General features: G+C 71.0%; 102 protein-coding genes, 1 tRNA gene and 1 pseudogene (1 of these 104 running past the window's edge). 56 read left to right on the plus strand and 48 right to left on the minus strand.

Annotated features, from left to right (window positions below; translation table 11 throughout):
* Positions 1–1,839: pseudogene (locus tag ACLF5H_RS24965) on the plus strand (nickel transporter); the annotation flags it as partial.
* Positions 1,840–1,894: 55 nt separating this feature from the next.
* Here ACLF5H_RS24965 and ACLF5H_RS24970 read toward each other — a convergent pair.
* From ACLF5H_RS24970 to ACLF5H_RS24990, 5 genes are all read right to left on the minus strand, one after another.
* Positions 1,895–3,550: a long-chain fatty acid--CoA ligase gene (locus ACLF5H_RS24970; RefSeq protein WP_421678268.1), complete on the minus strand. Its 1,656-nt coding sequence runs from the start codon at positions 3,548–3,550 to the stop codon at positions 1,895–1,897.
* Positions 3,551–5,011: 1,461 nt separating this feature from the next.
* Complete coding sequence (locus ACLF5H_RS24975; RefSeq protein WP_421678269.1) at positions 5,012–5,548, minus strand: SigE family RNA polymerase sigma factor; 537 nt, start codon at positions 5,546–5,548, stop codon at positions 5,012–5,014.
* 148 nt (positions 5,549–5,696) lie between these two features.
* Positions 5,697–6,863 carry a lipid-transfer protein gene (locus tag ACLF5H_RS24980; protein WP_421678270.1) on the minus strand — a complete coding sequence of 389 codons (1,167 nt, stop codon included), beginning with the start codon at positions 6,861–6,863 and terminating at the stop codon, positions 5,697–5,699.
* Positions 6,860–7,258 (minus strand): MaoC/PaaZ C-terminal domain-containing protein, encoded by a 399-nt coding sequence (locus ACLF5H_RS24985; RefSeq protein WP_421678271.1) that lies wholly within the window; start codon positions 7,256–7,258, stop codon positions 6,860–6,862. The genes ACLF5H_RS24980 and ACLF5H_RS24985 overlap by 4 nt, the downstream gene beginning before the upstream one ends.
* On the minus strand, positions 7,255–8,169 hold the full coding sequence (locus tag ACLF5H_RS24990; RefSeq protein ID WP_421678272.1) for a bifunctional MaoC family dehydratase N-terminal/OB-fold nucleic acid binding domain-containing protein: 915 nt from the start codon (positions 8,167–8,169) through the stop codon (positions 7,255–7,257). Before ACLF5H_RS24990 ends, ACLF5H_RS24985 begins: the two co-directional genes overlap by 4 nt.
* 438 nt (positions 8,170–8,607) lie before the next feature.
* Here ACLF5H_RS24990 and ACLF5H_RS24995 point away from each other — a divergent pair, with 438 nt between their 5' ends.
* The gene (locus ACLF5H_RS24995) at positions 8,608–9,462 is read left to right on the plus strand and encodes a bifunctional DNA primase/polymerase (protein WP_421678273.1); all 855 of its coding nucleotides are present in this window, start codon (positions 8,608–8,610) and stop codon (positions 9,460–9,462) included.
* An 89-nt stretch (positions 9,463–9,551) separates the two neighbouring features.
* On the opposite strand, the gene ACLF5H_RS25000 is transcribed toward ACLF5H_RS24995, so the two are convergent.
* Positions 9,552–9,638 (minus strand) — tRNA-Ser (locus ACLF5H_RS25000).
* 96 nt (positions 9,639–9,734) lie between these two features.
* Entirely contained in the window at positions 9,735–11,270 is a 1,536-nt protein-coding gene (locus ACLF5H_RS25005) for a trypsin-like peptidase domain-containing protein (RefSeq protein ID WP_421678274.1), read from the minus strand.
* A 321-nt stretch (positions 11,271–11,591) separates the two neighbouring features.
* On the opposite strand from ACLF5H_RS25005, the gene ACLF5H_RS25010 reads away from it, so the two are divergent.
* From ACLF5H_RS25010 to ACLF5H_RS25020, 3 genes are all read left to right on the plus strand, one after another.
* The gene (locus ACLF5H_RS25010) at positions 11,592–12,422 is read left to right on the plus strand and encodes a glycerophosphodiester phosphodiesterase (RefSeq protein WP_421678275.1); all 831 of its coding nucleotides are present in this window, start codon (positions 11,592–11,594) and stop codon (positions 12,420–12,422) included.
* A gap of 86 nt (positions 12,423–12,508) precedes the next feature.
* Positions 12,509–13,162: an ATP-binding protein gene (locus ACLF5H_RS25015; RefSeq protein ID WP_421678559.1), complete on the plus strand. Its 654-nt coding sequence runs from the start codon at positions 12,509–12,511 to the stop codon at positions 13,160–13,162.
* Between the two features lie 217 nt (positions 13,163–13,379).
* Complete coding sequence (locus ACLF5H_RS25020) at positions 13,380–14,354, plus strand: DUF5926 family protein (protein WP_421678276.1); 975 nt, start codon at positions 13,380–13,382, stop codon at positions 14,352–14,354.
* Positions 14,355–14,608: 254 nt separating this feature from the next.
* On the opposite strand, the gene ACLF5H_RS25025 is transcribed toward ACLF5H_RS25020, so the two are convergent.
* Positions 14,609–15,055 carry a hypothetical protein gene (locus ACLF5H_RS25025; protein ID WP_421678560.1) on the minus strand — a complete coding sequence of 149 codons (447 nt, stop codon included), beginning with the start codon at positions 15,053–15,055 and terminating at the stop codon, positions 14,609–14,611.
* A gap of 442 nt (positions 15,056–15,497) precedes the next feature.
* Positions 15,498–16,166: a bifunctional DNA primase/polymerase gene (locus tag ACLF5H_RS25030; protein ID WP_421678277.1), complete on the minus strand. Its 669-nt coding sequence runs from the start codon at positions 16,164–16,166 to the stop codon at positions 15,498–15,500.
* A 609-nt stretch (positions 16,167–16,775) separates the two neighbouring features.
* On the opposite strand from ACLF5H_RS25030, the gene ACLF5H_RS25035 reads away from it, so the two are divergent.
* Positions 16,776–18,191, plus strand: a complete 1,416-nt coding sequence (locus ACLF5H_RS25035) for a PP2C family protein-serine/threonine phosphatase (protein ID WP_421678278.1) — start codon at positions 16,776–16,778, stop codon at positions 18,189–18,191.
* Positions 18,192–18,408: 217 nt separating this feature from the next.
* Positions 18,409–19,869, plus strand: coding sequence for an aminopeptidase P family protein (locus ACLF5H_RS25040; RefSeq protein ID WP_421678279.1), 1,461 nt, complete (start codon positions 18,409–18,411; stop codon positions 19,867–19,869).
* A 138-nt stretch (positions 19,870–20,007) separates the two neighbouring features.
* Here the strand turns inward: ACLF5H_RS25040 and ACLF5H_RS25045 are convergent, their stop codons facing one another.
* On the minus strand, positions 20,008–20,583 hold the full coding sequence (locus ACLF5H_RS25045; protein ID WP_421678280.1) for a GNAT family N-acetyltransferase: 576 nt from the start codon (positions 20,581–20,583) through the stop codon (positions 20,008–20,010).
* A 234-nt stretch (positions 20,584–20,817) separates the two neighbouring features.
* Here ACLF5H_RS25045 and ACLF5H_RS25050 point away from each other — a divergent pair, with 234 nt between their 5' ends.
* Entirely contained in the window at positions 20,818–21,165 is a 348-nt protein-coding gene (locus ACLF5H_RS25050; protein WP_421678281.1) for a LuxR C-terminal-related transcriptional regulator, read from the plus strand.
* A gap of 42 nt (positions 21,166–21,207) precedes the next feature.
* On the opposite strand, the gene ACLF5H_RS25055 is transcribed toward ACLF5H_RS25050, so the two are convergent.
* Complete coding sequence (locus tag ACLF5H_RS25055) at positions 21,208–21,693, minus strand: DUF3515 family protein (protein WP_421678282.1); 486 nt, start codon at positions 21,691–21,693, stop codon at positions 21,208–21,210.
* A 198-nt stretch (positions 21,694–21,891) separates the two neighbouring features.
* Between ACLF5H_RS25055 and ACLF5H_RS25060 the strand changes: the two genes are divergently transcribed.
* The 4 genes from ACLF5H_RS25060 (at position 21,892) to ACLF5H_RS25075 (ending at position 24,879) form a co-directional block, all read left to right on the plus strand.
* Positions 21,892–22,401 (plus strand): RICIN domain-containing protein, encoded by a 510-nt coding sequence (locus tag ACLF5H_RS25060; RefSeq protein WP_158101452.1) that lies wholly within the window; start codon positions 21,892–21,894, stop codon positions 22,399–22,401.
* Between the two features lie 135 nt (positions 22,402–22,536).
* Complete coding sequence (locus ACLF5H_RS25065; RefSeq protein WP_421678283.1) at positions 22,537–23,751, plus strand: hypothetical protein; 1,215 nt, start codon at positions 22,537–22,539, stop codon at positions 23,749–23,751.
* 98 nt (positions 23,752–23,849) lie between these two features.
* Positions 23,850–24,323 carry a hypothetical protein gene (locus tag ACLF5H_RS25070; protein ID WP_421678284.1) on the plus strand — a complete coding sequence of 158 codons (474 nt, stop codon included), beginning with the start codon at positions 23,850–23,852 and terminating at the stop codon, positions 24,321–24,323.
* Positions 24,324–24,336: 13 nt separating this feature from the next.
* Positions 24,337–24,879 carry a TlpA family protein disulfide reductase gene (locus tag ACLF5H_RS25075; protein WP_421678285.1) on the plus strand — a complete coding sequence of 181 codons (543 nt, stop codon included), beginning with the start codon at positions 24,337–24,339 and terminating at the stop codon, positions 24,877–24,879.
* 19 nt (positions 24,880–24,898) lie between these two features.
* On the opposite strand, the gene ACLF5H_RS25080 is transcribed toward ACLF5H_RS25075, so the two are convergent.
* Positions 24,899–25,342: an ATP-binding protein gene (locus tag ACLF5H_RS25080; RefSeq protein WP_421678286.1), complete on the minus strand. Its 444-nt coding sequence runs from the start codon at positions 25,340–25,342 to the stop codon at positions 24,899–24,901.
* A gap of 213 nt (positions 25,343–25,555) precedes the next feature.
* Here ACLF5H_RS25080 and ACLF5H_RS25085 point away from each other — a divergent pair, with 213 nt between their 5' ends.
* The 9 genes from ACLF5H_RS25085 (at position 25,556) to ACLF5H_RS25125 (ending at position 35,401) form a co-directional block, all read left to right on the plus strand.
* Positions 25,556–26,173 carry a hypothetical protein gene (locus ACLF5H_RS25085; protein WP_421678287.1) on the plus strand — a complete coding sequence of 206 codons (618 nt, stop codon included), beginning with the start codon at positions 25,556–25,558 and terminating at the stop codon, positions 26,171–26,173.
* 298 nt (positions 26,174–26,471) lie between these two features.
* A complete protein-coding gene (locus tag ACLF5H_RS25090; RefSeq protein ID WP_421678288.1) occupies positions 26,472–27,245 on the plus strand; it encodes a YcnI family protein in 774 nt (257 codons plus the stop codon).
* A 96-nt stretch (positions 27,246–27,341) separates the two neighbouring features.
* Complete coding sequence (locus ACLF5H_RS25095) at positions 27,342–27,998, plus strand: SCO family protein (protein ID WP_421678289.1); 657 nt, start codon at positions 27,342–27,344, stop codon at positions 27,996–27,998.
* A complete protein-coding gene (locus ACLF5H_RS25100; protein ID WP_421678290.1) occupies positions 27,995–28,459 on the plus strand; it encodes a copper chaperone PCu(A)C in 465 nt (154 codons plus the stop codon). The genes ACLF5H_RS25095 and ACLF5H_RS25100 overlap by 4 nt, the downstream gene beginning before the upstream one ends.
* 14 nt (positions 28,460–28,473) lie before the next feature.
* On the plus strand, positions 28,474–30,444 hold the full coding sequence (locus ACLF5H_RS25105) for a copper resistance CopC/CopD family protein (protein WP_421678291.1): 1,971 nt from the start codon (positions 28,474–28,476) through the stop codon (positions 30,442–30,444).
* 8 nt (positions 30,445–30,452) lie between these two features.
* Complete coding sequence (efeB, locus tag ACLF5H_RS25110) at positions 30,453–31,757, plus strand: iron uptake transporter deferrochelatase/peroxidase subunit (protein WP_421678292.1); 1,305 nt, start codon at positions 30,453–30,455, stop codon at positions 31,755–31,757.
* Positions 31,758–31,889: 132 nt separating this feature from the next.
* Positions 31,890–32,822 (plus strand): prephenate dehydratase, encoded by a 933-nt coding sequence (gene pheA, locus ACLF5H_RS25115; RefSeq protein ID WP_421678293.1) that lies wholly within the window; start codon positions 31,890–31,892, stop codon positions 32,820–32,822.
* Positions 32,823–33,329: 507 nt separating this feature from the next.
* Positions 33,330–34,607: a serine--tRNA ligase gene (serS, locus tag ACLF5H_RS25120; RefSeq protein ID WP_421678294.1), complete on the plus strand. Its 1,278-nt coding sequence runs from the start codon at positions 33,330–33,332 to the stop codon at positions 34,605–34,607.
* Positions 34,604–35,401 (plus strand): HAD family hydrolase, encoded by a 798-nt coding sequence (locus ACLF5H_RS25125; RefSeq protein WP_421678295.1) that lies wholly within the window; start codon positions 34,604–34,606, stop codon positions 35,399–35,401. The genes serS and ACLF5H_RS25125 overlap by 4 nt, the downstream gene beginning before the upstream one ends.
* 38 nt (positions 35,402–35,439) lie before the next feature.
* On the opposite strand, the gene ACLF5H_RS25130 is transcribed toward ACLF5H_RS25125, so the two are convergent.
* From ACLF5H_RS25130 to ACLF5H_RS25150, 5 genes are all read right to left on the minus strand, one after another.
* Positions 35,440–35,679 carry a hypothetical protein gene (locus ACLF5H_RS25130; protein ID WP_421678296.1) on the minus strand — a complete coding sequence of 80 codons (240 nt, stop codon included), beginning with the start codon at positions 35,677–35,679 and terminating at the stop codon, positions 35,440–35,442.
* A gap of 126 nt (positions 35,680–35,805) precedes the next feature.
* On the minus strand, positions 35,806–36,525 hold the full coding sequence (locus ACLF5H_RS25135; protein ID WP_037650529.1) for an ABC transporter permease subunit: 720 nt from the start codon (positions 36,523–36,525) through the stop codon (positions 35,806–35,808).
* Between the two features lie 10 nt (positions 36,526–36,535).
* On the minus strand, positions 36,536–37,447 hold the full coding sequence (locus ACLF5H_RS25140; RefSeq protein WP_421678297.1) for an ABC transporter ATP-binding protein: 912 nt from the start codon (positions 37,445–37,447) through the stop codon (positions 36,536–36,538).
* On the minus strand, positions 37,444–38,352 hold the full coding sequence (locus ACLF5H_RS25145) for an ABC transporter permease (protein WP_361671908.1): 909 nt from the start codon (positions 38,350–38,352) through the stop codon (positions 37,444–37,446). Before ACLF5H_RS25145 ends, ACLF5H_RS25140 begins: the two co-directional genes overlap by 4 nt.
* Positions 38,342–39,337 carry an ABC transporter ATP-binding protein gene (locus ACLF5H_RS25150; protein ID WP_421678561.1) on the minus strand — a complete coding sequence of 332 codons (996 nt, stop codon included), beginning with the start codon at positions 39,335–39,337 and terminating at the stop codon, positions 38,342–38,344. Before ACLF5H_RS25150 ends, ACLF5H_RS25145 begins: the two co-directional genes overlap by 11 nt.
* A gap of 245 nt (positions 39,338–39,582) precedes the next feature.
* On the opposite strand from ACLF5H_RS25150, the gene ACLF5H_RS25155 reads away from it, so the two are divergent.
* The 5 genes from ACLF5H_RS25155 to ACLF5H_RS25175 all read left to right on the plus strand — a co-directional run bounded on the left by ACLF5H_RS25155 (position 39,583) and on the right by ACLF5H_RS25175 (position 44,865).
* Entirely contained in the window at positions 39,583–40,425 is an 843-nt protein-coding gene (locus ACLF5H_RS25155; protein WP_421678298.1) for a M24 family metallopeptidase, read from the plus strand.
* Positions 40,422–42,179: an SDR family oxidoreductase gene (locus ACLF5H_RS25160; protein WP_421678299.1), complete on the plus strand. Its 1,758-nt coding sequence runs from the start codon at positions 40,422–40,424 to the stop codon at positions 42,177–42,179. Before ACLF5H_RS25155 ends, ACLF5H_RS25160 begins: the two co-directional genes overlap by 4 nt.
* Before the next feature lie 165 nt (positions 42,180–42,344).
* Positions 42,345–42,893 (plus strand): RNA 2'-phosphotransferase, encoded by a 549-nt coding sequence (locus ACLF5H_RS25165; protein ID WP_421678300.1) that lies wholly within the window; start codon positions 42,345–42,347, stop codon positions 42,891–42,893.
* A gap of 42 nt (positions 42,894–42,935) precedes the next feature.
* The gene (locus tag ACLF5H_RS25170) at positions 42,936–43,838 is read left to right on the plus strand and encodes an LLM class flavin-dependent oxidoreductase (protein WP_421678301.1); all 903 of its coding nucleotides are present in this window, start codon (positions 42,936–42,938) and stop codon (positions 43,836–43,838) included.
* A gap of 157 nt (positions 43,839–43,995) precedes the next feature.
* Complete coding sequence (locus ACLF5H_RS25175) at positions 43,996–44,865, plus strand: HAD family hydrolase (protein ID WP_421678302.1); 870 nt, start codon at positions 43,996–43,998, stop codon at positions 44,863–44,865.
* A gap of 66 nt (positions 44,866–44,931) precedes the next feature.
* Here ACLF5H_RS25175 and cydD read toward each other — a convergent pair whose 3' ends face one another.
* The 4 genes from cydD to hisC all read right to left on the minus strand — a co-directional run bounded on the left by cydD (position 44,932) and on the right by hisC (position 52,486).
* On the minus strand, positions 44,932–48,453 hold the full coding sequence (gene cydD, locus ACLF5H_RS25180) for a thiol reductant ABC exporter subunit CydD (RefSeq protein ID WP_421678303.1): 3,522 nt from the start codon (positions 48,451–48,453) through the stop codon (positions 44,932–44,934).
* A 59-nt stretch (positions 48,454–48,512) separates the two neighbouring features.
* Positions 48,513–49,517: a cytochrome d ubiquinol oxidase subunit II gene (gene cydB, locus ACLF5H_RS25185; protein WP_421678304.1), complete on the minus strand. Its 1,005-nt coding sequence runs from the start codon at positions 49,515–49,517 to the stop codon at positions 48,513–48,515.
* A 15-nt stretch (positions 49,518–49,532) separates the two neighbouring features.
* Entirely contained in the window at positions 49,533–51,041 is a 1,509-nt protein-coding gene (locus tag ACLF5H_RS25190) for a cytochrome ubiquinol oxidase subunit I (RefSeq protein ID WP_421678305.1), read from the minus strand.
* Positions 51,042–51,406: 365 nt separating this feature from the next.
* On the minus strand, positions 51,407–52,486 hold the full coding sequence (gene hisC / locus ACLF5H_RS25195) for a histidinol-phosphate transaminase (RefSeq protein ID WP_421678306.1): 1,080 nt from the start codon (positions 52,484–52,486) through the stop codon (positions 51,407–51,409).
* Between the two features lie 430 nt (positions 52,487–52,916).
* Between hisC and ACLF5H_RS25200 the strand changes: the two genes are divergently transcribed.
* The 3 genes from ACLF5H_RS25200 (at position 52,917) to ACLF5H_RS25210 (ending at position 56,304) form a co-directional block, all read left to right on the plus strand.
* Positions 52,917–54,029: a LacI family DNA-binding transcriptional regulator gene (locus ACLF5H_RS25200; protein WP_421678307.1), complete on the plus strand. Its 1,113-nt coding sequence runs from the start codon at positions 52,917–52,919 to the stop codon at positions 54,027–54,029.
* 308 nt (positions 54,030–54,337) lie between these two features.
* Positions 54,338–55,414 carry a metallophosphoesterase gene (locus tag ACLF5H_RS25205; protein ID WP_421678308.1) on the plus strand — a complete coding sequence of 359 codons (1,077 nt, stop codon included), beginning with the start codon at positions 54,338–54,340 and terminating at the stop codon, positions 55,412–55,414.
* Positions 55,415–55,596: 182 nt separating this feature from the next.
* Positions 55,597–56,304: a hypothetical protein gene (locus ACLF5H_RS25210; RefSeq protein ID WP_421678309.1), complete on the plus strand. Its 708-nt coding sequence runs from the start codon at positions 55,597–55,599 to the stop codon at positions 56,302–56,304.
* 80 nt (positions 56,305–56,384) lie between these two features.
* On the opposite strand, the gene thiC is transcribed toward ACLF5H_RS25210, so the two are convergent.
* A complete protein-coding gene (gene thiC, locus ACLF5H_RS25215; protein WP_421678310.1) occupies positions 56,385–58,169 on the minus strand; it encodes a phosphomethylpyrimidine synthase ThiC in 1,785 nt (594 codons plus the stop codon).
* A 242-nt stretch (positions 58,170–58,411) separates the two neighbouring features.
* Here thiC and ACLF5H_RS25220 point away from each other — a divergent pair, with 242 nt between their 5' ends.
* Positions 58,412–59,908, plus strand: a complete 1,497-nt coding sequence (locus tag ACLF5H_RS25220; protein ID WP_421678311.1) for a YibE/F family protein — start codon at positions 58,412–58,414, stop codon at positions 59,906–59,908.
* Between the two features lie 172 nt (positions 59,909–60,080).
* Here ACLF5H_RS25220 and ACLF5H_RS25225 read toward each other — a convergent pair whose 3' ends face one another.
* The 4 genes from ACLF5H_RS25225 to ACLF5H_RS25240 all read right to left on the minus strand — a co-directional run bounded on the left by ACLF5H_RS25225 (position 60,081) and on the right by ACLF5H_RS25240 (position 62,361).
* On the minus strand, positions 60,081–60,518 hold the full coding sequence (locus tag ACLF5H_RS25225) for an SsgA family sporulation/cell division regulator (protein ID WP_421678312.1): 438 nt from the start codon (positions 60,516–60,518) through the stop codon (positions 60,081–60,083).
* Between the two features lie 98 nt (positions 60,519–60,616).
* A complete protein-coding gene (locus ACLF5H_RS25230) occupies positions 60,617–61,477 on the minus strand; it encodes an IclR family transcriptional regulator (protein WP_421678313.1) in 861 nt (286 codons plus the stop codon).
* 200 nt (positions 61,478–61,677) lie between these two features.
* Positions 61,678–61,890: a DUF5326 family protein gene (locus tag ACLF5H_RS25235; protein WP_046418730.1), complete on the minus strand. Its 213-nt coding sequence runs from the start codon at positions 61,888–61,890 to the stop codon at positions 61,678–61,680.
* Positions 61,891–62,043: 153 nt separating this feature from the next.
* The gene (locus tag ACLF5H_RS25240) at positions 62,044–62,361 is read right to left on the minus strand and encodes a cupin domain-containing protein (protein ID WP_037650489.1); all 318 of its coding nucleotides are present in this window, start codon (positions 62,359–62,361) and stop codon (positions 62,044–62,046) included.
* 59 nt (positions 62,362–62,420) lie between these two features.
* Between ACLF5H_RS25240 and ACLF5H_RS25245 the strand changes: the two genes are divergently transcribed.
* From ACLF5H_RS25245 to ACLF5H_RS25270, 6 genes are all read left to right on the plus strand, one after another.
* Positions 62,421–62,798 carry a phage holin family protein gene (locus tag ACLF5H_RS25245; RefSeq protein ID WP_421678314.1) on the plus strand — a complete coding sequence of 126 codons (378 nt, stop codon included), beginning with the start codon at positions 62,421–62,423 and terminating at the stop codon, positions 62,796–62,798.
* Between the two features lie 7 nt (positions 62,799–62,805).
* The gene (locus ACLF5H_RS25250) at positions 62,806–63,327 is read left to right on the plus strand and encodes a low molecular weight protein-tyrosine-phosphatase (protein ID WP_421678315.1); all 522 of its coding nucleotides are present in this window, start codon (positions 62,806–62,808) and stop codon (positions 63,325–63,327) included.
* On the plus strand, positions 63,324–64,487 hold the full coding sequence (locus ACLF5H_RS25255; protein WP_421678316.1) for a cystathionine gamma-lyase: 1,164 nt from the start codon (positions 63,324–63,326) through the stop codon (positions 64,485–64,487). Before ACLF5H_RS25250 ends, ACLF5H_RS25255 begins: the two co-directional genes overlap by 4 nt.
* Before the next feature lie 240 nt (positions 64,488–64,727).
* Entirely contained in the window at positions 64,728–65,633 is a 906-nt protein-coding gene (locus ACLF5H_RS25260; protein ID WP_421678317.1) for a LysR family transcriptional regulator, read from the plus strand.
* 80 nt (positions 65,634–65,713) lie between these two features.
* On the plus strand, positions 65,714–66,196 hold the full coding sequence (locus ACLF5H_RS25265) for an NUDIX domain-containing protein (protein WP_421678318.1): 483 nt from the start codon (positions 65,714–65,716) through the stop codon (positions 66,194–66,196).
* Between the two features lie 88 nt (positions 66,197–66,284).
* The gene (locus ACLF5H_RS25270) at positions 66,285–67,151 is read left to right on the plus strand and encodes a GNAT family N-acetyltransferase (RefSeq protein ID WP_421678319.1); all 867 of its coding nucleotides are present in this window, start codon (positions 66,285–66,287) and stop codon (positions 67,149–67,151) included.
* Between the two features lie 71 nt (positions 67,152–67,222).
* On the opposite strand, the gene ACLF5H_RS25275 is transcribed toward ACLF5H_RS25270, so the two are convergent.
* Together ACLF5H_RS25275 and ACLF5H_RS25280 are read right to left on the minus strand one after the other, a co-directional pair.
* Entirely contained in the window at positions 67,223–67,642 is a 420-nt protein-coding gene (locus ACLF5H_RS25275; protein WP_421678320.1) for a GlcG/HbpS family heme-binding protein, read from the minus strand.
* Positions 67,643–67,711: 69 nt separating this feature from the next.
* Entirely contained in the window at positions 67,712–68,920 is a 1,209-nt protein-coding gene (locus ACLF5H_RS25280; RefSeq protein ID WP_421678321.1) for an MFS transporter, read from the minus strand.
* Positions 68,921–69,064: 144 nt separating this feature from the next.
* Between ACLF5H_RS25280 and ACLF5H_RS25285 the strand changes: the two genes are divergently transcribed.
* Together ACLF5H_RS25285 and ACLF5H_RS25290 are read left to right on the plus strand one after the other, a co-directional pair.
* Positions 69,065–69,523 carry a MarR family winged helix-turn-helix transcriptional regulator gene (locus tag ACLF5H_RS25285; RefSeq protein WP_421678322.1) on the plus strand — a complete coding sequence of 153 codons (459 nt, stop codon included), beginning with the start codon at positions 69,065–69,067 and terminating at the stop codon, positions 69,521–69,523.
* Between the two features lie 9 nt (positions 69,524–69,532).
* Positions 69,533–69,985, plus strand: a complete 453-nt coding sequence (locus tag ACLF5H_RS25290) for a GNAT family N-acetyltransferase (RefSeq protein ID WP_421678323.1) — start codon at positions 69,533–69,535, stop codon at positions 69,983–69,985.
* Positions 69,986–70,081: 96 nt separating this feature from the next.
* Here the strand turns inward: ACLF5H_RS25290 and ACLF5H_RS25295 are convergent, their stop codons facing one another.
* The 3 genes from ACLF5H_RS25295 to ACLF5H_RS25305 all read right to left on the minus strand — a co-directional run bounded on the left by ACLF5H_RS25295 (position 70,082) and on the right by ACLF5H_RS25305 (position 72,874).
* Positions 70,082–71,467 carry a serine hydrolase domain-containing protein gene (locus ACLF5H_RS25295; RefSeq protein ID WP_421678324.1) on the minus strand — a complete coding sequence of 462 codons (1,386 nt, stop codon included), beginning with the start codon at positions 71,465–71,467 and terminating at the stop codon, positions 70,082–70,084.
* Between the two features lie 168 nt (positions 71,468–71,635).
* Positions 71,636–72,163 (minus strand): AAA family ATPase, encoded by a 528-nt coding sequence (locus ACLF5H_RS25300; RefSeq protein ID WP_421678325.1) that lies wholly within the window; start codon positions 72,161–72,163, stop codon positions 71,636–71,638.
* A 30-nt stretch (positions 72,164–72,193) separates the two neighbouring features.
* Entirely contained in the window at positions 72,194–72,874 is a 681-nt protein-coding gene (locus ACLF5H_RS25305; protein WP_421678326.1) for a TetR/AcrR family transcriptional regulator, read from the minus strand.
* Between the two features lie 93 nt (positions 72,875–72,967).
* Here ACLF5H_RS25305 and ACLF5H_RS25310 point away from each other — a divergent pair, with 93 nt between their 5' ends.
* Complete coding sequence (locus ACLF5H_RS25310; protein ID WP_421678327.1) at positions 72,968–74,083, plus strand: FAD-dependent oxidoreductase; 1,116 nt, start codon at positions 72,968–72,970, stop codon at positions 74,081–74,083.
* A gap of 25 nt (positions 74,084–74,108) precedes the next feature.
* On the opposite strand, the gene dnaB is transcribed toward ACLF5H_RS25310, so the two are convergent.
* A complete protein-coding gene (gene dnaB, locus ACLF5H_RS25315; RefSeq protein WP_111585712.1) occupies positions 74,109–75,587 on the minus strand; it encodes a replicative DNA helicase in 1,479 nt (492 codons plus the stop codon).
* A gap of 482 nt (positions 75,588–76,069) precedes the next feature.
* On the opposite strand from dnaB, the gene ACLF5H_RS25320 reads away from it, so the two are divergent.
* Positions 76,070–77,407 (plus strand): MATE family efflux transporter, encoded by a 1,338-nt coding sequence (locus tag ACLF5H_RS25320; protein ID WP_421678328.1) that lies wholly within the window; start codon positions 76,070–76,072, stop codon positions 77,405–77,407.
* 136 nt (positions 77,408–77,543) lie between these two features.
* Here ACLF5H_RS25320 and rplI read toward each other — a convergent pair whose 3' ends face one another.
* The 4 genes from rplI to rpsF all read right to left on the minus strand — a co-directional run bounded on the left by rplI (position 77,544) and on the right by rpsF (position 79,250).
* Complete coding sequence (gene rplI, locus ACLF5H_RS25325; RefSeq protein ID WP_037650447.1) at positions 77,544–77,990, minus strand: 50S ribosomal protein L9; 447 nt, start codon at positions 77,988–77,990, stop codon at positions 77,544–77,546.
* A gap of 18 nt (positions 77,991–78,008) precedes the next feature.
* The gene (gene rpsR / locus ACLF5H_RS25330; RefSeq protein WP_003949403.1) at positions 78,009–78,245 is read right to left on the minus strand and encodes a 30S ribosomal protein S18; all 237 of its coding nucleotides are present in this window, start codon (positions 78,243–78,245) and stop codon (positions 78,009–78,011) included.
* 41 nt (positions 78,246–78,286) lie between these two features.
* Positions 78,287–78,886: a single-stranded DNA-binding protein gene (locus ACLF5H_RS25335; RefSeq protein WP_421678329.1), complete on the minus strand. Its 600-nt coding sequence runs from the start codon at positions 78,884–78,886 to the stop codon at positions 78,287–78,289.
* A gap of 73 nt (positions 78,887–78,959) precedes the next feature.
* Complete coding sequence (gene rpsF / locus ACLF5H_RS25340; protein ID WP_037650441.1) at positions 78,960–79,250, minus strand: 30S ribosomal protein S6; 291 nt, start codon at positions 79,248–79,250, stop codon at positions 78,960–78,962.
* Between the two features lie 282 nt (positions 79,251–79,532).
* On the opposite strand from rpsF, the gene ACLF5H_RS25345 reads away from it, so the two are divergent.
* From ACLF5H_RS25345 to ACLF5H_RS25355, 3 genes are all read left to right on the plus strand, one after another.
* Positions 79,533–79,844: a hypothetical protein gene (locus ACLF5H_RS25345; RefSeq protein ID WP_421678330.1), complete on the plus strand. Its 312-nt coding sequence runs from the start codon at positions 79,533–79,535 to the stop codon at positions 79,842–79,844.
* 177 nt (positions 79,845–80,021) lie between these two features.
* Positions 80,022–81,143 (plus strand): lipid II:glycine glycyltransferase FemX, encoded by a 1,122-nt coding sequence (locus ACLF5H_RS25350; RefSeq protein ID WP_421678331.1) that lies wholly within the window; start codon positions 80,022–80,024, stop codon positions 81,141–81,143.
* A gap of 83 nt (positions 81,144–81,226) precedes the next feature.
* Positions 81,227–82,258, plus strand: coding sequence for an alanine racemase (locus tag ACLF5H_RS25355; protein WP_037650433.1), 1,032 nt, complete (start codon positions 81,227–81,229; stop codon positions 82,256–82,258).
* A gap of 127 nt (positions 82,259–82,385) precedes the next feature.
* On the opposite strand, the gene ACLF5H_RS25360 is transcribed toward ACLF5H_RS25355, so the two are convergent.
* Together ACLF5H_RS25360 and ACLF5H_RS25365 are read right to left on the minus strand one after the other, a co-directional pair.
* Positions 82,386–83,930 carry a glycosyltransferase family 87 protein gene (locus ACLF5H_RS25360; RefSeq protein WP_421678332.1) on the minus strand — a complete coding sequence of 515 codons (1,545 nt, stop codon included), beginning with the start codon at positions 83,928–83,930 and terminating at the stop codon, positions 82,386–82,388.
* Positions 83,931–84,060: 130 nt separating this feature from the next.
* Positions 84,061–86,772 carry a transglycosylase domain-containing protein gene (locus ACLF5H_RS25365; RefSeq protein WP_421678333.1) on the minus strand — a complete coding sequence of 904 codons (2,712 nt, stop codon included), beginning with the start codon at positions 86,770–86,772 and terminating at the stop codon, positions 84,061–84,063.
* A gap of 395 nt (positions 86,773–87,167) precedes the next feature.
* Between ACLF5H_RS25365 and ACLF5H_RS25370 the strand changes: the two genes are divergently transcribed.
* From ACLF5H_RS25370 to ACLF5H_RS25380, 3 genes are all read left to right on the plus strand, one after another.
* Entirely contained in the window at positions 87,168–87,851 is a 684-nt protein-coding gene (locus ACLF5H_RS25370; protein WP_421678334.1) for a PadR family transcriptional regulator, read from the plus strand.
* Positions 87,852–87,894: 43 nt separating this feature from the next.
* Positions 87,895–88,977 carry an inositol-3-phosphate synthase gene (locus ACLF5H_RS25375; protein WP_421678335.1) on the plus strand — a complete coding sequence of 361 codons (1,083 nt, stop codon included), beginning with the start codon at positions 87,895–87,897 and terminating at the stop codon, positions 88,975–88,977.
* Positions 88,978–89,089: 112 nt separating this feature from the next.
* Entirely contained in the window at positions 89,090–90,394 is a 1,305-nt protein-coding gene (locus ACLF5H_RS25380; RefSeq protein ID WP_421678336.1) for an MFS transporter, read from the plus strand.
* 66 nt (positions 90,395–90,460) lie between these two features.
* Here the strand turns inward: ACLF5H_RS25380 and ACLF5H_RS25385 are convergent, their stop codons facing one another.
* A complete protein-coding gene (locus tag ACLF5H_RS25385; RefSeq protein WP_421678337.1) occupies positions 90,461–91,927 on the minus strand; it encodes a CCA tRNA nucleotidyltransferase in 1,467 nt (488 codons plus the stop codon).
* Positions 91,928–92,203: 276 nt separating this feature from the next.
* Between ACLF5H_RS25385 and ACLF5H_RS25390 the strand changes: the two genes are divergently transcribed.
* The 7 genes from ACLF5H_RS25390 (at position 92,204) to trxA (ending at position 102,042) form a co-directional block, all read left to right on the plus strand.
* The gene (locus ACLF5H_RS25390; RefSeq protein WP_421678338.1) at positions 92,204–94,576 is read left to right on the plus strand and encodes a DUF6049 family protein; all 2,373 of its coding nucleotides are present in this window, start codon (positions 92,204–92,206) and stop codon (positions 94,574–94,576) included.
* A 46-nt stretch (positions 94,577–94,622) separates the two neighbouring features.
* Entirely contained in the window at positions 94,623–97,013 is a 2,391-nt protein-coding gene (murJ, locus tag ACLF5H_RS25395; RefSeq protein ID WP_421678339.1) for a murein biosynthesis integral membrane protein MurJ, read from the plus strand.
* Between the two features lie 118 nt (positions 97,014–97,131).
* Entirely contained in the window at positions 97,132–98,847 is a 1,716-nt protein-coding gene (locus ACLF5H_RS25400) for a protein kinase family protein (RefSeq protein ID WP_421678340.1), read from the plus strand.
* A gap of 26 nt (positions 98,848–98,873) precedes the next feature.
* Positions 98,874–99,599, plus strand: a complete 726-nt coding sequence (sigM, locus tag ACLF5H_RS25405) for an RNA polymerase sigma factor SigM (protein ID WP_421678341.1) — start codon at positions 98,874–98,876, stop codon at positions 99,597–99,599.
* On the plus strand, positions 99,596–100,537 hold the full coding sequence (locus tag ACLF5H_RS25410; RefSeq protein ID WP_421678342.1) for a hypothetical protein: 942 nt from the start codon (positions 99,596–99,598) through the stop codon (positions 100,535–100,537). The genes sigM and ACLF5H_RS25410 overlap by 4 nt, the downstream gene beginning before the upstream one ends.
* A 147-nt stretch (positions 100,538–100,684) precedes the next feature.
* Positions 100,685–101,656 (plus strand): thioredoxin-disulfide reductase, encoded by a 972-nt coding sequence (gene trxB, locus ACLF5H_RS25415; protein WP_037650404.1) that lies wholly within the window; start codon positions 100,685–100,687, stop codon positions 101,654–101,656.
* A gap of 56 nt (positions 101,657–101,712) precedes the next feature.
* Positions 101,713–102,042, plus strand: coding sequence for a thioredoxin (trxA, locus tag ACLF5H_RS25420; protein ID WP_037650402.1), 330 nt, complete (start codon positions 101,713–101,715; stop codon positions 102,040–102,042).
* A 75-nt stretch (positions 102,043–102,117) separates the two neighbouring features.
* On the opposite strand, the gene ACLF5H_RS25425 is transcribed toward trxA, so the two are convergent.
* The 9 genes from ACLF5H_RS25425 to rpmH form a co-directional block, all read right to left on the minus strand.
* A complete protein-coding gene (locus ACLF5H_RS25425) occupies positions 102,118–102,735 on the minus strand; it encodes a GNAT family N-acetyltransferase (protein ID WP_421678343.1) in 618 nt (205 codons plus the stop codon).
* A gap of 197 nt (positions 102,736–102,932) precedes the next feature.
* The gene (locus tag ACLF5H_RS25430) at positions 102,933–104,033 is read right to left on the minus strand and encodes a ParB/RepB/Spo0J family partition protein (RefSeq protein ID WP_421678344.1); all 1,101 of its coding nucleotides are present in this window, start codon (positions 104,031–104,033) and stop codon (positions 102,933–102,935) included.
* Complete coding sequence (locus tag ACLF5H_RS25435) at positions 104,030–105,103, minus strand: ParA family protein (RefSeq protein ID WP_085568637.1); 1,074 nt, start codon at positions 105,101–105,103, stop codon at positions 104,030–104,032. Before ACLF5H_RS25435 ends, ACLF5H_RS25430 begins: the two co-directional genes overlap by 4 nt.
* A gap of 295 nt (positions 105,104–105,398) precedes the next feature.
* A complete protein-coding gene (gene rsmG / locus ACLF5H_RS25440; RefSeq protein WP_421678345.1) occupies positions 105,399–106,115 on the minus strand; it encodes a 16S rRNA (guanine(527)-N(7))-methyltransferase RsmG in 717 nt (238 codons plus the stop codon).
* A gap of 118 nt (positions 106,116–106,233) precedes the next feature.
* A complete protein-coding gene (locus tag ACLF5H_RS25445; protein ID WP_421678346.1) occupies positions 106,234–106,746 on the minus strand; it encodes a protein jag in 513 nt (170 codons plus the stop codon).
* A gap of 15 nt (positions 106,747–106,761) precedes the next feature.
* Positions 106,762–108,105, minus strand: a complete 1,344-nt coding sequence (gene yidC / locus ACLF5H_RS25450) for a membrane protein insertase YidC (RefSeq protein WP_421678347.1) — start codon at positions 108,103–108,105, stop codon at positions 106,762–106,764.
* A gap of 3 nt (positions 108,106–108,108) precedes the next feature.
* The gene (gene yidD, locus ACLF5H_RS25455) at positions 108,109–108,483 is read right to left on the minus strand and encodes a membrane protein insertion efficiency factor YidD (RefSeq protein ID WP_421678348.1); all 375 of its coding nucleotides are present in this window, start codon (positions 108,481–108,483) and stop codon (positions 108,109–108,111) included.
* Positions 108,480–108,851: a ribonuclease P protein component gene (rnpA, locus tag ACLF5H_RS25460; protein ID WP_078967093.1), complete on the minus strand. Its 372-nt coding sequence runs from the start codon at positions 108,849–108,851 to the stop codon at positions 108,480–108,482. Before rnpA ends, yidD begins: the two co-directional genes overlap by 4 nt.
* 21 nt (positions 108,852–108,872) lie before the next feature.
* Positions 108,873–109,010: a 50S ribosomal protein L34 gene (rpmH, locus tag ACLF5H_RS25465; protein WP_003975051.1), complete on the minus strand. Its 138-nt coding sequence runs from the start codon at positions 109,008–109,010 to the stop codon at positions 108,873–108,875.
* A 362-nt stretch (positions 109,011–109,372) separates the two neighbouring features.
* Here rpmH and dnaA point away from each other — a divergent pair, with 362 nt between their 5' ends.
* From dnaA to gnd, 3 genes are all read left to right on the plus strand, one after another.
* Positions 109,373–111,379 (plus strand): chromosomal replication initiator protein DnaA, encoded by a 2,007-nt coding sequence (gene dnaA / locus ACLF5H_RS25470; RefSeq protein WP_421678349.1) that lies wholly within the window; start codon positions 109,373–109,375, stop codon positions 111,377–111,379.
* A 1,049-nt stretch (positions 111,380–112,428) separates the two neighbouring features.
* Entirely contained in the window at positions 112,429–113,559 is a 1,131-nt protein-coding gene (gene dnaN / locus ACLF5H_RS25475) for a DNA polymerase III subunit beta (RefSeq protein WP_421678350.1), read from the plus strand.
* Positions 113,560–113,742: 183 nt separating this feature from the next.
* A protein-coding gene (gene gnd / locus ACLF5H_RS25480) for a phosphogluconate dehydrogenase (NAD(+)-dependent, decarboxylating) (protein WP_421678351.1) crosses the window boundary here: on the plus strand, positions 113,743–114,062 show its beginning. The gene runs 559 nt beyond the window's last position; 320 of the gene's 879 nt are visible here — the first part of the coding sequence; its start codon is at positions 113,743–113,745; its stop codon lies off the right edge, out of view.

The following is a 114,062-nucleotide window of genomic DNA, read 5'->3' on the forward strand; positions in this document are numbered from 1 at the left end:
GCTCCGCAGGAGGAGGCCCCGGTCCGGGCACCGCAGGCCGGGGCCGGGGCCGGACCGGTCCAGGCTCCGCCTGCCGCCGTGTCCGCGCCCGCGCCCGCGCCCGGTGAGGAGGGGCGGCACGACGCCGTACCGCTGAGCCAGGCCGAGGACCACACTCCGCCGCAGCCGCATCCCACGACCGCGCCGACCGGGCGACGACGCCGCGCGGTGGCGCCTCCCGCGCAGGCCACGGAGATCATCGCGGAGACCGCTCCGGTCGTCCAGGCCGCCCAGGCCGCTGGCTCCGGTACGACGCCCGGGGCTCCGGCACAAGCCGCTCCGGCACAAGCCGCTCCGGCGCAGGCCCCCCGTGCGGTGGCCCCGGCACAGGCCATCCCCGGGACGGCCCTCCCGGCGCAGGCCCAGGGCACGAACGGCCAGGGCATCGCCCTCCAGGCCGGCCCCTCGGTCGCCGTGCCCGCGTCGGCTCCGATCACCCCGGCCGCACCAGCCGCACCGGCCGCCACCGTGGCGCCTGCGGCGCCCGCCGCTCCCGTCGCTCCGGCCACGCCCCAGGCTGCCCCCATCGCGGGGCCCCTGCCGCTGCCCGCCGAGGACGCCGCCGCGCGGAAGCCCGCACCGGCCGCGCCAGCCGCACCGGCACCCGTCACCCCCGTACCGCCGTCGGCTCAGGCCACCCCGGCCGCCGGTACCGCCGTACCCCCGAGGGCCCCGGCCGCCGGGGCGCCCGTACCGCCGTCGACCCCCGCGTCCGGCACCCCCCTTCCCGCCGCTCGGCCGCCGCGGGCCGCCCAGCCGTTGCCGCTGCCCGCCGAGGCCACCGGGAGCGCGCCCGCGTACGACCCCGACTCCACCCAGGGCCGGGCCATCAGCGTGCGCACGCTCGGCCAGGGCGTGCCGTTCGCGCGGCAGGCCACGCCGCCGCCGCACGCGCCGGGTGGTTCCGGACGGCGCCGCAAGCTCGGGACGCCGCCCGATCCGTGAGAGGGCGGCGGGCGGTCGTACGCCATCGGCGCGCCGGACGCGAACGCGGCCGAGGGGCCGGAGCCGCTGGACGGTCCCGGCGGCGCCGTCGAGGTGGCGGACACCCCCCGGCCGCAGCCGATGGACGACGAGCTGCCCCCGGAGCCGCTGGACAACCCGCGTCGGCTGCTGGTGTGGCCCGCGCCGGACGTGACCACGCAGCAGGCCCTGAGCGAGCGCGGCTACCGGCCGGTGATCGTGCACTCCCGCGAGGAGGTCGACGCGCAGATCGCGGCCTTCCCCGCCGCGCTGTTCGTGGACCCGCTGACCGGCCCGATCACCCGTACCGCCCTCCAGTCGCTGCGCCAGGCCGCCGTCGCCGCCGAGGTGCCGGTCCTGGTCACGGCCGGGATCGGGCAGGCCACGCGGGAGGCGGCATACGGCGCCGACCCCGCCGTGCTGCTGAAGGCGCTCGCCCCGCGCGACAGCGAGCAGCATCCGCCGCGGGTGCTGCTGATCGAGGAGCACGAGGAGATCGCGCTGGCCCTGACCGCGACGCTGGAGCGGCGCGGGATGCAGGTGGCGCGGGCCGCGAGCGACGTCGACGCGGTGGCGCTGGCGGGCCGGTTCCGGCCGAACCTCGTGGTGATGGACCTGATGCAGGTGCACCGGCGGCGGGCCGGGATCGTGGACTGGCTGCGCGCGAACGGACAGCTCAACCGCACCCCGCTGGTCGTCTACACGGCCGCCGTCGAGCCCGCCGAGCTGCCCCGGCTGGCCTCGGGCGAGACGGTGCTGTTCCTCGCGGAGCGGTCCACCAGCACCGAGGTGCAGTCGCGGATCGTGGACCTGCTGTCCCGGATCGGCACCAACTAGCCGACGGAGAAGGCCATGAGGTGAGGGGCCGGCCCCTCACCTCATGGCGCGTGCCTCACAGCCGGGTGACGTCCAGGTCGCCGTCCGCGTAGCGCCTGCGCAGCATCTTCTTGTCGAACTTGCCCACGCTGGTCTTCGGCACCGCCGCCACGATCGTCCAGCGCTCGGGCAGCTGCCAGCGGGCGATGTGGGCCTCCTCGGCGAGGAAGGCGCGCAGGGTCTCGAAGTCGGCGTCCGCGCCCTCCCGCAGGACGACCGTGGCCAGCGGGCGCTCGCCCCACTTGTCGTCGGGGACGGCGACCACCGCGGCCTCGACGACGTCCGGGTGGGACATCAGGGCGTTCTCCAGCTCCACGGAGGAGATCCACTCGCCACCGGACTTGATGACGTCCTTGGCGCGGTCGGTGAGGGTGAGGAAACCGTCGGGGGAGATGACCCCGACGTCGCCGGTCTTCAGCCAGCCGTCGGCGCTGAACTTGTCGGCGGGGCGCAGGGGTTCGGCGTCGGGGCCGTTGTAGTAGGCGCCCGCGATCCAGGGGCCGCGTACCTCCAGCTCGCCGGCCGACTCGCCGTCCCAGGGCAGGCGTTCGCCGTCGGGGCCGGTCAGGCGGGCCTCGACGGCGGCCGAGAAGCGGCCCTGGGTGATGCGGTAGCCGAACTCCTCGTCCGTGCCGAGGGAACTGGCCGGCGGGCGGGACACGGTGCCGAGCGGGGAGGTCTCCGTCATGCCCCAGGCGTGCACGACCGGCATGCCCAGCTCGTCGAAGGCCCGCATCAGACCGGGCGGGCAGGCCGCGCCGCCGATGGTGACATGGGTGAGGGTGGAGACGTCACGGGGGCGGGCGAGCAGTTCGCCGAGCAGGCCCTGCCAGATGGTGGGCACGGCGGCGGCGTGGGTCGGCCGCTCCCGCTCGATCATCTCGGCGAGCGGCGCGGGCTGGAGGAAGCGGTCCGGCATCAGCATGTTGACGCCGGTCAGGAAGGTGGCGTGCGGCATCCCCCAGGCGTTGACGTGGAACTGGGGGACGACGACGAGCGTGGTGTCCTTGTCGGTCAGGCCCATCGACTGGGTCATCTGCACCTGCATGGAGTGCAGGTAGACCGAACGGTGGCTGTAGACCACGCCCTTGGGGTCGCCGGTGGTGCCGGAGGTGTAGCACATGGCGGCGGCCTGGCGTTCGTCCAGCTCGGGCCAGTCGTAGTGGGTCGGCCGGTCCGCGATCAGCTCCTCGTACTCGTGCACCCGCGCGGTGGCGCCGGCCAGCGGGGAGCGGTCGCCTGGGCCGGTGACCACGATGTGCTCGACGGTCTTCAGCCGGGGCAGCAGCGGGGCGATCATCGGGATCAGGGAGCCGTTGACGATGATCACGTGGTCGGCGGCGTGGTTGATGATCCACGCCAGCTGCTCGCCGGGCAGCCGCAGGTTGAGGGTGTGCAGCACCGCGCCCATGGAGGGGACCGCGAAGTACGCCTCGACGTGTTCGGCGTTGTTCCACATCAGGGTGGCCACCCGCTGGTCGCCGGTGACCCCGAGGGCGTCGCGCAGGGCGTGCGCCAGCTGGGCCGAGCGGGCACCGACCTCCGCGAAGGAGCGTCGCTGCGGCTCGGGCTCGCCGGTCCAGGTGATCACCTGCGAGGCGCCGTGGACCGTCGACCCGTGGGTCAGGATCCTGGAGATCAGCAGCGGTACGTCCTGCATGGTGCTCAGCACGGAGTCCTCCCGGCGACGGTGCCTACGCGGTAGTAGGGGGTGCGCCGATTCTGCGCACATACCGATCGGTATGTCACTAGGTGGAATGTCACTGCGTGCGGAACGGGACGGAAACGGGGCGGAATCGAGATCCGGGGGGCTTCCGCGCCGGTGACCTGGCGTGCTTTCGCCTCGGTGGCCTGGCGGCCTTGCGCCCCGGCGACCCGACGTCCTTTCGCCCCGGTGGCCTGGTGGCCTTACGCCCCGGTGACCCGACGTACTTTCGCCCCGGTGACCCGACGGCCTTGCGCCCCGGTGACCCGACGTACTTTCGCCCCGGTGGCCTGGTGGCCTTACGCCTCCCGGTGGCCTGGCGGACTCGGGCTCGGTGAACGGGTGTCCCGGGCCTGGTGATCCGGCGGTCTTGCGCCTCGGTGGTCTGGCGGACTCGGGCCCGGTGGCCTGGTGGCCTCACGCCCCCGGCGGCCTGGCGGCCTCGGGCCCGGTGAACCGGTGTCCCGGGTCCGGTGATCCGCGTCCTCGGGCTCGCCGCCCTGACGTGATCGGGTCCGGTGGACCGGCAGCCTCGGGTCCGATGAGCCGCGTCCTCAGGCCCGCGGCCCTGACGTGATCGGGTCCGGTGGACCGGCAGCCTCGCGTCCGATGAGCCGCGTCCTCAGGCCCGCCGCCCTGGCACTCCCCGGGCCCGTGGCCCGGCATCCTCGGACCCGCCGCCCTGGCTTCGCCGGGCCCGGTGAACCAGCGTCCCCGACCGGTGACACGACGCCCTTACGCCCCGGTGACCCGGCAGCCCCGGGCCCGGTGATCCGGTGTCCCAGGCCCGGTGAGCCGCATCCTCGGGCCCGCCGCCCTCGCTTCGCCGGGCCCGGTAAACCGGCGCCCCGACCGGTGACCCGGCGGCCTTGCGCCCCGGCGACCCGGCAGCCTCGGGCCCGGTGAACGAGTGTCCCCGAGCCCAAAGACCCGACGCCCTTACGCCCCGGTGGCCCGGCGGCCTCGGGCCACGTGATCCGCAGCCTCGGGCTCGCCGCCCTGGCGTGATCCGGTCCGGTGAACCGACACCCTCGGGTCCGATGAGCCGCATCCTGATGCCCGCCGCCCTGGCTTCGCCGGGCCCGGTGAACCAGCGTCCCCGGCCGGTGACCCGGCGTCCTCGGGCCCGCTGTCCTGGCACCCCCCGGGCCGATGACCCGCCGTTCCCGGACCCGCCGCCCTGGCACCCCCCGGGCCCGTGGCCCGGCATCCTTGGACCCGCCGCCCTGGCACCCCCCGACCCGGTGAGCCGCATCCTCGGACCCGCCGCCCTGGCATCCCCAGACCCGGTGAACCAGCGTCCCCGAGCCCGTGACCCGGCATCCGCAGGCCCGTTGAACCATGCCCCAGCCCCCCCCTGGGCCGCTGCCCTGCCCCCCTGGGTCGGCGCCCCGCCCCCCCTGGGTCGGCGCCCCGTCCCCCTCGGGGCTATCGGGCCAGGCCCAGTTCCGGGTCCTCGCGCAGTTTGCCGAGGGCGCGGGAGACGGCGGACTTCACCGTGCCCACCGAGACGCCCAGCACCTCCGCGGTCTGGGCCTCGCTGAGGTCCTCGTAGTACCGCAGGACGACCATCGCCCGCTGCCTCGTGGGCAGCTTCATGACGGCCCGCCACATCGCGTCGTGCAGCGCCTGCCGCTCGGCCGGGTCGTCGTCGGGCAGCGGATCCGGCTCGGGCAGCTCGTCGCAGGCGAACTCGTCCACCCGGCGCTTGCGCCACTGCGAGGTCCGCGTGTTCAGCAGCGCGCGGCGCACATAGCCGTCGAGCGCCCGCTGGTTCTCGATCCGCTCCCAGGCGGCGTAGGTCTTGGCCAGCGCGGTCTGCAGCAGGTCCTCGGCGTCGCAGGGGTTCGCGGTCAGCGAGCGCGCGGCGCGCAGCAGGACGGGCCGGCGGGCCCGCACGTACGACGTGAACGACGGGTACGCGGGGGCCGCTGCCGAGGAGCTGGTGCAGACGGGTGTGGTCATGGCTCCACGCTATGAGCGGCCCGCGCGTCCCGGGATCGGCCGCAGGTGCCGAAGCGGGGTCCCCCTCAGGTTGTAGGGGTGGGGGCGGCTCCACCTCCTGAAGGTGGAGCGGGGGTACGCCCGACCCCCGGGTCCCACCCCGAGGAGTTCAGCCGTCCGCCGCCAGGACCAGGCCCGATGTCGGCACCCCGGTCCCCGCGGTCACCAGGGTCCGGGCGGCCCCGGGCACCTGGTTCACGGCGGTGCCGCGCAGCTGGCGGACCGCCTCCGCGATGCCGTTCATGCCGTGCAGATACGCCTCCCCCAGCTGGCCCCCGTGGGTGTTGAGGGGCAGCCGCCGCCCGGCCGTGAAGTCCGCCGCCTCGCCCCGGGCGCAGAAGCCGAACTCCTCCAGCTGCATCAGCACGAACGGGGTGAAGTGGTCGTACAGGATCCCGACGTCGATGTCGGCCGGGGCGAGGCCCGAGGTGCGCCACAGCTGGCGGGCTACCGCGCCCATCTCCGGCAGCCCGGTCAGCTCGTCCCGGTAGAACCCGGTCATCTGCTCCTGGGCACGGCCCGCGCCCTGGGCTGCGGCCGCGATCACGGCGGGCGGCCGGGGCAGGTGGCGGGCCCGTTCCAGGGAGGTGACGACGAGCGCCTGGCCGCCGTCGGTCTCCTGGCAGCAGTCCAGCAGCCGCAGCGGCTCCACGATCCAGCGGGAGGCGGCGTGTTCGGCCAGCGTGATCGGGCGGCCGTGGAAGTAGGCGGCCGGGTTGGTCGCGGCGTGGGCGCGGCCGGTCACGGCGACATGGCCGAACGCCTCGGGGGTCAGCCCGTAGGTGTGCAGATAGCGCTGGGCCGCCATCGCCACCCAGGAGGCCGGGGTGAGCAGCCCGAACGGCAGCACCCAGCCGAGCGCGGCGCCCTCCGCCGAGGGCTCGCGGTGCTGGACGCCGGCGCCGAACCTGCGCCCCGAGCGCTCGTTGAAGGCGCGGTAGCAGACCACCACCTCGGCGACCCCGGCCGCCACGGCCAGCGCCGCCTGCTGCACGGTCGCACAGGCCGCGCCGCCGCCGTAGTGGACCCGGGAGAAGAAGGACAGCTCGCCCATCCCGCAGGCCTGGGCGACGGTGATCTCCGGGCTGGTGTCCATGGTGAAGGTGACCAGTCCGTCCACGTCGGCGGGGGTGAGCCCGGCGTCGTCGAGGGCGGCGCGCACCGCCTCCACCGCGAGCCGCAGTTCGCTGCGCCCGGAGTCCTTGGAGAACTCGGTGGCGCCGATCCCGACGACGGCCGCGCGTCCGCCGAGGGTGTCCTTCGCGCGCAGGCTCATGGACGGACCTCCGCGGGGACGGTGACGGTGACCGTGCCGGTCACATGGGTGCCGAGGCCGTTGGCGCCGACGACGCGCACGGTGGCGGTGTCGCCGTCGACCCGCTCGATCCGGCCGGTCAACACCATCGTGTCGCCGGGGTAGTTGGGCGCCCCGAGCCGGATGGCGACCTTGCGGAGGATCGCGGTGGGTCCGAAGTGGTCGGTGATGTACCGGCCCACCAGGCCGTTCGTGGTCAGGATGTTCATGAAGACGTCCGGGGAGCCCTTGGCCCGGGCCAGTTCGGGGTCGTGGTGCACGTCCTGGTAGTCCCGGGAGGCGATCGCGCCCGCCACGATCAGCGTGCGGGTCACCGGGATCTCCAGCGGCGGCAGTTCGCTCCCGGCCGGCCTCACGCCGCCACCGCCCGGAACACCGGCAGCGTCAACTCGTCGTCGTACGCCGTGAATTCGAGCCGTACCGGCATCCCGATACGCACCTTGTCGTACGGCACCCCGAGCACATTGCTCACCATCCGTACTCCTTCCGCGAGTTGGACCAGGGCGACCGCGTAGGGCGGGTCGAAGGCGGGGAAGGGCGGGTGGTGCATCACGACGTACGAGTGGACGGTGCCCTCGCCGCTCGCCTCGACGGTGTCCCAGTCGGGGCCGCCGCAGGCGTTGCAGCCGGGCAGCCAGGGGTGGCGCAGGGTGCCGCAGCCGGTGCAGCGCTGGATGAGCAGCCGATGCTCGGCGACGCCCCGCCAGAAACCGGCGTTGTCGCGGTTGACGACGGGGCGGGGGCGCCTCGGCGGCGACGATGGCGCCGGTGCCGGTGTGCGGGCGGGGGCGTACTTGAGGATGCGGAAGCGGTGGGTGCCCGCGGGGACGCCGTCCGCGCGGATGTCGGTGCGGGTGGTGACGAAGTAACCGGTGCCCAGCTTGGTGGTCTTGCGGCCCGACACCGATTCGATCACCGTGTCGAAGGTGATCGTGTCGCCCGGCCGCAGCGGGCGCAGGTACTCCTGCTCGCAGTCGGTGGCGACGACCGAGGTGCAGCCCAGGTCGTCCAGGAGGCGCAGCAGTTCGCCGTAGGGACCGGAGCGGTCGGCGTGACCGGAGAGGCCGGCCATCGTCCAGGCCTGGAGCATGGTGGGCGGGGCGACGGCGCCGGGGCCGCGGTAGGCGGGGCCGGTGTCGCCCATGGCCTCGCACCAGTGCCGGATCATCGGCAGGTTGACGGGGTCCCGGCCGGTCCCGGTGGCGGCGGCGGGCAGCCCCTCGTACGCCGCGAGCCGCGCCTGCGTGTCGTCCGCCCGTGTCCCCATGTCCGGCCTCCCGCCGTGGTGTCCGGCCTCCCGCCACATTTCTGACTGTCCGTCAGATACGATGGGGCTGTCAAGGAGAGCGACCCGGCGGGCGGGCGGCGGACAGGAACGCGACGGCGGGGGGGGGGGGGGGCTCTCCCCCCCCCCCCCCCCCCCGCCGCTGTCCCGCATCCCCGGAGCGCGCCCCCTCGGGCCGTCAGCCGGGGCTCACCTCGGCAGGTCGAAGCCGATGCCGGTGGCCGCGGGCGGTGCGCATGCTCGCCATGGTGATCCTCTCGAGAACCGGTCGCCGTCCCGACCGCCGTGGGCGCTGTCGCACAGCCAGACCTGCCCGGCGATCTCCGCCGCATCCCCCCGAAATCATCACTTCGCACGCAAGCGTGACCACCGGCCGATAAACCTCTTTCTTTTTTCGAACGTACGTCCGAACATGAGGGCATGGCCACCACCGACCGGCAGGCCACGACACTGGCCCTCGCCCATGCCCTGTCCGCCGCCGAACGCGGCCTGGCCGTCCTCCCCCTGTCCCGGACCAAGCTCCCGGCCCTGCGCTCCCCCCACCACGACGACCCCGGGCCCGCCTGCCACGGCGCGTGCGGCCGCTTCGGCCACGGTGTGTACGACGCCTCGGCGGACCCGGCGCGCGTCCGCGAGATGTTCGCCGCCACGCCCTGGGCCACCGGCTACGGCATCGCCTGCGGGCTGCCCCCGTACCACCTGATCGGCGTCGACCTGGACACCAAGTCCGGCACGGACGCCCCGGCCGCCCTGCGCGAGCTGGGCCTGCGCCATCTGTTCACCGTTCCGGACACGGTCGTGGTGCTCACCCCGAGCGGCGGCCGGCATCTGTGGCTGACCGGGCCCCCGGACGTCGTCGTACCGAACTCGGCGAGCCGGCTCGCCCCCGGCATCGACATCCGCGGCGCCGGCGGCTACCTGGTGGGTCCCGGCTCCCGCACCGCCCACGGCGCCTACGGCACCCTGCCGGGCACCGCCCATCTGCCCCCGGCCGCGTGCCCCCCGGCCCTGCTGCGCCTGCTCCTGCCGCCCCCGCGCGCGCCCCACCGAGCCCGCGCGGACCATGGCCACGGCCTGGTCCACTTCGTGCTCACCGCGCACGAGGGCCAGCGCAACACCCGCCTCTTCTGGGCCGCCTGCCGCGCCTACGAGAACGGTCTCGGCCCCACCCTGGCCGCCGCCCTCACCGAAGCCGCCCGTCACACCGGCCTGACCGAGCAGGAGGCCCGCGCGACGATCGCCTCGGCGGCCAGGATGACGGGGCACCGGCCGTAGCACGGGCTCCGGGCAGGGCGCCCCGGAGTGGTCCGGCACGCGAAAGGGGTGCCCCTGCTGGGGCACCCCTTGGGACGCACGGTCCGGTGCGGAGGCGGTGGGATTTGAACCCACGGTGACATCGCTGCCACGACGGTTTTCAAGACCGTTCCCTTAGGCCGCTCGGGCACGCCTCCCCGCGCCGCCCACCTGGGGCGGAGCGGGGTACAGCGTACCGGCCCGCGGGCGGTCGCGGGGGCGTTGGGGACAACGGCCCCGGTGGGAGGGGGCGGTCAGCTGTCGCCGGCGCGGGAGCCGAGGGTCAGCTGGACCGTGTGCTCCTGGCCGCCGCGCTTGTAGGTGATCGTCACCTTGTCGCCGGGCTTGTGGGTCCAGATCTCGCCGATCAGGGTGGGACCGCTGTCGATCACCGAGTCGTCGAGCTTGGTGATCACGTCACCGGGCTTCAGACCCGCCTGGGCCGCCGGGCCGTTCGCCTCGACCGCGGCGGCGCCGTCCGCGCCCTGGTCGGTGATCTTCGCGCCGCCGGTGGAGTCCTCCAGCGAGACGGACGCGCCGATCTTGGCGTACACCGGCTTGCCGGTCTTGATCAGCTGCTGGGCGACGTACTTGGCCTGGTTGATCGGGATGGCGAAGCCGAGGCCGATCGAACCGGACTGCCCGCCGGAGCCGAAGCCGCCGCTGCTGCCCGAGGACTGGATCGCCGAGTTGATGCCGATCACCGCGCCGGAGGCGTCCAGCAGCGGGCCGCCGGAGTTGCCCGGGTTGATGGACGCGTCGGTCTGGAGCGCGCTCATGTACGACGCCTTGCTCGTGGAGCTGCCGTCGCTGGAGGCCACCGGGCGGTTCTTGGCGCTGATGATGCCGGTCGTCACCGTGTTCGACAGGCCGAAGGGGGCGCCGATGGCGATCGTCTCGTCGCCGACGGCCACCTTGTCGGAGTCGCCGAGCGGCAGCGGGTTGAGGTCGGAGGGCGGGTTCTTGAGCTTGACGACCGCCACGTCGTAGCCCTGCGCGTGGCCGACGACCTCGGCGTCGTACTTCCGGCCGTCCGGGAACGTCGCGGTCAGCTTGCCGCCGTCGAGGGCGTCCGCCACCACATGGTTGTTGGTGATGATGTGGCCCTGCTTGTCGAAGACGAAGCCGGTGCCGGTGCCGCCGTCGCCGTTGGAGCCCTCGGCCTCGATGGTGACCGTGCTGGGCAGCGCCTTGGCGGCCACGTTGGCGATGGTGCCGGGCGCGCGCTTGACCTGCGCCGCGCCGTTGTCGGACGCGGAGACGGTGGTGGAGCTGCCGTTGTCGTTGTTCCTGGCCAGGGTGTAGCCGAGGCCACCGCCCAGACCGCCCGCGACCAGCGCGGCCACCAGGACGGCGGCGAGCAGGCCACCGCGTCCCTTCGGCTTGGGGGCGGGCTGCTGGTACGACGCCCCCCAGGCGGCACCGCCACCCGCGCCGCCCGCGCCGTCGGCGGGCCAGGCGAGGCTGCGGGCGGTCGGCTCGGCGCCGGGCGCCGGGGCCGCGGGATAGCCCTGGCCCGCGTAGGGCGCCTGGCCCGGGTGGGGTGCCTGGCCCGGGTGGGGTGCCTGGGGTGCTTGGTGTGTCTGCGGCGCCTGGTGCGTCTGGGGGGTCGGGGCGGGCTGCCCCGGCTGCTGGTCCGGCTGCTGGTCCGCTTGGTGCCCCGGGCCCGCCGGCCCGTCGGTCCCCTCCGGCGTGGTGTGTGCCTGCGGGGACGCGTCGGGAGAGGCCACCGGCACGGGAGGTGCGGACGGGGCCGGGGGTACCGCGTTGCCCTCGTTCTCGGTGCTCACAGCTCTACTCCTCGATCCACGGCTGTTGTCCTCGGTCGCGCTCGGTCACGTCGTGCACGCTCGGCGGCGCGTGCGCGCTGGTCGTGACCTGTCACGATGCGGCTGCGCATGGTCCTGCGTTCACTGTTCCAGTTTGTCTGCAGTCAGCTTTTCCCACGGGCCGTCAGAGCACCATAAGCCGTGGCTGTGGGTCCAGGGCCAGCCCTTACAAAGGGCATCCATGGAAAAAGCTACATAAACCAGTACGACGTGTGCCACCGTTCGCCGCCCGGACGCACGAGCGCCGTCCCGCGTACCCCGCGGGGGTGGCACCATGACGCGGTGACCACCCACGCACCACAGCTCTCCGTCCAGGTCGTCGCCCACCGGGGCGCGTCCGAAGACGCACCGGAACACACCCTGGCCGCCTACCGCAAGGCGATCGAGGACGGCGCCGACGCCCTTGAGTGCGATGTGCGGCTGACCGCCGACGGCCACCTGGTCTGCGTCCACGACCGGCGGGTGAACCGCACCTCCAACGGCCGCGGCGCCGTCTCCGCCCTGGAGCTCGCCGATCTCGCCGCCCTGGACTTCGGCTCCTGGAAGACCGGTGAGCCGTATCGCGGCCGGGTCGAGGAGCCCGACTGGGAGCACCGCCCCGAGGACCGCGAGGAGACCTCCGTCCTCACCCTGGAACGGCTGCTCGAACTGGTCGCGGACTCCGGGCGGCGCATCGAGCTGGCCATCGAGACCAAGCACCCCACCCGCTGGGCGGGCCAGGTCGAGGAGAAGCTGCTGGGTGTGCTGGGCCGGTTCGGCCTGGCCGCGCCCGCCACGGCCGCCGAGTCGCCGGTACGGATCATGAGCTTCTCGGCGCGCTCGCTGCACCGGGTGCACGCGGCCGCGCCGACCCTGCCGACGGTGTATCTGGTGCAGTGGCTCTCGCCCCGGCTGCGCGACGGGCGGCTGCCCGCGGGCGTGGGCATCGCGGGTCCCTCGGTGCGGATCGTGCGCAACCACCCCGGATACGTGCAGCGGCTGAAGCGGGCCGGTCACCAGGTGCACGTGTGGACCGTGAACGAGCCCGAGGACGTCGACCTCTGCCTCGAACTCGGCGTCGACGCCATCATCACCAACCGCCCGCGCGCGGTGCTGGACCAGCTCGGCCGCTGACCGTCCCTATGGACACCCCGCCGCAGGCCGCCGGGGTCGTCACAGGGAGTGCTCCGGCGCGTTCGCCGCGTGTGCGCGCGTATCGAATGCGTCATCGGAAGGGGATTGGCCGGTTTCCGGCACAGATCGCTGGGGCATCCACACCGTGGCGTGGGGCGAAGGAGGTCTCGGGGGTGGCGTTGGTGGTGGCACAGGAGGTGCCCACGTCGTCGTGCATGGCCGTACCCCATGGCCCTGCGGGCGTGGGGGACGCGAGGCGCCGGATGCGCGCGCAGTTGCGCGGCGGAGGCGTGGCGGAATCGGTGGTCGACGATGCCGTATTGATCCTTTCCGAACTGCTGAGCAATGCGTGCAAGCACGGCCGGCCCCTGGGCGCGACCCGGGCCGGGGGCGCAGACGGGTACGACGGTGACGTGCGGGCCGCATGGCGGGTGGACACGGGCGGTCGGCTCATCGTGGAGGTCACGGACGGCGGGGGCCCGACCCGCCCGGCGCCGGCCACCCCCTCGGTGACCGCGCACGGCGGCCGGGGGCTCGCCATCATCACCGCGCTCGCCGACGACTGGGGTGTGCGGGACGACGTCCGCGGCGAGGTGACGGTCTGGGTGGTGGTCCACGGTGACGTGCACGACCCGGATGCCCGCTGCCGCCGCGATCACGTCACCGCCGCACTCACCGCGTCGGCACCGCCGGACCTGTCCGGCCTCGACCTCGCGGAGGCGTTCGAGGACATGGCCTGAGGCCGAGAGCCGGCCCGAGCCCACGACCTGGGCGGGGGCCGGTGGGGAGAGGGCCGGTGGGAAGAGGGCCGGTGAAGGAGGGCAGGCGAGCGGGGCAGGCAGCTGGTGTTCGGGGGGTATCCGCCGCACGGTCGTTGTCCACAGGTTCCCGTCGGCGATGGCACGAACGGCTAGGCTCCCGCCGTACGAGAAGCGCCGTAACCGGGAGACATCCACGATGGCCAAGAAGCGACCCCAGACGAAGGCCAAGCGCCCGCAGCCGACGGGTGGGGCAGATGGTGCCATTCCGGTGGTCGGCGGCCGCGAGCCCTGCCCCTGCGGCAGCGGTCGGCGCTACAAGGCGTGCCACGGCCGGGACGCCGCGCACGCGGTGACCGAGCTGGTCCACCGCCCCTTCGAGGGGCTGCCCGGCGAGTGCGACTGGGTGGCGCTGCGCGAGCTGGTCCCGGCCGCCACGGTCGAGCTGACCCTGAAGGACGGCCTGCCCGAGGGCGTCCCCTCGGTCACCCTCGCCACCGTGCTGCCGATGGCCTGGCCCGCGCTGCGCCGCGACGACGGCTCGGTCCTGATCGGATTGCAGAACGACACGTCGTCCGGCGACATCAGCCGCGACCTCGCCGACACCCTCCGGCGCGCCCTGGAGGCGGAGCCCGGCACCCCCGTGCAGGGCAGGCGCGCCCCCGCCGACGGACCCCGGCTCCAGGAACTGCTGGCCGCCGAGAGCCCGTTCGAGCCGGTCGTGCACAGCGGCTTCGAGTTCTGGGTGCCGGACGCGGAGAACGCCACCCCCGAGGTCACCGCCTCCCTGGAGCGGGCCAACGCGGCGGCGATCCCGACGGTCCGGCTGTCCGGCGTGGACGCGGCGTACTGGTGCGAGACCCCGGAGAAGAACCACCTGCGCTGGGTGATGCCGCATCCCGAGGAGCGGCTTCTGGACGCTCTCGCGCGACTGCACGCGCAGGGCCGCTCCAGCCTCGGCGAGGGCACCCGGCTGGTGGGCTCCTTCCGTGCTCACGGGCTCACCGTGCCGGTCTGGGACCTGCCGAGCGAGGTCCGCGCGGAGGATGTGGAGAAGCCGGCCGCCGAGTTCGCCGAGCGCCTGGCCGCCGCCCTCGCCGTCGAGGAGCCGCTCACCGCGGAGGAGCGCCGGGCCCGCGGCGGCCTCACCAACCGGCAGGTCACGCTCAGCTGACGGCACCCCATCGGCGTCATGACTGAATGGTCGGTCAGTCATGACACCGGGTTTTCCGGCGGGTGACTCCTGTCACAACTCCCGGCCCCGACACGGAAATCGGTGGGAAATCGATGGCCGAATGCCTGAGTCGGAATTTGCGAACGGCCGATCTCTTGTTACCGTTCCAGTAGCCCGGTTGCTGGTGCATCCCCCGTCGCCAGCAACCGGGTCTTTCCATGCCCGCGTCCGGGTGCCCGGCGCGTCGCGCGATCTCAACCGCCGTCCGCGTCCTCGGAGTTGCTCCCCGAGCGCAGCAGCAGCGCCCCCGCGGGCCCCCGCTCCGCGAACTCCGCGACGGCCGTGTAGGCGTCCGCCCCGCCCCGGCTGCGCTCGCGGGGGGTCTCACAGGTGGCGGGCTCGTCGTCGGCTCCCGTGTCGCAGCGCGTACGGGTGGTACGGCCGCCGGGGCCCAGGAGGCTCAGCCCGGCGTCCAGCGACTTGCCGGTGGCGTTGCGGTAGTAGGTCCGCGCCCAGGTGTCCGCGCCCTGGATCAGCACACAGGTCTGCGCCTCGACGCCCTCGGGCGAGCTGAGTTGGGGCCCGCAGCGGACGGCGGTGGCGAGGCCCAGGTCCAGCAGCGCGGGCGAGCGGCCGGGCGCGGCCGAGGGGTCCTTGCCGTCCCCGTGCCGCAGCGCGCCCGGCACCAGCACATCGCTCACGTCCCTGACCTGCCCGGCGGACGCCACGGTCAGCGGCAGCACGACGGCGGCCGTCACCACGCAGGCCAGCCCGACAAGATGGACCCGGCGCGGATCGGCCTTCCCGTACCGCGCCCGCCGGAACCCGCCCTTCGGCCGCGGGCCGACCCCGTCGCCGGACGCGCCCCGGTACTCGGGGCAACCACCGCTGCCGGAGGGCGAGTTGCCCCCGCCATCGGCACCGACCGGCATCCGGAAACCGGCCCCGGCACCCGCGGACACCTCCCCACCGTCCGTCGACGGCATCCGGTCCGACCCACCGTCGTACCCCGGCGCCGTGCCGGCCGGGCGCCGGTGTCCCCCGTCGCGTGGCCGGCGCGTCCCATGGCCCCCAAGAATTCGCAGCATGGGCGGAACATAACGAGCACGGCACGCCCGTCCGCACCGTGCGCGCCGTACACCCCTACAACTCGGGCGCGCTCACACCCGTACGAGTGAGGGCGTCGACCACGGCGTCCACCACCGCCTCGACGTCCGGCACCCAGGGCGCGGCCGAACCCGGCAGCGGCGCCCGCTCCCAGCGCACCGTGCCGGTGCCGGTCTCGGACGGGGGCAGCGCGATATAGCCGCCCTCGCCGTGGAAGCGCAGCGAGCCGGGGACGAAGTCCTTGGCGTAGAGCAGCTCGCCCAACTGCTCCATCGAGTACGGCTCGACGAGCAGCGCCCAGCGGGTGGGCGAGGCGACGACCGGGCCGAGGCGCATGCCCCGCCGGTCGAGCAGGGCGAGGGCGCGGGACGCGGCGAGCGCCGGCAGGCTCACCGCGCAGGGCGCCGTCCCGCCGGTCGCGAGGATGACGGGCGCGCTCGGCCGGTTGGTCCACCACCAGCGCACCATGCGCGCGTCGGTCGTGGCCGCGAGCAGCCCGGGGTCGAAGGGGTGGGCGCCGGGCACCGTGCACTCCGGGTCGGGGCAGCCGCAGCGGCCTCTGCCCTGCGGATCCGGGGCCACACCCGGGAGTACGGGCCACTGCCACTCCGTCGCGAAGGTCAGGGCCGCGCTGAGCTGCTCAGGCTTCCCGTCGTTCCGTCGCTTGGACAGGAGCCTGCGTCGCCTTCCGAGGATCTCGCGCATGAGCGCTCGTTCCTTTCCGTTGCACCGCTGGCAACACCGTGGTCCACATCACAACATGAGTCGATCACTGCACTGTGCGTACCTGGTGGCGCATCACATCCCCGCACACGGCAGGGGATCCCCAGGGGTTCGAGCGTCGGCCGCGGCCGCGTCCACGGCACTCAAGGCAGGGCACGGTAGCGGCGTGGGGGTGGCGAAGCATGGCGTTTGCCGTCGCGCGTGGTTCTCTCCGCCTCCGCCACGGGAGGATGGGGCTCGGCCGTCGGTGGCTATGACGCCCGGGTCCGTCGCCAGGTTCCGGGTGGTCCCCAACCACCCCTGGCCTTCTCCGAGTACGTACCCATCACGACCGCTGTGACGCTCCGTGGAGCGAGCCCAGTCGACCGCAGTGGACCGTTCCCCCAGGTAGTTTTGAGCCAACTTGACGGTAAGGCAAGGGGTTCCGGGAAATCACCCACCAGCCTCGTGGACACCAGGAATCCCCGCAGGACAATGCTGGACATCCCCTCACGAGTGCGTGTACATGTGGAGACACTGCTAGCGGCGCAGAATCACCTGGGGGTTTGCGATGCTTTTGAGCACTGTGCACCAGTCTGAAGGCCGCGCGCCATGAGCGCCCCGCACCCACCGAAAGTGGCCGGAATCGATCCCACTGTTCCCACGCCCGCCCACACTGTCGCGCCCGCCCCTCCCGCCCCGGAGGCCCCCGCGGGCGCACGCGCGGACATCATCCCCGCCGTCCCCGCCCCGCACCCCCCGGTCGCCGCCCCCGGCACCCTCCTCCAGGACCGCCTCGCCGGCTGGGTCTCCGACCTCACCACGCTGCACGAACTCACCGAACGGCTCACCCGCACCAGCGCGTTGGAGCCCGCCCTGGACGAACTGCTGCACGCCGGCGCCGGTCTCCTCGGCGCCCGCCGCGGCCTCGTCGTCCTGGAGCCCGGCGACGGACTCGGCCCCCGCACCAGCCGCGGCCTCGGACTCGGCCGCGCCGACCTCGGCCACCTGGAGACCGTGCCGCGCGGCGCGCTGCCGTACGACACCGCGGGCACCGCCGAGATCGTCCACCCCGATCTGTTCGCCGAGGACGACCTCGACCCCCGGCACCGCGAGGTCGCCGCCCGCCTCGGCTACGCCGCCAGCTACGCCCTGCCGCTCGCCACCGACGGCGCCGGCCGCCTCGGCGCCGCCGTCTGGTTCTACGAGGAACCCGCCGAACCCCATGAGCGGCAGCGCCATCTCGCGGGCCTGTACATCCGGCACGCCACCGAACACCTCGCCAGGCTGCGGGAGGTGGCGAACACCCGGGCGTGTGCCGCGACCCTCGCCGAGGAACTGCTGCCCTCCCGGCTGCCCCGGGTGCCCGGCGTCCAGCTCGCCGCCCGGCACCGCACCGGACCGCGCGGCGGCGGCGACTGGTACGACGCGCTGCCGCTGCCCGACGCCGCGCTCGGTCTGTCGGTCGGCTCGGTCACCGGTTCCGGGCCGAGCGCCGTGGCCGCCGCCGGCCGGCTGCGCGCCTCGCTGCGGGCGTACGCCGTGATGGAGGGCGAGGACCCGGTCGCCGTCCTGTCCGACCTGGAGCTGCTGCTGCGGCTGACCGAGCCCGCCCGCTCGGCCACCGCCCTGTTCGTCTACTGCGAGCCCGCGCTGCGCCGGGTCACCCTGGCAGGTGCCGGGCACAGCCCGCCGCTGCTGATCGGCGAGCGGCGCACCGAGTTCGCCGAGACCTCCGTCTCCGCGCCGCTCGGCATGCTCTCGTGCTGGGAGGCGCCCAGCGTGGAGATCCAGGCCGAAGCGGGAGAGACGGTTCTGCTCTACACCGACGGGCTGCTGCACCGTACCGGCGATCCCATGGACCGGGCCTTCGCCCGGCTGCACACGGCCGCCGCGAGCGTCCCTCGGGCGCTGCGGCAGGATCCCGGGGCCGTCGCCGATCATGTGCTGCGCACGGTGCTGCCGGAGGGCCCGGGGTCCGCCGACGGCGCGGCGGACGTGGTGCTGCTGGCGGCCCGCTTCGACTGAGCCGACGCCCCCGGTCGGCATCACCGCTCGGCATCACCGCTCGACATCACCGCTCAGTGACCACCCGGTGACCAGGCATGACGGGGCATCCGCCCCTGGACGCGTCCCGATACGACCGTACGATGATGGGGGTCCCCGGCTCGGACACGGTCACCCACCGTGGCGAGCCGCACGGACCGCCCCGGGGGAGATCACACGCCGTACCGAGGAGGAACACGTGGCCGACGAACTCATTCCGGCGACCCCGGAAACCGAGTCCGAGGAGCCCATCAAGCAGCGGAAGAACGGCCTGTACCCGGGCGTCTCCGACGAGCTGGCCGAGAACATGCAGTCCGGCTGGGCCGACACCGAGCTGCGTGATCTGAAGCCCATCGAGCAGGCCGCCGAGACCGCGCGCCGCCGCGCCGCGCTCTCCGCGCGCTTCCCGGGCGAGCGTCTGGTGATCCCGGCGGGCAATCTGAAGACCCGCTCGAACGACACGGAGTACGCCTTCCGCTCCTCCGTCGAGTACGCGTACCTCACCGGCAACCAGACGGAGGACGGCGTCCTCGTGCTGGAGCCCGCGGGCGAGGGCCACAGGGCGACCATCTACCTGCTGCCCCGCTCCGACCGCGAGAACGGCGAGTTCTGGCTCGACGGCCAGGGCGAGCTGTGGGTCGGCCGCCGCCACTCCCTCACCGAGTCCGAGGCGCTGTACGGCATCCCCGCCGCCGATGTGCGCGAGCTGGCCGGGAAGCTGGCCGAGGCCACCGGCCCGGTGCGCGTCGTGCGCGGCTACGACGCCGGCGTCGAGGCGGCCCTGACCGACAAGGTCACCGCCGAGCGCGACGAGGAACTGCGCGTCTTCCTCTCCGAGCTGCGCCTGGTCAAGGACGCGTTCGAGATCGGCGAGCTGCAGAAGGCCGTCGACTCCACGGTGCGCGGCTTCGAGGACGTGGTGAAGGTCCTCGACAAGGCCGAGGCCACCAGCGAGCGCTACATCGAGGGCACCTTCTTCCTGCGCGCCCGCGTCGAGGGCAACGACATCGGCTACGGCTCGATCTGCGCCGCGGGCCCGCACGCCTGCACCCTGCACTGGGTCCGCAACGACGGCCCGGTCCGCTCCGGCGACCTGCTGCTGCTCGACGCCGGTGTGGAGACGCACACCCTCTACACCGCCGACGTCACGCGCACGCTGCCGATCAACGGCACGTACAGCGAGCTCCAGAAGAAGGTGTACGACGCGGTGTACGAGGCCCAGGAGGCCGGCATCGCGGCGGTGAAGCCGGGCGCCAAGTTCCGCGACTTCCACGACGCGGCCCAGCGGGTGCTGGCCGCGAAGCTGGTCGAGTGGGGCCTGGTCGAGGGCCCGGTCGAGCGCGTCCTGGAGCTGGGCCTGCAGCGCCGCTGGACCCTGCACGGCACCGGTCACATGCTCGGCATGGACGTCCACGACTGCGCGGTCGCGCGCACCGAGACGTACGTGGACGGCGTCCTGGAGCCGGGCATGGTCCTCACCGTCGAGCCGGGCCTGTACTTCCAGGCGGACGACCTCACCGTGCCCGAGGAGTACCGGGGCGTCGGCGTCCGGATCGAGGACGACATCCTGGTGACGGAGGACGGCAACCAGAACCTCTCGGCCGGGCTGCCGCGGCGCGCCGACGAGGTCGAGTCGTGGATGGCCGCGCTGAGGGGCTGACCTTCGCGCGAGGCGGCCGGGTATCCCAGGGGTGCCCGGCCGCTGTCGTCCGCGGATCCGAGGCCGCCGCCGTCCGCGGGCCCGCGGTCGCCGCCGTCCGCGGGCCGAGGTGGCTGGTTCGCGTGGTTCTCCGCGCCCTCAGCGGGCGTTGCGGAGCGCGGGGTCCTCGTCGTGCAGGATCCGCTGGAACAACCGGCTGTCCCGCCAGCGGCCGTTGATGTGAAGGTACTGGGGCGCCGTCCCGATCAGCCCGAATCCGCACTTCTCCAGGACCCGCTGCGACCCGGTGTTCTCCACCAGCGTGGACGCCTCGATCCGGTGCAGGCCGACCGCGTCCCGGGCGAGCCCGCACACCCGTGACACGGCTGCGCTCGCCAGCCCCCGGCCCTGCCGGTCCGCGGCGACCCAGTAGCCGAGGTACGCGCTGCAGAAGGGCCCCCGGGTGATCCCCGTCAGGGTGATGGCCCCGACGATCCGCCCGCCCTTCTCCTCGAACACCCAGGGCACCACGGCGCCCTCGTCGCGCTGCCGCAGCAGCCCCTCGATCCGCTCCCGCTGCCCCTCCGGCGTGAAGAAGGAGTCCGGCCGCACCGGCTCCCACGGCGCGAGGTGCTCCCGATTCACCGCGTACGCCTGCGCCGACGCCTCCGCGTCCCCCGCACCGAGCGGCCGCAGCGTCACCCCGGCCGCCATCTCCCCGTCGTCGATGTTCATGCCCTCACTATGCGGGGCCGGACCGCCGGCTCAGGGCAGGTATCCGGCGCCGCCTCGTCGAACCCCCGCGCAGAGACCCATCATTTTCAGCCAATCCATCGACCGCGCAGGTAAGTTGCGCAACCGGAAACGGCATGAAGCACGTAAGAACCGACGGGTAAGTTGGCCGTTGGCCGCCGCTACAACCGGGCCACGGGGGTCTGCTGGGAAATGCGGCGTTCAGAAGGGGCCAGAATGACCAACTGGGCCGACGCGACAGGCACTACCTGCCCTTACCGGCGAACCGGCCACGACCCGGAACCCGGCATCGGGCGGCTGGCAGCGCTGACGGACCGGGAAAGAGAGGTTCTCCTGCTGCTGGGGACGGGTGTCGGCAATCGTGAACTGTCCAGGGAACTGGGCATCGCCGAACGCACGGTGAAGGCGCATATCTCGAACATCGTGACGAAGCTGGGGCAACAGACGCGGACACAGGTCGCGATCGTCTCCGCCTTGGCCCACAACGCACTGTGCGACGAGCCGTCCTGCTCCCGGCACCTCGCACTGGCGTCGAGCCGAGGCCAGAAAGCGACGGTCGCGTGACCATGCCGGGGCCGCCCGTCCGACGAGCGGCCCCGGCGCCGCTCACTGGGCGTCCAGACACCGGCCGGTCTTCCGGATGCCCTCCACCAGGGGCGACAGCTCCAGGATCGCCTCATCCGTGCGCACCCCCTGGGCGCGGATGGCGACCTGCGTCGAGGGCGTACGTCCGAACGTCACGATGACCTTGCGATCCGGGGTCGACTGCCGCTCGTCGAGCACCCAGTCGACCCCGTTCGCCTCGAAACACGGATCCGTTGTCGCCGTCGGGCTCGCGACACCGCAGCGCAGGATCACATCCTGGTCGCCCCACACCACCACGCCGTCGAGTCCGACGGACCGGCGCTCCTTGCCCGCCAGCCGCCCCGGCGCCTTCCCGGTGAGTTCCCGGCAGTGCGCGTCCCCCGCATGCGCGGCGGCCGTCAGGCCCCGCGCCGGATCGTCCAGCAGACGGGCCGTCACCCCGCCCCCCACGCCCAGGACCACGATGCCGGCGAGGGCACCAAGAGCGAGGCGGCGTGAGAGCTTCATGGACGGAAGTCGACCCCCTGTGAGTGCGGCGCTACGAGGGCCACCGTAGGGCACCCGAACCAGACGACTCCACACGGGGTACGACCACCCTCCCTTTAGGGCAATGCCCTATCAGACACCTCCCCAACGGACGTAGCGGACATGGCTGGTTCGCGTTTACGTTCATCGCTCGCCATGTCGCTGAAACGGGGAGGACCCATGCGTAAAGCAGCCGGATCACTGCTGCTCACCGCAGTCGCGGCCGGAACGATGACCGGCCTCGCCGCGCCGTCGGCCACTGCCGCGCCGCAGGCCAAGGACCCCTACGCCCATGTACGCCTGGAGCGCGTCTGGGCGGCTCACACGTGCCTGTCCATGGGGGGCAGCACGAAGCAGAACGCTCAGCTCACGGTCGGCAAGTGCTCCGGCGACAAGTCGCAGCGCTGGACCCTCCACCGGATCTACAAGAACGACTCGGTGTTCACCATCAAGAACGACAAGTCGGGCAAGTGCCTGAACGTCGACAGCAAGAGCCGCATCGTCCAGTACACCTGCCACTCCAGCTGGAAGGCGCAGCGCTGGACGCTGGGCGGCTCCCTGATCTGGAGCGCGGCGCGCAACGGCAAGGTCATCGCGTCGAATTCGACGAAGGCCGGCTCCCACCCCTACCTGGAGAAGTCCGGAAGCTCCAACCCGGCCCGCGTACGCCAGGAGTGGGGTCTGTCCTGACCTCTCGGGGGCGGCTTCCGCGCAACGGTCCCGACGGGGCCCTCGGAAGCCGCCCCCTCGTGCGCGCCGTCAAGGACCCAACCCGCCGGTGACGCGGCCGGGTTGGGGAAACCGTTCGATCCAGGGAGTCGATCCGTGAACGTCAACCGCACCATGGGGCGCTGGAGCGCGGCAACCGTGCTGCCCGTAGCCCTCCTCACCGCGTCGGTGGCCACCGGCGGAGCCACCGCCTCGGCCGCCCCCGCGCCGAAGGAGGCCGCGTTCGTCCTCGACGCCGGCACCGGCAGTTTCGCGAGCGGCAGGACCGCCCTCGCCGCCGGCGGTGTGCACACGGTGAGTGCTTACACCGGCAAGGCCACCGACAGCGCGATCCTCGCCGCCGGTTCACAGCACGTCATCGCCGACGTCACCCTCGCCCACTCGCCGAATCGGACCGAGCGCGCCGCCTGGGCCGCCTCCAGCACGTTCGTCGACCTGTCGTGGCCCGACCTCGGCGCCGCGTCCTACACCGTCATCCGGGACGGCAAGGTGATCGCCAGGACCTCCGGGCACAGTCTGCGCGACGACGCGGTCGTGCCCGGCTCCGAGCCCTCCTACCAGATCAGCGGTGACGCGAAGGGCCTTGGCCACACCTGGGGTCTGAACGTCACGGTCCCCACCGGCGACACACCCGCCGCCCTCGCCCAGACCGCCCAAAAGGTCGAGGCCAAGGCCAAGAAGTACACCAAGACCGTGGTGACCTGGCGGTCCTTCATCCGCCAGCCCTGGGTGACCGTGCCCGGCTACGTCAGCAAGGCCTCCGGGTGCAAGTACGGCGGCAACTCCTACAAGTACAAGGGCGACGGCCGGGGCTTCTCCAGCGCCGTCTCCGGCACCTCCTTCCGTGCCGGTGTCCGCGGTGTCGTCTACTGGACGAAGTCCTCCTACGACCTCTTCCCCGAGACCGGCTGGACGAAGGTCTACAAAAAGGGAAAGCTGATCGACAAGCGAAAGGCGTCGACCAAGAAGATCGACTTCCGCACCAAGACCCGGTTCGACGGCAAGACGCGCGCCGTGCACGCCCAGATCGAAGCCACCGACCCCTTCTGCCCCAAGTCCGGTATCCGCCGGGCCGGCATCGGCGTGTACTACGACGCCCGCCTCGCCCGCAACGGTGACTTCTACGTCTCCGGCAGCGCCCGCCCCGCCCCGGACCACGAGATGTACCTCTTCGGCTACACCAGCGGCAGCAAGCACTCCACCAAGACCGTCTACCAGCACAGGATGAGCACCAAGTTGCTCAGCGGCCTGGAGTGCCTCTACTCCCGAGCCTGTGAGCCGAGCACCATCTCCAACATCGGCGGTTACTGACCGGCACGTCGGGGCCGGACGCTCGGCGGCGGCCCGCACGACGAGGGTGGGATGATGACCGTGCCACCGGCTCCGACCAGGGGCCTGAAAGGAGCGCCATGATATTCACCCCCTGGCGCAGCGCGCTCACGTACGCCGCCTGGGTCACCGTGGTCTCATGGCTCACCGGGTCCGTGGTGCTGGCCGGTTATGCGCTCGCGTTCGACGACCGGCTCGGACCCACCGGGCCCGAGCCGCTCACGTGGTGCAGGGACCAGGCCGTCTTCCTGGTCATCTGCACCGCGGTGCTCACCCTGGCCCGCCGTCTGCTCTCTCCGCTGCCCCGTTGGCGGACGGTCCTCGTCGACGGCGTCCTCTACATGCTGGTCCTCGGCATCGCCAACGCGGCGCCCTACGGAGGGGTCAACCCGGGGGAACTCCTGGACGCCGCGGCGCTGTATTCGTTCTTCGGGCTCTTCACGCTCCAACTGCCCACCGCCTGGTGCCTGTCCGCGGTGCGCTCGGGCAAGCTCGACGCCGTCCTGAAGAAGCGTTACACCCTCGACGGCAATGAGCGGTCCGCGGCAGGGTGACATCCTCGTCATCATGAACATCGCGAAAGCCGCCGGCCTCGTCCTGGCCCTGCTGATGGCATCGGGTTGCGCGGGCCCCCGGCTGGACGACGGCCAAGCGGCCCCCCTGCAGGAGACGTTCGCCCCGGCCGACCGCGAGAAGATGCCCGACCTGGCGGGAACCGCGATCGACGGCCGCCCGATCGCCGTGCACGACTACCGGGGCGATGTGCTCGTCGTGAACGCGTGGGCGTCCTGGTGCGGCCCCTGCCGGGCCGAGGCCCCTGACCTCTCCGCCGTGCAGACCGCCCTGCACACCCGGGGCGTACGCGTCATGGGCGTCGACACCGACGCCTCGAGGACAGCCGGTGCGGCCTTCGCCCGCGAGCACCACGTCACCTACCGCAGCCTCCACGACCCGAAGACCGCCCAGCTCCTGCGCATCCCCAAGGGTCTGGTCAGCCCGCAGGGCTACCCCTACACCTTCGTCGTCGACCGGCAGGGCCGGATCGCGGCGGCCCGGATGGGCCAGATCAGCCGCGCGGAACTGACCGCGCTGGTCGAACCGCTGCTCTGATCACCGGACATGACCGGGGCTACACCGCCAGCAGCGGGGCGTCGTCGCGCCACTTGAGGATCTTGTCGAAGCTGACCACCGTGCCGTGCCGGCCGGGCTTGGGGCCGATGTGGACGTGGTCGGCGAGCTCGCGGATCAGACAGAGGCCGCGGCCGTGCTCGGCGTCCGGGCGGGCGGGGCGCAGTTCCCGGGTGTGCTGGAAGCCGGGGCCGGAGTCGGCCACCTCGATACGGCACTTCTCCCCGTCGAGGTACGCGGTCACCCGGTACACCGCCGAGGTGCCGTCACCGCCGTCGCCGCCGTGCTCGACGGCGTTCGCGCACGCCTCGCTGAGGGCGACGGAGAGGTCGTAGGAGATCTCCGGATCCACCCCAGCCGTCTCCATGGTGCCGATCAGGAGCCGCCGCGCGAGCGGCACGCTGGCGGCCTCACGGCGCAGATGGAGTGACCACCAGATGCTCATGCTCCAGCCTCCAGGCCGCGGCTCGACATACCGATACCTATTGCCGCCCATAGGTGGCCGTAAGCACACCGTTGACGTGACTCCGCCCATACAGCCGATGCGTCCCGGGAGGAATCGGTGTATGCGGGGACGTACCTCTTCGGCCGGCCGGGGAACGCTTTGCCCGGACCTGACGTAGGACGGCGCGGGGCGCGGTGGGATGATGAGCCCGCCATGTCTGCCCCTCACGCGCGCACGGCGCGTCCCGGAGCCGGGCTCCGGATGCTGCGGGCCGCGGTCTTCGCCGCGGTCTGCGTCGTGCTGGCCGCGGCCGGGCACACCCTGGCCTCCTGCGCGAGCGTGCCGCTGTGGACGCTCGGCGCGGGCTTCCTCGGCTCCCTGCTGCTCGTGATCCCGCTCGCCGGGCGGGCCCGCTCGCTGCCGGGCATCGCCGCGCTCCTCACCCTCGGCCAGACCGCGCTGCACACGCTGTTCGGACTGGGCCAGCACGGGGCGGGCATGGCCATGGGCGGAATGCCGATGGGGCAGAGCGCTCCGGGCAAAACCACGCTCGGCGACGCCGCCCTGGTCGATCAGGCCGCCCGGCTGCTGTGCGGGGCGAACGCCGCCGCGCTCACTCCCGGCCACGCCTTCCACATCCTGCTCGCCGCCCGCCTCATCGACCGCTCGGGCCGCCCCGTGGCCGGGGCCCCGCTGCCCATGCCGCACGCGGCCGACGCCACCGGCGCCTCCGCCGCGCTGCTGCCCTCGCTGCCGATGCTGCTCGGCCACCTCCTCGCGGCCGTCGCCGTCGGCTGGCTGCATGAACTGGTGCGACGGCAGCTGGCGTAGGGCGGTCGGCACCCGCGTGCGCGACGACGAGATCGGACTCACCACGTCCCGGGCCCGGCCCGCCACGCGAGGGGCCACCACCGGACCTGTGCTCTTCCGATCTACCCTCGCACTCCAGCACTCGGTGATCCGGCGCGGCCCGCCCGCCGCCGGACTGCGACTCGCCGCCTGACGCGACGCGCCCGCCCCCTGCCCCGAGACAGCTCCGGGTCCGAGGAGACGGCCGCCGTCGCGCGGCCCGCGCGCGCCCGCGCGCCCTCCTTCCCCACCGGAACTCTCACCATGGAGTGCTCCTGCCATGCAGGTTTCCCAGCTCGTCCCCAGCCTCGCCGCCGGCCGTCCCGCCTTCCGCCGTACGGCCGCCCGGGTCGCCGCCGGTGCCGCCGTCGCCGGCACCGCCGTACTCGCCCTGTCCGCCCCCGCCTTCGCGCATGTGACCGTGCAGCCCGAGGGCGCCGCGGCCAAGGGCGGCTACGCGGTCGTCGACTTCAAGGTCCCCAACGAGCGTGACAACGCCTCGACCACCAAGGTCGAGGTGAACCTCCCCGCCGACCACCCGCTGGCCTCCGTCATGGCCCAGCCCATCCCCGGCTGGAGCGTGCAGCTCACCAAGTCCAAGCTCGCCAAGCCGCTGACCGTGCACGGCGACAAGATCGACCAAGCCGTCACCAAGATCACCTGGACCGCCGACGGCAAGGGCATCGAGCCCGGCTACTTCCAGAAGTTCCCGCTCTCCGTCGGCGCCCTGCCCGACAACACCGACCAGCTCGTGTTCAAGGCGCTCCAGACGTACTCGGACCACGAGGTCGTGCGCTGGATCGAGGTGCCGCAGGCGGGCCAGGACGAGCCGCAGAACCCGGCGCCGGTGCTCCAGCTGACCGCGGCGGCCGACGAGCACGGCGCGGCGGCCGCCCAGAACGCGTCCGACGACAAGAAGGAGAACACGGCCGCCGCCCCGGCCTCCGGCGGCGGCAGTGACACCACCGCCCGGGTGCTCGGCGTCGCCGGGATCGTCGTCGGCGCCGCGGGCGTGGCCTACGGCGTACTGGCCGGCCGCCGCCGCACCGCCTAGCCCCACCGTTCCGCAGCGCGCGCCGGGGCCGTGCCAGGCTTGGCCCCCGTACGACCCCGACGCGCGCCGGAGTTCTCACATCTGGGACATTTCTCTATGCGCAAGAAGACGTTCGCCGCGGCCGCGCTGCTCGCCGCCGCCACCCTGACCCTCTCCGCCTGCGGCAGCCAGAAGGCCGACTCGTCGGTGGTCTCCTCCGTCTCGCAGGAGTCCGGCGGCAGCGGTCCCGTCACCGTCCTCGACCAGCCCTGGGACAAGCCCGGCCTGGTCCTGACGGACACCCACGGCAAGAAGTACGACCTCCGCAAGGAGACCCAGGGCCACCCGACCCTGCTCTACTTCGGCTACACGCACTGCCCCGACATCTGTCCGACGACGATGAGCAACATCGCCGTCGCCGCCCAGAAGTCGCTGACCCCGGCCCAGCGCGCCGATCTGCGGGTCGTGTTCGTCACCACGGACCCCGGGCGCGACACCCCGGCCACGCTCGGCAGCTGGCTCAAGGGCATCGACCCCCGGTTCATCGGCCTGACCGGCGACTTCAAGACCATCCAGACCGCCGCCCGCTCCGTCGGCATCTCCGTCGAGCCCACGACGAAGAACAAGTCCGGCCAGCTCGTCTCCATGCACGGCACCCAGGTGGTCGCCTTCTCGCCGAAGAACGACGGTGGATACGCCTTCTTCGACGACCAGGCCACGGTCGACGACTACATCAAGGACCTGCCCAAGATCGTCCAGGGAGCCAAGCCGTGAACCGCCGACCCCTCGTCCCGGCCGCGGCACTCGCGGGCGCCCTCGCTCTCGCGGGCTGCTCCGGCTCGGGCTCCTCGGACACCTCCAAGGCCGAACTGTCGGTCAGCGGCACCTACATGCCGCAGCCCGTCTCCGCCGACATGGCCGCCGGCTTCCTGACGATCACCAACAAGGGCGGCACGAAGGACGAGCTGACCAAGGTGAGCAGCACCGCGGCCGGCCAGGTCACCATGCACAGCACCATGGGCGGCGAGATGCGGGAGCAGTCCTCCTTCGCCATACCCGCCCACGGCCGGCTCGTCTTCAGAAGCGGTGGCAACCACCTGATGTTCGAGCAGCTCCGGCAGCGGCCGAAGCAGGGCCAGACGGTCACCCTGAAGCTCACCTTCGCCAAGAGCGGGCCCGTCACCGTCGAGATGCCGGTGAAGTCCGCCACGTACCACCCGACGACCGGCAACTGAGGGAAGGGACCACCGTGACCCGGACCATCACCCCCCGCCCGCGGACCCTGGTGCTGCTGCTCCTCGCCGCCCTGGGTGCCCTGCTCGCGGGCGCCGCACCGGCCTCCGCGCACGCGGCGCTGACCGGCAGCGACCCCGCGCAGGGGGTGGTGGTCCAGCAGCCGCCCGCCCGGGTCTCGCTCACCTTCTCCGAGAAGGTCGCGATGAACGGGGACTCGCTGCGCGTCCTCGACCCCAAGGGCAAGCCCGTCCAGACCGGCGCCCCCGACAACGTGCGCGGCACGACGTACGCCGTGCGGCTCAAGGGCGGCCTCGGCAAGGGCACGTACACGGTGACCTACGAGGTCGTCTCCGCCGACAGCCACCCGGTGGCCGGCGCCTACACGTTCTCCATCGGGGCGCCCTCGCGGACCGTGGTCTCCGGCGGCGGTCCGACCGTGGGCGGCGGGGTCGTCGGCGGCCTCTACCAGGTCGGGCGGTACGTGTCGTACGCCGGATACATCGTGCTCGTGGGCGGCGCGGCCTTCGTGCTGCTGTGCTGGCGGCGCGGCGCGGGCGTACGGGCGCTGCAACGGCTGGTCGTCGGCGGCTGGCTGGCGCTGACCGCGGCCACCCTGGGGCTGCTGCTCCTGCGCGGCTCGTACACCACCACCGGGAAGGTCGCCGACGTCTTCGACCTCGGGCTGCTCGGCCAGGTGCTGGAGACCAAGCCGGGGGCCGCGCTGGTCTCCCGGCTGCTGCTGCTCGCCGCCGCCGCGCTGTTCATCGCCGTCCTCTTCGGCACCTACCAGCGGCGCGAGGAGGGTGCGGAGAAGCGGGACCTGACCTTCGGGCTCGGGATCGGGGGCCTGGTCGTCGCGGCCGGGCTCGCGACCAGCTGGGCGATGTCCGAGCACGCCTCGGTGGGGCTCCAGCCGGGCATCGCCATGCCGGTCGACGTCGTCCATCTGCTCGCCGTCGCCGCCTGGCTGGGCGGGCTCACCGCGCTGCTGGTCGCCCTGTACCGGGCGCCCGCCGGGGCGCCGGTCGAGGCCGCCGCCGTACGCCGCTTCTCCCGGCTGGCCTTCGCCTCCGTGGTGGCCCTCGTCGCCACCGGCGTCTATCAGTCCTGGCGCCAGCTCGGTTCCTGGTCCGCCTTCACCGACACCCGGTACGGGCAGCTGCTGCTGGCCAAGATCGCCCTGGTGGTGGTCATGGTGGGCCTCGCGTCCGTGTCACGGCGCTGGACGGGGCGGCTCGCGGATCAGGGCGCGGAGGGGGAACGGGCCGCTGACGCGGCGGGCACCGAGAAGGAGTCGGTCCCCGCGGCGAAGGCGACCACCGGTCAGGACACGGCGGCGCCGGGCACGGGCACGGGCACGGTGGACGCGGAGGCATCCGGCCCCGGCTCCGCTCCCGAGGACTCCGGTGACTCCCGCCGCGCCGCCCAGCTCGCCCGGCAGCGCGCCGCGGTGGACGCCACCCGGCGAAAGCGGCTGCGGGACGGCGACACGGACCGCTACGGGCTGCGCCGCTCGGTGCTCGCCGAGGCCGCCGTCGCGGTCGTCCTGCTCGCCGTCACCACCGCCCTGACCCAGACCGAGCCCGGCCGCACCGAGCAGGAGGCCAAGGCCGCCACCGGCGCCGTCACGGCACCCGCGAACGGCAGCCTGTCCCTGAGCCTGCCCTTCGACACGGGCGGCGCGGACGGCAAGGGCGTGGTCGCCCTCGACATCGACCCCGCCCACGCGGGCGCCAACTCGCTGCACCTCTTCGTCCGCAAGCCCGGCGGACAGCTCTTCGACGTCCCCGAGGTGAAGATCGCCCTCACCCTGGAGGCGAAGAAGATCGGCCCCCTCTCCGTGGCCCCCGAGCACAGCACCACCGGCCACTGGTCGGCGGACGGGGTGCAGATCCCGATGGCCGGCGACTGGAAGGTCGATGTCACCGTCCGCACCTCCGACATCGACGAAGTGACCGTCTCCAAGAACGCGCAGATCGGCTGACTCAGACCATGACCGACCAGTCCACCCAGCAGGCCCGCACTCCCAGGTCCCCGGCGTCCGGGGCCACGGCGTCCGGGGCCACGGCGTCCGGGGCCCGTTCCGGGGGTGTCTCCCGGCGGGCCCTGCTCGGCACCGCGGGCGCCACCGGGCTGGTGCTCGGCGCGGCGGGAGGGGCCGTCGGTTATGCCGCCGCGCCCGCCCCGGCCACCCCGCTCACCTCGGTGGGCTCCGGCCGCGCGTTGTTTCACGTGAAACACCAGCCCGGCATCACCGAGGGCCTCCAGGCGTGCGGTCATCTCATCGCCTTCGATCTGGCGGCGGGCGCGGGCCGCAAGGAGGCGGCGGCCCTGCTGCGCCGCTGGTCGGCGACGGCCGAGCGGCTGATGGCGGGCGAGCCGGCCCCGCACGACGACACCGATGTGTCCCGGGACGCGGGCCCCTCCTCCCTGACGGTCACCTTCGGCTTCGGCAACAGCTTCTTCACCCGCACCGGCCTGGAGAAGCAGCGGCCCGGCGCCCTCGATCCGCTGCCCGACTTCTCCTCCGACCATCTGGACAAGGCGCGCAGCGACGGCGATCTGTGGGTGCAGATCGGCGCGAACGACGCCCTGGTCGCCTTCCACGCCCTGCGCGCGATCCAGAAGGACGCCGGGGCGGCCGCACGGGTGCGCTGGCAGATGAACGGCTTCAACCGCACCCCGGGCGCCACCGCCCGCCCGATGACGGCCCGCAACCTCATGGGCCAGATCGACGGCACGGGCAATCCGAAGCCGACGGACGCCGCCTTCGACAAGCAGATCTTCGTGCCCGCCTCGGGCGAGCCCGCCTGGATGGCGAACGGTTCCTACGCCGTCGTACGGCGGATCCGCATGCTCCTGGACGACTGGGAGAAGCTGCCCGTCGCCGCCCAGGAGCAGGTCATCGGGCGCCGCAAGGCGGACGGGGCACCGCTGACCGGGGGGCACGAGACCTCCCCGATGGAGCTGGAGAAGACCGACGCCAAGGGCGACTACGTGATCGCGCTCGACGCGCACGCGCGGATCACCCGGCCGGACAAGAACGGCGGGGCGGCGATGCTGCGGCGCCCGTTCTCGTACCACGACGGCATCGACGCGGACGGGGTGCCGGACGCCGGGCTGCTCTTCGTGTGCTGGCAGGCGGACCCACTGCTGGGCTTCGTGCCGGTGCAGCGCAAGCTCGACCGGGGCGACGCCCTGTCGCGGTTCATCCGGCACGAGTCGAGCGCGCTGTTCGCGGTGCCGGGCGGGGCGGCGCAGGGCGAGTACGTGGGACAGCGGCTGCTGGAGGGCTGAGCAGGGCCCCCACCGATCCCCTTAGCCGATATTCCACCGACTAAGGGGATTTTCCCTTTCCAAACCACCCGGTCGAGTGGTCATCTTGAGACGCCTGAGCTACGACGGCCCGCGGCCATTAGGGTGAGGACCATGCCAGCGAGCTATGCGTATCTCGGCCCCGAGGGCACCTTCACCGAGGTGGCCCTGCGGACGCTGCCGGAGGCGGCCACCCGGGAGCTGACCCCCTACGTGTCGGTGCAGTCCGCGCTCGACGCGGTGCGGGCCGGCGAGGCCGAAGCCGCGTTCGTGCCGATCGAGAACTCGGTCGAGGGCGGCATCACCGCCACCCTGGACGGCCTGGTCGCGGGCGAGCCGCTGACGATCTACCGCGAGGTGCTGCTCTCCATCACCTTCGCGCTGCTGGTCCGGCCGGGCACCCGGCTCGCCGACATCAAGACGGTCTCCGCCCACCCCGCGGCCCAGCCGCAGGTGCGCAACTGGCTGAAGGCCAATCTCCCGGACGCCGTCTGGGAGTCGGCCGCCTCGAACGCGGACGCGGCCCGGCTGGTCCAGGAGGGCCGCTACGACGCCGCCTTCGCGGGCGAGTTCGCCGCCGCCCGGTACGGCCTGGAGGCCCTGGAGACCGGGATCCACGACGCGGAGAACGCGCAGACCCGGTTCGTCCTGGTCGGCCGCCCGGCCCGGCCCGCCGCGAAGACCGGCGCCGACAAGACCTCGGTGGTGCTCTGGCAGCGCACCGACCACCCCGGCGGACTGCGCGATCTGCTCGGCGAGTTCGCCTCGCGCGGGATCAACCTGATGCTGCTCCAGTCCCGGCCGACCGGCGAGGGCATCGGCAACTACTGCTTCTGCGTGGACGCCGAGGGCCATGTCTCCGACCGGCGGATGGCGGCGGCGCTGATGGGCCTGAAGCGGCTCTGCCTCGAAGTGCGCTTCCTCGGCTCCTACCCGCGCGCCGACATCACGCCGGACGAGGCACGCCCCGTATGGCCGGGGACCTCGGACGAGGAGTTCACCCGGGCCGCGGACTGGGTGGCGCGCTGCCAGGACGGCCGCTTCTAGTTATCCACAGGAGTTATCCACAGGTACGCTTCTCGACCTGGGGACAAGTCGACAGCGAAGCGCGACCCAGTCGACAAATCGCCCCACAGCGCACAGACAGGGCGACCTTCACCTGACTCACCCTTCGTCCACCCGTTTCCTTTGGTTCATCTTTTGGGGCGACCGTTTTCCACCCGAAAGTGGGTGTCGATCCACTTTGGCCGGGGAATTCTGCACGTCGACCAAGGGATCCGGAGTGATCAATTCCCGCATCCACAGAACTTCCCCACACCCTGTGGATAACTCTTCGGAGGGTGTGGATTTCTGTGGACAACCGGGCCGCCAAGTCCCGCTCTCCACAAGGAAATCGAGTCAACCGGACGCCCGGGACCTGCCCCGTCCCAGGGAGTGAGACACTTTCCCTTGACACGCGCGGCAATTAGCGCATAACGCACCGTAAGCCGCAAATCCGAGCGCGCCGTAATAGTGATTCGTGAGCGGCATCCCCGCACCGGTAGCCTTGGGCCTGTGATTGACCTTCGCCTGCTCCGTGAGGACCCCGACCGTGTGCGCGCGTCCCAGCGTGCTCGTGGAGAGGATGTCGCGCTCGTCGACTCCCTCCTGTCCGCCGACGAGCGGCGCAGGTCTTCCGGCGTCCGCTTCGACGAACTGCGTGCCGAGCAGAAGCAGCTCGGCAAGCTGATCCCCAAGGCCGGCGCCGACGAGAAGGCCGAACTGCTCAAGCGTGCCGAGCAGCTCAAGGCCGACGTCAAGGCCGCCGACGCCGAGCGCGACGCGGCCGACGCCGAGACCCATGAGCTGCTGCTCCGGCTCGGCAACCTCGTCCACCCCGACGTCCCCGTCGGCGGCGAGGAGGACTTCGTCACCCTGGAGACGCACGGCACCATCCGCGACTTCGGCGCCGAGGGCTTCGAGCCCAAGGACCACCTGGAGCTGGGCCAGCTGCTCGGCGCGATCGACGTCGAGCGCGGCGCCAAGGTCTCCGGCTCCCGCTTCTACTTCCTCACCGGTGTCGGCGCCCTGCTGGAGCTGGCCCTGGTGAACGCGGCGATGGCCCAGGCCACCGCGGCCGGTTTCACCCCGATGCTGACCCCGGCGCTGGTCCGCCCGCAGTCGATGGCCGGCACCGGCTTCCTCGGCCAGGCCGCGCAGGACGTCTACCACCTCGACAAGGACGACCTCTACCTGGTCGGCACCTCCGAGGTGGCGCTCGCGGCGTACCACATGGACGAGATCCTCGACGCCGACAAGCTGCCGCTGCGCTACGCGGGCTTCTCGCCCTGCTTCCGCCGCGAGGCCGGTTCGCACGGCAAGGACACCCGGGGCATCTTCCGCGTGCACCAGTTCGACAAGGTCGAGATGTTCTCGTACGTCGACCCCGCGGACACCCAGGCCGAGCACCAGCGTCTGCTGGCGTGGGAGAAGCAGTGGCTGTCCTCGCTGGAGCTGCCGTTCCGCGTGATCGACGTCGCCTCCGGTGACCTCGGCTCCTCGGCCGCCCGCAAGTTCGACTGCGAGGCGTGGATCCCGACGCAGGGCAAGTACCGCGAGCTGACCTCGACCTCGGACTGCACCGAGTTCCAGTCCCGGCGCCTGTCCATCCGGGTCCGCGACGGCAAGCAGGTCAAGCCGCTCGCCACGCTCAACGGCACGCTGTGCGCCGTACCGCGCACCATCGTGGCGATCCTGGAGAACCACCAGCTGGCCGACGGCTCCGTCCGGGTCCCCGAGGTGCTGCGCCCCTACCTGGGCGGCCGGGAGGTCCTGGAGCCGGTGGCCAGGTGAGCTTCCCCTACGGGCTGGTCGCGACCGACCTGGACGGGACGCTGCTGCGCTCCGACGGGTCGGTCTCCCGGCGCACCCGCGACGCGCTCACCGCGGCCGCCGCGGCGGGCGCCGCGCACATCGTCGTCACCGGCCGGGCCGTCCCCTGGACCCGCCATGTCCTCGACGACCTCGGCTACGACGGCCTCGCGGTCTGCGGCCAGGGCGGCCAGGTGTACGACGCCGGGGCGCACCGCCTGCTGACGTCCGTCACCCTGGACCGTCAGCTGGCGGGGGTGGCGCTGGCCAAGATCGAGGCGGAGGTCGGTCCGCTGCATCTCGCCGCGAGCCGTGACGGGCTGGACGGCGAGGTGCTCGTGGGGCCCGGCTACGCCGTCGCGGGACCGCTCCCCGCGGTCCCCTTCACCGACGCGTCCGATCTCTGGGCCGCGCCGCTGAACAAGATCTACATACAGCATCCGGCGCTGGGCGACGACGAGCTCGCGGAGGCCGCCCGGCAGGCGGCCGGTGGCTTTGTCTCGGTCGCGATGGCCGGCGCGGGCATCGTGGAGCTTCTGCCGCTCGGCCTCTCCAAGGCGACGGGGCTCTCCCTGGCCGCGCGCCGCCTCGGTCTCAAGGCCGCGGACTCGATCGCCTTCGGCGACATGCCGAACGACATCCCGATGTTCGGATGGGCCTCCCGGGGCGTGGCCATGGCCAACGCCCACGAGGAGCTCAAGGCGGTCGCCGACGAGGTGACGTCCTCCAACGAGGAGGACGGGATCGCGGTGGTGCTGGAAGGCCTGCTGGCGTAGCGCCGTCCGAAGCGCCCGCCGCGGCGTCGGCCGCGGACTCACCGCCGCCGACGCCACCCCCGCCGTCGTGCCTTGCTGAAGAACCACCCCGCCGGGGGCTCGTCGGAGCGCCAGGGCTGGGGTTCGGGGGCCTCCGTACGCCAGCGGGCGGACAGCATCCGGGCCCGCGCGGACGGCTCGGAGGCATCGGCGGCCCGCACGAAGTCCTCGTCCAGGACCAGCCCCTCGAAGGCGTCCCCCGCGGGCTCCCCGCCACCCCCTGTCATCTCCTCCGCCATCCCCGGCCTCCTCAGCCGTACAGCCGTACGTCACGATTTGCCCAGTGTGCCCGGCCGGGGATGAAGTCCCCGTCAAAGATCGGGGACGGGCTCCTTGCTCCTCGGGCCCCTTGCCCTTCGGGCTCCTTACTCCTCCCCCGCCAGCTTCAGCGAGCGCAGCTTCTGCCCCGCGTACCAGGTGGCCAGCACGGTCACCACGACCAGCAGCACCACCGCCGTCGTCAGCCCGACGTCGGAGGTGACCAGGTCGCCCCCGGCCACCTTGTGCGCGACCGCGAGCGCCCACTGCTGCACGCTCAGGGTGCGCGCGCCCGGCACCAGGGAGCCGAACAGCGCCTCCCAGACCAGCGCGTACACCAGGCCGAAGACGACCGCGTGCCGGGAGACCGTGCCGAGCAGCAGGAACAGCGCGGAGTAGGCGATGGAGGCCACCAGCGCGGCCACCGTGTAGGCGACGGCGATCTGCTGGCCGTTGCCGTTGAGGATCAGGCCCGCGATCAGCGTGGGCACCGCGGAGAACACCATGGTCACCGCGATGGCCACGATCAGCTTGGTGAAGATGATCGTCGGCCGCTTCAGGGGTTTGGCGAGCAGATAGACGACAGAGCCGTCATCGATCTCCGGACCGATCGCGCCCGTGCCCGCGATGACGCCGATGATCGGCACCATGGTGGCGATCGCGAACCCGCCGAGCACATCGGCGGCCGTCTGGTCGTCCGCACCGCTGAGGGCGCGTACGGCCACGGCGATCACGATGAGCAGCAGCGGCAGCGCGCCGAGGATGAGGGCCCGGCGACGGCCGAGCAGGGCCCGGTAGGTGAGCCGGGCGACTGTGGGGTCGTACATCTTCGGCCTCCTACGCCGCGACCAGGTAAGAGAACACGGATTCCAGGGACTCGTCCGACGGCGAGACCGTGAGCAGCCGGATGCCGTGGTCCCTGGCGACCTTCGGCAGCAGAGCGGTGAAACGGCCGAAGTCGACGGCCTGGACACGCAGCGCGCCCTCGGTGTGGTCGACCTCGATGCCGGCGGTGGACGGGTCGGCGATCAGCGCCGCCGCGAGGGCCCGGTCGTCGCTGGAGCGCACCAGGTAGCGGTGCGGGCGGTCGGTCATCAGGCGGCGGATCTTGCGGTAGTCGCCGCTGGCCGCGTGCCGCCCGGCGACGACGACCTCGATGTGCCGGGCGAGCTGCTCGACCTCCTCCAGGATGTGCGAGGAGAACAGCACCGTGCGGCCCTCGTCGCCCATCCTCCGCAGCAGGTCCATCAGCTGCATGCGCTGGCGCGGGTCCATGCCGTTGAACGGCTCGTCCAGCAGGAGCAGCGAGGGGTCGTGCACCAGGGCGCTGGCCATCTTCACGCGCTGGCGCATGCCCTTGGAGTACGTGGCGATCCTGCGGTCCTGGGCGTACTCCATCTCGACGGTGGCCAGGGCCCGCTGGGCGGCCTTGTCGCCGAGGCCGTGCAGTTCCGCGTTGGCCACGACGAACTCGCGCCCGGTGAGGAAGTCGTACATCGCCTCCCGCTCGGGGACGATGCCGATGTGCCGGTAGATCCCCTCGTTGCGCCACACCGGCTGTCCGTCGAGGGTGACCGTGCCGGTGGAGGGGGCGAGGAAGCCGCCCATCATGTTGATCAGGGTGGACTTCCCGGCGCCGTTCGGGCCGAGCAGTCCGGTCACGCCGGGGCCGACGGTCATGGTGATGTCGTTGACGGCGACCACGTTGCCGAACCAGCGGGAGACATGGTCGATGCTGAGGGTCGTCACAGTCCCACCTTCTTGTAGCGGCGCACCAGGAGGCCGTAGCTGCCGGCGATCAGTGCGAGGGTGACGAGGACGTAGACGATGCCCTCTCCGGTCGAGGGGGCGACCCCGCCGGGGTTCTGGGCGGTTGCGCCGAGGAAGGCGGACTGCACGCCGTCGATCAGGGTGACCGGCGAGAACAGGCCGATCCACGGGATGGCGGCGGAGTGCCCCTGGACCTCCGCGATGCCCTGGAGGGTGGAGACCGCCCCGTAGGTGATGACCAGTACGGCGATCACGGCGGCGATGCCGAAGCCGCGGCGCGGGGTGACGGCGGCGATGACCAGGCCGATGCCGGCGAAGAGCAGGGAGAGCAGGGCCACGGAGACCAGTCCCTCGGCGAATTCCTTCGTCTGGTGGGCGAAGCCCAGCTTGGACAGCAGCGCCCCCACGTACATCACCAGCAGGGGAGCGGCGGTGAGGATGAAGATCGCCGAGGCGAGCGCGGCGAACTTGGCGCGCACGTAGTCGGCGGTCTCGATCGGCCGCGAGAAGTACAGCGGGACCGTCTTGAAGCGCAGGTCGCGGGAGACGGCCTGGGGCGCCTGGGAGGCGACGTACAGGCTGATGACGGCCTGGAGCATGATCGCGTACCGCGTGTAGGCGACCGGCAGTTCGTGCGCCTTGGTGGCGACGGCGACGGCGACCATGATGGCGGCGGGCACGCACATGACCGCGAACAGCAGCATGGGCAGCACCTTGGACTTCACCGAGCGGCCGAGGCCGTAGGCGCCGCGCAGGGACTGCGAGTACAGGGAGCGGCGGGCGTAGGCACGGCCGAGGCGCGGGCCGTCGTAGCCGCGGTAGCCGATGTCGTGGATCCGGGTCGTCTCGCCCGGGGGCGAGGTCAGGGGCTGCTCAACCGCCATGGCCGACGGCCTCCTTCCGCTGCTCGTCGCCGCCGTGGCCGCTGCCTTCGGCGGTGTCGGTGGTGGTGAAGACCTCGGAGATGTGGTGCCGGCGCTGCTCCATGCGGACCAGGCCGAGGCCGAGGTCGGCGACCACGTCGCGCACCAGGTCGTACGTCTCCTCGCCCGCGGCGGTCAGCAGCAGGATGTGGCCGGCGCCGGGCAGGCCCGCGCCCTCGTGGTGGGTCTCCACCCCGCGTCCGCGCAGCGCGTCGCGGACCGCGGCGGTGCCGTCGGGGTGGGTGTCGCTGTCGGTGACCTCGATCGCGAGGGTGGTCGTGGTCTGTGTGAAGTCGGTGGTGGAGCTGGAGCGCAGCAGCTTGCCGCCGTCGATGACGACCACGTGGTCGCAGGTCCGCTCCAGCTCGCCCAGCAGGTGCGAGGTGACCAGGACGGAGATGCCGAAGTCGGAGTGGACGCGGCGGATCAGGCCGAGCATCTCGTCGCGGCCGACCGGGTCGAGGCCGTTGGTCGGCTCGTCCAGGAAGACCAGCTTGGGGTCGTGCACCAGGGCCTGCGCAAGCTTCACCCGCTGCTTCATGCCGGTCGAGTAGCCGCCGATGGGGCGGTAGCGCTCCTCGTACAGGCCGACATGGCGCAGGGTGTCCGCGGTGCGCTCGCGCGCGGCCGTGGGCGGCAGCCCCGACATGCGCGCCATGTGCACGACGAACTCGGTCGCCGAGACGTCCGGCGGCAGGCAGTCGTGCTCCGGCATGTAGCCGACCTGTTCGCGGATGGCGGCGCCCTCGGTGGCGATGTCCAGGCCCAGCACCCGGGCGCTGCCCTCGGTGGCGGGGGACAGCCCCAGCAGGATTTTGATCAGGGTGGACTTGCCGGCGCCGTTGGCTCCGACGAGTCCGGTCACCCCGGGCCCGATGTCCACGGACAGCCGGTCGAGCGCGGTCACCCGGGGGAACCGCTTGCTCAGGCTTTCGGTCGCGATCACAGTCACCCACCGAACGGTAGTGATCCCGGCCACGCCGGTCGTCAGACCACAGAGCCGTCTTCGGGTCCGCCCCAGGTATTACAGGACCCTAGGGGCCGCCCCTCCCTAAGGGTCACCCGGACTTGCCCCTGGCTCGCGCTCCCGCCTATTGACGCCGCCTCTAACAACTGCGAGATTCACCTCTGTCAAGTTACGAACGCGTACCGCAGCCGACACGAATCGGCCGGACCACGGGACGAGGCGGCATGACGACGGCAGTGAGCAGTGAACTCCCCACGGAGCTGCGGGGATTCAGCAAGGTGCAGCGCCTCGCCTACGAGTGCGCGGAGGCGGTCGCGGCGCGCCTGGAGCCGGGGGTGACCGAGCGTGACGCCGCGCGGATGCAGCGGGAGTGGCTGCGCGAGCGCGGGGTGCGCGACTGGTTCCATCTGCCCTTCGCCTGGTTCGGGGACCGTACGGCGTTCGTGAACTTCCGGATCCCGCTCCAGTTCTTCCCGACCGACCGCGCGCTTGAGCCCGGGATGCCGTTCATCCTGGACATGGCCCCGGTGTTCGAGGGATACACGGCGGACATCGGCTACTCGGGGTCCCTCGGGGTGAACCCCGTGCAGGACCGGCTGATGGCCGACCTGGAGGCGCACCGGGAGCTGATCCTGCGCGAGGTGCGCGAGCGGCGCCCGCTGCGCGAGATCTACGAGGACGTGGAGCGGCTGATGGTCCGCCAGGGCTACGCCAACCGGCATCGGGCCTACCCCTTCGGCGTGATCGCGCACAAGGTGGACCGGGTGCGCGAGCGCCGCTTCGCGCCCCATGTCTTCGGTTTCGGCACCCAGTCCCTGAAGGGCCTCGCCTCGGACGCGCTGCACGGCCACCGCGAGGGCTGGTCGCCGCTGTGGTCGCCGTATCGCTTCTCGGACCATCCGCCGAAGCCGGGCCTGTGGGCGGTCGAACCGCATCTGGGCTTCCGGGGCACGGGGGCGAAGTTCGAGGAGCTCCTCGTGGTCACCGACTCGAAGGACCCCGAGCAGAGCGCGTTCTGGCTGGACGACGAGCTGCCGCATGTGCGGCGCTGGGCGGAGGAGAAGTGACGACCCTGAAGGGTGCGCGCGAGCGCACGGTACGGACCGGCGGAATCGACCTGTGCGTGGCCGAACTGGGCGACGCGCAGCAGCCGACGGTGGTCCTGGTGCACGGCTATCCGGACAGCAAGGAGGTGTGGTCCGAGATGGCCCCGCGCCTCGCGGAGCGCTTCCATGTGGTGCTGTACGACGTCCGGGGCCACGGCCGCTCCACGGCGCCGCGGCCGTTGCGCGGCGGCTTCACGCTGGCCAAGCTCACGGACGACTTCCTGGCCGTGGTGGACGCGGTGAGCCCGGATCGCCCGGTGCATCTCGTCGGCCATGACTGGGGCTCGGTGCAGTCCTGGGAGTTCGTCACGGTCAGCCGCACGGAGGGCCGGATCGCCTCCTTCACCACCGTATCCGGGCCCTCCCTCGACCACTTCGGCCACTGGATCAACGACCGCCTGAAGCGTCCGACGCCCCGCCGGGCCGCCCAGCTCCTGGGCCAGGGCGCCAAGTCCTGGTACGTGGGCATGCTGCACACCCCGGCCCTGCCGGAGCTGGCCTGGCGCGGCCCGCTCGGCAAGCACTGGCCGAAGCTCCTGGAGCGGAGCGAGGGCATCCCGGCCGGTGACTACCCGACCTCCTCCCTGCCCCAGGACGCGGCCCACGGCGCCTGGCTGTACCGGGACAACGTGCGCCCGCGGCTGAGCCACCCCCGCCCGGACGCGTTCGCGCACGCGCCGGTGCAGCTGATCACGCCCGAGGGCGACGCGTTCCTCTCCGCGCGGCTCTACGACGACCTGGACCGCTGGGTGCCCCAGCTGACCCGGCGCACGATCCCGGCCAAGCACTGGGCGCCGCGCACCCGGCCGGACCAGCTGGCCGCCTGGATCGAGGAGTTCGTCCTGTCGGTGGAGGGCGGCCGCCCCGAGCCGAGGGCGAGCGGGCCCCACTCGGCGCGGTTCGGCGGGCAGCTGGTGCTGGTCACCGGCGCGGGCAGCGGGATCGGCCGGGCGACGGCGTTCGCGTTCGCGGAGGCGGGCGCGCGGCTGGTGGCCGTCGACCGGGACGCGGAGGCGGCGGCCCGCACCGCGGAACTGGCCCGGCTGATCGGCGCGCCCGAGGCATGGTCCGAGACGGCGGACGTCTCGGACGAGCAGGCCATGGAGAAGCTGGCCGAGCGGGTCCACCGCGCGTACGGCGTGCTGGACGTGCTGGTCAACAACGCGGGCATCGGCCTGTCCGGGTCCTTCTTCGCCACGACCACCGAGGACTGGCGCAAGGTCCTCGACGTCAACCTCTGGGGCGTGATCCACGGCTGCCGGCTCTTCGGGGCGCGGATGGCCGAGCGGGGCCAGGGCGGCCATATCGTCAACATCGCGTCCGCCGCCGCGTTCCAGCCGTCCCGGGTGCTGCCCGCCTACAGCACCTCGAAGGCGGCGGTCCTCATGCTCTCCGAGTGCCTGCGCGCGGAGCTGGCGTCCCAGGCGATCGGCGTCACGGCGATCTGCCCCGGCATCGTCAACACCAACATCACCTCCACGGCGCGCTTCGCCGGTGCCGACGAGGCCGAGGAGCGCCGTCTGCAGAAGAACTCCGCCCGTCTGTACGGGCTGCGCAACTACCCGCCGGAGAAGGTGGCTTCGGCGATCCTGGACGCGGTGGTCCACAACCGCCCGGTGGTCCCGGTGACACCGGAGGCGCGGGGCGCGCACTTTCTGTCCCGGGTGCTGCCGGGGGCGCTGCGCCGACTGGCCCGGGTGGAGCCCAAGGTGTGAGCCGGATGGGGGCGTTGAGGATGCTGCTCCTCAACGCCCGCGCCGGGCACTCCAGTTGTCCACAACTTCGCCCAATCCCCTGTGGATAACCGGGGTTTCCTGTGGATCAAACCTCGCCCGCGAAAACAAGCTGCGTGATCCGTGTCTCTCGCCCACCCTGAACCCATGGACGAAAGACGCACGGTGAAGGTCTCGAAGTACCTCTCCCGGCACCTCCGCCACCAGCCGGCCCGCATCGGCCTCACCCCCGACCCCGCCGGCTGGGTGGACATCGACGCCCTGATCACCGCGGCGGCCGAGCACGGCTTCCCCTTCACCCGTGAGGAACTCGACCGGGTCGTCGCCACCAACGACAAACGGCGCTTCACGATCGAGGGCGCCCGCATCCGCGCCAACCAGGGCCACACCATCGCCGTGGACCTGGGCCTGCCACCGGCCACCCCGCCGCCGTACCTCTACCACGGCACCCACCCCGGTGCCCTGGAGTCCATCCGGGCCACCGGTCTGAAGCCCATGGACCGGCATGCCGTGCATCTCTCCCCCGACCGTGACACCGCCACCCGGGTCGGTGCCCGCCGGGGCCGACCGGTCGTCCTCGTGGTCGACGCCGGCGCCCTGCACCGTGACGGCCATGTCTTCCACGTCAGCGCCAACGGCGTCTGGCTGACCGCCGCCGTGCCCCCGCGCTATCTGCGCTTCCCCGGACCCCGCTGACCTCGCCCGCACCGCCCCGACCCACCGCTTACCCTCGAACGCATGAGTCTGCGTCTGAGCACCGTGATCCTGCCCCACCGCCGCTGGCACGAGGGCGGCCGCGCCACCTGGGTGCGCGCCGAGCAGCTGGGTTTCCACACGGCGTACACCTACGACCACCTGTCCTGGCGCAGCTTCCGTGACGGCCCCTGGTTCGGTGCCGTCCCCACCCTGACCGCCGCCGCGGCCGCCACCGAGCGGCTCCGCCTCGGCACCCTGGTCACCTCCCCTAACTTCCGCCACCCGGTCACCCTCGCCAAGGAACTGATCTCCCTGGACGACGTCTCGGGCGGCCGGATCACCCTGGGCATCGGCGCCGGCGGCACCGGCTTCGACGCCACCGCCCTCGGCCAGGAAGCATGGACCCCGCGCGAGCGCGCCGACCGCTTCGCCGAGTTCGTGCCGCTGCTCGACCGGCTGCTCCGCGAGGACGCGGTGACGTACGAGGGCCGCTACTACTCGGCGGACGAGGCACGCAACATCCCGGGCTGCGTACAGCGCCCCCGGCTGCCGTTCGCCGTCGCCGCCACCGGCCCCCGCGGGCTGCGGCTCGCCGCGCGCCACGGCCAGGCATGGGTGACCACGGGCGACCCGAAGCTGTACGAGACGGGCACCCCGGAGCAGTCGGTGGAGGCGCTGCGCGGACAGCTGGCCCGGCTGACCGACGCCTGCGCGGAGGCCGGCCGGGACGTCGCCGGTCTGGACAAGGTCCTGCTCACCGGCTTCACCCCGGACCGCGGCCGCCCGCTCACCTCGCTGGACGCGTTCGTGGACTTCGCCGGGCGCCACCGGGACCTCGGCTTCACCGAGATCGTCCTGCACTGGCCCATCCCGGACTCCGACTTCGCCGCCGACGAGAAGATCTTCGAACGGATCGCCATGGAGGGCCTCGCCCAGCTCGGCTGACGTGTCCTGAGGCATGACCTGCCCTGGGGCACGCTCCCGTGTGTCCCGGGACACCTCGTGGGGCCCCAGGGGCCCCGGGGGCGCCCGGAGCGTCATCTGTGTCTCATCTGTGCACAGTTCCGCACGCCCGTGCGGGCATATGCGCGAGAATGACCGGATGACCTCAGCGACCAGGCAACCCGGGACCCCCGCCGCCGCGATCCGCCCGCGGCTGATCGCCACCGACCTCGACGGCACCCTGCTGCACGACGACAAGTCGGTCTCCCCGCGGACCGTCGCCGCCCTGGCCGCCGCCGAGCGGGCCGGCATCGAGGTCTTCTTCGTCACCGGCCGCCCGGCCCGCTGGATGGACGTCGTCAGCGACCATGTCCACGGCCACGGCCTGGCCATCTGCGGCAACGGCGCCGCCGTGGTCGACCTGGGCGCCGGCCCCGGCACCCACCGGTTCACCAAGGTGCGCGAGCTGGCCCGCGCCAACGCCCTGGACGCGGTCCGGCTGCTGCGCGAGGCCGCGCCCGGCACGGTGTTCGCGGTCGAGCAGACCTACGGCTTCCACCAGGAGCCCGCCTATCCCCGGCTGCACATGGAGGTGCCGGGCCACCGGCTGCCCGCCGAGGAGCTGCTCGCGCCGGACAGCCCGACCGCGGCGCAGCCCGTGCTCAAGATCCTCGCCCACCACGCCACCCTCGACCCGGACGCCTTCCTCACCCTGGCCCGCCTGGCCGTCGGCGAGCGCGCCACGGTCACCCGCTCCAGCCCCAGCGCCCTGCTGGAACTCAGCGGCCCGGGGGTCTCCAAGGCCAGCACGCTCGCCCTGTGCTGTGCCGAGCGCGGCATCTCGCACGAGGAGGTCGTCGCCTTCGGGGACATGCCCAACGACATCGAGATGCTGACCTGGGCCGGGCAGTCGTACGCCATGGGCAACGCCCACCCTGACGCCGTCGCCGCCGCCTCCGGCCGCACCGCCGCCAACACGGAGGACGGCGTGGCGATCGTGATCGAGCGCCTGCTCGACCAGCACGGCTAGACCGGGCGGCCGGGGTCCCGCGTCACCGTCCGCCGAGGCATCGTCCGCGGGCGGTGCCCCGGGCTCTCACCGCGCTCCCACCAGCGACTCCGCCTCCGCCTCGCGGCGCGCCATCGCGCGCAGCGGACCGTCCACCGCGGCGAGTTCCGCGTAGGGGCCCCGCTGCACGACGCGGCCCGCATCAAGCACCAGGACCTCGTCCACCTCGTCGAGACCGGCGAGCCGGTGGGTGATCAGCAGCGTCGTACGGCCCTCGGTGGCGGCCAGCAGATCGGCGGTGAGCGCGTCGGCCGTCGGCAGGTCCAGATGCTCGGCCGGCTCGTCCAGGACCAGCACGGGGAAGTCGGCGAGCAGCGCGCGGGCCAGTGCGAGGCGCTGCCGCTGGCCGCCGGACAGCCGCGCCCCGTGCTCGCCGACCAGGGTGTCCAGGCCGTCGGGCAGCCCGTCCACCCAGTCGAGCAGCCGGGCCCGCGCCAGCGCCCCGCGCAGCTCGGCCTCGGTGGCGCCCTTCCTGGCCAGCAGCAGGTTCTCGCGCACCGAGCTGTCGAAGAGATGCGCGTCCTGGGCGCACAGCCCGACCAGCCGCCGCACCTCGTCGCCGGACAGCTCGGAGGCGTTCACCCCGGCGAGGGTGTAGGAGCCGGAGCGCGGGTCGAGGAAGCGCAGCAGCACCTGGGCGAGGGTCGTCTTGCCGGAGCCGGAGGCCCCCACCACGGCGATCCGGCGGCCCTGCTCCAGCGTCAGATCGAGCCCGTCCAGCGCCTGGCCGCGCTGCCCCTCGTGCCGCGCGGCCAGCCCCTTGAGGACCAGCGGGAACGGCGTCGCGGGCGCCGGGCGGGGCCGCTCGGGCTCGCGCACCGGCTCCGGCGCGTCCAGCACCTCCCGCACCCGCTCCGCGCTGCGCCGCACCCGCTGCCGGTGGCGGACGGCGAGCGGCATCCCGAGTACGGCCTCGAACGCGGCCAGCGGGGTGAGGACGACGACGGCCAGCGCGACGCCGCCGAGCCGTCCGGCCGCCACCGCCTGCACGCCGAACAGCGCCATGGCCGTGACGGTCAGGCCGGAGACCAGCGCGGTGAGCCCGTCGCCGAGCGCGGTGACGGCGGCCGCGCGGGAGGCGATCCGGGTCAGGGTGCCGTCCGCCCGCTTGGCCGCGCCGGTACGGGCGGGCAGCGCGCCGGCCACGGTCAGCTCGGCGGTGCCGGTGAGCAGATCGGTGACGCGGGTCGCCAGTTCGCCGCGGGCGGGTGCCAGCCTGCGCTCGGTGTGCCGGGCCGCGGCCGCGGTCACCAGGGGCACACCGGCCCCGGCGGCGAGCAGGCCCACCGCGAGGGCGGCGCCCGCCTCGGGGAGCAGCCAGGCCGTGAAGCCGACGGTCGCGCCGGAGACGAGCAGGGCGACGGAGGCGGGCAGCAGCCAGCGCAGCCAGTAGTCCTGGAGCTCGTCCACGTCCGTGACCAGGCGGCTCAGCAGATCACCGCGGCGGGCGTCGCGCAGCCCGGCGGGGGCCAGGCGTTCGAGCCGCCGGTAGACCGCGACCCGGGTGTCGGCCAGCATCCGCAGCACGGCGTCGTGCGAGACCAGCCGCTCGGCGTAGCGGAACACCGCCCGCCCGATCCCGAACGCCCGCGTGGCCGTCACGGCCACCATCAGATACAGCACCGGCGGCTGCTGCGACGCCCGCGAGATCAGCCATCCCGAGGTCGCCATCAGCCCCACGGCACTCCCGAGCGCGAGACCCCCGAGCACCAACGCCAGCACCAGCCGCCCCCGCCGAGCCCCGGCCATCCCACGGACCCAGCCGAGGGCACTGCGGGGGCGGTCCGACGTGTCGGGCTGTTCGGCCAGGGCCGACTGTCCTGCTGTCCGCTCACCTTCCAGTGCCGAGTTTCGGGGGTCCAGGGGGCGGAGCCCCTCGGTACGCCCGGTGTCCCCACCCGCACCCACCGGCTCCGGCTCGGCGGGCTCCAGTCGTACGACCCTGTCGGCCACCTCCAGCAGCGCGGGCCGATGCACGACCACCAGCACCGTGCGGCCCACCGCGAGCCGCCGCACCGCCGAGACGACCTCCGCCTCGGTCGCCCCGTCCAACGCCGCCGTCGGCTCGTCCAGCACCAGTACCGGCCGATCCGACAGAAACGCCCGCGCCAATGCCAACCGCTGCCGCTGACCCGCCGAGAGCCCCGCCCCGTCCTCCCCGAGCACCGTGCCGGTCCCCTCCGGCAACGCGGCCACGAACTCCCACGCGCCCGCGTCCCGCAACGCCCGCCGCACCGCCTCGTCGTCCGCCGAGGGCCGCGCCAGCCGTACGTTCTCGGCGATCGTCCCGGCGTACAGATGCGGCCGCTGCGGCACCCATGCGATCCGCGACCGCCACTGCGCCGGATCCAGTTCGGCGAGGTCGGCACCGCCGACCCGCACCCGCCCCGCGACGGGCCGTACGAATCCCAGCAGCACGTTCAGCAGCGTGGACTTGCCCACCCCGCTCGGCCCGACCAACGCCACGGTCTCCCCGGGCTCGACGGTGAACGACACCTCGCTCACCGCGTCCACGGACCGCCCGGGATACCGCACCGTGACCGACTCGAAGGCCACCGCACCCGACGGCACCGCCCCGGTCCCGGCCAGGGGCACCGGCGTCTCCAGCACCTCGAAGATCTCTTCCGCGGCGGCCAGTCCCTCCGCCGCCGCGTGGTACTGCGCCCCCACCTGGCGCAGCGGCAGATACGCCTCCGGCGCCAGCACCAGGATCACCAGCCCGATGTACAGATCCATATCGCCGTGGACCAGCCGCATGCCGATCGTCACGGCCACCAGCGCCACCGATAGCGTGGCGAGCAGTTCCAGCGCGAAGGAGGAGATGAAGGCGATCCGCAGGGTGCGCATGGTCGCCTGGCGGTACTCACCGGTGATCCGCCGGATGGACTCGGCCTGCGCCTTGGCCCGGCCGAACACCTTCAGCGTGGGCAGCCCCGCGACCACGTCCAGGAAGTGGCCGGACAACCGGGACAGCAGCCGCCACTGCCGGTCCGTGCGCGCCTGTGTGGCCCAGCCGATCAGCATCATGAACAGCGGAATGAGCGGCAGGGTGCCGACGATGATCGCCGCCGACACCCAGTCCTCGGTGACGATCCGCGCCAGCACCGCCACCGGCACCACCACCGCGAGCCCCAACTGCGGCAGATAGCGCGAGAAGTAGTCGTCGAGGGCGTCGACCCCGCGCGTGGCCAGGTTGACCAGCGAGCCGGTGCGCTGCCCGCCGAGCCACTCGGGACCGAGTTCCGCCGCCCGCTCCAACAGCCGCCCCCGCAGCTCGGACTTCACCGCCGCGCTCGCCCGGTGGGCGGCACGTTCGGTGAGCCAGGCGACCAGGGCCCGCCCCACGGACACCGCCACCAGGAGCAGCAGGGGAGTGGTCAGTTCGGCCAGGGAACGCCCGTGCTGAAAGGCACCGACGACCACCTCGGCGATGAGCATCGCCTGGGCGATGACCAGCCCGGCGCCGACGGCGCCCAGGGCGACGACCGCCACCAGGAAGAAGCGGGTGGCACGGGCGTACCTCAGCAGACGAGGATCGACTGGTTTCACGTGAAACAGGCCCTTCGGTCCAGAGGGTGTGTTTCACGTGAAACACACCCTCGGCGGACTCAGTGTGCGGCTTCGGCGATGTGCTGCGTGCCGATCCGCTTGCGGAACACCCAGTAGGTCCAACCCTGATAGAGCACCACCAGCGGGGTGGCGATCACCGCGAGCCAGGTCATGATCTTCAAGGTGTACGGGCTGGACGAGGCGTTGCTGACCGTCAGGCTCCACTCGCCGTTGAGGGTGGACGGCATGACGTTCGGGAAGAGCGACAGGAAGAGCATCGCCACGGCCGCCACGATGGTGAGGCCGGACAGGCTGAACGCCCATCCCTCGCGCCCGAGTTGGTTGGCTGTCAGCGCGCCCACCAGGGCGAGGACCGCCACGGCCAGGGCGATGAGGCTCTTGCCGTCACCGCTGTCGGCCTGCGTCCACAGCAGGAAGCCCACCGCCAGCACGGCGGCGACGAGACCGGCCCACAGGGCCAGCTGCCGCGCCCGCCCCCGGATGTCCCCGACGGTCTTGAGCGCCGTGAACACCGCCCCGTGGAAGGTGAACAGCGTGAGCGTCACCAGTCCGCCGAGCAGGGCGTAGGGGTTGAGCAGGTCCCAGACGCTGCCGACGTACTCGAAGTGCTGGTCGATCTTGACGCCCCGCACGATGTTCCCGAAGGCCACGCCCCACAGGAACGCCGGGATCAGGGAGGTCCAGAAGATCGCCGTCTCCCAGTTGCGCTGCCAGTTCTCCTCGGGCCGCTTCGCCCGGTACTCGAAGGCCACACCCCGCACGATCAGGCAGACCAGGATGGCCAGCAGGGGCAGATAGAAGCCGGAGAAGAGGGTGGCGTACCAGTCGGGGAAGGCGGCGAAGGTCGCGCCACCCGCCGTGAGCAGCCACACCTCATTGCCGTCCCAGACGGGCCCGATGGTGTTGATGAGCACCCGCCGCTCGGCCCGGTTCCGGGCCAGCAGCTTGGTGAGGATCCCGACCCCGAAGTCGAAGCCCTCCAGGAAGAAGTAGCCGGTCCACAGGACGGCGATCAGGACGAACCAGACGTCGTGAAGTTCCATGACTGTTCCCTCGGCCTAGTACGAGAAGGCCATCGGCCGGTCGGCGTCACGGGTGTCGCCGCCGATCTTCGTGGGCGGGTTGAGGTCGTCCTCGGTCAGCTCGGGCGGCCCGGCCTTGATGTACTTCGCGAGCAGCTTGACCTCGATCACCGCGAGGACCGCGTACAGCGAGGTGAAGACGATCATCGAGGTGAGGACCTCGCCCTGGGAGACGCCGGGGGAGACCGCGTCCCGGGTCTGGAGCACGCCGTAGACGACCCACGGCTGACGGCCCATCTCGGTGAAGATCCAGCCCCAGGAGTTGGCGATCAGCGGGAAGGCCATGGTCCAGGTCGCGATGCGCCAGTACCAGGGCGTCAGCCCGGCGCCGAGCGCCTTCTTGCGGAAGAGCACCAGGTGCGGCACCTCGTCCTCGCCGACCCGCAGATGCTCCGGCAGCATGAACTTCTTACGGGTCAGCCAGAGCCCGGCCAGGCCGATGGCGAAGGACGCCATGCCGAAGCCGATCATCCAGCGGAAGCCCCAGAAGGCGACGGGAATGTTGGGCCGGTAGTCGCCGGGCCCGAACTTCTGCTGCTCGGCCTTGTTGACGTCGTTGATCCCGGGGACCTCCGACGTGAAGTTGTCGTTGGCGAGGAAGGAGAGCAGGCCGGGTATCTCGATCGCGACCGTATTGTGGCCCTTCTCCACATCGCCGTAGGCGAAGATCGAGAACGGCGCCGGCTTCTGGCCGTCCCACAGCGCCTCGGCGGCGGCCATCTTCATCGGCTGCTGCTTGAACATGACCTTGCCGAGGGTGTCGCCGCTGACCGCGGTGAGCATGCCGGCGATGACCACGGTGATCAGACCGAGCCGCAGCGAGGTCTTCATCTCGCGGATGTGCTTCTTGCGGGCCAGGTGGTAGGCGGAGATGCCGACCATGAAGGCGCCACCGGTCAGAAACGCGGCGGCCAGCGTGTGGAATGCCTGGCTCAGCGCGGTGTTCTGGGTGAGCACCGCCAGGAAGTCGGTGAGCTCGGCACGCCCCCTGGCCTTGTCGATCTTGTAGCCGACCGGGTGCTGCATCCAGGAGTTGGCCGCGAGGATGAAGTACGCCGACAGGATCGTGCCGATCGAGACCATCCAGATGCAGGCCAGGTGGATCTTCTTCGGCAGCTTGTCCCAGCCGAAGATCCACAGCCCGATGAACGTGGACTCGAAGAAGAACGCGATCAGCGCCTCGAAGGCCAGCGGGGCGCCGAAGATGTCACCGACGAAGCGCGAGTAGGCGGACCAGTTCATGCCGAACTGGAACTCCTGCACGATGCCGGTGACCACACCCATCGCGATGTTGATCAGGAAGAGCTTGCCCCAGAACTTCGTCGCTCTGAGGTACTTCTCCTTCTCCGTGCGCACCCACGCCGTCTGCAACCCGGCCGTGAGGGCGGCCAGGGAGATCGTCAGCGGAACGAACAGGAAGTGGTAGACGGTCGTGATGCCGAACTGCCAGCGCGCCAGTGTCTCCGGCGCCAATGCCAGGTCCACGTCGTCACTCTCCTTACTACGCCGTGGTACTGCGGCGATTCGCCCCGACTGTCACCTACATACGGGGCAAACGGGACGCGCTTGTGAACGCGTTCACATTCACAAGCCATTATGGCGCACCGCTTTTCAGCCAGGAAGTCCGGGGTCGTTCCCTTGCCTCGGAGTCAAGATCTCCGAAGTCCTCGACGCGTCCCTTCGAAGGGGCCGTTACTCGGGCATGGATCTTCGGACCGCGGGTAACCCCCGCCGTGAGCAGCAAGGATGTCGCCGATGTCCCTGTTTCACGTGAAACGGGCGCCCGGCAGAGCCGGGCGCCCGTGGTGTCCTCCGGCGTGAGCCGGATTACAGCTGCTGAGTGAGCAGGATTACAGGTCCTTGTGGAAGGCCTCCGAGACCTTCAGGAAGATGTCGTTCGCCTCGGCCTCGCCGATCGTGACCCGGGCACCCTCGCCCGCGAACGGCCGGACCACGACGCCGTGCTCCTCACAGGCCTGCGCGAACGCCGTCGTACGCTCCCCGAGCCGCATCCACACGAAGTTGGCCTGCGTCTCCGGCACCGTCCAGCCCTGCGCACGCAGCGCGTCCACCACCCGGGTGCGCTCGCAGACCAGCGAGCCGACCCGGCCCAGCAGCTCGTCCTCGGCCCGCAGCGAGGCGATCGCCGCCTCCTGCGCCAGCTGGCTCACGCCGAACGGCACCGCCGTCTTGCGCAGCGCGGCGGCCACCGGCTCATGGGCGATCGCGAAACCGACGCGCAGCCCGGCGAGGCCGTACGCCTTGGAGAAGGTCCGCAGGACACAGACGTTGGGCCGCTCCCGGTACAGCTCGACACCGTCGGGCACCTCGGGGTCGCGGATGAACTCCCGGTACGCCTCGTCCAGCACCACCAGGACGTCCTTCGGCACCCGGTCCAGGAAGCGCTCCAGCTCGGCCCGCCGTACCACCGTGCCGGTCGGGTTGTTCGGGTTGCAGACGAAGATCAGCCGCGTCCGGTCGGTGATCGCCTCCGCCATCGCGTCCAGGTCGTGCACATCGCCGGGCGTGAGCGGCACCTGCACCGACCGGGCCCCGTTGATCTGCGTGATGATCGGGTACGCCTCGAAGGAGCGCCAGGCGTAGATCACCTCGTCGCCGGGACCGCTGGTCGCCTGGATCAGCTGCTGAGCCACGCCCACCGAGCCCGTGCCGGTGGCCACGTGGGAGGCCGGCACCCCGAAGCGCTCCGCCAGCTCCTCCGTCAGGGCGGCGCACGCCATGTCGGGGTAGCGGTTGAAGGAGGCGGCAGCCGCGGTCACGCGCTCCAGCACGCCGGGCAGCGGCGGGTACGGGTTCTCGTTCGAGGACAGCTTGTAGGCGGCCGGTCCGTCGGACGCGGCCGGCTTGCCCGGCTTGTAGGTGGGGATACCCTCCAGCTCGGCGCGCAGCTTGGGGCTCGTCTCGCTCACCGCAGTCCTCCTCGCGACCACCGGCGGACCGTCGACGCCGCCGGCTTCCAATACTGCTCACCATATGAGGATTCGGCTGCCCTGAGTACTGGCCCTGGGCAAAGCTCCTGGGCTCATGGCCACAACAGGGGCATCACCGGGCATCGCCTCCTGAAGGCGGATCTTTCGGGGGGCGCACCGTACATATATCTATGCGCCGGTGGCTCGCGCCGTAGCGCGCATCACCCGTGCAGGTGAGTTGAGACCTCTTCGAAACATCGGACCATTGGCAGGCTCATGCGCGCCGTCACGCTATGTCTTGCCAAGAAAGCGCTCAACTACCTTAGATTCACAGGTAGTTAACGGAGCATCACCATGCAGAAACGTGCCTGTCAACGAGTGCATATGCGTCCGCACTACCCCACCGCATGAGCCCTACTATCGGCTCGCCATGACAGCAGCAGGGAAGCACCAGGTGAGCCGCGCGGAAACCTCACGTCGAGGCAGCCGGCCGGGCCGGGCGGGCATCAGGGACGTGGCCGCCGCCGCCGGCGTCTCCATCACGACCGTCTCCGACGCCCTCAACGGCAAGGGCCGGCTCCCGGACGCCACCCGTCGCCATGTCCGCGAGGTCGCCGAACGGCTGGGGTACCGCCCCTCGGCCGCCGCCCGCACCCTCCGTACCGGCAAGTCGGGTCTGATCGGCCTGACCGTGACCACGTACGGGGATGAACCTTTCACCTTCACGGAGTTCGCGTACTTCGCCGAGATGGCGCGGGCCGCCACCTCGGCGGCGCTGGCCCGGGGCTACGCCCTGGTCATCCTGCCCGCGACCTCCCGCCACGACGTGTGGTCCAACGTCGCCCTCGACGGCACCGTCGTCATCGACCCCTCCGACCAGGACCCGGTGGTCAGCGAACTCGTCCGCCAGGGCCTGCCCGTCGTCTCCGACGGCCGCCCGGCGGGCGCTCTCCCGGTCACCGCCTGGGTGGACAACGACCATGAGGCCGCCGTCCTCGGCATCCTCGACCATCTCGCCGCCGCCGGTGCCCGCCGTATCGGCCTGCTCACCGGCACCTCGACCGACACGTACACCCACCTGTCCACCACGGCCTATCTGCACTGGTGCGAGCGGGTCGGCCAGGACCCGGTCTACGAGTCCTATCCGGCGCACGACCCGTGCGCGGGCGCCGTCGCCGCCGACCGGCTGCTCGCCCGGCCCGACCGGCCCGACGCGGTCTACGGGCTGTTCGACCCCAACGGCACCGATCTGCTCGCCGCCGCCCGCCGCTACGGGCTGCGCGTCCCGGACGATCTGCTGCTGGTGTGCTGCAGCGAGTCCACCGTGTACGCCAGCACCGAGCCGCCCGTCACCACGCTCTCGCTCAAGCCGCGCCGTATCGGCACGGCCGTCGTCCAGCTGCTCATCGACGCGATCGAGGGCGTGGAGTCGGAGCAACCGGTCGAGCAGGTCATACCGACCGAGCTGATCGTGCGCACGTCCTCCCAGCGGCGGCCCCCGCGCACGACGGTCAGCCCGCCGCGGTCCCCCGACGACACGTAGGACGGGCCGCGCGGCGGCGGCTCGGGCTCCGTCCGGAGTCGGCGCGGACGGCTGTTCGACGGCGGCCCGGCCGCCGTTCGGCCGCTCCGCCGCGCGGGCCGCACCGGGCCTGCGGTCCTCCGACCACCGCCGAACACCTGCCCAAACGGGGCGAAAGCCGCGACGAAGCGGAGTCTTGTTCCGATTGACCACCCCTGGGTCATCACATGGCGCGACGCGCATTCCTATGATGGGCCCACGACACCGCGGACCGCTGCGACCAGGCAGTCCGAAGCGGTGCAGATGCGGCGCGATGGTGGAGGGGTCTGATGACTCAGGGGGCCGGTCAGGGACCCGAGGTGGAGCGGACGGCGACGCTGCGCGACTTCCGGGTGCCCGCGTACGTCCACGAGTCCGGTCCGTACGTCCCCCGCACCCAGGGCGAGAGCGCGCCGCCCGCCGAGGAGTCGTACCCCGAGGCGTACACGCCCACCCAGCGCGATCTGCCGGTCATCAACCGCGGCGACACGCTCCAGATGCCCGTCGAGCCGGCACCCGCCGCCCCGGCCGCACAGCCCGCGGCGGGGCCCGGCCCGCTCTTCGTCGTCGGCGATGTGCACGGCTATCTCGACGAACTGATGGCCGCCCTGCGGGAGCAGGGGCTGATCGACGACGCGGGCCAGTGGTGCGCCGGCACCACCCGGCTGTGGTTCCTCGGCGACTTCACCGACCGCGGACCGGACGGCATCGGCGTCATCGACCTGGTGATGCGGCTGTCCGCCGAGGCGGCCGCGGCCGGCGGCTACTGCAAGGCCCTCATGGGCAATCACGAGCTGCTGCTGCTCGGCGCCAAGCGGTTCGGCGACACACCCGTCAACTCCGGTGCGGGCACCGCCACGTTCCAGGCGGCCTGGCTGCTCAACGGCGGCCAGAAGACCGACATGGACCGCCTCCAGGACCACCATCTCCAGTGGATGGCCCGCCTCGACGCGCTGGAGGAGGTCGACGGCTATCTGCTGGTGCACTCCGACACCACCGCCTACCTCGACTACGGCGACTCCATCGAGGCCGTCAACGACACCGTCCGCGAGCGGCTCACCCGCAATGACGCGGACGAGTGCTGGGACCTGTTCCGCAAACTCACCAAGCGCTTCTCCTTCCGCGACGAGGGCGGCGCCGACGCCGTGCGCTCCCTGCTGGACACCTACGGCGGCACCCGGATCGTGCACGGCCACAGCCCGATCCCCTACCTGCTGGGCGAAGTGGGTTCCGAGGACGGCGAGGAGAGCAACGATCCGGTGGTCGAGGGACCGCATGTCTATGCCGAGGGGCTCGCCATCGCCATGGACGGCGGAGTGACCATGGCCGGAAAGCTGCTGGTGAGGCAACTCCCGCTGGAGCACTGACCGTTCTCCGGGCGGCCTCCGCCATACCGGAGTACGCGCAGGCCGGGACGCAATTTCCGGCAATCCCCTGTCACCACGCGCCGTCACGGCTCTACCATCGGCTTATCCGTAGCAGGCTCCCCTCCGTTTCTGCCCGACGGCTCGCCGCTGCGCGAGCCCCAAGCCCTACGGAGCATCGGGGGATGCACATGAACAGCCTTCCGCAGCACCTGCGGAGCGAGGACCACCGGGAGTTCGAGCGGCTCCTCGACGAGGTGCTGCGCTCCGCACCACACCGACCGGAACTGGCCGCCGTGGGAGAGCGGCTCAACCCCGCGCAACTGCGCACCATGGCCCTCGCCGCGTCCGCGCTCATCACGGCGGCCGCGGCCGCCGAGTACCAGCGCTATGTGCGGATCCGCGACGAACTGCGCCACCCGGAGCAGGCCCTGGGCGCGGCCGACACCGCATCCGTCGAGCCGGATCCGGCCGCGACGGATCTCGCCGCCGCGCACGGCGCGGGCGCGGTCGCGGTCGTCGCCGTCCTGGCGCCGCTGCTGTCCGCGACCGCGGCGGTGATATTCCTGCTCATCGGCTACATCCTGAGAACCCTGGACCCCGGACAGTCCATCGCCAACACCATGCTCACCGCCGGCTGGGTGTTCGGGGCCCTGACCGTGGCCGCGCTTCTCGTCGCCGCCGCCGGACTCCTCCTGACCGCCCTGCGCAACGGCTCCTCCCCCGAATCCCGGGCCCGCGACGCCGCCACCGAGGAGGTCGCCAGAGCCAGAGCCGCCTGGGAGACCGCCCTCCTGGAGCGCGGCATCCTCCCCTTCCTCCAGGAGGCCCTCACCGACCACCCCGGCCACGCGGGCCCGGAACACGCCGATCCGGAACACCAGCCGGACTGACCCCGCCGGGCGGGGCCTTCGGCCCGATGAGGCGCCGCTCCGAAGCCGGTGGCCCGGCCGGAGCGGCGCTCATGTCCTCCTCAGTCCGCGATCGGCAGGTACACCCGGTTCCCGGCCTCCGCGAACTCCTTCGACTTCTGGGCCATGCCCTCCTCGATCTCGGTCCGGTTGCCGCCGTGCTCGCGACGGATGTCCTGCGAGATCTTCATGCTGCAGAACTTCGGGCCGCACATGGAGCAGAAGTGCGCCGTCTTGGCAGGCTCGGCCGGAAGGGTCTCGTCATGGAACTCGCGGGCCGTGTCCGGGTCGAGGGCCAGGTTGAACTGGTCCTCCCAGCGGAACTCGAAGCGCGCGTCCGAGAGGGCGTCGTCCCAGTCCTGCGCACCCGGGTGTCCCTTGGCGAGGTCGGCCGCATGGGCGGCGATCTTGTAGGTGATGACACCGGTCTTGACGTCGTCCCGGTTGGGCAGGCCCAGGTGTTCCTTCGGGGTGACGTAGCAGAGCATCGCCGTGCCCCACCAGGCGATCATCGCGGCGCCGATGCCGGAGGTGATGTGGTCGTACGCCGGTGCGATGTCCGTGGTCAGCGGGCCGAGCGTATAGAACGGGGCCTCGTCGCAGATCTCCTGCTGAAGGTCGATGTTCTCCTTGATCTTGTGCATCGGGACGTGCCCGGGGCCCTCGATCATCGTCTGTACGTTCAACCGCCGGGCGATCCGACCGAGTTCCCCCAGCGTGCGCAGCTCCGCGAACTGGGCCTCGTCATTGGCGTCCGCGATGGACCCGGGCCGCAACCCGTCGCCCAGCGAGTACGTGACGTCGTAGGCGGCGAGGATCTCGCACAGCTCCTCGAAGTTCTCGTACAGGAACGAGTCCTTGTGGTGCGCCAGGCACCACGCGGCCATGATGGAGCCGCCCCGCGAGACGATGCCGGTCTTGCGATTGGCCGTGAGCGGTACGAACGGCAGCCGTACGCCGGCGTGGACGGTCATGTAGTCCACACCCTGCTCGGCCTGCTCGATGACGGTGTCCTTGTAGATCTCCCAGGTCAGCTCCTCCGCCCTGCCGTCGACCTTCTCCAGCGCCTGGTACAGCGGCACCGTGCCGATCGGGACGGGGGAGTTGCGCAGCACCCACTCGCGGGTGGTGTGGATGTTGCGGCCGGTGGAGAGGTCCATGACCGTGTCGGCGCCCCAGCGGGTCGCCCAGGTCATCTTCTCGACCTCCTCCTCGATGGACGACGTCACCGCGGAGTTGCCGATGTTGGCGTTCACCTTCACCAGGAACCGCTTGCCGATGATCATCGGCTCGATCTCCGGGTGGTTGACGTTGACCGGCAGCACCGCCCGGCCCGCCGCGATCTCCTCGCGGACCACCTCGGGGGAGACCTTCTCCCGGAGGGCCACGAACTCCATCTCGGGCGTGATCTCGCCCCGGCGCGCGTACGCGAGCTGTGTCACCGCCTGCCCGCCACGGCCCCGGCGCGGCTGGCGCGGACGGCCCGGGAAGACCGCGTCCAGATTGCGCAGCCCGCCGCGCGGCGAGGTGTGCTTGATGCCGTCGTCCTCGGGGCGGACGGGACGGCCCGCGTACTCCTCGGTGTCGCCGCGGGCGATGATCCAGTTCTCCCGCAGCGGCGCGAGCCCCCGGCGGACGTCGGTGTCGACGAGTTGATCGGTGTACGGGCCGGACGTGTCGTACAGCGTGACCGACTGCCCGTTGGTGAGATGCACCTGACGGACCGGCACCCGCAGGTCGGGGCGTGAGCCCTCGACGTACGCCTTGTGCCAGCCGATGGACTTCCCGGCCTCCGAGGACATGTCGTCCTGGACGGAGGCAGGCGTGCGTGCGTCCTTGTTGGTCATGAGACCTACTCCCTACGCCGGCATTACCCGGTAACAGGTTCGGCGGTCGACGCAGCGGCTTCCGTCGCCCGAGGTCTCCCGGGGAACATCGCATGTTCCACGTGAAACATCGCTTCTACGGAGGTCAGCGCCCTCTCAGCCCGGTGCTCCGAGCTCCCGCGTGTGCAAAGGTGTCTCCACGCTAGCGTCATCCGTGACGCGATGAACAGTGGGCCCTCCCTGGTTCTTGCGATGATCTGGCGATGACCCGGATGGACCAGCACCCGTACCAGCCGCCCGGCCCGCGCCGGCACGACGGCTCGGCACCCCCGAGCCAGGGCCACCGTCACGACCATGGGCAAGCCCAGGACCAAGCCCCGGACCGGAGCCCGGCCTCACCTCAGGCCCCGGATCACGACCGCGGGCACAGCCACGGCGCGGGCCACGGACACGGCTCCGGCCATGGGCACGGACACAGCCATGGCCATGGCCCCGCCGCGCCCGTCTCCCGGCATCTGCGCAAGGTGATCGCGGCGATCCTCGTCCCGTTCACCGCGGCGGTCGTGGCCGGTCTGGTGGTGCTCTGGCCCGGTGGCGCCCCCTCGCACAAGCACAGCGGTGTCGGCTTCGACCGGCAGACCCAACAGGCCACGGTGACCCGGGTGGACGAGGTGAGCTGCGCCTCGGTGAGCGCCGGGGGCGGGGCACCGAGCGGTGATGCCTCCGGCGGCGCCTCGACGGGCCGGCAGTCCGGCGGCACCTGCAAGAAGGCCACCGTCCGGGTCGACTCCGGCAAGGACAAGGGCCGTACGTTCACCGAGATCGTGCAGCCCGACCAGCCCCGGCAGCTGCACCAGGGCGAGCAGGTCATCGCCGCCTACGAACCGACCGCCCCGAAGGACCTCCAGTACTCGGTCGCCGATGTGAACCGCAAGTTCCCGATGGGGCTGCTCGCGGGCATCTTCGCGCTCGCCGTCGTGGTGGTGGGCCGGCTGCGCGGGGTCATGGCCCTCGTGGCGCTGGCGGTGAGCTTCCTGGTGCTGAACCAGTTCATCCTGCCCGCGATCCTCCAGGGCTCCAATCCCCTGCTGGTGGCGGTGATCGGGGCGAGCGCCATCATGCTGATCGCCCTGTACATGTGCCACGGACTGTCGGCCCGTACATCGGTGGCGGTGCTCGGCACGCTGATCTCGCTGTCCCTGATCGGTCTGCTCGGCTCCGTGTTCATCGGCTGGGCGGCCCTCACCGGCAACACCGACGACAGCACCGGTCTGATCCACGGGCTGTATCCGAAGATCGACATGAGCGGTCTGCTGCTGGCCGGCGTCATCATCGGCTCGCTCGGCGTCCTGGACGACGTGACGGTCACCCAGACCTCCGCCGTGTGGGAGCTGCACGAGGCCAACCCCACGATGGGCCCGCGCGGGCTGTACCGGGCGGCCATCCGGATCGGCCGCGACCACATCGCGTCCGTCGTCAACACCCTGGTGCTCGCCTACGCCGGTGCCGCGCTGCCGTTGCTGCTGCTGTTCTCCATCGCGCAGAGCAGTGTGGGGGCGGTGGCCAACAGCGAGCTGGTGGCCGAGGAGATCGTGCGCACCCTGGTGGGCTCCATCGGGCTGGTCGCCTCGGTGCCGGTCACCACCGCGCTCGCCGCCCTGGTGGTGGCGGCCGACCGGAGCGCCCCGGGCACGGAGAGCGCCACCGGCACCCAGCCCCTGCCGGCCCGTGGTGGCCGGGGGCGGCGCCGGAAGCGATGAGGCGGGGCGGGCCGTCCGGCAGGGGACCGGACACCGCCCGCCACCCCGCGCGGAACCCGGGTGGGACCCGCGAGGAAGCCCGTACGAGGCTCTGTAAGGGGCCTTCTGAAGAAGCGTTACTGCACGGCCCCGTGGCACCTGGCGGAGCGTCCCTGCCCCGTCCCTCGGCGTCTCAGCCCGCGCTCTGCTCCTCGGCGAGAATCCGGTCCAGCGCCTCGTCCAGATGCGCGTCGAAGTCGGCGAGCGCTCCCTCCTGGCCGAGCGGCACCAGTTTGTCCGTGCGATCGAGGAAGGCCACGAGCGGCGCCGCCGACGAGCGGAACAGGGCCTGATCGCCGCCGACCTGAAGCCTGATCAGCACCTCGCCCAGCACATCGGCCTCGACGGGGGAGATCCGCACATCCCCTTCCCCGCACGGCCCCCCGACGCCGTCGATCAGCAGTTCCCGACCGAAGACCCAGGTCACCGGGGCATCGCCGGGCAGATGGAAGGTGAGCCGCACGGCGTAGGGATCGCCGGTCTCGTAGCGCAACTCCACCGGAATGCGGAAGGAGAGCTCCTCCGAGACGAGAAAGCTCATCATGACCTCTGCCTGTACGGACTCGCGCATCGCCTACCCCGTCATATGACATCGACTGGCCGGGTTTGATCCCTCTGACCGTGGTAAATCTTGCTGAAAGTACACAGTGGATCACAAGGAGTAAGTTTTCAGATACTGATAGAGAGGGTCAGCGATCCCAGATGCCGCCCGATCTCCGTCTGGAGCCGCTGCGCCGCGGGCAGCAGCCGGTCGGCCTGATGGGCCGGGAGGGAGAGGGCCATGGTGGCCGCGGTGCTGCCGACCGTGATGGGGACCGCGGCGCAGACCGTGCCGAGCGCGTACTCCTGGCGCTCCGTCACCGGTTCCATGCGCCGCATCCGGGCCAGCCGCCTCAGCAGGGCGTCGCTGTCCCGCACGGTGTAGGGCGTGAGGGCCTGCACCGGATAGCGGGCGAGGTACTCGCGCCGGGCGCCCTCGTCCAGCTGGGAGAGCAGGCACTGCCCGATGGCGTGCGCGTGCCCGGTCTCGCGGAAGTCGGCCCACTCCTCGGCCGCGGGGGACTCACGGGAGTCGGCGACGCAGAGAACCTCGATCTCGCCGTCCCGGTACATCGCGTAGTACATCGGGGCGCCGATGGAATCGCGCCAGTGCGCGAGCGTGTCCGCGACCCTGCCGCGACGTTTCTCCCGCGCCCCGCTGCTGCTCAGCCGCTCGGCCGCGTCGCCGAGGAAGAAGAGCCCCTTGTCCCGGCGCAGATAGCCCTCGTGCACCAGGGTGCGCAGCAGGTGGTAGGTGGTGGGCAGGGCCAGGCCGGTCGCGCGGGCGAGCTGCTTGGCGGGGGCGCCGTACGGATGGGCCGCGACGGTCTCCAGCAGCCGCATGGCGCGCTGCACGGATCCGATGAGGGTCGCGGGGGCCGGCTGCGGCGGAACGGCCATCCCGGTCGGCCGCCGGGCCGGTGGGGTGCGGGGGCGTGGCTGGGCGGGGAGTGCGGGGGTTTTCGCCGGTGCGGTGTCGACCGTGGCCAAGGGTTACTCCGGGAACGCGAGGGGGCAGCCCGTGCGCAGGTGGGGAGCACGGATGGGTTTCTGCGCCACCCACGGGGCCGCACCCCGTGGGGAGTTCCGGACTCTAACCGGCCGCCACCGCGTGCGGCCGGGCTCACGGGGAAACTTCCCTCCCCCGAGGGAACCGGCACCCCCTTACCGGTCACCGGTTCCCGAGTGACTCACCAGTCGCCGTGCGAGGAGGAGTTGGACATGAACTTGCGCACGATGTAGATCAGCCCGCCGACCAGGGCGACGAAGACCAGCGCCTTGAACAGCAGCCCGATCACGAAACCGACGACGCTCGCTATCAGGCCGCCGAACACGACCAGGGCGATGACCGGCACCGCGACCCACTTCACCCACCACGGCAGTCCCGCGAAGATCCCTCGCATGGCCCTCGTCCTTCTCGTCTCGTGCGTACGTGTACGTCGCGTACGGTCCCGATGTCCTGCACTCGATGCTAGAGCCGAGGGAGGGTCCAGCGGGGGCCCTGCAGCCCTTGTCCTTCCCTGAGCCGTCCCCTAGGGAACCCGGAGACCCGACCCTCATGCCTCGGGTGGAGAGAAGACGACGAGCACCCTCAGATCCTCGCTGATGTGGTGGAACTTGTGGGCGACACCGGCGGGCACGTACACCACGCTGCCCCGCGCCACCTCGGTCGTCTCCAGGCCGACGGTGATCGAGGCCCGGCCGCTGACGACGAAGTACACCTCGTCCTGCTTGTGCGGCTGCTGCGGGTCGTGCGCGCCCGAGTCGAGGGCGTACAGGCCGACCGACATGTTCCGCTCCCGCAGGAACTGAAGATAGGCACCCTCGTTGGCGGCGCGCTCCGCCTCCAGGTCGTCCAGCCGGAATACCTTCATCCGCTTCGTCGCCCTCGCCTCACTGCTCGCTTCCGACCGGGTCTGCCACGATCGGAGTCATGAAGAACTTCGTAGTCAAGACGATCGTGAACGCGGGCGCCCTCGCGGTGGCCGTATGGCTCCTCGACAAGATCACCCTGACCGGTACCAGCACGGCCAAGAAGGCCGGCACGCTGATCGTCGTTGCGCTGATCTTCGGCCTGGTGAACTCCCTGGTCAAGCCGATCCTGAAGGTGCTCACCTTCCCGCTGTTCATCCTGACCCTGGGTCTGATCACCCTGATCGTCAACGCGCTGATGCTGCTGCTGACGTCCTGGGTGTGCGGCAAGCTCCAGTTGAGCTTCCATGTGGAGGGGTTCTGGACGGCCGTGCTCGGCGGTCTGATCATCTCGGTCGTCTCCTGGGCCCTGCACATGATCCTGCCGGACGAGGACTGAGCGCCCCATGACCTACCGCGTCTGCTTCGTGTGCACCGGCAACATCTGCCGTTCCCCGATGGCCGAGTACGTCTTTCGCGCGCGGGTGAGGGAGGCCGGGCTCGCGGACCGGGTGGAGATCGACAGCGCGGGCACCGGCGGCTGGCACGAGGGCGAGGCCGCCGACCCGCGCACCGTCACCGTCCTGCGGGACGGCGGCTATGACTGCGACCACATCGCACGCCGGTTCCGGCCGTCCTGGTTCGCCCGCCGCGACCTCGTGATCGCCCTCGACGCGGGCCATCTGAGGGACCTGCGCCGCCTTGCGCCCACCGAGGACGACGCGCGCAAGGTCCGCCTGCTGCGCGCGTACGCCCGCCGCTCGCCGGGCGTCCTCGCGCCGGACGACCCCCTGGGCGACGATCTCGACGTGCCGGACCCGTACTACGGGGGCCCGGACGGTTTCGAGGAATGCCTTGAGATGGTGGAGAAGGCGAGCATCGGGCTGCTCGCCGCCGTACGGGAACACCTGGAGGGACGGGCCGCATGAGCGACGCAACCGTGGACGAGGGGCCCGTGGGCGAGGGACCCGTGGGCGACGGCACGCGTGCGGTCCGGGCCGGGCTGCCCGAGCCGGTCAAGCACGAGCCGACGCTGCCGGGCCCCGTCTTCGCCGCGCACTTCCATCTGCCGGGCGAGGTGACCGGACCGTACTCCTACGGCCGTGACGACAACCCGACCTGGACGCTGCTGGAGAACGCCATCGGCGAGCTGGAGGCTCCCGGGCGGCCGGACGTCGAGACGCTGGTGTTCGCCTCCGGTATGGCCGCGATCTCCGCCGTGCTGTTCTCCCAGCTGCGCGCCGGGGACGCGGTGGTGCTGCCGTCCGACGGCTATCAGGCGCTGCCGCTGGTCCGCGCCCAGCTGGAGGCGTACGGCGTCGAGGTGCGCACCGCGCCCACCGGCGGGGACGCCCAGCTGGCGGCCCTGGAAGGGGCCCGGCTGCTGTGGATCGAGTCCCCGTCCAACCCGGGGCTCGATGTGTGCGACATCCGCCGTCTGGCGGTCGCGGCACACGCCCAGGGCACCCTGGTGGCCGTCGACAACACCCTCGCCACCCCGCTCGGCCAGCGCCCGCTGGCCCTGGGCGCCGATTTCACCGTGGCCAGCGGCACCAAGCAGCTCACCGGGCACGGCGATGTCCTGCTCGGGTACGTGGCCGGCCGCGATGCCGGGGCGATGGCGGCCGTACGCCGCTGGCGCAAGATCGTCGGGGCGATCCCGGGGCCGATGGAGGCATGGCTCGCGCATCGCTCCATCGCCACGATCCAGCTGCGCGTCGACCGGCAGAACGCGACCGCGCTCACCGTCGCCGAGGCCCTGCGGCAGCGTACGGAGGTCACCAGTCTGCGCTATCCGGGGCTGCCGGACGACCCCGCGCACAAGATCGCTTCGCGGCAGATGCGCCGCTACGGCTGCGTCGTGTCGTTCACGCTGCCCACGCGTGCGCGCGCCGAGCGTTTTCTCGCCGCCCTGCGGCTGGTGGAGGACGCGACGAGCTTCGGCGGGGTGCGCTCCACCGCCGAGCGCCGCGGCCGCTGGGGCGGGGACGCCGTCCCGGAGGGCTTCGTCCGGATGTCCGTCGGCGCCGAGGATCCCGAGGACCTGGTGGCGGACATCCTGCGCGCCCTGGACGAGTCGGCGGAGTAACCCCGCCGCTTCGGCCGGGGCGGCCCGTGAAGGCGTCGGCATGCCCGTATTCGTACGACGGTCCGAGCCTCCCCCCTCGTGGCTCGGACCGTCTCCGGTTCCGTTTGCGAAGAACCGTGCGACCCAGGCTAGTTGACTCTCTGGCAGTGTCCAATCACGCTAGCGACAGGGGCCTATCGACATATTTATAGTTGACGCCTGCCGGGGCCGGACAAGGGCGAGGGCAGGGGAGGGCACGCCATGGATCTGGCCTTGCTGCGCACCTTTGTCACCGTGCACCGGGCCGGCTCCTTCACCCGCGCCGCGGCCCTGCTCGGCCTCTCCCAGCCCGCCGTCACCTCGCAGATCCGCACCCTGGAACGCCAGTTGGGCAAGCCCCTCTTCCTGCGCCAGGCGCGCGGGGTCACCCCGACCACCATCGGCGACGAACTCGCCCACCAGGCCGCGCCCCATCTCGACGCGCTGATGGAGATAGCCGAGTACCGCCTGGACGACGGATACGCGCCGACGACCCTGCACCTGGCCGGGCCCCCGGAGTTCACCGCCGAACGCGCCCTGCCCGCCCTCGCGGAACTGACCGGGAAGGGCCACCGGGGCTTCGCGCTGCGCGCCTCCTTCGGGACCCCGGAGGAGGTTCTGGAGGGGCTCGCGGCCGGTCACCACGATCTGGCGATCAGCACCGTACGGCCGCGCGGCGCCCTGTTCACCGCGACGGCGCTCTGCGACGAGGAGCATGTACTGGTCGCCGCGCCCCGCTGGGCGCAGTGCCTCGATCCGGACGCGCTGCGACTGAAGGGGGCGCCCGCCCTCCAGGACCTGCCCGTGATCGACGTCCACGAGTCGCTGCCCCTCGTCTCCCGCTACTGGGCCTCTGTCTTCGACGCCCGCCCCGCCGCCCCCGGTACGGTCGTCGCCGCCGATCTGCGGGCCGTCCTCGCCTGTGCGAGCGCGGGCGCGGGACTGGCCGTACTGCCCCGCTATCTCTGCGCACCGGCCCTCGACCGGGGTGCGGTCGTGGCCCTGTACGACCCGGTGGTGCCGCCGCTGCGCACCTATTTCCTGGTGGTCCGCACGGGCACCCTCGCCCTGCCGACCGTGGCCCGCGCCCGTGAGGGGCTGCTCCGGGCGGCAGCGAGCTGGGGCTGACGCCCCCCGGCCACGCAGCGCGGTCAACCGGTTCCGCTTTGCGATGTTTCACGTGGAACCAGCCGGGCCACATTTCTCCCATGACCGTCCGACCCGTGGTCAAGCGCACCGCCCGTGCCGTTCTGCTGGACGGCGACGACCTCATCCTGATCAAGCGCACCAAGCCCGGCGTCGATCCCTACTGGGTGACCCCCGGCGGCGGGGTCGATCCCGAGGACTCGACCGTCGTCGACGCCCTGCACCGGGAGGTGTACGAGGAACTGGGCGCCAAGATCAGCGATGTGGTGCCGTGTTTCGTGGACACCGTGGAGCACATCGGTGAGGACGGCGGCGCGACCGGCGTGAAGGTGCAGCACTTCTTCGTCTGCCGACTGGCGTCCATGGACCCGTCCCTGCGCCATGGCCCGGAGGTGGAGGAGCCCGCCGGCGAGTACGAGATCGTCCGCATCCCGTTCACCCGCGTCGGCATCGCGTCCGTCCATCTCGTCCCGCTGTCGCTGCGGCACTATCTGGACGGCAACATCGAGGGCGTACGCGCCATGCACGCCCCCGACCTGGGGTAGCGGGCGCGTCCTGCCGGGTGACCGAAGGAGCGATGTTTCACGTGAAACGGGTGGACGCCGGGGGTCTGCTTCGGACAGCCTGACGTGCGTGCCAACTCCTTCCCTCGACGCACTGCCCATCCGTCGTCTGACGCTGCGCGATCTCACCGCCTGCGCCGACCTGTCCGAGGACCGGGGGTGGCCACGCGAGGAACACAAGTGGGGCTTCCTCCTCACCGCCGGGCGCGGCTACGGCATCGACGATCCTCAGGGTGGTCTCGTCGCCGCGTGCGTCATCACCGAGTACGGCTCCTGGGGGCAACCGGAACTCGGCGCCGTCGGCATGGTGCTGGTCGCCGAACGCCACGCCCGCCGAGGTGTCGGGCGCCGCTTGATGCGACATGTGGTGTCCGCCATGGACGGCACCCCGCTGACCCTGTACGCCACGGAGAACGGCCGTCCTCTGTACGAGGAGCTGGGCTTCAAGGTGACAGGGCGGGCGGAGATGCTCAGAGGCCGCTTCGCACCCGGCGGCCCGGACCTCGGGGTCAGGACGCGGGCCGCCGCCGCGGAGGACCTTCCCCGGATCCTGCGCGTGGACGAGGAGGTGTTCGGCGCCGACCGGACCCCGCTCATCGCACGGCTCCCGGCCTTCGCGGACCAGCTGCGGGTGGCCGAGGAGGACGGCCGGATCATCGGCTACGCGGCCGCGTGGCCCAACATGGACACCCATGTCGTCGGCCCGCTGATCGCCCGGGACACGGAGACCGCCCAGGCCCTGATTGCCTCACTGGCGGCCGGCACGGACCGCCCGCTGCGCACCGACATCGACGTACGCCACGAGGAGTTGCTGGCCTGGACCAAGGCCCGGGGGCTGGCCTCGGTGACGCACAACGCGGTGATGACGTACGGCATCGCCGAGCCCCCGGGCGACTGGACGCGCCGGTTCGCCCCGCTGACGGTGGCCGCCGGCTGAGACGTCGTACGACGCCCGCAGGCCCCGTCGCTCGAAGCGGCGGGGCCTGCGGGCGTTGCGGACCGGGGCGATCAGGCGAGGGCCTGTACGGCAGCGGTGGCGAAGCCGTGGTCCTGCTCCGGGGCGCCGCCGCCGACACCGACCGCGCCGATCAGCCGGCCGTCGCGGTGGACGGGGACACCACCCGCGATGAACAGCAGCGGCCGGTCGAGGGCGGTGGGCAGCGTGTGGAAGAGGCCGCCCGGCTGGACGGCGTCGACCAGGTCGGCGGTGGGGGCGTTCAGCTGGAGCGCGGTGTAGGCCTTGCGGGTGCTGGTCTCGCCGGAGATCAGCACCGCCCGGTCGTCACGGCGGAAGGCGAGCGGATGGCCCCCGGCGTCCAGGACGGTGACGCTGACGGTGAGTCCCGCCTCCTCGGCCACCCTGCGGGCCGTGGCGACGAGCAGTTCGGCGTCCTCGGTGGTGAGCGGGGCGACGGCGGTGGTGCTCATGGAAGGTTCTCCCTCAGGTGTTTCGGTGGGGGTGTCCGTGGGCCGCGGATGGCTGCGGACCGGGGTGGCTCAGTGGTGGACGGCGGCGGGCCGGTCGGCGGGCGCGGTGGCGGCCACGGTGGCGCCGTGCGGGGTCTCGCGGCGCTCCAGGGCGGCCGAGAGGACGGCGAGGACCAGGGCGGCCGCGGCGAGCGCGGCACCGACCCAGTTGGGGGCCGTGTAGCCGAGGCCGGCCGAGATCACCAGTCCGCCGAGCCAGGCGGAGAGCGCGTTGCCCAGGTTGAAGGCGCCGATGTTCACGGCCGAGGCGAGTGTCGGCGCGCCATGGGCGTGGTCGAGGACGCGCTTCTGCAGCGGCGGGACGGTGGCGAAGCCGAGGGCACCGATCAGGGCGATGGTGACGGCCGCCGCGATCTTGTTGTGCGCGGTCACTGTGAACAGGGCGAGGACGACGGCCAGGGCGCCGAGCGCGATGTAGAGCATCGGCATCAGGGCGCGGTCGGCGAACCTGCCGCCGACGAGGTTGCCGCCGACCATGCCGAGGCCGAACAGGACCAGCAGCCAGGTGACCGAGCCGTCGGCGAAACCGGCGACGTGGGTCATCATCGGCGCGATGTAGGTGACGGCCGCGAAGACGCCGCCGAAACCGAGGACGGTCATCGCCATGGCCAGCAGGACCTGGGCGTTCTTGAAGGCGGCCAGCTCGTGGCGCAGGTGCACGCCCTCGGGCCGGGGCAGCTCGGGCACCAGCTTGGCGATGCCGACGAGACCGATGACACCGAGTCCGGCGACGACCGCGAAGGTGACACGCCAGCCGACGTGCTGGCCGATCAGCGTGCCCAGGGGGACACCGACGACATTGGCGACCGTCAGACCGGTGAACATCATGGCGATGGCACCGGCCTTCTTCTGGGGCGCGACCAGCTCGGCCGCGACGACCGAACCGATGCCGAAGAAGGCGCCGTGGGCGAGCGAGGCGATCACTCGTCCGATCACCATGACGGCGAAGGCGGGGGCGAGGGCGGACAGCAGGTTCCCGGCGATGAAGAGACCCATCAGCAGCATCAGCATCCGCTTGCGCGGGATCCTGGTGCCGAGCACGGTCATCAGCGGGGCACCGATGACCACGCCGAGGGCGTAGCCGGTCACGAGCAGGCCGGCCGTGGGGATGGAGACGCCGAAGTCGCCCGCGACCTCGGGCAGCAAGCCCATGACCACGAACTCGGTGGTGCCGATTCCGAAGGCCCCGATCGCGAGGGCCAGAAGCGCGAGAGGCATGTGGGGGTACACCTTCCCAGAAGATTGCATGAGCGCTTTGCGTGTTTCGACAATAGTTGCAGACGCGGCTTAAATGCAAGAGCTGTCTATTGCGGGCAGTGGTCTACCCTGGGGGCAACCACTCCGAGACGGAGGAGAACGCCCATGACAGCGACGGACCCCGCGCTCACCGCCCTCGCCCAGGGCTGGTGCGCCCTCTCTGCGCTGCACGGCAGGATCGAGGCGCACATCGAGCGCGCCCTCCAGGCCGGGCACGACCTCAGCGTGCGCGAGTACTCGCTGCTCGACGTGCTGAGCCGGCAGCACGACGGCGAGGGCGGGCATCTGCAGATGAAGCAGGTCGCCGAGGCGGTCGTACTCAGCCAGAGCGCCACCACACGCCTGGTGACCCGTCTGGAGGACCGCGGTCTGCTGGAGCGTTATCTGTGCCCCACCGACCGGCGCGGCATCTACACCAACGTCACCGAGGCGGGCCTGCAACTTCTCGAAGAGGCGCGCCCCACCAATGACGGCGCCCTGCGCGAGGCCCTGGACGGGGCTTCCAAGAACCCCGAACTCGCGCCGCTGGTACGGGTGGTGGAGTCGCTGAACGTCCCCGCATAGGGTGCGGGCATGGGAGATCTTGAGATACGTGCCGCGGCCGAGGACGACCTTGTGGCGATCGTCGCGATGCTCGCCGACGATCCACTGGGTGCGCAGCGGGAGTCTCCCGACGATCTGACCCCGTACCGGGCGGCGCTGCGGCGGCTGGTGGCGGACCCGAACCAGCACCTCGTCGTCGCCGTGCGCGACCATCGGGTGGTCGGCACCCTCCAGCTCACGATCATCCCCGGGCTGTCCCACCGGGGCGCGACCCGTGCACTGATCGAGGCCGTTCGCATCCACGCGGACGAGCGGGGCAGCGGGCTGGGCACCGAGCTGATCCAGTGGGCCGTCGACACGGCCCGACGGCTCGACTGCGTGATGGTGCAGCTGACGTCCGACAAGAAGCGCCCGGACGCCCACCGCTTCTACGAGCGGCTCGGATTCACCGCGTCGCACGAAGGCTTCAAGCTGCGCCTCTGACCTTCTTCGCTCCGGCGGAGGGGAGCAGAGCACGACAAAGGGGTCGCACCGCATGTTTCACGTGAAACAGACGATGCGACCCCTCTTGTCTCCCGCCTACTTGATGCCGCGCCAACCCTGTGGGTCCACGCCGCCCGGCACCGGGGCCTCGGGATCGTACGGCTGCCGGGTGAACACGAACGAGCCGAGGTCGAGGTGGCTCAGGGACCCGTCCGGCCGCCGTACGGGCCGCAGCAGCTCCCCGGCGTAGTAGTCCTCCAGCCCCGTCCAGGTGCCGTCGCCGTTCGGCCGGAAGCGGGACCCGCGACCGCCGCCGGTCAGCGGGTCCAGCGAGATATGGCCGTCGGCCGTCACCCGCAAGCCGAAGGCACCGGTCCCCCAGTACCACTGCCCGGCCAGCTCCAGCACCGCCGGGTCGACCTCACGCAGCGGACGCCAGGGCTCGGGGATGCGGGGCTCCGCCTCGGCGACGATCCGTACGAGGTCGTCGCCCACCGCGCCCAGGGACGGCCCGCTGGTGCAGTTGGTGAGCACCACCGCGGCCACGTCGTCCTCCAGGCTGATGGTGAGGTTCGCCAGGAAGCCGGGCAGCGAGCCGGAGTGGCCGAACAGCAGGTGTCCGCCACGGGCGTGGAGCTGCATGCCGAGGCCGTAGGTGACCCCGTCCACCACATCGGGGGTCTCGGCCGGTGCCGCCGGGGTCCGCATCTCGCGCACCGACTCCGCGCCGAGCACCCGCTCGTCACCGCGGGCCAGGAAGACCGCGAACCTCGCCAGGTCCCCCGTGGTCGACCACAGCTGACCGGCGGACGCCATCCGGCCGAGGTCCTCCATCGGCTCAGGCAGCAGGGCGTCGGCCCATGGATGCACCGCCCAGCCGCCCGCGTACGGGGCTTCCGGCCGGGGAGTGGTGCGACGCAGGCCGAGCGGTTCGAGGATCTCCCGGCGCAGCACCTCCTCCCAGGGGGCACCACGCAGCTTTTCCACCAGCGCGCCGAGCAGCGTGTAGCCGGTGTTGGAGTAGTGGTGCAGGCGGCCCGCGGGGTGCAGCAGGGGCTGTTCACCGAGCACGTCGGAGAGTTCGGGCCGCAGGGAGCCGGGCGTCCGCTCCCACCAGGGTCCGGGTGACTCGGCCGCCACCCCGGAGGTGTGCGCGAGCAGTTCGGCGATCCTGGCCTGCCCGACGCCGGTGCCCGGCAGATGCTTGTCCAGCGGATCGGCGAGGTCGAGCACGCCCTCGTCGCGCAGCCGCATCACCAGTACGGCCGTGAAGGTCTTGGTGATCGAACCGATCCGGTACTGCACGTTCTCGTCCGGCGCGTGCCCGTCCACCGAGCTCCGCGCCCCGTGCCACACGGTCTGCCCGCCGCGCACCACGGCGGCGACCAACGACGGCGCCCGCCCCTCGCTCTGTGCCACGGCGATCCTGTGCAGCAGCGCGCGCTGGGTCCCCGGGAGCAGCGCATCCTGTGAAGTCGTCATTCCCCCAGTCCACCTGCTGGAACGCCGTGCGTCGAATCCATTTCCGACGCAGGGTCCGCGTCCGGGAGGGGCCCGGGAGCGGTTACCCGGTGTCGCATGCGCCGACAGGAAAGTCCCCGGAGAAGTGGGGTGTTGGTCGTCATGAGGCCCAAGGACTCCATCCCGGGGTCATGTGGCTTCCCGGTCGAACGCCTCACGGACCTGGCGCGCGATATCGGACGGATCGGTGGGGCGGGTCGTGTCCACCGTGATGACGGTGCCGTGGCCGAGTGGCCGGTCGTACTGGGCCAGGACCTCGGGCCGGAGTTCATGGACGACGTGCACCGCGTGGGCCTCGGGGGCGCGCTCGGCGTAGCGGCGGGCGGCCTCAGCCGGTGGGCACCGGCAATGGACCTCGACCACGGTCGCGCCCAAGGACTCCAGGTGGGGGCGGGTGTCGGGGTGGCGCGGCAGGAAGTTGGCCTCCAGGACGGCCTCCGGGCAGCGCGCGGCCAGGGCCCAGATCAACCGCATGGCCGCGGCGCCCAGTCGGCGCGAGGACGCCAGATCCACCGGCGTGTCCAGCGCGTCGTGCAGGGTCTCCTTGATGTGGTCCTTGGACAGCAACGGGAAACGGAGTTCTGCCGACAGCGGTAGCGCCAGGGTGGTCTTGCCGGCTCCGGGCGCCCCGGTGACGAGCACGATGCGACGGGTCACCCGACCGATGATGCGGGCTTCGCCGCCACCTCACCGCGAAACGCGGGCTTCGATGCCGTCGAGCAGGAATTCGAGGCCCATCCGGAAGGTGTGGTCGGCGTCCCGGTGGGCGGCGTCGCGCACCACCGCGGCCAGCGCGGGGAATCGGCCGGTGGCGAAGGTCCGCTGCAGATAGGGCCCGAGTGCGGCCTGCCAGCGCTTCTCGTCCAGCCCACTGGCCCGCTCGGCACGCCGTTCCGCGATCTCCCGGCGCACCGCGCCGATCACATACGCGTTGACCGCCGCGACCATCGGCATGACGTCGTCCAGGGCGACGCCGTCCAGTCGGGCCACCACGGTCTCGCCGTTGGCCAGTGCGTGCGGCCCGAGCTGCGGTCGGCCACCGAGCAGATCGGCGAGCCATTCGTGCTCGTGGGCGGCCCGCCGGGTGGCTTCGGCAAGCGAGCGCAGCACCTCCCGCCAGCCGTCTCCGGCGGGCCGGATCTCGGCGTAGGCCGCGTCGACCATCAGGTCGAGCAGCTCCTCCTTGCTCGCGATGTAGCCGTACAGCCGCATCGGCCCGACGCCCAGCGCGGTGGCGACCTTGCGCAGCGACACGGCCTCCAGGCCGTCCGCGTCGGCCAGCCGGATCGCCGTTCGCACGATGCGTTCTCGGTTCAGCGGGGCCGGAACCGGCCGATCCGGCGGCTCCGGCCTCTCCCACACCAACATGCCGCCAACGATACATCGCATTGATCGATACAGTGTATCGACACGTACGGCGTATCGAAGAAGCACCGAAGAAGAGAAGCAAGAGAGGCAACCATGACCATCGCCATCGTCGGAGCCGGCCTCGGCGGCCTGGCTCTCGCTCGTGTGCTGCACGTCCACGGCATGGATTCCGTCGTGTACGAACGTGCGTCGTCGCGCGGCGCGCGCGGTCAGGGCGGCATGCTCGACATCCACTCCGGCCAGCGGGCGCTGCGCGAGGCCGGTCTACTCGACCGGTTCCACGCGATCGCCCGTGGCGCGGGCCAGGACATGCGTCTCCTCGAACCGGACGGCACCCTCCTGCTCCAGGAGGACACCCCGGACGACGCCCCGCTCGACCGGCCCGAGGTCGACCGCGCCGACCTGCGCGACCTGCTGCTGGACTCCCTCCCCGAAGACACGGTGCGCTGGGGGCACGCGTGCACGTCCGCCGGCCACGGCCGACTGCACTTCGCCGACGGCGGCGGCGCGTCGTACGACCTGCTGGTCGGCGCGGACGGCGCGAACTCCCGGGTCCGCGCGCTGCTCACCGCCGCCCGCCCCGCGCATATCGGCCAGAACGTCGTAGAGATCGGCATCCCCGATATCGACCGTACGCACCCCGGCCTCGCGGCGATGGTCGGGCGCGGCAACTACTGGGTGCTCGGCGACGGGACGTCCCTGGCGGCGCAGCGCAACGGCGACGGCCGCGTGCGCATCGGCATCAGCTTCTACAACACCACCGAGGACTGGTTCGCCACCAGCGGGATCCCGTTCGACGACCCGGCCGCCGCCCGGGCGCGGCTGATCGATCTGCTCTCCGGCTGGCACCCCCGGTTCACCGCGCTGATCGCGGCCTGCGACGACACGATCGTGCCGCGCTCGATCACCGCCCTCCCGGTCGGCCTGACCTGGCCGTCGACGCCGGGCGTCACCCTGCTCGGCGATGCCGCGCACCTGATGCCGCCGGTGGGCCAGGGCGCCAACATGGCGTTGCTCGACGGCGCCCTGCTCGGACTCGCGCTGGCCGCGCGCCCGGACGACTTCCCCGCCGCCGTCGCGGAATACGAGCACGAGATGTTCGAACGCACCGGCGCCGCCGCCCGGATGTCCGCGAAGATGAAGGACCTGCTGATGTCCCCGGGCGCCGCCCGGAAGATGCTCGCGTTCTTCCAGCCCGACGGCGCCTGAAACCCGGCGGGTTCCCTCGCGTCGATCAGGTCTGCGCCATGTCCACGAAGCGCGAGTAGTGGCCCTGGAAGGCGACCGTGATGGTGGCCGTGGGGCCGTTACGGTGCTTGGCGACGATCAGGTCGGCCTCGCCGGCCCGGGGGGACTCCTTCTCGTAGGCGTCCTCGCGGTGCAGCAGGATGACCATGTCGGCGTCCTGCTCGATCGAGCCGGACTCACGCAGGTCAGAGACCATCGGCTTCTTGTCGGTGCGCTGTTCGGGGCCACGGTTCAGCTGAGACAGCGCGATGACCGGGATCTCCAGCTCCTTGGCGAGGAGCTTGAGGTTACGGGACATGTCCGAGACCTCCTGCTGGCGGCTCTCGGCGCGCTTGGAGCCGCCGGACTGCATCAGCTGGAGGTAGTCGATGACGACGAGTTTCAGGTCGTTGCGCTGCTTGAGACGGCGGCACTTGGCCCGGATCTCCATCATCGACAGGTTCGGGGAGTCGTCGATGTAGAGCGGGGCGGCCGAGACGTCCGGCATCCGGCGGGCGAGCCGGGTCCAGTCCTCGTCGGTCATCGTGCCGGAGCGCATGTGGTGCAGGGCGACGCGGGCCTCGGCGGACAGCAGACGCATCGCGATCTCATTGCGGCCCATTTCGAGCGAGAAGATGACGCTCGGCAGGTTGTTCTTGATCGACGCGGCCCGCGCGAAGTCCAGCGCCAGCGTCGACTTACCCATGGCGGGACGGGCCGCGATGACGATCATCTGACCGGGGTGCAGTCCGTTGGTGAGCGAGTCGAAGTCCGTGAACCCGGTGGGCACACCGGTCATCTCGCCGCTGCGCGAGCCGATCGCCTCGATCTCGTCGAGCGCGCCCTCCATGATGTCGCCCAGGGGCAGATAGTCCTCGCTGGTGCGCTGCTCGGTGACGGCGTAGATCTCGGCCTGGGCGCTGTTGACGATCTCGTCCACGTCGCCGTCGGCCGCGTATCCCATCTGCGTGATCCGGGTGCCGGCCTCGACGAGGCGGCGCAGTACGGCGCGCTCGTGGACGATCTCCGCGTAGTACTCGGCGTTGGCCGCCGTCGGCACGGTCTGGACGAGGCTGTGCAGATACGCGGCGCCGCCGACCTTGTTGATCTCACCGCGCTTGGTGAGTTCCGCGGCGATGGTGATCGGGTCGGCCGGCTCACCCTTGGCGTAGATGTCAAGGATCGCCTGGTAGATCGTCTCGTGCGCGGGCTTGTAGAAGTCGTGGCCCTTGAGGATCTCCACGACGTCGGCGATGGCGTCCTTGGACAGCAGCATGCCGCCGAGCACCGACTGCTCGGCGTCCAGGTCCTGGGGGGGCACCCGCTCGAAGGAGGAACCGCCACCGTCCCAGCCGGTGTTGTCCCGGCCCCGGTCGTGCTGCTCGTCACGCCCCCGGCCGCCCTCGGGTCGCCGACGGGAGGCCGGCAGACGATCACTGGGCCCGCTGTCGGCCCACGGATCGTCCAAGGGCTCGGAAATGCTCACCGAGCCACCTCCTCCCGTCACACGGCGGACCTCGCCGTGTCCTCTTTTGTACGGCACGACACTGACAAATCGAGAGGCCCAACTCCGCTCAGGGCGCGTCGGTTTTGTGCCGTTTCCCGAGCCTCGGAGGCATCGCCTGCCGGGGCCCGGAGAAGGAGCGGGCGCCGGACAACGGTAGGCCCGTCGGCACCGTCAGCCAATCTGGTTATCCACAGGCCATGTGGACGACGGCCCCGATGCTGTGGAGAACTCCCCGAAACCTGTGCACGAGCCGGTGGACAGCCCTGTGAACAAGCCCTCGATCCTCTCCAGTTCACGCCCCTGACCTGCGGCTTCGACATCCACCGGCTGTGCAGAAGAAAAACTTTCCCGGTCGGACCAAGATCGGTTCGAACGGTGCGCGAGCGGAGGGCGTCCAGGATCACAAGTAAGGGTCACAATGCAATTGCATCTCTTACCTGTGGACGATTACATTAGCGCGCATGACCCAGGCTCCCGAGATCCCCGAGGCCACCCGCCGACGGCACGACCGAGAGATCGTCGCGCTGGCCGTCCCGGCCTTCGGCGCGCTCGTCGCCGAGCCGCTCTTCGTCATGGCGGACAGTGCCATTGTCGGCCACCTCGGCACCGCCCAGCTCGCCGGTCTCGGCGTCGCCTCCGCCCTTCTGACCACCGCCGTGAGCGTGTTCGTCTTCCTCGCCTACGCCACCACGGCCGCCGTGGCCCGCCGGGTGGGCGCGGGTGATCGTCCGGGCGCCATCCGCCAGGGCATGGACGGCATCTGGCTGGCGCTGCTGCTCGGGATCGCGGTCATCGCCGTCGTCCTCCCCCTGGCACCCGGCATCGTGGACCTCTTCGGCGCCTCCGCCACGGCGGCGCCCTACGCCACCACCTATCTCCGCGTTTCCTCCCTGGGCATCCCGGCCATGCTCATGGTGCTCGCCGCCACCGGAGTGCTCCGCGGTCTCCAGGACACCAGGACGCCGCTCTATGTCGCCGTCGGCGGATTCATCGCCAACGCCGTCCTCAATGTGGGCCTGGTCTACGGCGCCGGGCTGGGCATCGCCGGCTCGGCCTGGGGCACGGTCATCGCGCAGTGCGCCATGGCGACCGTCTATCTGACCGTGGTCGTACGCGGCGCCCGTCGGCACGGAGCGTCCCTGCGCCCGGACGCGGCCGGGATCCGGGCCTCGGCACAGGCCGGTGTCCCGTTGCTGGTCCGCACCCTGTCGCTGCGCGCGATCCTCATGATCGCCACCGCCGTCGCGGCCCGCCTCGGTGACGCCGACATCGCCGCCCACCAGATCATCCTGTCCCTGTGGAGCCTACAGGCCTTCGCGCTCGACGCCATCGCGATCGCGGGACAGGCCATCATCGGCCGGTACCTCGGAGCGGCCGACACCGAGGGCGCCCGCGCGGCCTGCCGACGGATGGTCCAGTGGGGCATCGCCACCGGTGTCGTACTCGGACTGCTGGTCGTCGCGGCCCGCCCGCTCTTCCTGCCGCTGTTCACCAGCGACCCGGTGGTCAAGGACGCCGCACTGCCCGCGCTGCTGATGGTGGCGTTGTCACAGCCCATCTGCGGGATCGTCTTCGTCCTGGACGGCGTCCTGATGGGTGCGGGCGACGGACCGTACCTGGCCGGGGCGATGCTGGTGACCCTGGCGGTGTTCATCCCGGCGGCCCTGCTCGTCCCGGCGTTCGGCGGCGGTCTGACCGCGCTCTGGGCCGCGATGACGCTGATGATGACCGTCCGCATGGCCACCCTGTGGTGGCGCAGCCGCTCGGGCCGCTGGCTGGTGACGGGCGCGACCCGCTGACCGTTTCACGTGAAACATCCGCCGAGGCGGCCACTCCCCCGGGACGGGTCGGCGACAGGCATCTCGGCAACGGAAGAGGGGCCGTACCCGCGATGGGTACGGCCCCTCCTCTCAGCTGCTCAGACCGAGCGCTGGGTCACGCGGAGACGACCTCAATGGCGACCTTGGCGGCCACCTCGGGGTGCAGACGCACGGACGTCTCGTGGGAGCCCAGGGTCTTGATCGGGGCGCCCAGCTCGATGCGGCGCTTGTCGACCTCGGGGCCACCGGAAGCCTTGATCGCGGACGCGACGTCGGCCGGGGTGACGGAACCGAAGAGACGACCGGCGTCGCCGGAGCGAACGGCCAGACGGACCTTCACGCCCTCGAGCTGGGCCTTGACCTGGTTGGCCTGCTCGATGGTCTGGATCTCGTGGATCTTGCGCGCACGACGGATCTGCGCGACGTCCTTCTCGCCACCCTTGGTCCAGCGGATAGCGAACTTCCGCGGGATCAGGTAGTTGCGAGCGTAGCCGTCCTTGACGTCGACAACGTCGCCAGCGGCACCGAGGCCGGAGACCTCGTGGGTGAGGATGATCTTCATGAGTCGGTCACCCTTCCCTTATCGCGCGGTGGACGTGTAGGGCAGCAGCGCCATCTCACGGCTGTTCTTCACGGCCGTGGCGACGTCACGCTGGTGCTGCGTGCAGTTGCCGGTCACGCGGCGGGCACGGATCTTGCCGCGGTCGGAAATGAACTTCCGCAGCATGTTCGTGTCCTTGTAGTCCACGTACGTGACCTTGTCCTTGCAGAAAGCGCAGACCTTCTTCTTAGGCTTGCGCACAGGCGGCTTCGCCATGGTGTTTCTCCTGTGTGATCAAGAAGTGTGGGATACGAGCCCTAGAAAGGAGGCTCGTCCGAGTAGCCGCCGCCCTGCTGACCGCCGCCGGAGCCACCGCCCCAGCCGCCGCCACCCTGGTTGCCACCGGCGGGAGCGCCGGTCGCCCACGGGTCGTCGGCCGGAGCGCCGCCACCCTGCTGGCCGCCGCCGGAGCCACCGCCCCAGCCGCCGCCGGCCTGGCCGCCGCCCTGCTGACCGCCGCCGTAACCGCCCTGGCCACCGCGACCGCCACCACCGGAGGTCTTGGTGACCTTGGCCGTGGCGTTGCGCAGGCTGGGGCCGACCTCGTCGACGTCCAGCTCGTAGACCGTGCGCTTGACGCCCTCACGGTCCTCGTAGGACCGCTGCTTCAGCCGGCCCTGCACGAGCACGCGCATGCCTCGCTGGAGCGACTCGGCGACGTTCTCCGCCGCCTGGCGCCAGACCGAGCAGGTCAGGAACAGGCTCTCGCCGTCCTTCCACTCATTGGTCTGACGGTCGAAGGTGCGGGGGGTGGACGCGATACGGAACTTCGCGACCGCCGCACCGGACGGGGTGAAGCGCAGCTCGGGGTCGTCGACAAGATTGCCGATGACCGTGATGACGGTCTCGCCTGCCATGGGGGAACCTCTCGGCGGGTTTGCTGCTGGCTGCTTGCTGCTACTCGAATCCCGGGATCAACTGAGCCGAGGCTCAGTGCATCTCGGGACGGAGGACCTTGGTCCGGAGGACCGACTCGTTCAGGTTCATCTGGCGGTCGAGCTCCTTGACGACCGCAGGCTCGGCCTGCAGGTCGATGACCGAGTAGATGCCCTCGGGCTTCTTCTTGATCTCGTAGGCGAGACGACGACGGCCCCAGGTGTCGACCTTCTCCACCTTGCCGCCGCCATCACGGACGACGGACATGAAGTTCTCGATCAGCGGGGAGACAGCACGCTCCTCGAGATCGGGGTCGAGGATGACCATCACCTCGTAGTGACGCATGTGGAACCCACCTCCTTTGGACTCAGCGGCCACGGTCGTTCCGTGGCAGGAGGGTCTTATGCGTTGGCAACGGTATCGGCCGGCACTGACAATCAGGGGTTTCCACTGACGATCAGGGCTCCGCGAGGATTCCCCGCCGCGGATCCGGGCAGACACCGGTGCAGACGGTACAGACTACCCGCACACCCGCTTCCGGTTGAAATCCGGCCGTGAGGGCCGACAATCTGTACACGTCGGGTGTGTACGGCGCTACCATGCGCCGCCTTCCGCAGGAGGTGCCCCATGGCACAGGCTTTGCAGCCCAACACCGCCGGATCCCTCTTCGCCAGCGACGGCAAGTCCCATCCGCTCCCGGACATCCTGATGGCCGTGACGCTGGTCCTGGGCCTGCTGTCCTTCATCACCTCGTTCTTCCCCGGCCTGCACCTGCTCACGTCCTGGGCCGGTCTGGTCGGCATCCTCACCGGCGCGTACGGGCAGTGGGTCTCGGTGACCACCCGCGAGCGCTTCGGGCTGATCCTCGGCCTCGGCGCCTCCGGGATCGGCCTGCTGATCGGCATGTCGCACGGCGGGCTGTTCGGCGGCCTGTTCTGAGGCAGTCCCTCCCGAGGCGGCCCCCGCGAAGACGATCTCCGCGGGGGCGGTCGCGCGCGGGCGGGTCCTTCTGAGCCGTCCGCCCCATCGGGGTGCTCACCGGGCGCAGTAGGCTTCGGCGCGAGAGCCGGAGCCCCTGAACCCATGGGGACACACCAGCCCGAGGAGCGCCCCGACATGAGCCTGACCCTGAGGACCATCAGCCGAGAGCAGCATCTGGCATTCATCCAGAGCCTGCCGTCGGCGAGCCACATGCAGGTCCCGGCCTGGGCCGACGTGAAGGCGGAGTGGCGCTCGGAGAGCCTCGGCTGGTTCGACGAGCGCAGCAGTCAGCTGGTCGGCGTGGGCCTGGTCCTCTACCGGCAGCTGCCCAAGATCAAGCGTTACCTCGCCTATCTGCCCGAGGGCCCGGTCATCAACTGGTACGCGCCGAACCTGGACGACTGGATCCAGCCGATGCTCGCGCACCTGAAGCAGCAGGGCGCCTTCTCCGTGAAGATGGGCCCGCCGGTGATCATCCGGCGCTGGAACGCCGAGACGATCAAGAAGGGCATCCAGGACCAGGACGTCAAGCGCCTGCGCGACCTGGAGGCCGACTACATCGAGCCGCGTGCCTTCGAGGTCGCCGACAAGCTGCGCCGCATGGGCTGGCAGCAGGGCGAGGACGGCGGCGCGGGCTTCGGCGACGTCCAGCCGCGCTACGTCTACCAGGTGCCGCTGGCGAACCGTTCCCTGGAAGAGGTCCACAAGAACTTCAACCAGCTGTGGCGCCGCAACATCAAGAAGGCCGAGAAGGCCGGTGTCGAGGTCGTCCAGGGCGGCTACCAGGACCTCGCCGAGTGGCAGCGGCTGTACGAGATCACGGCCGTGCGCGACCACTTCCGGCCGCGCCCGCTGTCGTACTTCCAGCGCATGTGGACGGCCCTCAACACCGAGGACCCCAACCGCATGCGGCTGTACTTCGCCCGGCACAACGGCGTGAACCTGTCCGCGGCCACCATGCTGATCGTCGGCGGGCACGTCTGGTACTCCTACGGCGCCTCCGACAACATCGGCCGCGAGGTCCGGCCCTCGAACGCGATGCAGTGGCGCATGCTGCGCGACGCCTACGCGCTCGGGGCGACCGTCTACGACCTGCGCGGCATCTCCGACTCGCTGGACGAGTCGGACCACCTGTTCGGCCTGATCCAGTTCAAGGTCGGCACGGGCGGACAGGCCGCCGAGTACCTCGGCGAATGGGACTTCCCGCTGAACAAGCTGCTCCACAAGGCGCTCGACATCTACATGTCGCGCCGCTGAGCAGCCGGCGTTTGATTCCATAGGGTTCACAGCACTCTCACCCCCGATACACCTCAGCCACGAGAAAGGGTCCGGGTCCGGCCATGGCGCTCACGCTCTACGTCGACACCGCGCGCTGGCGGGCGCACCACAAGCACGTGCAGGAGCAGTTCCCGGGGCTGGTCCCGGTCTGCAAGGGCAACGGCTACGGCTTTGGACACGAACGGCTGTCGGAGGAGGCCACCCGGCTCGGCTCGGACCTGCTCGCCGTCGGCACCACGTACGAGGCCGCGCGCATCAAGGACTACTTCGGCGGCGACCTGCTGGTGCTGACGCCCTACCGGCGCGGCGAGGAGCCGGTGCCGCTGCCCGACCGGGTGGTCCGCTCGGTCTCCTCGATCGACGGCGTGTACGGCCTGGTGGGCGCGCGTGTCGTCATCGAGGTGATGTCCTCGATGAAGCGGCACGGCATCAGTGAGCAGGACCTGCCGCAGCTGCACCAGGCCATAGAGAACGTCCGCCTGGAGGGCTTCGCCATCCATCTGCCGCTGGACCGCACCGACGGCTCGGACGCCGTCGAGGAGGTCATCGGCTGGATGGACCGGCTGCGCGCGGCCCGGCTGCCGCTGCACACGATGTTCGTCAGCCACCTCAAGGCCGACGAACTGGTCCGGCTCCAGCAGCAGTTCCCGCAGACCCGGTTCCGTGCCCGCATCGGCACCCGGCTGTGGCTGGGGGACCACGAGGCGACCCAGTACCGCGGTGCCGTCCTGGACGTCACCCGGGTGACCAAGGGCGACCGGTTCGGCTACCGGCAGCAGAAGGCGGCCTCCGACGGCTTCCTGGTGGTCGTGGCGGGCGGTACGTCGCACGGGGTGGGTCTGGAGGCGCCGAAGGCCCTGCACGGCGTCATGCCCCGCGCCAAGGGCGTCGCCCGCGCCGGTCTCGCCACGGTCAACCGGAACCTCTCCCCGTTCGTCTGGGACGGCAAGCAGCGCTGGTTCGCCGAACCGCCGCACATGCAGGTGTCGATCCTGTTCGTGCCCTCGGACGCCGCGGAGCCCAAGGTCGGCGACGAGCTGGTGGCCCATCTGCGGCACACCACCACGCAGTTCGACCGCATCGTGGACTGCTGAGACCGGCCGAGCCCGCCGGTACCGGACAACGGGAAGGCCGTACACGGAACTCCGTGTACGGCCTTCTTCGTGTCCTCGTCCTTCCCTCAGGCCGAAGCGGCGCGGGCCGTCCGGCCGGGCCGTTCGCTCACAGCGAACGGCCCGGGGGAGGCGCCGCTTCCGGCCTGCCCCACTCCACCTGCGGCGCCTCGTACGGGGCCGCGTGCCGGGGCGGGCGGCCCACCGCGGCGAACGCGAAGACGTCCTCCGCCCCGTCGAGCACCCCGCCCGAGGGATCGTCGTCCCCGGACCGGCGCACCACGTCCCGCTCCGGCAGCAGGATGTCGCGCACGACGACGGCGCACAGGTACAGCGTGCCCAGCAGGTGCAGGGCGATCGCCCACTGGTAGCCGTGCGTCGGCAGGCCCTTGTGGGCGTCTCCGCTGGTCGTGTAGGCGAGGTACATCCAGATGCCGAGGAAGTACGCCACCTCGCACGCCTGCCAGATCAGGAAGTCCCGCCACTTGGGCCGGGCGAGGGCCGCCAGCGGCACCAGCCAGAGCACGTACTGCGGCGAGTAGACCTTGTTGGTGAGGATGAAGACCGCCACGATCAGGAAGGCCAGCTGGGCGAAGCGCGGCCGGCGCGGGGCGGTGAACGTGAGCACGGCGATGCCGATGGAGCACAGCACCATCAGCACCGTGGCGGCGGTGTTCACGAAGTCGGTGCTGGGCGGGTGGTTCGAGTTCTGGGACCAGATCAGCCAGAACGAGCCGAAGTCGACGCCCCGGTCATGGCTGAACGAGTAGAACTTCGACCAGCCCGGGAAGGCGAACAGCATCACCGGCAGGTTCACCACCAGCCAGGCGACCGCCGTTCCCGCCACCGCCTGCCCGAACTCCCGCCATCTGCCCGCCCGCCAGCACAGCACGAGCAGGGGGCCGAGCAGGAGTACGGGGTAGAGCTTGGCGGCCGTGGCGAGCCCCAGGAGGATGCCGAAGGCGACCGGGCGGCTGCGGGCCCACATCAGCATCGCGGCGGCCGTCAGCGCCACCGCCAGCAGATCCCAGTTGATGGTGGCGGTCAGCGCCGCCGCGGGCGCCAGGGCGACCAGCAGGCCGTCCCAGGGGCGCCGGCGGTGGGTGCGGGCCACACAGACGGCGAGTACGGCCGTGCAGACCATCAGCATCGCGGCGTTGACGAACCAGTACCACTGCTCCTGGTGCTGGATGCCGCCGCTGTGCGGGGTCAGCCAGGAGGCCGCCTGCATGAACACTCCGGTCAGCACCGGGTACTCGAGATAGCCCATCCCGCCGGACAGATCGTCCGGGAGCCTGTCGAAGTAGGGCACGAGGTGATCGGCGAATCCGCGGCCCTGGTAGAGGTGCGGGATGTCCGAGTAGCAGGCCTTCGTGTACTGGGAGCTGGCGCCGAAGAACCAGGCGCCGTGGTAGCACGGCGCCTTCTGGACCAGGCCCAGGGCGAACATGCCGATCGCCACGAGCGCGACGATCCGCACGGGCGTCCACCAGGAGGTTCCGAGCAGGGCGTACCGCCCGATGGGGCCGCCGACCAGCTCACTGCCGGCCGCCGCGACCTCGTCCTCCCTGGTCGGGCGCACCGGCTCCGGTGGGGCGGACCGCTCCGGCTCGGGCTCGTACACGCCCGGGGGTGTCATCTCTGCACTGGGCATGAGCCACATCCTGCCGTACCTCCCCATGAAAACGCGGAGGGCCACCGCACCTGGTGGGTGCGGCGGCCCATGTTTCACGTGAAACAGGCATGGCGGTCGATATCACCGCCAACCGGTCGGATCGAGCGGGCTAGCCGGCCGGTCCCCAGATGGTTCCGCCGTTGCCGTTGCCGTTGCCATTGCCGTTGCCCCGGGTGCCGCCGTCGGCGCCGGGATCGGTGGCCGTGGTCGAGGGCGTCGGCCCACCGTCCATGCCCCCGGTGCCGTTCCCGCCGGGACCGTTGCCGTTGTCACCGCCGTTGCCGTTGCCGCCATCGGTGCAGCCGAAGAAACCGCAGGTCTGGCTGTTCGTCGGGCTCGGGGAGACGCTGTCGCTCGGCGACGGGCTCGTGGACGGACTCGTGGACGGGCTCGGCGGGGTCGACGGGGACGGCGGCGGGGTCGGCTCGGGGTTCAGCGCGACGCCGATGGGCTCGGGAGCCGGGAAGGACAGCGCCGGCTGACCCTGAAGTGCCTGGGTCATGTAGTCGTGGAAGATCTCCGACGGGAACGAGGCGCCGTGGATCTGCTTCTGGCCGCCCGTTCCGTACATCTTCAGGAACGAGCGCTGCTTGTTATTCGCGTTGTCGTCCAGGCGGAACATGCTGATCGCGGTGGACAGCTGCGGAGTGTAGCCGACGAACCAGGCCGACTTGTTGCCGTCGGTGGTACCGGTCTTGCCGGCCACCTCGCGCCCGGGCAGCCGGGCATTGGTACCCGTGCCCTTGTCGACCACGGTCCGCAGGACGTCGGTGACGTTGTCCGCCACGTTCGTCGAGTAGGCCTCCTTCGACTTCACCTCGTGCTCGTAGACGACCCCGTCCTTGCTCTCGACCTTCTCGACCGAGTACGGATCGTTCTGCTGACCGCTGTTGGCGAAGGTGCCGTAGGCCCCGGCCATGCGGATGGCGCTCGGGTCGGAGGTGCCGATCGAGAAGGACGGGTAGTTGGAGCTGGCCAGGCTGCCCTTCAGCAGACCGGCGTCCAGCGCGGACTGCTCGACCTTGTCCAGACCCACGTCCATGCCGAGCTGCACATAGGCGGAGTTGACCGAGAACTGCATCGCCTCACGGAGGTCGATCTTGTAGTCCGGCGCGTCTCCGGTGGACTCATCGCCGTCGTTGGTCTGGAGCCACTCCTTGCCGTCCTTGTCCGTCCAGACGCTGTGGTCGTATTTCTCGATCTTGAGCTTGTCCTTGCCGCTGTACAGGCTCTTGGGAGAGGCGATCGTGCGCTGGTCCAGGCCCTGCTCCGGCGGGCCGTGCGGGTCGCGCACGCCCCACTTCATCGCGGCCGCCAGTACGAAGGGCTTGAACGTCGAGCCCACCTGGGCGCCGGTCGAGTCGGCGTTGTCGGTGAAGTGCTTGGTCGCGTCCTCACCGCCGTAGATGGCCTTGATGGCGCCTGTCTTCGGCTCGACCGAGGCCCCGCCGAACTGGACGTACTTGTCGTACTTCGGACGTTCCTTGGGCTTGATGTTCGCCTTCTGGACCTTCTTGACGGCGGCTTCCAGCGCGCTGACCTTCTTCTTGTCGAAGGTCGTGTGGATCCGGTAGCCGCCCTTCTGCAGCTCGTCCGCGGTGACATGGGTCTTGTCACTGTTGTTGATCAGGTAGGACTTGGCGAGGTCGACCAGGTAACCGATCTGGCCGCTGAGCCGGCTGTTCGACCGCGGGTTCTGCGAGTGGGGGAGCGTCGTGTACTTGGCACGCTCAGTGGCGCTCAGATGGCCGTACTTGACCATCTTGTCGAGGGTGTCCTGCATCTGCCCCAGAGCGCGCTTCTTGTTCGCCTCGGCCGTGGCGCCGGGATCGAGGGAGGTCGCGCCGGCCGGGTCGTAGTAGGTGGCACCCTTCAGCATCGCCGCGAGGAAGGCGCACTGGCCGGGGTTGAGATCCTTGGCGTCGATGTTGAAGTACGCGCGCGAGGCCGCCTGGATGCCGTAGGCACCGCGCCCGAAGTACGCCGAGTTCAGGTAACCGGCCATGATCTTCGGCTTGGGCACCTCGGTGCCCACCTTGATCGCGACGAAGATCTCCTTGAACTTACGGGAGAGGGTCTGCGACTGGTCGTCGAGCATGGCGTTCTTGACGTACTGCTGGGTGATCGTCGAACCACCCTGGGTCTGACCGCCCCGGGCCATGTTGAAGACCGCTCGTGCGATACCCGACGGGTCCACGCCGCTGTCGGTCTCGAAGGTCTTGTTCTCCTGGGAGATGACGGCGTACCGCATCTCCTTGGGGATGTCCTCGTAGTTGATGATCTGCCGGTTGGTCTCGCCACCGGTCGCGACCATCACCGATCCGTCGGACCAGTAGTAGACGTTGTTCTGCGCCTGCGCGGTCTTGGCCACGTCGGGGACGCCCACCATCGCGTACCCGATGCCGGCGACGGCCACCAGGCAGCCGACGAAGCCGATGAACATGCCCGACACGAGCTTCCAGGACGGCACCCACCGGTGCCACCCGTACTTGTCCGCGCGGGGATAGTCGATGATCCGCTTCTTGCCGGGCGGGCCCGGGCGCCCCCGGCCACGGCCGGGTCCGGACGGGCCACCGTGGCCGCCGCGGCGGCCACCTGCGGGCTCGGCTCTGCGGCGTCCACCACTGCTTCTCTGGGCCGCACGCCGGGCCTCGGCACGACCGCCCAGCGACCGCCCCTCGTCTCCCGGAGAGTCGGCAGGCGATCCGCTGGCGCCTCGCGGCGCCGCGCGGCGACCGGGGGACGAATCGGGCTGGCCGCGTCGGGCCGCGGCACGTCCGCCTCCCTGCGGCTGCGGCGGTTTGCGACGGTGCTCGCTCATCGAACGATTACTCCTCGGGCAGGCGCACCCTTGCGCGCCTGGACTGGCGGCTGGTTTCCGGTCCCCCCGACGTACGGATGTGGTCGGTCGCGCATTCACCCGTACTGCACCGGGGACGACGACGCCCCCCAGGCGTCGCATGGTTCCCGGTGGTCTGCATGCCGCACAGACTACGCACCGCCAAAACCTGCCGAGCCCCGAAGTTCACCCCAAACCAGGCAAGTTGCCTCCTACGAATCGGTTATGTGATCCCGTTCACCACCACCCCTCTTGTCGCATGCGTGACGTCGTTCTATCGTCGTGATGTATCGAGTCGATACATCAGCGCGAGATAAAGACGCTGAGAAGGCACTGGGAGACCTGCGGTGGGAGCCGCGGGCCGGGAGGAGGCGACGATGAGCCGGCGCTCCGGCATTCTCGAGTTCGCCGTGCTCGGCCTGCTGCGCGAGTCCCCTATGCACGGTTACGAGCTGCGTAAACGACTCAACACGTCCCTGGGTGTGTTCCGCGCTTTCAGCTACGGGACCCTGTATCCCTGCCTCAAGACGCTGGTCGCGAGCGGCTGGTTGACCGAGGAGCCGGGCAACACCCACGAGGACGCCCTCGCCGCTCCCCTCACCGGACGCCGCGCCAAGATCGTCTACCGGTTGACGGCGGAAGGTAAGGAGCACTTCGAGGAACTGCTCTCGCAGACCGGTCCCGACGCGTACGAGGACGAACACTTCGCCGCACGGTTCGCCTTCTTCGGGCAGACCTCGCGCGATGTGCGCATGCGCGTGCTGGAGGGCCGGCGCAGCCGGCTGGAGGAGCGTCTGGAGAAGATGCGCTCCTCCCTGACCCGGACGCGAGAGCGCCTGGACGACTACACACTCGAGCTCCAGCGCCACGGGATGGAATCCGTGGAGCGCGAAGTGCGCTGGCTGAACGAGCTCATCGAGAGCGAGCGAGCCGGACGGGACCTGAGAAGTTCCGCGTCCGGGGGGCCCGCTCAACAGGACAACACCACTGGATCGACGGGCGGCCTGCCCCGTCCCGGGAGCATCTCCCGGACGGATCCGCCCGGCGACACCGCCACGTGAGTCCCAGTCAGGGCCTCACTCGTACACACAGGGAGCAACCGGAATGGGTTCGGTTCGCGTAGCCGTCGTCGGCGTGGGCAACTGCGCCGCGTCGCTGGTGCAGGGAGTCGAGTACTACAAGGACGCCGACGCGGCGGCCAAGGTCCCCGGCCTGATGCATGTGCAGTTCGGTGACTACCACGTGCGCGACATCGAGTTCGTGGCCGCGTTCGACGTGGACGCCAAGAAGGTCGGCCTCGACCTCGCGGACGCGATCGGCGCCTCCGAGAACAACACCATCAAGATCTGCGACGTCCCGAACACCGGCGTCACCGTGCAGCGCGGCCACACCCTCGACGGCCTGGGCAAGTACTACCGCCTGACCATCGAGGAGTCGGAGGCCGAGCCGGTCGACGTCGTCCAGATCCTGAAGGACAAGCAGGTCGACGTCCTGGTCTGCTACCTGCCGGTCGGCTCCGAGGACGCGGCGAAGTTCTACGCCCAGTGCGCCATCGACGCCAAGGTCGCCTTCGTCAACGCCCTCCCGGTCTTCATCGCCGGTACCAAGGAGTGGGCGGACAAGTTCACCGAGGCCGGCGTGCCGATCGTCGGTGACGACATCAAGTCCCAGGTCGGCGCCACCATCACGCACCGCGTCATGGCGAAGCTGTTCGAGGACCGCGGTGTCATCCTGGACCGCACGATGCAGCTGAACGTCGGCGGCAACATGGACTTCAAGAACATGCTCGAGCGCGAGCGCCTGGAGTCCAAGAAGATCTCCAAGACGCAGGCCGTCACCTCCCAGATCCCCGACCGGGACCTCGGCGAGAAGAACGTCCACATCGGCCCGTCCGACTACGTGGCCTGGCTGGACGACCGCAAGTGGGCCTACGTCCGCCTCGAGGGCCGCGCCTTCGGTGACGTCCCGCTGAACCTGGAGTACAAGCTCGAGGTCTGGGACTCCCCGAACTCCGCCGGTGTCATCATCGACGCCGTGCGCGCCGCGAAGATCGCCAAGGACCGCGGCATCGGTGGCCCGATCCTCTCCGCGTCCTCGTACTTCATGAAGTCCCCGCCGGTGCAGTACTTCGACGACGAGGCCCGCGAGAACGTGGAGAAGTTCATCCGCGGCGACGTCGAGCGCTAAAGCTCGACACCGCCCCACGGGGAGCCGCTCGTACAAAAATCGCTCCTGCCAGGGCTGTGAAGGTCCCCGGGTCCTGACCCGGGGACCTTCCGCATATGTGAGGCTGTGCCCCATGCCCGTCGTCCGTGACCTGCGCGTCCTGTTGCGCCTGCGGTACTTCCGGCGCCTGCTGTACGTCCGTCTGCTGTCCCAGGGCGCCGACGGCGTCTACCAGGTCGCGCTCGCCGCCTATGTCGTCTTCTCGCCGGAGAAGCAGACCTCGGCCACCGCGATCGCCTCGGCGATGGCGGTACTGCTGCTCCCCTATTCACTCGTCGGCCCCTTCGCGGGCGTCCTGCTGGACCGCTGGCGGCGCCGACAGGTGTTCGTCTACGGCAATCTGCTGCGCGCCCTGCTGGCCGTCGGCACCGCCGCGCTGATGGCGGGCGACGTCCCGGCCTGGCTCTTCTACGTCTCCGCGCTGTGTGTCACGGCCGTCAACCGCTTCATCCTCGCCGGACTCTCCGCGGCCCTGCCCCGGGTGGTCGACTCCGAACGCCTGGTGATCGCCAACTCCCTGTCCCCGACGGCCGGCACGCTCGCCGCGACCGCCGGGGGCGGACTCGCCTTCGGGGTACGACTGCTGTCCTCGGGCTCCGATGCCGCGGTGGTGCTGCTGGGTGCCCTGCTCTATCTGTGCGCGGGCCTGGTCTCCCTGAGGATGGCGCCCGCCCTCCTCGGTCCCGACCGGCAGCAGCTGCAACCACATCTGCTGACCGCGCTCGCCGACACGGCCCGCGATCTGCTCGCCGCCATCCGGCATCTGGCCGCGCCCCGGCGCAGGGAGGCGGCCTGGGCGCTGGCCTCGATGACGCTGATGCGCTTCTGCTACGGCGCGCTGCTCGTCCTGCTGCTCATGCTGTGCCGCTACACCCTCGCGTCCGGCCCCGACGAGGGGCTGCGGCTGCTCGGTCTGGCGCTGGGCCTGTCCGGTGCCGGGTTCTTCGCGGCCGCCGCGGTGACTCCCTGGGCGGCGGGACGGCTGGGGCCACTGCGCTGGATCATGGTGTGCTCGGCGACGGCCGCGGTGCTGGAGCCCGCGCTCGGTCTGCCGTTCGCCACCGGACCGCTGCTCCTCGCCGCCTTCGTGCTGGGACTGATCACCCAGGGCGCCAAGATCGCGACCGACACCATCGTCCAGTCCTGTGTGGACGACGGCTTCCGCGGGCGGATCTTCTCCGTCTACGACGTCCTCTTCAATGTGGCCTTCGTCGGCGCGGCCGGAGTGGCGGCCCTGATGCTCCCACCGGACGGCAGATCTCCGCTGCTGGTCGTCCTTGTCGCCGTGATCTACGCATTCGTCGCCGCGTTGCTGGCGTACTTCGAACGGCTGCTGCGGGGAGCCGGGAAACGGAAAGAGGGTCGATGTTTCACGTGAAACATCGACCCTCGGTACGGCCGGCCCGGCGGATGTTTCACGTGAAACACCGGCCGGGCCGAGCCCTCACTCCTGTCCGGCCCACCACTCCTTGAGCGCGGCCACCGCGGTCTCGTGCTCCATCGGACCGTTCTCCAGCCGCAGCTCCAGCAGGTGCTTGTACGCCTTGCCGATCACCGGGCCGGGAGTGACGCCCAGGATCTCCATGATCTGGTTGCCGTCGAGGTCCGGGCGGATCGAGTCCAGCTCCTCCTGCTCCTGAAGCTGGGAGATGCGCTCCTCCAGGCCGTCATAGGCCCGGGACAGCGCGGCCGCCCTCCGCTTGTTGCGGGTGGTGCAGTCGGAGCGGGTCAGCTTGTGCAGACGGTCCAGCAGCGGCCCCGCGTCACGGACGTAGCGGCGGACCGCCGAGTCCGTCCACTCCCCGGTGCCGTAGCCGTGGAAGCGCAGATGAAGTTCGACCAGTCGTGAGACGTCCTTCACCAGCTCGTTGGAGTACTTCAGCGCGGTCATGCGCTTCTTGGTCATTTTGGCGCCGACCACCTCATGGTGGTGGAAGGAGACCCGGCCGTCCTTCTCGAAGCGGCGCGTACGCGGCTTGCCGATGTCATGCAGCAGCGCGGACAGCCGCAGCGCGAGGTCGGGGCCGTTCTCCTCCAGCGCGATCGCCTGCTCCAGCACGATCAGCGTGTGCTCGTAGACGTCCTTGTGCCGGTGGTGCTCGTCGCTCTCCAGGCGCAGCGCCGGCAGCTCGGGCAGTACATGGGCGGCGAGCCCGGTGTCGACGAGCAGGGTCAGGCCCTTGCGCGGGTGGTCGGAGAGGATCAGCTTGTTCAGCTCGTCCCGCACCCGCTCCGCCGAGACGATCTCGATGCGCCCGGCCATGTCCGTCATGGCGGCGACGACCTCGGGGGCCACCTCGAAGTCCAGCTGGGCGGCGAACCGGGCGGCCCGCATCATCCGCAGCGGATCGTCCGAGAAGGACTCCTCCGGGGTGCCGGGCGTCCGCAGCACGCGGGCGGCGAGGTCCACCAGACCGCCGTACGGATCGATGAACTCCTTCTCCGGCAGGGCCACGGCCATCGCGTTGACCGTGAAGTCCCGGCGGACCAGGTCCTGCTCGATGGAGTCGCCGTAGGAGACCTCGGGCTTGCGCGAGGTGCGGTCGTACGCCTCCGACCGGTACGTCGTGATCTCGATCTGGAAGGTCATGTCGGTGTCCCCGACCCGGGCACCCTTGTGCGCGCCGACGGTGCCGAAGGCGATCCCCACCTCCCAGACCGCGTCGGCCCAGGGCCGGACGATCTTCAGCACGTCCTCGGGACGGGCATCGGTGGTGAAGTCCAGATCATTGCCCAGCCGGCCGAGCAGTGCGTCGCGCACCGACCCACCGACCAGGGCGAGGGAGAACCCCGCCTCCTGGAATCGGCGGGCGAGATCGTCGGCGACCGGCGCCACCCGCAGCAGCTCGGTGACCGCGCGCTGCTGGGCCTGGCTCAGGGCGGAGGGAGTGTCTTCGTTGGGGTTCGGCACAACAGAAGAGGGTACGTGCCCCGGGCGCTCCGGGGCGCCCCCATTCGGCCCGGGACCCGGGCCGGAGCGGGCCGCGGACGGCTTCCGGCATACCCGTGCAAGCACAGCTCTTGCGGCGTACGGCCCCTCTCCCCTCGATACTGGATATAGAGGACGGGTCGTCTCCGCCCAGCGATCTTGTGACCTGGACCGCGGCACTTCCGCTCGGCGCACATCGTTACCATGCGAGGACGCACATTCCGACGACCACTGAGACGACGAGGGACGGGCGAGCGCGTGGCCGAGGCGGCTGACTTCCAGGGGACCAGTGCCTCACCCGCGCGCCGATGGCTGCGGCGCACCGGAGCCCTGCTCGCCGGGGCGCCCCTGCTGGCCGGGCTGCTCCAGCTGCCCGCCGCCGCGCCGGCCGCCGCCGCATCCGGGGACCCGGTGTCCGTCGCTCTGGACTCGATGAGCCCCAACGCCCCCACGGACGGCGACACCCTCACCGTCTCCGGCACGGTGACCAACAACGGCAAGCAGCCCGTCACCGGCGCCCATGTGGGCCTGCGGGTCGGCCCGATACTGAACACCCGCTCCGGGATCAGTGACGTGGCCCAGCATCCGGACGAGCTCCAGGGCGTCAGCGGCTCCGAGGTCGGCGACAAGTACGCGCAGAAGTTCGCCAGGCTGGCGCCGGGCGTCGCGGAGCACTTCAGCATCTCCGTGCCGGTGGACAAGCTCGACCTGGGCGCGAACGGTGTCTACGAGTTCGGGGTCGCCCTGTCCGGGCAGACCTCCGCGCAGCCCTGGCAGCAGGTGCTCGGCGTCCAGCGGACGTTCCTGCCATGGCAGGCGTCCGACGCGGACACCAAGACCAGGACGACGGTCCTGTGGCCGCTGCTGTCCACCGTCCATATGACGGCCAAGACGGGCGCCGGCGAGCTGCAGACGCCGGTGTTCCTCAACGACGACCTGGCCAAGGAGCTCGCGCCGGGCGGCCGGCTCGACCAGATGGTCAGCCTCGGCAAGGACCTGGACGTCACCTGGGTGATCGATCCGGACCTGCTGGCCTCCGTGGACGCCATGGCGTCGGGCAACTACCGGCTCCAGGGTGATGGCGACACCACCGTCGCGGGCCCCAAGGAGCACCAGGCGCTCGCCAAGCAGTGGCTGGCGAACCTCCAGAAGGCGGTCGTGGGCAAGGAGGTCGTGGCGCTGCCCTTCGCCGACCCCGACCTGGCCTCCCTCGCGCACCGCGGCACCAGCGTCACCGGCTCGCTCAGCCATCTCAAGGACGCCACCGACGTCGCCGCCACCACCGTGAAGACCGTGCTCCACGTCACACCGAGCACCGATTACGCGTGGCCGGTGAACGGCGCCGTGGACCCGTCGATCATGAGGGTCGCGACCTCCGCCGGTGCGGACCGGGTGATCGCCCGCAGCGACAGCCTCCAGGAGACGGCCGGGCTGTCGTACACGCCCTCCGCCGCCCGCCCGGTCGGCGGCGGCACCACGGCGGTCGTGGCCGACGCCAAGCTGTCCACGGCCTTCGAGGGCGATCTGACGAAGGCGGCCGACTCCACGCTCGCCGTGCAGGAGTTCCTGGCCCAGAGCCTTGAGATCAACGCGCAGACGGACCAGCAGCGCAGCATCGTCGTCGCCCCGCAGCGCCTGCCCACGGCGGCCCAGGCGCAGGCGATGGCCGCGGCCGTGCGGGCGCTCCAGGGGGGCACCTGGTCCCAGGCACAGGACCTGACGGCGGCGGCCAAGGCCAAGCCCGACCCGGACGCCACCACGCGCATCCCGTCGACCTCCGCCTACCCGACGTACCTGCGCCGGCAGGAACTGCCGGCCTCGGCCTTCCAGCAGATCGCCCGGACCCAGGACAAGCTCGACGACTTCCAGGTGATCCTCTCCGACCAGTCCCGTGTGGTCACCCCGTTCGGGCGGGCCATAAACCGCGGGATGTCCACGTCGTGGCGGGACCGGAGCGAGGACGGGGACGGCTTCCGCAGCGGCGTCGAGGGGTGGCTGGACGATCTGGCCGGGCAGGTCAAGCTGATCGACAAGTCCGAGACCAAGTTGTCCGGACGCAGCGCGACCATCCCGGTGACCGTCCAGAACAACCTCGTCCAGCCGGTCGGGCATCTGGTGCTGCGGCTCACCTCGACCCAGCCGACCCGACTGAAGATCGGCGGCAAGGCGTACTACGAGCAGTCCGTCGACATCGCCGGCGGCCACGCCCAGTCCGTGAAGTTCAGCACGTCGGCCAACGCCAACGGCCGGGCCACGGTGATCGCCCAGCTGTACACCGAGGACGGCCAGGAGTACGGCGCCCCCGTCACCTTCGACGTGAAGGTCACCGAGGTCACGCCCACGGTGATGCTCGTCATCGGCGGCGGTGTGCTGCTCCTCGTCCTCGCCGGCTTCCGGATGTACACCCAGCGCAAGCGCGCGGCCGCCCGCCAGGCAGGGGAGGGCGGCGCGGGCGCGGCGGGGGAGCATTCCGACGGGCCGGGGAACCCCGGAGCGCCCGGGGATCGTCTCCCGGAGGAGTCCGACTCCGCCGCAGGGGCAGACGACCCGGAGCAGCCGAGTGACCCTGCGCCGGACACCGCACCGGAAAGCACCGACCCGTCCGGGACGGGTGAGAGAGTGGACCGTTGAGCGATGTCGTGGCCGGTGGGCCCGGGACGATGAGGTGGGGTAAGTCATGAACGCGCCGTACGACGGTGACCGCGGCCAGGGCGCGGCCGGCTCGGGCTACCCCGAGACGCCGCCCGAGCCCGGCCAGGTGCCGCCGCAGCAAGCGGCGGACATGTACCTCCAGGACGCCTACGACCAGGATCCGTACCGGGCACACGATCTGACCGCCCAGGACCCGGTCGCCGAGGCCCTCTACGACCGTGCCGCGCACCCCCCGCCGCCTCCGGGCACCTGCGAGCAGCCGCTGTACGCGCAGCCCGCCCAGTCGCCGTACGCGCCCGACCCACAGGTGTGGGCGCAGACCCCGGCGCCCGAACCGGACAGCGCGGCGCCCTATCTGCCCTACGGCGACGATCCGCGCACCACCCAGTTCGTCGGCGTGGACGACCTGGTCTCGAACTCCGGCGAGGAGTACCACGAGCCGGACGCCTTCGCGCATCTCTTCAAGGACCAGCAGCAGAGCGGCGGCCACACCCCGATGGACCCCCCGGGCGTCCCGGGACCGGCCGCCGCGCCGGGCATGGGCGCCGCACCGGGCGGTCAGTACCCGCCGGTCTACGGTCGGCAGCCCCAGCAGAATCCGTACGCCGGGCAGGGATACCCGGCCGCGCCCGCCGCGCCCTACGCCTCCGCCCAGAACCCGATGCAGCACCCGGTGCCCGCCCCGGTCGGGGCTCCGGTCCCCGGCGTCCCGACCGGCTCAGGCCCGGCCGAGACGGTCATGGCGCCCGTGGCCTCCGTGGCGACCGCCGCGCCCGCCAAGAAGGGCGGCAAGGTCGGCGGGCTGATGAAGTCCAGCGCCGTCATGGCGGCCGGCACCCTGGTCTCCCGGCTCACCGGCTTCGTCCGCTCCGCGCTGATCGTCTCCGCGCTCGGCCTCGGCTTCCTCGGCGACTCCTTCCAGGTCGCCTACCAGCTGCCGACCATGATCTACATCCTCACCGTCGGCGGCGGCCTCAACTCGGTCTTCGTGCCGCAGCTGGTCCGCTCCATGAAGGAGGACGAGGACGGCGGCGAGGCCTTCGCCAACCGGCTGCTGACCCTCGTGATGGTGGCGCTGGCCGCGCTGACCGCTCTCGCGATGTTCGCGGCGCCGCTGCTGGTGCGCATGCTGTCCAACCCGGTCGCCAGCAACCCGGCGGCCAACGAGGTCGCGGTCACCTTCACCCGCTACTTCCTGCCCTCGATCTTCTTCATGGGCATCCATGTGGTGATGGGCCAGGTCCTCAACGCGCGCGGCAAGTTCGGCGCGATGATGTGGACCCCGGTCCTGAACAACATCGTCATCATCGTGTCGCTGGGCATGTTCATCTGGGTCTACGGCACCGCCGCCCACTCCCATATGACGGTCACGAACATCCCGCCGCAGGGCCAGCGTCTGCTCGGCGTCGGTGTGCTCCTCGGCCTGGTCGTGCAGGCGCTGGCGATGATCCCCTATCTGCGGGAGACCGGGTTCCGGATCCGGCCGCGGTTCGACTGGCGCGGCCACGGCCTCGGCAAGGCGGCGGCGCTCGCCAAGTGGACGGTCCTGTTCGTGCTCGCCAACCAGGCCGGCGCCATGATCGTCACCCAGCTGTCCACCGCGGCCGGCAAGGACTCCGGCGTCTCGGGCACCGGCTTCGCGGCCTACGCCAACGCCCAGCTGATCTGGGGCCTGCCGCAGGCCATCATCACGGTCTCCCTGATGGCCGCCCTGCTGCCGCGCATCTCCCGCTCGGCCTCCGAGGGCGACGGCGGCGCCGTACGCGACGACATCTCGCAGGGCCTGCGGACCACCGCGGTCGCCATCGTGCCGGTCGCCTTCGGCTTCGTGGCGCTGGGCATCCCGATGTGCACCCTGATCTTCGGCAGCTCGGGCGTCAGCTCGGCCACGAACATGGGCTACATGCTGATGGCCTTCGGCCTCGGCCTGATCCCGTTCTCGGTGCAGTACGTCGTCCTGCGCGCCTTCTACGCCTACGAGGACACCCGCACCCCCTTCTACAACACGGTCATCGTCGCCGCGGTCAACGCGGGCGCCTCGGCCCTGTGCTTCTTCCTGCTGCCGGCCCGCTGGGCGGTCTCCGGCATGGCGGCCGCCTACGGCATCGCCTACGCGATCGGTGTCATCGTCGCCTGGCGGCGGCTGCGCAAGCGCCTCGGCGGCGACCTGGACGGCGCCCGGGTGCTGCGGACGTACGCCCGGCTGTGCATCGCCTCGGTACCGGCGGCCCTGCTCAGCGGCGCGGCCTGCTACGGCATCGGGCACACTCTCGGCCAGGGCGCCATCGGCTCCTTCGCGGCACTGCTCGTCGGCGGAGCCGTACTGTTCGGTGTCTTCTTCGTCGCCGCCCGCCGGATGCGGATCGACGAACTCAACTCGCTCGTGGGAATGGTGCGCGGGCGTCTGGGCCGCTGAGGCGGGGGTAAGCGCACAACCATCGTCCGCCGCCGTGTGTCGTGCATAGCGGCGGACTGTGGGCACAATTGGTTTCGGCGTCGGACAGCGTGCAACGGATGGGGAGGCAGGGACGACGGTGGCGGAACGGAGCACGGCTGCCGTCGACGTGGCAGACAACAGCGGCGAGCAGCCGCTGACCGCGAAGGCGGACCAGTCCACGGCCGACGGGGTGGCCAAGAACCCGGAGCGGGACACGGACGGCAGCGAGGGGCAGGGGAACGCCGCGGAGGGTTCTCTCCAGCAGGCCTCGCCGCCCGAACTGCACAGCGGTCACAAACTCGCCAGACGCTACCGGCTGGAGGAGTGCGTCACCCGACTGGACGGATTCAGCAGCTGGCGTGCGGTCGACGAGAAACTGCGCCGCGCGGTCGGCGTCCATGTACTGCCGGCGGACCACGCACGGGGCCGCTCGGTCCTCGCCGCGGCCCGGTCCAGCGCGCTGCTCGGCGACCCGCGCTTCGTCCAGGTCCTCGACGCCGTCGAGGAGAACGACCTCGTCTACGTCGTCCACGAATGGCTGCCCGACGCCACCGAGCTGACCACCCTGCTCACGGCCGGTCCGCTGGAGCCGCACGACGCGTACCAGATGGTCAGTCAGGTGGCCTCGGCGATGGCCGCCGCGCACCGTGAGGGCCTCGCCCATCTGCGGCTGAACCCCAACGCGGTGCTGCGCACCTCGACCGGCCAGTGGCGTATCCGCGGCCTCGCGGTGAACGCCGCGCTGCGCGGCATCAGCTCCGACACCCCGCAGCGCACCGACACCGAGGCGATCGGCGCCCTGCTGTACGCGGCGCTGACCCAGCGCTGGCCCTACGAGGACGACGCGTACGGTCTGTCCGGCCTCCCCAAGGACGTCGGGCTCGTCGCACCGGACCAGGTGCGGGCCGGCATCCACCGCGGCCTGTCCGAGCTGGCCATGCGGGCACTCGCCAACGACGGGGCCACCGCGTCCCGGCACGAGGCGCCGTGCACCACGCCGGAGGAGCTGGTGAAGGCGATCGGCGAGATGCCCCGCATCCGCCCGCCGGAGCCGGCGTTCACCGCACCGCCCGAGTACCAGCGCACGACCTATCAGCAGGGCACCTACGGCCGTCCGGCGCCGCACCCCGGCGCCGCCCAGCCGATCGCGGCACCGCCGCCCCCGCTGCAGAGCCGCACCGGCAAGGCGCTGAAGTGGGCGGTCTCCGCCCTGCTCATCGCCGCTCTCGGCCTGGGCAGCTGGCAGTTGGCGGACGCCCTGATGGACCAGGGCGGCAAGTCGAACGACACCAACAAGAGCCGCACCACGGACGGCGGCGACAAGACCGCCAAGCAATCGGCGGCACCGATAAAGATCCAGGGCAGCCAGGAGTTCGTCGCAGAGGGCGATCCCCAGAGCGCCGCCAATGTCGCCAAGACGTACGACGGCAATCCGTCGACCTACTGGAAGACCAAGTCCTTCAACGACGGTCCGCCCATCGCGCCGCTGAAGCCGGGTGTCGGCATCGTCTACGACCTCGGCTCGGCCACCCAGCTCGACACGGCCACGCTCAGCCTGCGCTACGGCGGCGACCACACCACGGTCGAGCTGTACGCCGCGGACTCGCTGACCCCGCCGTCGCTGGACTCGATGACCCGGATCGGCACGGTCACCACCACCGGCACCACCGCTACCGTGAAGGTCTCCAAGCAGGTGAAGACGCGGTACGTCCTCGTCTGGCTGACCGCGCTGCCGAACTCCGGCTATGACTCCACGCTGTACTCCAGAGCGGGCTACAAGCAGGCCATCGGCGAAGTGCAGTTCACGGGCTGACGTCTCTACCCGGACCGGAGGGGCAGATGGCGGAGGACGCCGGATACGACGGGGTGAGCGACCAGGAGCTGCTCACCCGCCATGTGCAGGGCGAACCCGACGCCTTCGGAGAGATCGTACGGCGGCATCGGGACCGCCTCTGGGCGGTCGCGATGCGCACGCTGGGGGACCGCGAGGAAGCCGCCGACGCGGTACAGGACGCCCTGGTGTCGGCCTACCGGGCCGCGGGCACCTTCCGGGGCCAGTCGGCGGTGACGACCTGGCTGCACCGGATCACGGTGAACGCCTGTCTGGATCGCGCCCGCAAGGCGGCCACGCGCAAGACCGCCCCGGTGGACGACACCGAGCGGCTGGAGCAGCTGCTGGAGCCGCACGAGTCCGCGTCCGCCCCGGCCGAACGCAATGATCTGCACCGTCAGCTCATCGAGGCGATGGGCACCCTGGCACCGGAGCAGCGGGCCGCGCTGGTCCTCGTGGACATGCAGGGCTATCCGGTCGCCGAGGCGGCCCGGATCCTCGATGTGCCCACGGGGACGGTGAAGAGCCGGTGCGCCCGGGGCAGAGCCCGGCTGCTGCCGCTGCTCAGCCATCTACGCCCCGGACGCGGACGCGGCACGGAAGAAAACAGTTCTGGCCGGAACCGGGTGGAAGGGACATCCGTCCCATCGGCAACGGGGGCTTCCGACGAGAGCCTCCCGTATGCGGGACCGACCGATTCAGCCGTAGCGAAGGGCGGAGGTGGGCGAGCGTGACATCGACGACGGACACGGCCGGGCACCCGGACGTCACCGAGATCTCCGACCTCACCGAGGGGCTTCTCCCGCCCGAGCGCGGCACGGACGTACGACGCCATCTGGACGGCTGCGAGCTGTGCGCGGACGTCTACGCCTCCCTGGAGGAGATCCGGGGGCTGCTGGGATCCGCACAGGCGCCGGAGCCCATGCCGGTCGACGTGGCCCAGCGCATCGATGCCGCCCTGGCCGCCGAGGCACTGCTCAGCACTTCCGGGCCGGACTCCACGGGTCATGTTTCACGTGAAACATCGGCCCTCACCGAACACGCGGCACCGGCACCGGCACCGGCACCAACCGATCGCCCCGTCGGCCGCCCCGCCGATCACCCGGCCGATCGCCCAGTCGGCCGCCCACAGGCCGCGACCGGGCCGGGCCGGAAGAAGAACGGACCCGGCCGCCGCCGTAGGGCCGTGCTGCTGGGCGGTGTGCTGACCGCCGCCGTCCTGGGCGCCGGAGCGCTGGTGTTCCAGTCACTCGGCGGCACCTCCTCCACGACGGCCAAGGGCGAACCCAGCGTGTCTGCCGACGCGTTCTCAGGGAGCAGCGTCCAGAGCCAGGTGCGGGATCTGCTGGCCACGAAGAAGAGCCCCCAGCGGGAGGACGGCCAGCGGCCGCGCTCCGGGCAGAACACCCCGCAGACGGGCGAGAGCGCGAACACGCTTCTCCAGCCCCAGGTCGCCGTCCCCGAGTGTGTCCGGCGGGCGGTCCCCCGGGGCGAGCAGCCGCTGGCCGCGAAGACCGGCACCTATGCCGGGAAGAGCGCCTACCTCGTCGTCCTCCCCGACCCCCGGAACAGCGCGCGCGTCACGGCCTATGTGGTCGACGCCGCATGTGTCGGACAGCAGCCCGTCTCCACCGGCAAGGTTCTGCTGAAGCAGCCCGTCGCCCGTCCCTGAGCCCCGGGACCGGTCGGACGCCCCCTGCACGCGTGTGCCCGGACACAGCGGGAATGCGCGCCCCGTAGGATCCGTTGGGTGGGGTGAGAGTCCCGAAAGGGACTTTCACCGGTCGACTGACGCAGACCAGAGACGAGGAATCTAGCCGTGAGCGATGTCCGTAACGTGATCATCATCGGCTCCGGGCCCGCAGGCTATACGTCGGCGCTGTACACCGCGCGCGCATCGCTGAAGCCCCTGGTGTTCGAGGGTGCCGTCACCGCCGGTGGCGCGCTGATGAACACCACCGAGGTGGAGAACTTCCCGGGCTTCCGTGACGGCATCATGGGCCCCGACCTCATGGACAACATGCGGGCGCAGGCCGAGCGCTTCGGTGCCGAGCTGATCCCGGACGACATCGTCTCGGTCGACCTCACCGGGGAGATCAAGACCGTCACCGACACCGCGGGCACGGTGCACAAGGCCAAGGCCGTCATCGTCACCACCGGCTCCCAGCACCGCAAGCTCGGCCTCCCGAACGAGGACGCGCTGTCCGGCCGCGGTGTCTCCTGGTGTGCCACCTGTGACGGGTTCTTCTTCAAGGACCAGGACATCGCCGTGATCGGCGGCGGCGACACCGCGATGGAGGAGGCCACCTTCCTCTCGCGCTTCGCCAAGTCCGTGACGATCGTCCACCGCCGGGACACGCTGCGCGCCTCCAAGGCGATGCAGGAGCGCGCCTTCGGCGACCCGAAGATCAAGTTCGTGTGGGACAGCGAGGTCGCCGAGATCCAGGGCGAGCAGAAGCTCTCCGGCCTGAAGCTGCGCAACCTCAAGTCCGGCGAGCTGTCCGAGCTGCCCGTGACGGGTCTGTTCATCGCGATCGGCCACGACCCGCGCACCGAGCTGTTCAAGGGCCAGCTGGACCTCGACGAGGAGGGCTACCTGAAGGTCGCCTCCCCCTCCACCCGTACCAATGTGACCGGCGTCTTCGCCGCCGGTGACGTGGTCGACCACACCTACCGTCAGGCGATCACCGCGGCCGGCACCGGCTGCTCCGCCGCCCTGGACGCCGAGCGCTTCCTCGCCGCCCTCGCGGACGAGGACCAGGCCGAGCCCGAGAAGACCGCCGCGGTCTGACGCTCCTCTCAGCTTCCTCCCCCCTCCCGCCCCACGATCAAGTTAAGGAGCCCAGCGTGGCCGCCCTGAAGAACGTGACCGACGCCTCCTTCGACGAGGACGTCCTCAAGAACGACAAGCCCGTCCTGGTGGACTTCTGGGCCGCCTGGTGCGGTCCGTGCCGCCAGATCGCCCCCTCCCTGGAGGCGATCGCGGCCGAGCACGGCGACAAGATCGAGATCGTCAAGCTCAACATCGACGAGAACCCGGCCACGGCCGCCAAGTACGGCGTCATGTCCATCCCGACCCTGAACGTCTACCAGGGTGGCGAGGTCGCCAAGACCATCGTCGGCGCCAAGCCCAAGGCCGCGATCGTTCGCGACCTCGAGGACTTCATCGCCGAGTGATGTTTCACGTGAAACATGAAGGGGCTGACCTCCACGGGTCGGCCCCTTCGTTCATATCCGTCTACTGAAGCGCCCCTACAGCGGCCGCAGCGCCGGTTCCTTCTGCACCGCGCCCAGAAGCCGGTCGATCGCCATCTCGACGTCTTCCTTCCAGGAGAGCGTCGACCGCAGCTCCAGCCGCAGCCGGGGGTGCAGGGGATGCTGCCGTACCGTCTTGAACCCCACGGCCAGGAGATGGTCCGCCGGCAGCAGACAGGCGGGCTCCTTCCAGCGGGCGTCTCCGAATGCCTCCATGGCCTTGAAGCCCCGACGGAGGAGATCCTTGGCCACTGTCTGCACCAGCACCCGGCCAAGCCCCTGTCCTTGATAGCCGGGCTTGATGAAGGCCGTGATCAGCTGGACGGCATCCGGTGACACCGGGCTGGTGGGGAAGGCGGCCGAGCGCGGGACATAGGCGGGAGGGGCGTAGAGCACATAGCCCACCGGTGCGTCATCGACATAGACCACGCGGCCGCAGGAGCCCCAGTCCAGCAGGACGGCGGAGATCCAGGACTCCTTCTCCACGGCGGCGGTGCCGCCCTTGATCGCCGCCTCACCACTGACGGGATCCAGTTCCCAGAACACACATGAGCGGCAGCGTTGGGGAAGGTCCTGAAGGTTGTCCAGCGTGAGCGGCACCAGCCGACGCCCCATGAAGGCCCTTCCTCGCTTCCCTCACCGGCCGCCGCGGCGCGAGCGGCCGTTCGAGCACTGCGCTCCCTGAGCACTGGCATCGTATCCACCATGCGATTCGCTCGATACCGTCGCAAAGCAAAGAGCGGGCCGTGTTCCGGTACACACCGGACACGCCCGCTCTTCGCATGATCCCAGGGAATCGAAGCGTCCAGGAATCAGTCGTCCTGGTCCTCTTCGGCGCCCTCCTGAAGGTCGCTCGGCAGGACCCGGCCCTCACCCGGGGCGAGGGTGCCCAGGATCCGCTGAAGGTCATCCATGGAGGCGAACTCCACGGTGATCTTGCCCTTCTTCTGCCCGAGGTCGACCTTCACCCGGGTCTCGAAGCGGTCCGACAGCCGGGTCGCCAGCTCGTTCAGCGCCGGGGAGAGCCGGGAGCCGGCCCGCGGCCCCTTGGGACGCTGCGGCTTCTGCGGCCGGGAGCCCATGAGGGTCACGATCTCCTCGACGGCCCGCACCGACAGCCCCTCGGCCACGATGCGGTGGGCCAGCCGGTCCTGCTCCTCCGAGTCCGCCACGGACAGCAGCGCCCGCGCATGCCCGGCGGAGAGCACCCCGGCGGCGACCCTCTTCTGTACCGTCGGCGAGAGCTTCAGCAGCCGCAGGGTGTTGGAGACCTGCGGGCGGGAGCGCCCGATCCGATCGGCCAGCTGGTCATGCGTGCAGTTGAAGTCCTTCAGCAACTGGTCGTAGGCGGCGGCCTCTTCCAGCGGGTTCAGCTGCGCGCGGTGCAGGTTCTCCAGCAGCGCGTCCAGAAGGAGCTTCTCGTCGTCCGTGGCCCGGACGATCGCCGGGATGGCCTCCAGACCGGCCTCACGGCAGGCGCGCCAGCGGCGCTCGCCCATGATCAGCTCATAGCGACCGGGGCCCAGCTGCCGCACCACGACCGGCTGGAGCAGACCGACCTCCTGGATGGAGGTGATCAGCTCGTGCAGGGCGTCCTCGTCGAAGACCTCGCGCGGCTGGCGCGGGTTCGGCGTGATCGCGTCCAGCGGGATCTCGGCGAAGTGGGCGCCCAGCGGAGGCGCGGGCGTCTCCGCGACCGAGGCGGCCGATCGCTCCTCGGCTTCCTGGGAGGGCGAGGGCAGCGTGGCCACCTTCGCCGCGGCCACTCCGCGCTCCGCGGTCAGGACCGGAACGCCCGCAGGAGAGGCGGACGCACCGCCGCCCAACGCGGCCGGTACCGGGCTCTTCTCGACCGGGGCAGGAGGGATCAACGCGCCCAGTCCTCGGCCCAACCCCCTCCGTCGCTCACTCACTGGATCCCCTCCACCATGCTCGGGTCGCTCTGGGCGCCGATGTGGGCCTGGCTCGCGTCATAGCTGATGCCAACGCCCCTCAGCGCGATTTCTCGGGCCGCCTCAAGATACGAGAGGGCACCGCTCGATCCAGGATCGTAAGTCAGCACCGTCTGCCCGTAACTCGGCGCCTCGGAGATACGGACCGAGCGGGGAATGCTCGTCCGCAGCACCTCTTCGCCGAAGTGGCTGCGCACCTCTTCCGCGACCTGGGAGGCGAGACGCGTCCGGCCGTCGTACATGGTGAGCAGGATGGTCGATACATGCAGGGCGGGGTTGAGGTGCCCCCGCACCAGATCGACATTGCGCAGCAACTGGCCCAGGCCCTCCAGCGCGTAGTACTCGCACTGGATCGGGATGAGGACCTCTTGGCCCGCCACCAGCGCATTGACCGTCAACAGGCCGAGCGAGGGCGGGCAGTCGATGAGGATGTAGTCCAGCGGCTGCTCATACGCCTGGATCGCGCGGTCCAGGCGGCTTTCGCGGGCCACGAGGGACACCAGCTCGATCTCCGCACCGGCGAGATCGATGGTGGCCGGGGCGCAGAAGAGTCCTTCGACGTCCGGTACGGGCTGGACGACCTCGGCGAGCGGCTTGCTCTCCACCAACACGTCATAGATCGACGGAACTTCGGCGTGGTGGTCGATCCCGAGGGCCGTGGACGCGTTGCCCTGCGGGTCCAGGTCGATCACCAGCACACGGGCACCGTGCAGAGCCAGCGAGGCGGCAAGATTGACGGTCGTCGTCGTCTTGCCCACGCCACCCTTCTGGTTGGCGACCACCATGACGCGCGTCTGCTCCGGTCGCGGCAGACCTTCGCCGGCGCGACCGAGAGCCTCCACGGCCAGTTGGGCCGCACGACCGATGGGGGTGTCGTCCATCGGGGGCGGTGTTTCACGTGAAACATCCGCCCCCATCGACTCGGTTCGGGGACCGGGGACCGGATCGGTCATCGGTCCCGCGATGTTGGCGTCGGACCGCAAGGATTCACTCTCCTCGACTTCAGGCTCGCAATGAACAGAGCCTCCCATGCCTTCGGGGTCGTGAACCAGTGAGGCCGGGTCTTCTGTGGAGAAATCCACCTCTGTGGACAACTCCGTGCCCCTTGCGGGGGACGAGGCCGGCCTGGCTGAAGGGCCCGAGCCTCCTCCGAGAGAACCGAGGGGCTTCCGGTCGCGGGGTTCGGCCGCGCGGCCGCGACTGATGATGCCGTGCAACAGTGAGCGACGTTTCACGTGAAACAACGATGCACAGCACCGGCGACCGGGGCCTTGCGACACTCCGTCGTGCGTGGGCGGGCAGCTTGTGGGAGTACGGCCAGTCGGCTCAGCGACGCCGGCGGACGCGGCCCGTGCGCGCGGCCTTCGCCCGCTTGGCGGCGAAGCGCACACCGCCGGGGCTCTCCCCGACCTCGACCCGGACCACCGTGGACAGCGGGTCCACGATGCCCTCGCCCACATGGAGGATCGAGGTCTCCACCGCGCCGAGCTTGCTCAGCGCGGTGGCGGATGCCTTCAGCTCCTCCTCGGCGGTGTCGCCCTTGAGGGCCAGCATCTCGCCGTACGGGCGCAGCAGCGGGATCCCCCAGGCGGCCAGGCGGTCCAGCGGGGCCACGGCGCGGGCGGTCACGACATGGACCGGCGCCAGCTTGCCCAGGACCTCCTCGGCACGTCCTCGTACGACGGTGACATGGTCCAGGCCGAGCAGCTCGACGACCTCGGTGAGGAAGTTGGTGCGCCGCAGCAGCGGCTCCAGCAGGGTGATGTTGAGGTCCTCACGGACCAGGGCCAGCGGGATGCCCGGCAGCCCGGCGCCGGAGCCCACATCGCAGACCGTCACTCCCTCGGGAACGGCCTCGGAGAGCACCGCGCAGTTCAGGATGTGCCGCTCCCACAGGCGGGGGACTTCCCGCGGGCCGATCAGACCACGCTGGACGCCCGCCTCCGCGAGCAGCTCCGCGTAGCGCACCGCATCGGCGAAGCGATCACCGAATACTTCGCGCGCCTGCTCGGGCGCGGGGGGAAGCTCCGCTGCCTCCGTCACGGGGACCGTCCTTCCGTACAGCGCCGGTGCTTCGCGCACCGGCCACCAGAACTACCAGGCTGACAAAGTTCGGCCCCGTCTGCTCAACAGACGGGGCCGGTGTAACAAGGGGGGCCGATCAGGCGGGCAGCACGACGACGAACCGCTGCGGCTCCTCGCCCTCGGACTCGCTGCGCAGCCCGGCGGCCTTGACCGCGTCGTGCACGACCTTGCGCTCGAAGGGAGTCATCGGTCGCAGCTTCACGGGCTCACCGGAGCTCTTCACATCGGCGGCGGCCTTGGCGCCCAGCTCGGACAGCTCGGCCCGCTTCTTGGCCCGGTAGCCGGCGATGTCCAGCATCAGTCGGCTGCGGTCGCCGGTCTCCCGGTGCACGGCCAGCCGCGTCAGCTCCTGAAGCGCCTCCAGCACCTCGCCGTCATGGCCGACCAGCTTCTGCAGATCCCGGCCGCCGCTGTCGCTGATGATCGACACGGCGGCCCGATCGGCCTCGACATCCATGTCGATGTCGCCGTCGAGGTCGGCGATGTCCAGCAGACCCTCCAGGTAGTCCGCCGCGATCTCGCCCTCCTGCTCCAGGCGGGAGAGGGTGTCTGCACCCTCGGCAGCGGCGGAGGTGGTGCCTTCCGTCACGGGCTGGGCTCCTTCTTACTTCTTGGACGGGGACTTGGGACGCTGCGAGCCGCCCTTGCGCTGGCCGCTCTGGGCCTTGCTGCGGGCGCCCGTGCCGGGCTTCGAGCCCTGCTGGGCAGCGGTGGACTTGCTGTCCTGCGGCTGCTCGGTCTCCTCCGACGAGCCGGGCTGCTCGGGGGAGTCCGGCTGCTCGGAGGAGTCGGACGTCTCAGAGTCGGACTTCTCCAGGGACAGAGAGTCGCCCGTCTGCTTGGTCCCGCCGGACTGACGCTGGGCCTTGCTCTGGCGCTTGGGCTGCTGGCGCCGCGGGGCGGCACCGGCGGTGGCGGTGGTCGCGCCGTCCTCGGTCCCCGCCTCGGTCTCGGTCGCCACGCTCTGCACCACGGAGCCGTCCGCCTGGGCGGCGAGGCCGGCCTTGTTCAGGGAGTTGATGAACTTGCGCTCGAACTCGTTGCGCTCGCGGCCCTTGGCGACGATCGCCTTGATGATCGCCTTCTCGCTACGGCGGCCGACCTTGCCGTGGTGCGTGACGTGCTTGGTCAGGCGCTCCAGGTACGCGGCCTGGGCCTTGGAACCCGGGGTCGGGTTGTTGCGGATGACGTACATCTGCTGGCCCATGGTCCACACGTTGGTGGTCAGCCAGTAGACGAGGACACCGACGGGGAAGCGGATACCGAAGAAGGCGAACATGATCGGGAAGACGTACATCAGCATCTTCTGCTGCTGCATGAACGGCGTCTTCACCGTGGTGTCGACGTTCTTCGTCATCAGCTGGCGCTGCGTGTAGAACTGCGACGCCGACATCAGGACGATCATGATCGCGGTGACGACGCGGACGTCGGTCAGCGAGGCGCCGAGCTTCTGCACCGTGTCGGCGCCGTCCAGGAACTTCGCGGCCAGCGGGGCCCCGAAGATGTGCGCCTGGCGGGCGCTGGCGAGCTGCTCGGCGTTGATGTAGCCGATCTTGGTGCCCGACGCGATGCCGTTGAGCACGTGGTACAGGGCGAAGAAGAACGGGGACTGCGCCAGGATGGGAAGGCACGAGGAGAGCGGGTTGGTGCCCGCCTCCTTGTACAGCTTCATCATCTCTTCGGACTGACGCTGCTTGTCGTTCTTGTAGCGCTCCTGGATCTTCTTCATCTCAGGCTGGAGCGTCTGCATCGCACGCGTCGCCTTGATCTGCTTCACGAAGAGCGGGATCAGGCAGATGCGGATCAGGATCACCAGGGACACGATGGACAGGCCCCAGGCCCATCCGGTGTTGGGGCCGAAGATGGCGCCGTACACCGCGTGGAACTGGACGATGACCCAGGAGACGGGCCAGGTGATGAAACTGAAGAGGCTGGCAATCGTGTCCACTAATCATGCTCCTTGGGCATGGGACGAGGTCTCTGCGGCCGGGCTCGGAGGAAGCTCCGAGACAAAGTCCTCGGGCTTCGCTTCGGGGGCCGGTTCGGCGGCGGAGGGCCCGCCCCGGCGTGCGCGCCAGGCGTCGCGCAGCATTTCGTGCCACCGCGGACGCTTGCGCGGCGGGACATGGTCCACGCCACCCAGCGACCACGGATTGCACCGGAGGATGCGCCAGGCGGTGAGTGCCGTGCCCTTGATCGCACCATGCCGGTCGATGGCCGTGTAGCCGTAATGGGAGCACGACGGGTAGTACTTGCACACCGGCCCGAGCAATGGACTGATCGTCCACTGGTACAGCTTGATCAGAGCCAGCAGCGGGTACTTCATCGCGTGCCCCCTCCCAGCAGCCGCCGTAGGGCGGCATCCAGGTCTTGGGCCAGCTGTGCATGGTCGGCGTCGCCCGCCCCGGGCAGCGCTCGTACCACTACCAGGCTACCGGGGGGAAAAAGTGCGACTCGGTCACGCATCAGATGACGCAGTCTGCGCTTCACTTTGTTGCGCACGACCGCGCCACCCACGGCCTTGCTGACGACGAAACCCGCACGCGTCGGAGGAGCGCTCTCCCCAGGCGCGTGCGGGTCCGTGGCACCGCTACGAAGGTGGACGACGAGAGTCGGGCGACCAGCCCGGCGGCCTCGTCGTACAGCGGTCGCGAAGTCCTCGCGCCGCCTCAGCCGGTTCTCGGTGGGCAGCACGATGTCATGACCTGACCGGGATCAGGCGGACAGACGGGCGCGACCCTTGCTACGGCGGGTCGCGAGAATCGCGCGGCCGGCACGGGTCCGCATACGCAGCCGGAAGCCGTGGGTCTTCGCGCGACGACGGTTGTTCGGCTGGAAGGTGCGCTTGCTCACTCGGGGGCTCCAGAAAGATTCGGTAGTGGCGGGGTGCCGTCCTGGCTGTCACCGTGCGCCCACGAGTAGCTCGCGTCACGCCCGATTGCACCGCTTCCCGATCACCTGACGCGATCTGTGCCCATCGGAGGCAGGCGGCAGCAGCCATCGACAACTCGACCTGGGTACGGTACGCGGGGCTACGCCATCCGGTCAAACCGAGTGCCGCTGGGAGACACTGTCCACAGGCTGGGGACAACAACTTGAACCCTACCGGCCCCGCTGACTACCGTGGCTGGACTCCGATTCGTTCTTTTGTCCCCCGCCCCGGCGGGTTTGCCCCGCCGACCACCCGAAATTCACCCCGTGAGAGAGCGTGCCCTGTGGCTGACGTACCTGCCGATCTTGCCGCAGTGTGGCCACGCGTACTGGAGCAGCTCCTCGGCGAGGGCCGCGGACAGGGTGTCGAGGTCAAGGACGAACACTGGATCCGCCGCTGCCAGCCGCTCGCGCTGGTCGCGGACACCGCTCTGCTCGCCGTACCGAACGAATTCGCGAAGAACGTACTGGAGGGCCGTCTCGCGCCGATCGTCAGCGAGACGCTGAGCCGCGAGTGCGGCCGCCCCATCCGTATCGCCATCACCGTCGACGACTCCGCGGGCGAGCCCCCGGCCCCGAGCGCGCCGGGGCCGTCCCCCTCGCGCTACGAGGAGCCGGAGCTGCCCTCCGGCCCGTCGTACGAGGGCTACGGCCGCCACCGCGCGGACCAGCACCCGGGCGGTGAACCGTCCTCGCGCGGCGACCAGTTGCCCACCGCGCGTCCGGCCTACCCCGCCGAGTACCAGCGTCCGGAGCCCGGCGCCTGGCCGCGCGGCGGACAGGACGACTACGGCTGGCAGCAGCAGCGGCTCGGCTTCCCCGAGCGCGACCCGTACGCCTCCCCTTCCTCCCACGCGCACCCCCAGGACCCCTACGGGCCGCCGGTCCACGACTACCGCCAGCAGGGCATGGAACGGTCGTCGTACGAGCAGCAGCGCGGCGAGTACGACGGCCCGCGCGAGCGGGACCGGGGGGACCGCGGGGACCGGGGCGAGCGCGGGGAGTACGAGCCCTCCCGCCCCGACTACGACAAGCCACGCTCCGAGTACGAGCGGTCCGAGTACGACCGGCCCGACTACGAGAAGTCGCGCGCCGAGTACGACCAGCGCGACCCGGTCCGCCGCGAGCTGCCCGAGCAGCCGATGGGCGGCGGGCCCGCGCACCACCGCGGCGGGACCGGGCGGCCGGACAACTCCCCGGCGGGGACGTCCGGACCGTCGGCCGCCAAGCCCGGGCCCGCCAGCGGTCCCGGTGAGCCGACGGCGCGGCTGAACCCCAAGTACCTCTTCGACACGTTCGTCATCGGCGCGTCCAACCGGTTCGCACACGCGGCCGCGGTGGCGGTCGCGGAGGCGCCGGCGAAGGCGTACAACCCCCTGTTCATCTACGGGGAGTCGGGGCTCGGCAAGACCCATCTGCTGCATGCCATCGGGCACTACGCGCGCAGCCTCTACCCGGGCACGCGGGTGCGGTACGTGAGCTCGGAGGAGTTCACCAACGAGTTCATCAACTCCATCCGCGACGGCAAGGGCGACAGCTTCCGCAAGCGGTACCGCGAGATGGACATCCTGCTCGTCGACGACATCCAGTTCCTCGCGGACAAGGAGTCGACGCAGGAGGAGTTCTTCCACACCTTCAACACGCTCCACAACGCCAACAAGCAGATCGTGCTCTCCAGCGACCGGCCGCCCAAGCAGCTGGTCACCCTGGAGGACCGGCTGCGCAACCGCTTCGAGTGGGGCCTGATCACCGACGTGCAGCCGCCCGAGCTGGAGACACGGATCGCGATCCTGCGCAAGAAGGCGGTCCAGGAGCAGCTCAACGCGCCGCCGGAGGTGCTGGAGTTCATCGCGTCCCGGATCTCGCGGAACATCCGCGAGCTGGAGGGCGCGCTGATCCGGGTGACGGCGTTCGCCTCGCTCAACCGGCAGCCGGTGGACCTGGGGCTCACCGAGATCGTGCTCAAGGACCTGATCCCGGGTGGGGAGGACTCCGCGCCGGAGATCACGGCCACCGCGATCATGGCGGCGACCGCGGACTACTTCGGGCTGACCGTCGAGGACCTGTGCGGGACCTCGCGGGGGCGGGCGCTGGTGACGGCCCGGCAGATCGCGATGTATCTGTGCCGGGAGCTGACGGATCTGTCGCTGCCGAAGATCGGGGCGCAGTTCGGCGGGCGGGACCATACGACGGTCATGCACGCCGACCGGAAGATCCGGGCGCTGATGGCGGAGCGGCGGTCGATCTACAACCAGGTGACGGAGCTGACGAACCGGATCAAGAACGGCTAGCCGCTGGCCCGGCCGCCCGGCCGGGCGTCGAGGGCGTCTTCGGGACCGAGGGTCTCGAGGGCGCCCTTTCGTATGCGCGGGCCTCTGAGGGGACGCGGGGCGGCTGAGGCGGGCCGGGGGGCGGATCGCGCCTACGGGCGCTCGCAGGCGCCTCCGCGGCGGAGCTTCCCCCAGCGCCTGTCCTCTCTCCGTCCGGCTCTCTCCCTCCCGGCGGCCCTCGCCGACGCCCCGTCCCTCGCCGATACCCCGGCCCGCGCTCGGCGACAGCGAGACGCCGTCGTCATCGACTGTTCGATTTCTCGTCGGGTTACGGCCGCCCTCCACAGATTTGGGGACTTTCTTTCTTCCACATGGTGGGGATGGTGAAGTTGTCCCGAGGTGTGTCCACAGGGAAGCCGGGGAGATCGCGTCGGCGCAGCTCAGGTGGCTGTGGAATCGTGGATGACGGTGATCCACAGGCTGTGGACGACGAGATGATCCACAGGGTGTGCGGAAAGTTGTCCACCGACAACCCACAGGCTGGGGGCGGTTGTCCCCAGTGTGGCGCGGCTTCTCCACATGGCTGTCCACTGTTCGGCAACGCGACGCACCCTCTCACCGCGTCGAGTGAAAGGCGTCACACAAAGGTGCCGGGTTGGGGTGTGGGAAACCTGGGTATTCCTGGGGACACAGCTGGGGAGAACTGCCCTCGTCCTGTGGGCGAGGTGTGCAGAACTTTCTGTTCTCCACAGATACCCCGGGTTGTCCACTGCCTCTATGCACAGGCCCGGTGGACAAAAAACATGCGCTGAGCTGGGCAAACGCGGTTATCCACGGTATCCACAGGCCCTACTACTACTCCCAACTAGAGAGAGCTCGGCAATCGCTTTGAAGCGGGGGCTGTGCACAACTCGCTGTTTCGAGCCCGACTGCCGCTCGGTCCGACTTGACCCCGACGGGCACCTACTGTCAGTGCGGTGCGTCAGACTGGTCCCCGGTGTCCTGCCCTTCGCAGTGGGCGGTGACACCGAGTCGGAGGACTCAGAAGCAACAGCAGGAGGCGGCTTACGGTGAAGATCCGGGTGGAACGCGACGTACTGGCGGAGGCAGTGGCCTGGGCGGCACGCAGCCTGCCTGCCCGTCCGCCGGCGCCTGTGCTCGCCGGCCTGCTGCTGAAGGCCGAGGAAGGCCAGCTGAGCCTGTCGAGCTTCGACTACGAGGTGTCCGCTCGGGTGAGCGTCGACGCCGAGGTCGAGGAGGAGGGCACCGTCCTGGTCTCCGGTCGGCTGCTCGCCGACATCTCGCGTGCGCTGCCCAACCGGCCGGTGGAGATTTCCACAGACGGTGTACGGGCGACGGTGGTCTGTGGATCGTCCCGGTTCACGCTGCACACCCTCCCGGTGGAGGAGTACCCGGCGCTGCCGCAGATGCCGAACGCGACCGGCACCGTGCCCGGCGAGGTCTTCGCCGCCGCCGTGTCCCAGGTGGCCATCGCCGCGGGCCGCGACGACACGCTGCCCGTGCTCACCGGTGTGCGCATCGAGATCGAGGGCGACACGGTGACGCTGGCGTCCACCGACCGCTACCGGTTCGCGGTCCGCGAGTTCCTGTGGAAGCCGGAGAACCCGGAGGCGTCCGCGGTCGCCCTGGTGCCCGCCAAGACGCTGCTGGACACCGCCAAGGCGCTCGGCGCCGGGGACAGCGTGACGCTGGCCCTGTCGGGCTCCGGCGCGGGCGAGGGCCTCATCGGTTTCGAGGGCGCGGGCCGGCGTACGACCACGCGACTGCTCGAGGGCGACCTGCCCAAGTACCGGACGCTGTTCCCGACGGAGTTCAACTCGGTCGCGGTGATCGAGACGGCGCCGTTCGTGGAGGCCGTCAAGCGTGTCGCGCTGGTGGCCGAGCGGAACACCCCGGTGCGGCTGAGCTTCGAGCAGGGCGTGCTGATCCTGGAGGCCGGTTCCAGCGACGACGCACAGGCTGTGGAGCGGGTCGACGCGCAGCTGGAGGGCGACGACATCTCGATCGCCTTCAACCCGACGTTCCTGCTGGACGGCCTGAGCGCGATCGACTCGCCGGTGGCGCAGCTGTCGTTCACGACGTCCACGAAGCCCGCGCTGCTCAGCGGCAAGCCCGCGCTGGACGCGGAGGCGGACGAGGCCTACAAGTACCTGATCATGCCGGTGCGGCTCAGCGGCTGATCGCGGCCGACCGTCGTCCACAGGTGTGCACGGTGCCGGGCGTCCCCGCGGGCGTCCGGCACCGCCGCCTGGGGGCGCCGGATGAGCGCCGGAGCCCACAACTGTGCGTGAGCGGGGCCGTTTAGGCTCGGGGCGGCACTCTCGTGCCCCAGACGCCAGCAGCGACCCTAAGGAACACAACTGATGGAGCTCGGTCTCGTCGGCCTCGGCAAAATGGGTGGCAACATGCGCGAGCGGATCCGCCGCGCGGGCCACACCGTCGTCGGATACGACCGCAACCCCGACGTCGCGGATGTCCACAGCCTGGAAGAGCTTGTGGGCAAGCTCAGCGCCCCGCGCGTGGTGTGGGTGATGGTCCCGGCCGGCGAGCCCACCCAGTCGACCGTCGATCAGCTCGCCGAGCTGCTGGAGCCGGGCGACGTGGTCGTGGACGGCGGCAACTCCCGCTGGACGGACGACGAGAAGCACGCCGGGGAACTGGCCGCCAAGGGCATAGGTTTCGT

It is taken from the genome of Streptomyces sp. LaBMicrA B280 (genome assembly GCF_049222185.1).
GTDB classification, from domain to species: Bacteria; Actinomycetota; Actinomycetes; order Streptomycetales; family Streptomycetaceae; genus Streptomyces; species Streptomyces murinus.

What these genes read in the sequence shown, in the direction of transcription:
- ACLF5H_RS24975 (WP_421678269.1), bottom strand. Translation starts at nt 5,548, where the DNA reads ATGACCACACCCGTCTGCACCAGCTCCTCGGCAGCGGCCCCCGCGTAC.
- ACLF5H_RS24980 (WP_421678270.1), bottom strand. Translation starts at nt 6,863, where the DNA reads ATGAGCCTGCGCGCGAAGGACACCCTCGGCGGACGCGCGGCCGTCGTC.
- ACLF5H_RS24990 (WP_421678272.1), bottom strand. Translation starts at nt 8,169, where the DNA reads ATGGGGACACGGGCGGACGACACGCAGGCGCGGCTCGCGGCGTACGAG.
- ACLF5H_RS24995 (WP_421678273.1), top strand. Translation starts at nt 8,608, where the DNA reads ATGGCCACCACCGACCGGCAGGCCACGACACTGGCCCTCGCCCATGCC.
- ACLF5H_RS25015 (WP_421678559.1), top strand. Translation starts at nt 12,509, where the DNA reads ATGCGTCATCGGAAGGGGATTGGCCGGTTTCCGGCACAGATCGCTGGG.
- ACLF5H_RS25020 (WP_421678276.1), top strand. Translation starts at nt 13,380, where the DNA reads ATGGCCAAGAAGCGACCCCAGACGAAGGCCAAGCGCCCGCAGCCGACG.
- ACLF5H_RS25030 (WP_421678277.1), bottom strand. Translation starts at nt 16,166, where the DNA reads ATGCGCGAGATCCTCGGAAGGCGACGCAGGCTCCTGTCCAAGCGACGG.
- ACLF5H_RS25035 (WP_421678278.1), top strand. Translation starts at nt 16,776, where the DNA reads ATGAGCGCCCCGCACCCACCGAAAGTGGCCGGAATCGATCCCACTGTT.
- ACLF5H_RS25045 (WP_421678280.1), bottom strand. Translation starts at nt 20,583, where the DNA reads ATGAACATCGACGACGGGGAGATGGCGGCCGGGGTGACGCTGCGGCCG.
- ACLF5H_RS25050 (WP_421678281.1), top strand. Translation starts at nt 20,818, where the DNA reads ATGACCAACTGGGCCGACGCGACAGGCACTACCTGCCCTTACCGGCGA.
- ACLF5H_RS25055 (WP_421678282.1), bottom strand. Translation starts at nt 21,693, where the DNA reads ATGAAGCTCTCACGCCGCCTCGCTCTTGGTGCCCTCGCCGGCATCGTG.
- ACLF5H_RS25060 (WP_158101452.1), top strand. Translation starts at nt 21,892, where the DNA reads ATGCGTAAAGCAGCCGGATCACTGCTGCTCACCGCAGTCGCGGCCGGA.
- ACLF5H_RS25070 (WP_421678284.1), top strand. Translation starts at nt 23,850, where the DNA reads ATGATATTCACCCCCTGGCGCAGCGCGCTCACGTACGCCGCCTGGGTC.
- ACLF5H_RS25075 (WP_421678285.1), top strand. Translation starts at nt 24,337, where the DNA reads ATGAACATCGCGAAAGCCGCCGGCCTCGTCCTGGCCCTGCTGATGGCA.
- ACLF5H_RS25080 (WP_421678286.1), bottom strand. Translation starts at nt 25,342, where the DNA reads ATGAGCATCTGGTGGTCACTCCATCTGCGCCGTGAGGCCGCCAGCGTG.
- ACLF5H_RS25085 (WP_421678287.1), top strand. Translation starts at nt 25,556, where the DNA reads ATGTCTGCCCCTCACGCGCGCACGGCGCGTCCCGGAGCCGGGCTCCGG.
- ACLF5H_RS25090 (WP_421678288.1), top strand. Translation starts at nt 26,472, where the DNA reads ATGCAGGTTTCCCAGCTCGTCCCCAGCCTCGCCGCCGGCCGTCCCGCC.
- ACLF5H_RS25095 (WP_421678289.1), top strand. Translation starts at nt 27,342, where the DNA reads ATGCGCAAGAAGACGTTCGCCGCGGCCGCGCTGCTCGCCGCCGCCACC.
- efeB (WP_421678292.1), top strand. Translation starts at nt 30,453, where the DNA reads ATGACCGACCAGTCCACCCAGCAGGCCCGCACTCCCAGGTCCCCGGCG.
- pheA (WP_421678293.1), top strand. Translation starts at nt 31,890, where the DNA reads ATGCCAGCGAGCTATGCGTATCTCGGCCCCGAGGGCACCTTCACCGAG.
- ACLF5H_RS25130 (WP_421678296.1), bottom strand. Translation starts at nt 35,679, where the DNA reads ATGGCGGAGGAGATGACAGGGGGTGGCGGGGAGCCCGCGGGGGACGCC.
- ACLF5H_RS25135 (WP_037650529.1), bottom strand. Translation starts at nt 36,525, where the DNA reads ATGTACGACCCCACAGTCGCCCGGCTCACCTACCGGGCCCTGCTCGGC.
- ACLF5H_RS25145 (WP_361671908.1), bottom strand. Translation starts at nt 38,352, where the DNA reads ATGGCGGTTGAGCAGCCCCTGACCTCGCCCCCGGGCGAGACGACCCGG.
- ACLF5H_RS25155 (WP_421678298.1), top strand. Translation starts at nt 39,583, where the DNA reads ATGACGACGGCAGTGAGCAGTGAACTCCCCACGGAGCTGCGGGGATTC.
- ACLF5H_RS25165 (WP_421678300.1), top strand. Translation starts at nt 42,345, where the DNA reads ATGGACGAAAGACGCACGGTGAAGGTCTCGAAGTACCTCTCCCGGCAC.
- ACLF5H_RS25170 (WP_421678301.1), top strand. Translation starts at nt 42,936, where the DNA reads ATGAGTCTGCGTCTGAGCACCGTGATCCTGCCCCACCGCCGCTGGCAC.
- ACLF5H_RS25175 (WP_421678302.1), top strand. Translation starts at nt 43,996, where the DNA reads ATGACCTCAGCGACCAGGCAACCCGGGACCCCCGCCGCCGCGATCCGC.
- cydB (WP_421678304.1), bottom strand. Translation starts at nt 49,517, where the DNA reads ATGGAACTTCACGACGTCTGGTTCGTCCTGATCGCCGTCCTGTGGACC.
- ACLF5H_RS25200 (WP_421678307.1), top strand. Translation starts at nt 52,917, where the DNA reads ATGACAGCAGCAGGGAAGCACCAGGTGAGCCGCGCGGAAACCTCACGT.
- ACLF5H_RS25205 (WP_421678308.1), top strand. Translation starts at nt 54,338, where the DNA reads ATGACTCAGGGGGCCGGTCAGGGACCCGAGGTGGAGCGGACGGCGACG.
- ACLF5H_RS25210 (WP_421678309.1), top strand. Translation starts at nt 55,597, where the DNA reads ATGCACATGAACAGCCTTCCGCAGCACCTGCGGAGCGAGGACCACCGG.
- thiC (WP_421678310.1), bottom strand. Translation starts at nt 58,169, where the DNA reads ATGACCAACAAGGACGCACGCACGCCTGCCTCCGTCCAGGACGACATG.
- ACLF5H_RS25220 (WP_421678311.1), top strand. Translation starts at nt 58,412, where the DNA reads ATGACCCGGATGGACCAGCACCCGTACCAGCCGCCCGGCCCGCGCCGG.
- ACLF5H_RS25225 (WP_421678312.1), bottom strand. Translation starts at nt 60,518, where the DNA reads ATGCGCGAGTCCGTACAGGCAGAGGTCATGATGAGCTTTCTCGTCTCG.
- ACLF5H_RS25235 (WP_046418730.1), bottom strand. Translation starts at nt 61,890, where the DNA reads ATGCGAGGGATCTTCGCGGGACTGCCGTGGTGGGTGAAGTGGGTCGCG.
- ACLF5H_RS25240 (WP_037650489.1), bottom strand. Translation starts at nt 62,361, where the DNA reads ATGAAGGTATTCCGGCTGGACGACCTGGAGGCGGAGCGCGCCGCCAAC.
- ACLF5H_RS25245 (WP_421678314.1), top strand. Translation starts at nt 62,421, where the DNA reads ATGAAGAACTTCGTAGTCAAGACGATCGTGAACGCGGGCGCCCTCGCG.
- ACLF5H_RS25250 (WP_421678315.1), top strand. Translation starts at nt 62,806, where the DNA reads ATGACCTACCGCGTCTGCTTCGTGTGCACCGGCAACATCTGCCGTTCC.
- ACLF5H_RS25255 (WP_421678316.1), top strand. Translation starts at nt 63,324, where the DNA reads ATGAGCGACGCAACCGTGGACGAGGGGCCCGTGGGCGAGGGACCCGTG.
- ACLF5H_RS25260 (WP_421678317.1), top strand. Translation starts at nt 64,728, where the DNA reads ATGGATCTGGCCTTGCTGCGCACCTTTGTCACCGTGCACCGGGCCGGC.
- ACLF5H_RS25265 (WP_421678318.1), top strand. Translation starts at nt 65,714, where the DNA reads ATGACCGTCCGACCCGTGGTCAAGCGCACCGCCCGTGCCGTTCTGCTG.
- ACLF5H_RS25275 (WP_421678320.1), bottom strand. Translation starts at nt 67,642, where the DNA reads ATGAGCACCACCGCCGTCGCCCCGCTCACCACCGAGGACGCCGAACTG.
- ACLF5H_RS25280 (WP_421678321.1), bottom strand. Translation starts at nt 68,920, where the DNA reads ATGCCTCTCGCGCTTCTGGCCCTCGCGATCGGGGCCTTCGGAATCGGC.
- ACLF5H_RS25285 (WP_421678322.1), top strand. Translation starts at nt 69,065, where the DNA reads ATGACAGCGACGGACCCCGCGCTCACCGCCCTCGCCCAGGGCTGGTGC.
- ACLF5H_RS25290 (WP_421678323.1), top strand. Translation starts at nt 69,533, where the DNA reads ATGGGAGATCTTGAGATACGTGCCGCGGCCGAGGACGACCTTGTGGCG.
- ACLF5H_RS25295 (WP_421678324.1), bottom strand. Translation starts at nt 71,467, where the DNA reads ATGACGACTTCACAGGATGCGCTGCTCCCGGGGACCCAGCGCGCGCTG.
- ACLF5H_RS25305 (WP_421678326.1), bottom strand. Translation starts at nt 72,874, where the DNA reads ATGTTGGTGTGGGAGAGGCCGGAGCCGCCGGATCGGCCGGTTCCGGCC.
- ACLF5H_RS25310 (WP_421678327.1), top strand. Translation starts at nt 72,968, where the DNA reads ATGACCATCGCCATCGTCGGAGCCGGCCTCGGCGGCCTGGCTCTCGCT.
- ACLF5H_RS25320 (WP_421678328.1), top strand. Translation starts at nt 76,070, where the DNA reads ATGACCCAGGCTCCCGAGATCCCCGAGGCCACCCGCCGACGGCACGAC.
- rplI (WP_037650447.1), bottom strand. Translation starts at nt 77,990, where the DNA reads ATGAAGATCATCCTCACCCACGAGGTCTCCGGCCTCGGTGCCGCTGGC.
- rpsR (WP_003949403.1), bottom strand. Translation starts at nt 78,245, where the DNA reads ATGGCGAAGCCGCCTGTGCGCAAGCCTAAGAAGAAGGTCTGCGCTTTC.
- ACLF5H_RS25335 (WP_421678329.1), bottom strand. Translation starts at nt 78,886, where the DNA reads ATGGCAGGCGAGACCGTCATCACGGTCATCGGCAATCTTGTCGACGAC.
- rpsF (WP_037650441.1), bottom strand. Translation starts at nt 79,250, where the DNA reads ATGCGTCACTACGAGGTGATGGTCATCCTCGACCCCGATCTCGAGGAG.
- ACLF5H_RS25345 (WP_421678330.1), top strand. Translation starts at nt 79,533, where the DNA reads ATGGCACAGGCTTTGCAGCCCAACACCGCCGGATCCCTCTTCGCCAGC.
- ACLF5H_RS25350 (WP_421678331.1), top strand. Translation starts at nt 80,022, where the DNA reads ATGAGCCTGACCCTGAGGACCATCAGCCGAGAGCAGCATCTGGCATTC.
- ACLF5H_RS25355 (WP_037650433.1), top strand. Translation starts at nt 81,227, where the DNA reads ATGGCGCTCACGCTCTACGTCGACACCGCGCGCTGGCGGGCGCACCAC.
- ACLF5H_RS25360 (WP_421678332.1), bottom strand. Translation starts at nt 83,930, where the DNA reads ATGCCCAGTGCAGAGATGACACCCCCGGGCGTGTACGAGCCCGAGCCG.
- ACLF5H_RS25365 (WP_421678333.1), bottom strand. Translation starts at nt 86,772, where the DNA reads ATGAGCGAGCACCGTCGCAAACCGCCGCAGCCGCAGGGAGGCGGACGT.
- ACLF5H_RS25370 (WP_421678334.1), top strand. Translation starts at nt 87,168, where the DNA reads ATGAGCCGGCGCTCCGGCATTCTCGAGTTCGCCGTGCTCGGCCTGCTG.
- ACLF5H_RS25375 (WP_421678335.1), top strand. Translation starts at nt 87,895, where the DNA reads ATGGGTTCGGTTCGCGTAGCCGTCGTCGGCGTGGGCAACTGCGCCGCG.
- ACLF5H_RS25380 (WP_421678336.1), top strand. Translation starts at nt 89,090, where the DNA reads ATGCCCGTCGTCCGTGACCTGCGCGTCCTGTTGCGCCTGCGGTACTTC.
- murJ (WP_421678339.1), top strand. Translation starts at nt 94,623, where the DNA reads ATGAACGCGCCGTACGACGGTGACCGCGGCCAGGGCGCGGCCGGCTCG.
- sigM (WP_421678341.1), top strand. Translation starts at nt 98,874, where the DNA reads ATGGCGGAGGACGCCGGATACGACGGGGTGAGCGACCAGGAGCTGCTC.
- ACLF5H_RS25425 (WP_421678343.1), bottom strand. Translation starts at nt 102,735, where the DNA reads ATGGGGCGTCGGCTGGTGCCGCTCACGCTGGACAACCTTCAGGACCTT.
- ACLF5H_RS25435 (WP_085568637.1), bottom strand. Translation starts at nt 105,103, where the DNA reads ATGGGAGGCTCTGTTCATTGCGAGCCTGAAGTCGAGGAGAGTGAATCC.
- yidD (WP_421678348.1), bottom strand. Translation starts at nt 108,483, where the DNA reads ATGAAGTACCCGCTGCTGGCTCTGATCAAGCTGTACCAGTGGACGATC.